A 115,343-nucleotide genomic window follows, 5' to 3' on the forward strand; every position below is an offset into this window, starting at 1 on the left:
CTGGCTTGTATCTCTAAAGCTATACCTAAAAAGCCTGGAACTCGACAGAAACCGACGGAACGCCATAAACGAAAAAAACCGCCAAGTGGCGGGTTTTAAAGGGTTCCATGGACTTTACTGGCTGTCAGTGGAACTAGAGATGGTGCCGAACCCGGAATCGAATGACGGCATAATATATTGAAAGTATTCAAGTATTTTCTTGGTTCGCGGAAGTTTTATCCCTAAAAATATCCTATTAGGAGTGAAGGCTTCTGGGGCGGTGACGGCCCCAGACCCGCGTTAGAGATCGTAGCTAAAGCTAGCCATTATCGAGCGATCATCCTGCCGGTTGCCAAAGGTACTCATCGCATTCAAGTTCATGCCCCATCCTGAAGGAAGATGGATGTCGACTTGCGCGCTCAGGCGCCCGAATGGTCTTTCGTCCGTCCCGTTGACGGGGGTTTTGATGTTGAAATTGGGCGCGTTGCGTTGAAAGCTTTCAAGCGTTCGATCACTGTCGGTCAGGACTTGCTCTGTGGTCAGGCGCAGCAGTGACTCTACGGATGCCCCGTGGCTATTGATGCGTTTTCCTATCTGCCCACCCAGGCTGGCATTCAGTTGTTCGTATTGCTGGCCGCGCACACCCATTTGCAGTAATGAATCGCCTTGCTCGGAGTAGCCACTGATTCTGCTACGCCAGTAATCCAGGCCGATCACCGGGGCCAACTCAACCGACTCAAAGTGAAACCACCGGCCTGCACGTACTGTGGCACTCAAGACATTGGCATTGGGTGAGGCAGACAGGCTGTCGAACACGCCGGCCCGTGAGATATCGAACTGGCCTGCGCCATAGGCCACCCCCATATTGATAAATGTTCCTCGTGCGGCAAAGCTCGCGAGGACCGCGGCCTGGCCCATTTGCAATGCGGTGTTGCTGCCACCTCTGGTTGCTTGTCTCGATTCGATATCTGAGTAGTTAAGAGCTGCTCCGAGCGTCCATTCACTTGAGAGTCGGTAGTCGACTCCGATACTGATGGTGTCGCTCTTCAAGGTGTTTTTTCCGCGATCGAGCCCAGGCCCCGGTATCTGCGAATGATCGGCCCCATGGGCTGTGCCACCGTTGATAAACACCGTCCATGACGAAGCTTGATCGCGCTCCTGAAGATCGATACCCCGCAGGTCATATCGACTGATCAGCGGCTGAAGAAAATTGGCGCCTGCTGAACCGACCATGGTCGATTGCACGCTGAGCGTGTTTCGAGCATTGATGATATTGGCGATATAACTCGCAATAAGTCTTTCAAAGCGGTCGGTGTAATGAATGCTGTCCTTCATTAAGTAAGTGTTTTGTTGTGCAAGTGTCAACGTGTCGCATTGGTTTGCCTCGCAGTTATCCAGGCTGGTGACATGAGTGAAACCATATTTCACGGGATCGCTGACCGTATTTCTCAATAAGGTCAGTACATCGAAATAGTAGATGTTCACGTTGGAAATATTAAGCGCCAGCAGTTTCTGGTTGAAGTTTTTGCCAGCATTTGAAAGCGCTTCAAGGCCCGGATCTACCGCGGACGAAGGGCCTGCCAATAACGAGACGTCATCAGAACCAATCAGCACAAAGTTATGTGCGCCCAGTGCCTGAAGTGTGCGGATGCCTGTTTCTATATTGTTGACGTAGGTATCCAGTGCCGCGAGGGATGCGTCATCGAAAATGTCGTTGGTGCCAATCCAGATACCAACCAGGTCATTTTCGCCGAGGAATTTTTTTCCACTGACCACGTCACTGCGGAACTTTTCAATTTGGGTTAGAAAACCGGTCGGTGCTCCCACCAAGGCGTCATCAAAACCGCTATATCCACTTTTTGCGCCGCCGATTGCATAGCCATTGGTGTCGCTGAATGAAAGTCCGGACAGACCGGGTAATACTTCGGCCCATGTGCTGCCATTGGTGAATTTCCCATCTGCGCCCGGGTAGCGACCCGGGGCGTTACCGATGGCTGCGCCAAATTCACGCACTGAAATACCATTGTCGGTGAGGCTGTCGCCAAAGGAGTAGAAAGAATTGGCCTGGGCGGAGTAAGACGATAGCGACAAGGCGCCAGCGATCAGGATACTGCGGACTCGCGTGTCTGTGATATTCACTGTCTCTTCCTGTTTTTATTGTTTTGGCAGCGATTCCGTAAATACGGAAAAGTGTATTGGTGATGTAGCCATACGTTCTGGATCGAGAGGATTATGCGCAGGGTAGGGTGAGGTACAAATGCCAGAATTTAAAAAATCACTTGTGTATTTTCTAAACTAATCTACGGATAGTTGTACGTTTGTGTATTTGCAACTTGTTTATGGCCGTTATCAGGAAGTCCTGCAGAAATTTATGTTGCTGGCGTTGATCTATCGCTGAGCCTGCCAGCCAGGTCGGGGCAAATTGCAGTAGGTTCGCGATAAGCCTGGCGATGAGTTCGGCTTCAGGATCAAATATTTGAGCAGGTGTGCCCAAGGTCCTATAAAGATCGCCTTTGTAGTCTTCACGCAGGGTTTGCAAACGCTGCTGTTGCTCTTCGGTCAAGCACCCAATGTCCCGTTCCGCCAGGCGGAAGTGCCAGGGCATCTCTGCATGCAGGCGAAGGTGTACCTGAATTAACAGGTTGAGTTTTTCCGGCTTTTTCACCGCTAAGCGCCTGACGCTGGCGACGGCGGCAAGCAACTCCTCATATAACTCTTCAATCAGGTCGAACAACAAGTCCTGCTTACTGGGGTAATGGTGGTAAAGCGCGCCGGGTGACAGGCCCAGGGAGGAGGCAAGTTCACGCATGCCAACCTGACTGAAGCCTTTGCTGGCCAGCAGTTCCAGCACCTGGGGCCGGTACTGGCCGAAATGCGACCGTCGTTCAGAAACAGGCATCGTCGGGCCTCTCGATAGCTCAAAAAAAGGGAGCGTGACGCGATTGCGCCACGCTCCCGTTAGAAGTTTTCAGTGCTGTGCGGCTTTCTCAGCTCCCCAGCCGGTTTCGGCGCGTACGCTTTGCTGCTCGTATGCATCACGTTCGCTCGTAGTGCTCGGGCTGCGATCCAGGCAGGAAACGCTCCACGCGACGGCGAAGGCCAACGGCATCGAGAACAGGGCGGGGTAGTCGTACGGGAACAAGGCCTCGGGGTGATGCAGTACTTTGACCCATACCCCCGGCGACAGCAGCACCAGCGCCAGTGAGCTGACCAAACCGCTCAGCCCGCCCCATAGAGCGCCGCGGCTGGTCAGGCCTTTCCAGTACATAGCCAGCAGCAGAATGGGAAAATTCGACGAGGCCGCAATACCAAATGCCAGCGCCACCAGGAACGCCACGTTCTGACCCTTGAATAGAATCCCCAGCGCAACTGCCAGCACACCCAGGATCACGGTGGCCCAACGGCTGACGCGCATTTCCTTGCCACTGTCGGCTTTGCCCTTGCACAACACGTTGGCGTAGAGGTCATGGGATATCGCGGACGCGCCGGCAAGCGCCAGGCCCGACACCACGGCCAGGATCGTCGCGAAGGCAACGGCGGCGAGGAAGCCGAACATCAGGTCACCGCCCAAGGCTTGTGCCAGGTGCATGATTGCCATGTTCACACCACCCAGCAGGGGGCCGCCAATCACGCCTTGGTCGAAGTAGCTGGGATCGGTACCGACGATGCTGATGGCGGCGGTGCCGAGGATGCACACCAGGATAAAAAACAGACCGATCAAACCATAGGCCACCAGCACCGATTTGCGCGCCGCCTTTGCATCCGGCACGGTGAAAAAGCGCATCATGATATGCGGCAAACCGGCGATGCCGAACACCAGCCCCAAGGACAGGGAAATCATCGACACCGGGTCCGTGGCGATCTTCAATGGTCCGAGAATCAGCTGGCCGCTCTGGTGGGTCGCGACGGCGCTGTCAATCATGCGCTCCATGCTGAAACCAAAGTGCTGGAAGGCCAGCCCTGTCAGCAGGATGCCGCCACTGAGCAGCAGCACGGCCTTGATGATCTGCACCCAGGTGGTCGCCACCATGCCGCCGAACGTGACGTACACCACCATCAGCACACCGACGCAGACCACCGCGACTTCGTAGTCAAGGCCGAACAGCAAGTTGATCAATTGTCCGGCGCCGACCATCTGCACAATCAAGTAGAAACACACGATGACGAACGAACTGAACGCCGAAAACAAGCGAGTGGTCACCGGGTCGAGGCGGTAGGCGATGATGTCGGCCAGGGTGTAGCGCCCCAGGTTGCGTAGACGCTCGGCCATCAGGAACATGATCAAGGGCCAGCCAAGAATCGCACTGACCGAGTAGATCATGCCGTCGAACCCGGTTGAAAACACCATGCTCGATACGCCCAGCAACACGGCGGCGGACATGTAGTCCCCGGCAATCGCAAAGCCATTTTGCACACCACTGATGCCGCCTCCGGCCGTATAGAAGTCCGCTGCTGAGCGCGTGCGGCCAGCCGCCCAGTAGGTGATGCCGACGGTGGTGACAACGAAGGCCAGGAAAATCGCAATGGCGGTCATATTGGGTTGGCGCGCCACAGCTTGGCTGGCTTGTGCCAGGGTCGCAAAGCTGATCAGGCATAGCACCCCAGTGGCCAACAATAGGCGAGGAGCCCTCATGGTTGCACCTCCAACAGCAGCGCCTGGTTCAGCTTGTCGAATACGTGGTTGGCGCGAAATACGTACAGCCCGGTCAATAGCCAGGAGCCGACAATCAGGATGAGTGCCGACCAGATCCCCAGCGTGATGCCACCGCCCACAGGCACATGCAGCAGGACGTGGGGGAACCAGGACACCGCTGCGACAAACAGCGAATAGAGCCCTAACACAATGGCGCTGAGGGTGAAGGTCAGGCGAGCGCGGCGCCGGACCAGTTCGCGATAACGCGGGCTGCTGCGCAACGCCTGGTAGGCAGGGTGCAATGACATGTTGAGCTCCTTGATACCTTGATTGTTATTGGCTGGAGTTTTTTGTTATGGGGTTGCCATGCTTGCGCACAGCGGGTGCTGCATTACGGTCCGCAGCGTTTTCACCCCGCGCGAAGTGCGTGGTGAATCTGCCTTGCAGGGGTAACGTGGACGTCATGTCCGGTGTAGGTGGCGCTAGCTTATCCAGTGCTCCACTGGCGATTAAATAACCCGATCCGCCGATTAACTTGCATAACCCGCCAGTCCTGCGCGGCGCCTGTACCTCAGGTTTTTCGCGGGCTGCACCAGCGCGTGGGGGAGAGACCGAAGGCCTTCTTGAAGTGTCGGGTCATATGGCTCTGGTCGAAGAAACCAGCTTCGACCGACGCATCCGACAATCCTTGCCCGGCCTGGACCAGCGCCTTGACCCGGTCGAGGCGCCGTAGCGTCAGGTAGCGATGGGGGCTGGTGCCGAAAAACTCCCGGAAGTCACTCGATAGGCTCCAGCGGTCGCGCCCGGCGTAGTGGGCGAGGTCGTCGAGGGTGATCGCCTGGTCGAGGTTGTCGTCTATGTATTCGCGTGCGATGGCGGCAGCCGCAAAGTGATGGGACGCGCTGACAACGCCGCTGTTGGCGACGCTGGCGAGGGTGATAACGAACGTGTAAAGCGCGTCATCCTCAGCCATGGAGTCTAGGTCGGCATCCAGTGTATTGAGCAGTGCGTCGGCGGCCATCGCCAGTTGCTGATCCTGCGTGATACAGGCGCCGAAAAAGGGCAGGGCGCTGCCCTTGATGATGTCTTGAACCAGAGACGGCGGCACATACACGCCACGATAGTGGAAGCCGGCGTCGGAGCCGGCGCAACCATCATGGGATTCATCCGGATGGATGATCATGGTTTCGCCGGGCAGGCACAGTTTGCATTCACCCCGATAGTGAAAGCGGTGTACGCCCGACAGGGTGCGCCCGATGGCATAGGTATCGTGTCGGTGCGGATCAAACGCGTGCGAACCGAAGTAGGCTTCAAAACGCTCCACTTTTGAGGTTGGCGTTGCGTGTTTGACCCAGTCTTGTTTCGGTTGTTCGTTCTGCATGTTGGCGCACCGAGGCGATACCGCTGTTGTCTGGCAGAGCATAAGCAGAGGCATCGCCGTTTGGCTTGGACGTTTGTGGGTTTAACCTGGCCGGCGGTTTTTGCGGGGCAAAAGCAGACTGGTGGGTTATACCCGCTCAAGAATGGCGGCAATCCCTTGCCCACCGCCGATGCACATGGTGACCAGGGCATAGCGTCCGCCACTGCGTTGCAACTCGTGGATCGCCTTGATCGCAATCACTGCGCCGGTCGCGCCCACCGGGTGCCCGAGGGAGATGCCCGAACCATTTATATTGACCTTGTCCGGGTCAAACTCCAGTTGCTGCGCCACGGCACAGGCCTGTGCGGCAAAGGCTTCATTCGACTCGATTACATCAATGTCCTGGATGTTCAAACCGGCGCGCTTCAGGGCCAGGCGGGTCGCCGGCACCGGGCCAAGGCCCATGTAATCCGGGTCAACGCCGGCATGGGCATACGCGACCAGGCGTGCGAGAGGCGGCAGGTTGTGTTGCTGGATCGCGACAGCGTCTGCCAGCACCACCGCGGCTGCGCCATCGTTGAGACTTGATGCGTTGCCGGCGGTGACCGTTCCGTCTTTCTGAAAGACTGGTTGCATCCGACACAGCTGTTCGAGGTCGATGTTGACGCGCACGTTTTCATCTGTGTCGAAGAGCGTCGTCTGGCGCTTAATTTGCACGTCGACCGGAACGATCTGCGCCTCGAAGCGGCCTTCGCTGATGGCGCGAGCAGCGCGCTCCTGGCTTTGCAGGGCCAGGCGGTCCTGCATGTCGCGGGTGATGCCGTAGCGCTTGGCGATATTTTCGGCGGTCACGCCCATGTGAGTTCGCTTCCACGGGTCATGCAGGATGCCATTCATGTAGTCCACGGCCTGGCTATCACCCAGACGGCTGCCCCAGCGGAGGTTGGGCAGCAGGTACGGTCCACGGCTCATGGACTCCGCACCACCGGCAACGGCCAGGGCAAAATCCCCCAGTAAGATACCTTGTGCGGCACTCACTATCGCTTGCAGCCCGGAACCACATAGGCGGTTGACGTTGAAGGCTGGGGTTTCCTGGGGCATCCCGGCACCGATGGCCGCGACTCTGGAGAGATAGGCATCACGTGGCTCGGTGGGCACTACATTGCCCATGACAACATGGCCGATAGGCTCGCCATCGATCCCGGCATGGGCCAAGGCGCCTTTGACGGCGACGGTAGCCAGGTCAACCAGGGGCACATCTTTCAGGCTGCCGCCAAAACTGCCGATGGCGGTGCGCGCGGTGCCAACGAAAAACACATCTTTGTGGGCCATGGAAGGCTCCCGTATTGAGAGGTAAAAGTTGAAGGAGGTTCGTCGCAGCTAGGGCCGCGGTGGCCAGGTCATCTGTGTTTGAACACGGGCGCACGTTTTTCGACGAAGGCGGCCATGCCTTCCTTCTGGTCGGCGGTGGCAAAGATCGAATGGAACACGCGGCGCTCGAAGCGCACGCCCTCACTGAGGCTCGACTCGAAAGCACGGTTGACACTTTCCTTGACCAGCATGGCCGCCGGCAGGGATTTTTCGGCGATGGCGCTAGCGGCCCTGAGTGTTTCCTCCAACAGCTTGTCGACTGGGAAAACGCGCGCCACCAAGCCTGCCCGCTCGGCCTCTTCGGCGCCCATGTGGCGTCCGGACAGGCACATTTCCATTGCCTTGGCTTTGCCGATGGCGCGGGTCAGACGCTGTGTACCGCCAATACCCGGCAACACACCCAAGGTTATTTCCGGTAACCCGAAGCGCGCATTGTCGGCCGCATAGATGAAATCGCACATCACGGCAAGCTCGCAGCCGCCGCCCAGGGCATAGCCGGCCACGGCAGCGATCAGCGGCTTGCGGCGGCTGGCGATGCGGTCGGCGGCCGAGAAGAAATCATCGAGAAACACCTGAGGGTAGGTGAACTCGGCCATTTCCTTGATATCGGCACCGGCGGCAAAGGCCTTGATGGAGCCTGTGATGACCATACAGCCGACCGCCGGGTCGTTCTCCAGTTGATCCAGGGCCAGGTTAAGCTCGGTGATCACCTGGGTGTTAATGGCATTGAGTGATTGGGGGCGGTTCAACGTGATCAGACCGACGCGCTCATGGACTTCCAGCAGCAGGGTTTCAAACGGCATGGCTCAGACTCCGAAAGGTTTGCATTAACGGCCAGGCGATGGCTGCATTTTTCAAGCGGCCATTCGAGCAAGGTTGCGTTGGGTATGGGTTTTGGCCTAGCTTAGCCAGTGCGCCTGGGCCCTTGAAATAACCCGATCCGCCGAATAGTTTGCATATCACGCCATATCAGCCGTCAGCATAGGAGCGCAGCAGGTGGACCATCCCGTGGATAACACCTTGCCTATGACTTTCGTTCAAGGCTTGCTGCAAGGGGCGTTGAACATCTGCAGCGAGGCAGATATCCGTGGATTCGTCGGTGCTGCGGGCATTGCCGGACATTTGCTTGAGGCACCGGGTGCGCGGGTGACTTACGACCAGTTTGTGCGTTTGTATCAGCAGGTTGCGCTGGGTACCGATGATGAAGTGATGGGGCAGTTTTCCAGGCGCATGCGCAGCGGCACGCTCAAGTACTTGTGTGCGAGCCTGCTGGATGCTCGTTCACTGAGTAATGCGATGTACCGCTTTACGCGATTCTGGAATTTATTGCTGGACGACTATTGTTTTGGCTACGACGAGCGCGACGGCCAGATGGTGATCTCGCTGGAGGCCCGTGATCCCGCCGCCAACGCCCAGCGCTGGGGGCACGAACTGATGATGAAACTCGTGCACGGCGTGGCCTCCTGGTTGGTAGGCCAGGAAATTCCGCTGCACAGCGTGGCGTTCTCCTTCGCTACGCCGGTGTATGCATCGGAATACATGCATATGTTTCCTGGCCCTGTCCGTTTCGAGCAGCCGTGCACGGCGTTGTCGTTCGATGCCGCGTGGGGGGCAATGCAGTTTCGCCGCAGCAAGGCCGAGTTACTGCCGTTCCTGCGCGAAGCGCCGCGCTACTGGCTGTTCACCACGTTGAAGGAGCGCCTGGTGGCACAACAGGTGCGGCAATACCTGTTGGCCCATCTCAAACAGGCTGACACCATCCAGGGCGCGGCCTCGGCGCTGTTGCTGTCGACCCGCACGCTGACGCGTCGGCTCAAGGAGGAAGGAACCAGTTACCAGATGGTCAAGGATGCGTTGCGCCGGGACATCGCCGTACAACAACTGATTCATACCGACCTCTCCATCATGCAGATTGCCTTGGGCTTGGGGTTTGATTCCACGGCGGTGTTTCACCGTGCCTTTCGTGGTTGGACCGGTAGCACACCCGGTGCATATCGGCGTCCAGGCGCAGACCTACAAACGTACAATCCAATTCCGGCGCCAGCCGATAAAGTCAGCTCCACATGACGGCTGACCCAGGCCGTCATCGCGACGGAGCAAGGTTATGACCCCTTTTCTGAGTTTGATCATTCGCCCTCATCGCAAGCGCAGCGACGGTGTTTACCTGCTGCTGGCGCTCCTGACGGGAGGCTTCTTTGGCGGCGTCATGGGGCTCAAGATTTCACTCGCGGCAGGGCTGGCGATTGGGGTGTTCTCCACGCTGGTGCTCTACACGATGTGGCGCTCGCCGGACTAGCCAGCCCTCATACCGTTTAGCCCCAAGACAGACGTAATACGCGCGGTCGTCTCCATGCAGCCGCGTGAGGGCAAGTCGCGCCTGCTCATCACTAAAAACAATAAATACCCCAACCAAGGGGTGGAGTTGAATGATGACCCTGAAGACCGTCCAGCTCGACGATAAATACACGCTTACCCAAGGGCGTATTTTCATCACCGGCACCCAGGCCCTGGTTCGATTGTCCATGACCCAGCGTCAACGTGATCAGCAAGCGGGCCATCACACGGCTGGCTACATCTCCGGCTATCGGGGCTCGCCCCTGGGCGGCCTGGATGATCAGTTGGGCAAGGCGAAAAAACACCTTGAGCAGCACCACACCTTGTTTGTCCCAGGCATCAACGAAGATCTGGCGGCCACCACCATCTGGGGGGCGCAGCAGGCGCACCTGAGCGGTGAGGGCAAGTATGACGGTGTGTTCGGCATGTGGTACGGCAAGGGGCCCGGCGTTGACCGCACCGGTGATGCGTTCCGGCATGCGAACCTCGCGGGCACCGCGCAGTTGGGCGGGGTGCTGGTGCTGATGGGCGATGACCATACCTGCGAATCGTCCAGTACCTGCCACCAGAGCGAATTTGCAATGGTCGACGCCATGATTCCGGTACTCAGCCCGTCCGGCGTCCAGGAAATCCTCGACTTCGGCCTGATCGGTTGGGCGTTGTCTCGCTATAGCGGCTGCTGGGTCGGCATCAAATGCGTCAAGGACACCGTGGAGGCCACGGCGACCATTGACGTCGACATCAACCGCGTGAAAATCCAAATCCCCCAGGATTTTGCCCTGCCGCCCGACGGCCTCAATATCCGCCAGCCCGATACCCCACACGCACAGGAAGCGCGGCTGCACCGCTACAAGCTGAATGCGGTGCGCGCCTTTGCCCGTGACAACGCGCTGGACCGCGTAGTCATTGATGCCCCTGGCGCTACGCTTGGCGTGATCACCCACGGCAAGAGCTACCTGGATGTACTGCAAGCACTTGACGACCTGAACCTCAGCGAACAGGCCGCCGCTGTCATGGGCTTGCGCATTTACAAGGTCGGGATGGTCTGGCCTCTGGAACCCAAAGGCGCGCTACGTTTTGCTGAGGGCCTGAACAAAATCCTGGTGGTGGAGGAGAAGCGCAGCCTGCTCGAATTCCAGCTCAAGGAGCAGTTCTACGGCCGCGCCGGCGCCCCGGTCATTGTCGGCAAACTGGATGAGGGGGGCCAGACGCTGTTCCAGTCGGAAATGGCCCTTGACTCCAACCAGATCGCTATCGCCCTGGGCGAACGCCTGCTCGAACTGGGTAGCAACTCCAGCCTGCGTCTGCGTATTGAAGAGCTGCGTGCCTACCAAGTGGTCAAGGGCGACACCGAGTTGCTGGCACGCAGTTATTACTTCTGCAGCGGCTGCCCGCACAGCTCGTCCACGGTGCTGCCGGAAGGCAGCAAAGGCTACGCCGGTATTGGCTGCCACTGGATGGCGCAGTCCATGGACCGCTCCACCTTGGGCTACACCCACATGGGCGGCGAAGGCATGGTGTGGGTCGGCGAGGCGCCGTTTTCCAAGCGCAAGCACATGTTCCAGAACATCGGCGATGGCACCTATTTCCACTCCGGGTATCTGGGCATACGCGCCGCCGTTTCCGCCGGCACCAACATCACCTTCAAGATTCTGTTCAACGACGCCGTGGCCATGACCGGCGGGCAGAAACACGATGGCGCATTGACCGTGCCGGCCATCGCTCATCAAGTCAGTGCCGAAGGGGTCAAGCGCATCGTGGTGGTCAGCGATGAGCCCCACAAATACCCGCTGGAGACCGCCTGGCCCGCCGGCGTGACCTTCCATCACCGTGACGAACTCGACAACGTCCAGCGCGAGATCCGCGAGGTGCAAGGCACGTCGGTGCTGATCTACGACCAGACCTGCGCAGCGGAAAAGCGTCGGCGCCGCAAGCGCGGTACTTTCCCCGACCCGGCCAAACGCATCGTGATCAACGACCTGGTGTGTGAAGGCTGTGGTGACTGTGGCGTGAAGTCCAACTGCGTGTCAGTGCAGCCGGTGGAAACCGAGTTTGGTCGCAAGCGTGCGATTGATCAGTCTTCCTGCAATAAAGACTATTCCTGCGTCAACGGCTTCTGCCCAAGCTTTGTCACCGTTGTTGGCGGCAGCCTGAGCAAGCCGGAGGCGGCCGTGCAGGGGCAGGCGGTACCGTTGCTGCCGGAACCGATGCGGCCGAGTATCGATGATCGGGTCTACAGCATTTTAGTCGCGGGCATGGGCGGCACTGGGGTCGTCACCATTGGCGCCATTTTGGGCATGGCTGCGCACCTTGAAGGGCGCGGCTGTGGCTTGCTCGATATGGCGGGCCTGGCCCAGAAGGGGGGATCGGTGTGGAGCCATCTGCGCTTCGGCCCCGACCCGCAGTCAATCAAGACCATCCGTATCGCCGCCGGTGGCGCCGACCTGGTGCTGGGCTGCGACCTGATTGTGGCGGGCAACACCAAGACCCTCGCGGCAACGCGCCATGGCAGCACCTACGTCTTGGCCAACACCCAGGAAACCATGCCGGGTGCCTTTACTCGCAATGCCGATATGCAATACCCCACCCAAGCGCTGCGGCGCAATATCGTCGAGGCAGTGGGCCAGGATCATGCCGAGTTCGTAGATTGCGGTCGCATCGCCACAGCGCTGTTGGGCGATAGCATCGCCGCCAACATGTTCATGCTCGGGTTTGCTTACCAGCGCGGGCTGATTCCTATCTCTGCGACTTCAATCGAATCGGCCATCGAACTCAATGGCGCGGCCAAAAAGATGAACACAGAAGCCTTCCGTTGGGGGCGCCAGGCAGCGGTCAACCCACAAGCCGTCGAGCAATTGCTGGAGTCCAAGGCTGCCGGCCAGGGTGTGCGTATTTCACCGGAGCCCGTCAAGACACTGGATGAGGTGATCGCTGTCCGTCAGCAGTTCCTTACCGAGTATCAGAACAGTGCCTACGCCCAACGCTACAGCGCCTTGGTCGAACAGGTACGTAACGCAGAACAACGGCTCGGCACTGGACGTAGCGAACTGACCCAGGCCGTTGCCAAGTACTACTTCAAATTGCTGGCGATCAAGGATGAGTACGAAGTCGCACGCCTGCATGTAGAAAGCGGTTTCCTTGACCGCATCTCCCAGCAGTTTGAAGGCGACTACAAACTGGTGTTCAACCTGGCCCCACCGCTGTTTGCCAAACGCGCGCCTGATACCGGACTGCCGAAGAAAAGCGAATTTGGCCCCTGGATCGTGCCGGTGTTCCGCCTGCTCGCCAAGCTGCGTGGGCTACGGGGGACTGCGCTGGATGTGTTCGGCTACTCCGTCGAGCGCCGTCAGGAGCGCGCACTGATCCAACGCTACGAGGCGGTGATTGCTGAGGTATTGCCGCTGCTGGAGGACGGTGGCGCGCATTACGACACGCTGCTGGAGCTGGTTTCGCTACCCGAGCAGATCCGCGGTTATGGGCACGTTCGCGCCAAAGCCATGGCGTTGGCCAGGCAGCGCGAAAGCGTTTTGCTGGATGTGTTGCGCGGTCGTGTGATCGCGCTGAAAAAAGTGGCTTGAGTCACCCAGGTCGCACCGATTATCAATGGAGGATAAAACCATGAACTCACTGATCAAACCGCCCGTTATCGCCGCCCGTATGGACGATGTCGCGCCGTTTCATGTGATTGATATCCTGACCCGCGCCAAGCGGCTGGAGGCGGAAGGGCGCGACATTGTGCACATGGAGGTCGGCGAGCCCGACTTCCCGACCCCACCCGCTATCATTGCTGCCGGCCAAGCGGCCCTGGCCAACGGCAAGACCACCTACACCCCAGCGCTGGGGATTCCCGAGCTGCGGCAGGCGATCGCCGATTACTACTTGCGGCGCTATGGCGTCACGGTGCCGGCGGCACGCATCGTGGTGACGGCGGGCGCTTCGGGTGGGCTGTTACTCGCACTGGCCTGCCTGGCCGAACCGGGCAAGGAATGGTTGCTGACCGATCCTGGATACCCGTGCAACCGCAATTTCGTGCGCATCTTTGAGGGCGTGCCTACCTCGATTCCGGTGGGCGAAGCGCATAACTTCCAGCCCACCCTGGCTGACCTTGAAGCCCATTGGAATGATTCGACCGCCGGCGCGCTGTTTGCCTCACCGGCCAACCCTACGGGCACCATGCTCAGCCTCGAACAGGTCCGTACGTTCGCAGAGTTTATCCGCGCCAAGGGCGGACATTTTATTCTCGATGAGATCTACCAGGGCCTCACCTACGACCAGGAGTCCACCACCGCACTGCAGTGCTGCGAGGGCGTCTGGATCGTGCAAAGCTTCTCCAAATACTTCCAGATGACCGGCTGGCGCCTGGGCTGGCTGGTGGTACCCGAAGGCTATACACGGCACATCGAAAAGCTCGCGCAAAACCTGTTCCTGTCGCCATCGGCACCGGCCCAGTACGCGGCGCTGGCAGCCTTTAAACCCGAAACCCTCGACTTGCTGGAGACGCGTCGCATGGAGTTCCAGCGCCGTCGCGACTTCCTTTCTGCCGAGTTGGCAAGGTTGGGCTTTCGTGTGGTGGCCAAGCCGGAAGGCGCGTTTTACATCTATGCCGACTGTTCAGCATTCACCACCGACAGCTTTGCATTCGCCATGACGCTGCTCGAAGAGGCTGGGGTGGCAACGGGGCCAGGTTTGGATTTTGGGATCAATCAACCGGAGCGCTATATCCGCTTCTCCTACACGACCAGTATTGAAAGGCTCAAAGAAGCGGTTAGTCGTATGGAGCAGTTTCTGCAGGTGCGCCATGCTCTGGGAAAAGCCAACGGGAAGGGGCAATCCCAAAACTGCGCGTGAAGTGCCGGGACATATGGCTCTGGTCGAAGAAGCCCGCATCTACCGCGGCTTTGGACAAGGTCTGCCCGGCTTGTACCAATAGTTTTACGCGGCTTAGCCGGCGTGCGGTGATGTAGCGATGGGGGCTGGTACCGTAGAACACCCGAAAATCCTTTGACAGGCTCCAGCGGTCGCGCCCCGCGCACTCTGCGAGCTCGTCAAGGGTGATTGGGCGGTCCAGGTTGTCATGAATATAGTCCCGCGCCCTGCGTGCGGCCTCGAAATGATGGGCCGTGGGTGTGCGGGGTTGGCCGGTAACGGCCGCGAGGGTGGTCACGAAGGATAGCAGTGCATCTTCTTCAGACATGGGATCGAGGTCTTGCGCGTGCAAGAGTTCGAATACCGTCGTCGTCAGACGTGGGTCCTGGGATACCGCGGTTTTCAGGAACGGCAACGGTTTGCCCTGGAGGATTTGTTGTACCAGCGCGGGCGGCAAGTACAGGCCCTGATAGCGAAAGCCTGCGTCGGTACCGGCGCGGCCATCATGCTGTTCGTCGGGGTGCACTACCATCACTTCACCAGGGGCGCAAACTTTGGCCTCACCTCGGTAATTGAAGCGGTGCGCGCCGTGCAGCGTGATGCCGATCGCGTAGGTATCGTGCTGGTGCGTGTTGAACGCATGGGTGCCAAAAAACGCTTCGAGTCTCTCTATGGGGGAGGTCTGCGGCGCGTGTCTGACCCAGTCTTTTGTCTGCATCGGGAGCGGCTACTCAGTGATTTCCCGCAGAGTACGTCTGCACTGGGGGCCGTGGCTTGCACGTTTGTGGTTGGACTATCGTTGTCGATTGCCGCCCGTTGTCGCAAACCGACTGCGATAAGCGGCTGGCGTCGATCCCACTTGCTGGCGAAACAATCGCGTAAAGGAACTGGCGTTCTGATAACCGACTTGATTGGCAATCTCCTCGATGCTCAGATCGCCGCTCTCGAGCAGGGTCATGGATATCTCAATACGCAGATTTTGCAGGTAGGCGAGGGGCGTTGTCCCCAGCACGCTGTTGAAGTGACGGATCAGCGTACGCACGCTGACTGACAGCGCAGAAGCAAGCTCAGGCAGGCTTATGTCCTCGGCAAAGTGCTTGAGCAGCCAGTGCTGTGCCTTGGCGACCATGGTGTCGCTGTGCACGGTTTCCATCTGCAGGGGCAGATAAGGCAGTTGAGTGGTCTGGCTGGTGTCGATAAGCATCGTTTTGGCGGTCAGGGTCGCGGTATTCGCGCCACAGAAATGCTCAACCATCCTGACCCCTTGCAGCAGATACGAGGCATTGGCGCCGGCACACCACAGGCGGTCTTCCTCAGTCACCATCGAGCGCAATTGCAGGTTCACCGTGGGGTGGCGCTCGCGAAACAGCCGCTCCAGCCACCAGGTGGTAGTGGCCTGGCGGCCCTGCAATAAGCCTGTTTCGGCAAGCAGGAAGGTACCCGTGCAATTAGCGGCCAGCACCGCGCCCTCGCGCCATTGCGCCTTGAGCCACTCTAACTGCGGAGCGGCGGATTCGAGCATCTGTTCGAAAGCGTCATGCCCGGCGTAGTACAGCCCCGGAATAAAGATCATATCGACCTTCTCTTGCGGCAGTGGGGTGGCAATGTTCAACGCCAATCCATTGCATGCCGTGACGGGCTTACCCTTGTTCGACACGAACTGCCAGGAAAAAGGCCGGGCAATGGCTTTACCGGTCTTATGTTGCTGGCGACTGAGGTGCGCATTGGTGACATGGAACACGTCGGCGATGCCGGCGAGGCTGGAGGCATAACAGCCATCGAGAGCAAGAATGGCGACGCGTACCGGGGTGATTTTCATAATGGCAAATTACGCATAAAAATAGTCATTAATGCCAATTTAGCACCGCGATCCGCTTCCGTACAGTGAGCTCATCAGCCATTGACCGGAGCTTTCATGAACGTACTGATTGTCCACGCGCACAACGAACCGCAGTCATTCAACACGGCCATGTTCAACCTCGCTGTGGAGGTGTTGAGCGGGCAGGGGCATGAGGTGGACGTGTCTGATTTATACGCGATGAACTTCAACCCTGTCGCCAGCGCCAGCGACTTTGGCCAGCGCGCCAACAGCGAGCACCTGGTCTACGCCCTGGAGCAGCGCAACGGTTACACCACTGGCACCCTCGCGCCGGACATCCTCGCTGAACTGGAGAAGATCAAGCGCGCCGACCTGATCATCTTCAACTTCCCGATCTACTGGTTCAGCATGCCGGCGATCATGAAGGGCTGGTTCGACCGCGTGTTCATCTCGGGGTACTGCTATGGCGGTGCACGCATTTATGACCGCGGCGGCTTGAAGGATAAAAAAGCCATGCTCGCGTTCTCCCTGGGCGGGCAGGACCATATGTTTGGTCCGGGCGCTGTGCACGGTGAGCTGGAAATCCTGTTGCAGCCCATCCAGCGCGGTGTGCTGGGCTATGTCGGTCTTACGGTGCTGCCGCCATTTGTGGCCTTCCATGTGCCCTATATCAGCCAGGCGGCGCGTGAGGACTACCTGGCGAAGTATCGCGAGCATCTGTTGACCCTGGATCAGCGTGCCGCGCTCGAGTTTCCGTCGCTTGACGACTACGACGAAATCCTGCGCCCAAAACCTTCGACGGCTCACGCGTGAAGGTCTGCGAGGTCGATATGACAGCTGCTTTAAACACAGATGCAGGCGTTCAAGTCGAACGCCAAGGGCTCATTGGTTTCATCACGTTGAATCGTCCTGAGACGGGCAACAGTGTGGATCTGGGCATGGGGCTGGCGCTGAGAGATGCGGTGCGCTCGTTGGTAGTGAACCCGCCAAGCGTTGTGGTGCTGCGCAGCAGTGGCGCGCACTTCATGGTGGGGGGCGATGTGCGCCGCTTCGAGGCTTTGTTGAATGTCTCCAACGCGGCGTGCGCCGATGAGTTGGAAACCCTGATCAGTGCCGTCAACGAAGCGGTAACCGGGCTGACGCAATTGCCCTGTCCGGTGCTGGCTTTGATCAACGGCGCGGCCGCTGGCTTTGGCCTGTCGCTGGCCTTGGCATGCGACATTCTGGTCGCGGCCGACGATGCAAGCTTCCTGATGGCGTACAGCGCAATTGGCGCAACGCCAGACGGCGGTGCTACCTGGCATCTGCCACGGCAGGTTGGGTTGCATCGGGCCATGGCCATCGCGTTGTTGAACCCGAAACTGAGCGCCGCGGACGCGAAGGCCGCGGGCCTGGTGACTGAAGTGGTGCCTCGCGATGAACTACACACCGCTGGCCTGGCCATCGCCCAGCGTTTGGCCGACGGCCCCGCGGCGGCGCATGGGGGGATCAAACGCTTGCTGCGTAGCGGCCTGGACGCAACCCTGGAAACGGCCTTGGCAGCCGAAAAAGCCACGTTCGTGGCGGTTTCCGCCAGCGCCGACTTTGCAGAGGGCGTCGCCGCGTTCTGCCAGCGACGCAAAACTCAATTTGGTGCTTCTCGTTAATTCTCCAAGAGGTCTTTCATGAACATCGAAGGTTCGGTTTTTTTCATCACGGGTGGTGCTTCAGGGTTAGGCGCTGCCACAGCCAAATGGTTGGTCGAGGCCGGTGCCCAGGTAGTGTTGGCTGATCTCAATACAGCGGCAGGTGAAGCGCTGGCGAATGAACTCGGAACGGCCGCGTTGTTTGTGCATGCGGATACGGTCGACGAACACTCCATGCAGGTCGCTATTGATAAATCGTTGAGCCGTTTCGGTCGGGTGGATGGACTGATCTGCTGCGCCGGCGTTGCGCCTGGGCAGAAGGTGCAGAGTAAAGTGGGGCCGCATGACTTGGAGACCTTTGCACGGGCAATCACGATCAATCTGGTGGGTACGTTTAACGCCATCCGATTGACCGTCGCCGCCATGAGCAACAATGTGCCCAATGGCGATGGCGAGCGCGGGGTGATCATCACGACCGCTTCCGTGGCCGCCTTTGATGGGCAAATCGGTCAGGCGGCCTATGCGGCATCCAAGGCTGGCGTGGTTGGCATGACACTGCCGATTGCCCGCGAGCTGGCACGTGTCGGCATTCGAGTCGTGACCATCGCCCCCGGCATCTTTGAGACGCCGATGCTGCTGGGTCTACCGCCAGCAGTACAGGAGTCCCTAGGCAAAACGGTGCCGTTCCCGTCACGTCTTGGACGCGGTAGCGAGTACGCGCAACTGGTAGCGTCGATCGTGCAGAACCCCATGCTCAACGGCGAGGTGATTCGCCTCGATGGTGCACTGCGCATGGCCGCCCAATAAGGAGTAACGCAAGTTACAGCTTAATGTGAACAGGAAGTTTGAATAAGTTTGGTGACGTTGGGAATCATTCCAGCGGCACTAAAGTGTGCGTCACAGTCGAAAATAATAAAAAACAGCAATAACAATAAAAATAGCGAAAGGTAGACTAACCATGCATTTCAACTTCGGTACAGTTATGCCCGCACTCTGCGCAGGCGCGGCCCTGGGTATTGTCGGATCGGCTCACGCAGACTTTCTGGGGGACAGTAAATCCACTTTGGAACTGCGTAACTTCTATATGAATCGCGACTTCCGACAGGGCGGCTCGGCGCAAAATAAAGCAGAGGAATGGGCGCAAGGATTTATGTTGCGCTTAGAGTCCGGCTACAGCGAGGGCCCGGTAGGTTTCGGTATTGATGCCATCGGGATGCTGGGGCTGAAACTGGACTCCAGCCCTGATCGGGTTGGCACTGGCCTGCTCAAGACCAATGCGGTCGGGCCAAAGCGTGCCAAGGATGAATATGGCGAGTCTGGCTTTACTGCCAAGGTACGTATTTCCAAGAGCACCTTGAAGCTCGGCACAGTCCAGCCGGTGTTGCCGCCTCTGATGCGCAATGACTCACGCCTTATGCCGCAGACCTTTCGCGGGGCCTGGTTGGCCAGTAACGAGATCGAGGGTTTAAACCTTGACCTGGGCCGTCTTGATCGGGTCAATCAGCGCGACTCTTCGGACAATGAAGTGATGACGGTCTTCAATGGCGGCAAGCGCAATATAGTGCTGGGAAGTGCCAAAACCAGTGATGAATTTCTGTTTGGCGGAGGTCGTTATCAATGGACCCCGACACTGTTCACCAGTTATTACTACGGTGGTCTTGATGGCATCTACAAACAACACTTGATCAATCTGGTGCACCAATTGCCGTTGGGGGGTGGGCAAAGCCTTAAGTCCGATATCCGATTTGCACACTCGGGTGCCGATGGCGGAAGTAACGTGGGCAACGATGCTCTGGGCGCCTTGTTTACCTACAAAATGCTTGGCCACAGCTTCAGCGCCGGCTACCAGCACCTCAGCGGTCGCACCGGTTTCGCCTACGTCAATGGCGCGGACGATGCTTTGCTCAACCAGGTACAGATCAACGACTTTGGCAACCGCGATGAGCATTCATGGCAGGTGCGCTACGACTATGACTTCGCCGCGTTGGGCATTCCCGGGTTGACCCTGATGACCCGCTATCTCTCGGGTGACAACGTGGACCGCGGGGCGGGGCTGAGCGAAGGCAGAACCTGGGAGCGCAACACGGATCTGGGGTATGTCATTCAGAGCGGACCACTGAAAAACCTGGCGTTGAAGCTGCGTAACGCCACCACCCGCAGCAACTTCCTGAGTGATCTGGATGAGAACCGCCTGATCGTCAGCTACAGCTTGCCACTCTGGTAGGCCCGAAATAGTCGCAGCCTGGCGCACACCCGCAGGGAATTACTGGCTTGGCAAGATTGGCATAAAAAACGTCAGTTTTGCCAATGTGCCAGCGCTGTCGACTCTCGTACTGTGCATACAGGCACAGCAGTACTTCAATGTTGAGACAGACACGATGAACACAATAAAAAGAAGTTATTCGCGTGGCGCGGTTCATATTCCGTTGATAGAGAAAACCCTGGGAGATTTCTTTGACGACGTGGTCGCGCGATTTCCCGATAATGAGGCGCTTGTTTCGTGTCATCAGAATATCCGGCTTAGCTATTCTCAACTTCAAGCTGAAGTAAACCAACTGGCGAGTGCCCTGATTGCGTTGTCACTGGCGCCGGGCGATCGTGTGGCCATCTGGGCAAACAACAGCGCCGAATGGTTGATAACCCAACTGGCGACGGCCAAGGTCGGGATCATCCTGGTCAACTTCAATCCAGCCTACAAAACCATGGAACTTGAGTACGCGTTGAACAAGGCGGGCTGCAAGGCATTGATCACCCTGTCGGCATTCAAGACCACCGATTACCTGCAAGTGATCAGAACGATTGCCCCGGAAATCAACACCTGCGCGCCTGGGCAGCTCAGTGCTGCGAGGCTGCCCGCGTTGCATACGGTGATCCACCTGGGCGAGGAGCAAGTGCCCGGTTTTATGCGCTTTCGCGATCTGATGAGCCTGGGGGATGCCTTGGACGAGCGCGTCCCGCGTGTCGCGGCGACGCTGAAGAACACTGATGCGATCAACATCCAGTTCACCAGCGGCACCACGGGCTCGCCTAAGGGCGCAGCGCTGACCCATCGCGGCATTCTCAATAATGGATTTTTCCTCGGCGAGGGCATGAGCCTCACGGCCACTGACCGTCTGTGCATTCCCGTGCCGTTGTTTCACTGCTTTGGGATGGTGGTTGGCAACCTGGCGGCATTGAGCCATGCCAGCACCATTGTCTACCCAAACGATACGTTTGACCCGGTGCGCACCCTTGAGGCAGTACAGAAAGAGCGCTGCACCGCCCTGCACGGTGTGCCAACGATGTTCATCACCGAACTCGACCACCCCCGCTTTCACGAATTCGACCTGTCCACCTTGCGCACCGGCATCATGGCCGGCACGGCGTGCCCGATTGAGGTAATGCGCCGGGTTCAGCGCGACATGCATATGCGCGATGTCACTATTGCCTACGGCATGACCGAGACCAGCCCCGCCAGCTATCAAAGCACGTGTGAGACACCGCTGGAAAAACGTGTGTCGACCATCGGCAAAGTGCATCCCCATCTGGAAGCCAAGGTGGTCCACCCTGAGTCAGGAGATACTGTGCCGACCGGTGTAGTGGGGGAGTTGTGTATTCGCGGTTATTCGCTGATGCAAGGCTACTGGAATGACCCGGAAAAGACCGTTCAAACCATCGACAGCGACGGCTGGATCCACAGCGGCGACCTGGCCACGATGGATGCCGAGGGCTACGTCAGCATCACGGGGCGTATCAAGGATATGGTGATACGCGGCGGCGAAAATATTTCCCCGCGCGAAATCGAGGAGTTCCTGTATCAACACCCGGCCATTCAGGATGCGCAGGTGATCGGTGTGCCGGATGAGAAGTACGGCGAGGAGCTGTGTGTCTGGGTCATCGTGCGCCCAGGCCTGGTGATCAACGAAGACGAAATACGCGAGTTCTGCAGCAGCCAGATCGCTCGTTACAAAATCCCACGCTACATACGCTTCGTAGACGGCTTCCCGATGACGCTCTCCGGCAAGGTACAGAAGTTCAGGATGCGCGAAATCATGGAAGAAGAGCTTGCGTTGGCTGTGTGCTAGAGCGTTGCTGACATTCAATGATGCGCCAATTCAGAGGCGCCACCGATAAGGAGTGAAACATGGCATGGCAGATTGAAGTGATGGAGGGGTGTGCGGTTGTGCGCATGAATACTAACAAGGTCAATGTGCAGAACGACACCTTCTTCAAGGACCTGCATGATGCCTTCGATCGGCTCGAAACCGAGTTCAGCGAGTTGCCGGTGATTCTAACCGGGCAGGGCAATGCCTTTTCAGCCGGTATCGACTTCAAGTACAGCTTTGATGTATTTGGCAGCCAGAACAAAGAGCGAATCCGCCAGTGGTACGCCGAATACCGCGCGACCAACCTGCGTATTTTCCAGTACCCGCGCCCCACGGTGGCAGCGATCAACGGGCATGCCATTGCCGGCGGTCTGATCACGGCTCTGGATTGCGACTTCCGTATCGCCGCGCGCAAAGAGGCCAAGTTCGGCCTCAACGAAGTGCCTATCGGTATTCCGATGCCCGCCGCGTATGTGGAAATCATCAAGTACGCGTTGGGTGATCAGGTCGGCGCGCTGACCACCCTCAAGGGTGAGCTCTATTCGCTGGAGCAGGCCGAGAAGCTCGGGTTCTTCCATGAGGTGGTGGAGGAATCGCAACTGCTGGCCACCGCGATTGCCTATGCGCGCTGCATTACCCCCGATTGCAACGTGGCGTATGCCATGTCCAAGAAGGCCTTGCAGGATTCGGTCATGCAGCAGATTGACCTGCGTACCACGCTGCTCGACCAGGAACTGCCCACCGGCATGAGTGATGAGGGTAATCGCCGGGCCCAGGATAAACGCCGCCGGGAAATCATGGGTGAATAGGAGTTAAAACGCCGTGGAAATAATCGACGCCTGGATGCAGTTTCCCAACAAGCGCTTTTTGCAGGACTCGATGTTTGAGTCATTGCGGCGCTGGCCAACAGCATGGAAGGCTTTAGCCGAAAATACCCCTGACATCACCTCGGCCGAGGCGCTTGAGACCTTCCGAAAGGACGGAGTATCCAAGGTCTTTGCCAGTGCCTGGTGGGGGCCGGCTGGGCCGATGATCACTAACGAAGAAGTGGCGGCTGCGGTCTCGGCGCAACCGGAGCGGGTCATTGGCGTAGCGTCAGTGGACCTGAGCCGGCCGATGGATGCGGTAAGGGAGTTGCGTCGTTGCGTCAGGCAATATGGCTTCAAGGCCTTGCGCGTGTTGCCCTGGCTATGGGGGCTGCCGCCTGATGACCGCCGATACTATCCGCTATACGCCGAGTGCATCGAGCTGGATATCACCTTCTGTTTGCAAGTGGGCCATGCAGGCCCGATGCGCCCGTCTGAGCCCGGGCGCCCGATGCCTTATCTGGATAACGTAGCGCACGAGTTTCCTGAGCTACGCATCGTCGGTGGACATATCGGCTTTCCGTGGGTGGCCGAAATGATTTCCCTGATGATGAAGCACCCGAATGTCTACGTGGATACATCGGCCTACAAGGCGTCGCGGTTTCCTGACGAGCTGGTGGCGTATATGCGTGGGGCGGGAAAGGGGAAGGTGTTGTTTGGCACAAACTACCCGATGCTGACGCCGGCGGATTGTCTGGATGGACTCGCAGCCTTGGGTCTGGACGATAATGTCCGGCGTCTGTTCCTGGCGGAGAATGCGCGCCAGGCGTTCAAACTGAGTCGTTGAAACGCCTGGGTTCCGAGGGTCAGAACGTATGTTCAGGCCCCGGGAACTCGCCGGCCTGCACCTCTCGCGCAAAATCACTGGCGGCGGTATGGAGCACAGACCTGAGGTCCGCATATTGTTTGACGAAGCGCGGCAGCCGGCCATTGCGCAGCCCCGTCATGTCCTGCCAGACCAGCACCTGTGCATCGCACTGGTTACCTGCGCCAATGCCAACGGTCGGAATCGATACCGCTTCAGTGATCTCACGGCCTACCTCACCCGGCACCATCTCGACCAATAACGCAAAGGCGCCGGCTGCCTCGAAGGCCTTGGCGCTATGGATCAGACGTTGTGCGTCTTCCCCGCGCCCCTGCACCCGATAACCACCCAGTTGATGCTCCATCTGAGGCGTGAAACCAATGTGCGCCATGACCGGAATACCGCAGGTCGTCAGCTTCTCGACCTGAGGCAGCATTTCAATGCCGCCCTCCAGTTTGACCGCATGGGCACCGGCCTCTTTCATAAAGCGCACGGCAGTGTGAAAGCATTGTTCCGCCGAGGCCTGGTAGGAGCCGAAAGGCAGGTCGGCAATTACCAGCGCTCGTTTCGTTGAACGACTGACTGCGCGCACCAGCGGGATCAGTTCGTCCACAGTGACCGAGAGCGTAGATTCGTTGCCATAGACATTGTTGGAGGCCGAATCACCTACCAATAGTACCGGGATGCCGGCTTCCTCGAAGACAGCTGCGCTGTACATGTCGTAGGCGGTGAGCATCGCCCACTTCCGGCCCTCCATCTTCATCTGCTTCAAGTGCGGAATACGGATACGAGAAGCCGGTTGGGCATTGCCATAGGGTGCAGGATGATCAGTCATTCTTGTCGCCTCACTGAAATAGGGGTTAACCCAGTAATTGCTCGATGAACAATACGATTGCGATAAGGATCATGGCTGCACCGGAAAAACGACTGACACGCCGTGCCGCAGCAGGCCGTGCCCGCAGCACTGTCTGGGATCCATAGCCGACCAACAGATAAATCACTGCGCAGCTCAGCGTATGAACGAGCCCCAGCGCAATCATCTGCATAGGTACCGGCCAGGTCGCCGTGCTATCGGTGAATTGCGGCAGCAGGGCCAGGAACAGCAGGAATACCTTGGGGTTCAAACCACTCACACACAGCCCCTTGATCGCCCAGCGTTGCCACGAGTCGGACACCTGGACCTGATCAGCGTGGGGCGTGGAAGGGTGAGCAATCATATTCACGCCCAGCCACAGCAGGTAGCCCGCGCCGGCGACAGTCAGCACTGACAAGGCCAGTGGATGCCTGGCAACCAGTGTGCCGACACCGCCAGCAACGATCAGGGTGGCGATGATATGCCCGGACAGCAACCCACCGATGGCAGGCAGGACCACGCGGCCTTTCAGCCCTGCCGAAATCGCATAAGCCCAGTCCGCACCAGGTGTGATCACGAACAGAATAGATACGGCCCAGAAGGCAACGAAGATACTCAAGGTCATGCCGCTGCCCCCCTTCGTTGGTGACTCATACATCTTTGCATCGTGGCGCCTCGCGCAATAATGAACGCCAGGAAGAATAATGAAATATTGTTAGAATGTGCTTTCAAATACAGTCATCAAAGCGCTTTGAATTGGGAGAATCTTCCGGATGGATGAGATTGATCGCAAGATTATTTCAGAGCTGCAAAAAAACGGTCGCCTATCGGTAACGGAATTGGCTGAGCGCGTGGGCCTCAGCCTTTCACCGTGCCATCGTCGCGTGCGGGCGCTGGAAGAGTCAGGGGTATTAATGGGCTATCGTGCGCAACTGGACCCCGGCGCCCTTGGCCTCAACTTTTCTGCCATGGTGTTTGCGACCCTGCGTGAGGGTGACAAGGCCGCCGTTCATGCGTTCGAGGCTGCGCTGATGCAGATTCCTCAGGTCATCGATGCCCAACGATTGTTCGGCGAGCCGGATTACCTGCTTCACGTCATTACCCAGGACCTGCCGGCCTTTCAGCGGCTCTACGATGAGAGTCTGTCAGCCTTGCCCAATGTGCAACGGTTGACCTCGACGCTCGTCATGAAGCGAGTTATCCAGGACCGGCCGCTGCCCGTGTGACGGTTGCGTCGACGCTGTAACTGCGTCGCCGGCCAACTCATCGGCGTCTGCCTGTTCCGCGCAGGACAGCTCGGAGGCGTTATGCCCGATACGTTTGAGCAGGAGCAGCATGCACACCAGCGACACCAGGGCATAGGAAGCCGAAGCGATGGCCACCCCAATGATGCTGCCGGTGGAGTTGAGCAGCCCTTGGGCAAGGACGGGGGTGGCACCACCTACCAACAGTGAACAGAGCTGGTAGGCGATCGACAAACCGCTGTAGCGCACTTTTGTGGGAAAGGCACGCGCGAGAATGCCACCGACGGCGCCGTAGAACATCGAGTGCGGAATGGTAGCCAGGCACATGCCCACTACCGCAATCCAATAGATCTTTGTTTCGACGGCAAAGAACATCGCCGGCATCAGAATCAGTTCGGGAATCACCATGAACGCAACCGCTTTGCGCATATCAATCTTCGACACGAGAATGGCGCCAAAGGGCTGGGCGATGAACTGAACGATCAGAGAAATAACGATGACGCTGAGAAAAGTGCTTTGTGCATAGCCCAGTTCCTTGGTGGCCCAAGACAGCGCAAAGGTGCTTTTAAAGTAAGTCACATGGATGATCGGCAGCACGCCGGCGCCCAGCAGCACGATCTGCCAGTGATTGCGCAGCACCTCCAGGATTGGCAGTTTGACCGTCTTCTTTTGCGCCATAAGACGCTTCATGTCGTCGGACTCTTCGAGCTTGAGACGGATGACCATGCCTACGATGACCAGCGCCGCCGATAGCAGGAATGGGATCCGCCAGCCCCACAGCATGAAGTCTGTCACCGGCAGGGCGCTCAAACCGAAAAACACCAGCGTGGCCAGCAGGTTGCCGGCAGGCGAACCTTGCTGGGCGAAGGCGGCGTACAGGATGCCTTTACCTTTTGGCGCGTTTTCACTGGCGATGAGGATGGCGCCACCCCATTCGCCGCCGACGGCGACCCCCTGAATTACCCGCAGTACCACCAGCGCGATCGGCGCCCAGATGCCGATTTGCAGGTAGGTCGGAAGTAAACCGATGCAGGTGGTAGCTATGCCCATCATCACCAGGGTGATCACCAGTGTGGTTTTGCGGCCAATCTTGTCACCCAGGTGACCGAAAATAATGCCGCCTACCGGGCGCGCGATGAATCCGGCCCAGAGCGTCAGGAATGAGAGGAGGGTGGCAGTGCCTGGGTTGAGGTCTGAGGGAAAGAACACTTTGCCGAAGACCAGTGCAGCCGCGATGCCGTACGCGTAGAAGTCATACCACTCGATTGTCGTGCCGATAAACGAGGCAACACCTGCCTTGCGAGCTCTTTTGTGAGCGGCAATATCCTGGGCGGTATTCATAGTGAGATCCTGTTGTTTTTATTGGAAACAACCCTTCTTCACTGCGCGAAGGGTTATGAGCGGATCGGCCCGCCAAGGCACACGCAAGGCCGATAGCTAAGAGCCTATACAGCCAACAGTGATAAAAATAATGATTAAAAATTATTGCGTGATACGGGATTTCGTATCGTTGAGGTCATTGGTAGATGGGAGCGTAGGCTGCAACGTTTTGAACCGCTCCAGAAAACTTTGCGCGGCGGCGGACGGCGTTGCGGCCAAGCGGATGGCGTGAATTTCGGAAAGTGCGCCGTCCCCATTGATCGCGCAATAGCGCACGCCTTCGCGCAGGGTCTTGGCCAGGGTTTGTGGTACAAGCGCCACGCCCATTCCGTAAGCCACCATGGTTACCACCGTCTGCCAGAGGCGTGTTTCGTGGCGGATGCGCGGGCTGAAACCTGCGTCGACACAGCGTGCGATGATCAGGTCGTGGTAGTGCGGCGACACCGTGCGCGGGAACAGAATGAAATCTTCATCTGCCAGCGCCTGCAGGTCGATGCTGTCGCGGTCAGAGAGCCGATGTGACGTTGGCAGGCAGCAGACAAAGGGTTCGCGCAACAGCCGTTCGCACTCGATGCTGTCGGGGAATTTGCTCCAGTGCACAAACCCAATATCGATTTGCCCGCGTTGCAACGACTGGGCCTGTTCCGCGCTGTTCATCTCCATTAGCACGATCTCCGTATCGGGGTGGTCCTGTTCGAAGGTTTTTACCGCCTCGGGCAAACCGCGGTACAACACAGAATTGACGAACCCCACACTCAAGCGACCGGCAAACCCTTGGGCGGAGCGCAGGGTCAGGCGCTTGGCCTGCTCGGCACGCAATAACAGGTAGCGCGCTTCATTGAGCAGGACCTGGCCCGCATTGGTCAGGCTCACCGACTTGTTATTGCGGTTCAGCAACTGGATATCCAACTGACCTTCGAGCTTCTTGATGTCAAAACTCAGGGCCGGTTGGGAGATGAACAGCCGTGTGGCAGCGCGTCCAAAGTGAAGCTCTTCGGCCACCGCAACAAAATAACGCAGCTGTTTGAGATCCATGGCACGCCCTCGGCTTATGATAATTTTTTATTATCGTAGTTGATTTATTTTGTATTAGATACTTATCGATGCTGACCCTACTCTGATTCCACAAGAACCAGGAGAGTCACCATGAATGCCGTGTCCAAAGCGCTCCACGACCCCTTGAATATTCCTGATAGTCGTGGCCTCAACCTGTTCGAATGTGACGCAGGCCTTGCCGCGCTGCTCAAGGTTTACCTGCCCTCCGATCTCTATCAACACTGGTTGCCGACCTGGCAACAGCTGGGGGCTCGCGCCGGTAACGAGCTGGATGTACTGGCTCTGTCGGCCGACAAGAATCCGCCCAAGTTGTTGCCGCGCACCCGCCGTGGTGAAGACATCCAGAGCATCCAGAAGCACCCGGATTTTGTCGAACTGGAGCGCGTAGCGTATGCCGAGCTGGGCCTGGCAGCCATGAGTCACCGCGATGACGGGACGCTGCCACTGGTCAAATATGCCCTCACGTTTCTGTTTGTGCAGGCCGAGTTCGGCCTGTGCTGCCCCGTGAGCATGACCGACTCCCTGACGCGTACCTTGCGAAAATTCGGCGCGCCGGAACTGGTGGCGCGCTACCTGCCGTCCCTGGTCTCTCAGGACTTTGACACGCTGTTCCAGGGTGCCATGTTCATGACCGAGCAGGCTGCCGGTTCGGATGTGTCGCGCACTCAAACCCGCGCCACGCTTAAGGACGGCGAATGGCTGTTGAGCGGCGAAAAGTGGTTTTGCTCCAACCCGGATGCCGACCTGGCAATGGTCCTGGCGCGCCCGGATGACGCCCCGGACGGGATGTCCGGTGTGAGCCTGTTTTTATTGCCAAAGCGGCGTCCGGACGGTTCGCGCAACGCCTACCGGATTCAGCGTCTGAAAGACAAACTCGGCACACGCTCGATGGCCAGCGGTGAAATCACCCTGGAAGGCGCCACGGCCTACCTGATCGGCGAAGTGGGGCGCGGTTTTCAGCAGATGGCCGACATGGTCAATATGTCACGCCTGTCCAATGGCGTGCGCGCCGCCGGCCTGATGCGGCGCGGCGTGAACGAGGCCTTGTATATCGCTCGGCACCGTCGCGCGTTTGGCAAGCATTTGATCGAGATGCCATTGATGCAACGGCAATTGCTGAAAATGATGCTGCCTACCGAGCAGGCGCGCTCGATGTTTATGCAGATTGCCACGTTGCTGCCCAAGGCGGATGCGGGCGATGAAGCGGCGCGCAAGTGTGTACGTATCCTCACGCCACTGATCAAATTCCGCGCCTGTCGCGATGCCCGCCGTGTGACGGGTGACGCCATGGAAGTCCGTGGCGGGATTGGTTATATCGAAGAGTGGAGTGATGCGCGGCTGGTGCGTGATGCTCACCTGGGCTCCATCTGGGAAGGCACGAGTAATATCGTGGCCCTGGATATCGGCCGTGCCGTCATCCGTGAACAAGCGCTCGAACCGCTGCAGCAGCACCTGTCGACACTGCTGGCTGATGCTGGCTTGCCCGCGCAGAGCCATCGTCTGTTTGCAAGCCTGTTGGGTCGCACGGTGGCGCGTATGTCGACCGTAGCCAGCGAGCGACGTGACGACGAAGTGCGCCAGGCCGGTAGTGCCCTGTATCACATCGCCACGGCGATTTTCATGGCGTGGGAAGCCAGCCAACAACCGGATAACAGTCGCCGTTTGGCCCTGGCCCATTTGTTGTTGCAACACAAGCTGCTGCCCCGCGACCCGCTCAACCCTGAACCCTCGATCAACGCGCAATTGCTGTCACGCCTGGCCGACGAAAGTCCGCTTTCTCACGCCGAGGCCATGCAGCTGATGCCGGTTTGAATCCTTTTTCCATTGATCGCAGGTGCACTGATGAACCATTCCAAAGGGGCCCTCGACGGCCTGAAAGTGATCGACCTCAGCCGTGTGCTGGGCGGCCCTTACTGCTCTCAGGCGCTCGCCGACCATGGCGCCGAGGTCATCAAGCTGGAACCGTTGAGCGGCGACGAAACGCGCGGGTGGGGGCCACCCTTTGAAGGTGCCGACGCCTCGTACTACCGTGGCGTCAACCGCAACAAGCAGGGGATCGCCGTGGACCTTTCCCGGCCTGAAGGGATTGAATTGCTGATGGGCCTGCTTGAAGGCGCCGATGTGCTGATCGAAAACTTCAAACCTGGCACCCTGAAACGCTGGGGTATCGATTACAGCGAAGTGTTGAGCCAGCGTTTCCCCAGCTTGATCCACTGTGCCATCTCCGGATTTGGCGGCGATGGCCCGCTCGGCGGCCTCCCAGGCTACGACGCCGTGATCCAGGCCATGGCCGGCCTTATGAGCGTCAATGGCGAAGCCGACAGCGGCGCGTTGCGCATCGGCCTTCCGATTGTCGACATGGTGACGGGGCTCAATGCACTGGCTGGCGTACTGTTGGCACTTAATGAGCGTCATTGCAGCGGCCTCGGGCAATCCCTCGACATCACCCTGTACGACTGCGGTGTGTCGCTGTTGCACCCCCATGTGCCCAACTACCTTGCCGCCGGTAAAACGCCGCGCCGCACCGGCAATGCCCACCCCAACATTGCGCCCTATGACAGTTATGCCACGGGTACCGAACCGATTTTCCTGGCGGTGGGCAATGATCGCCAGTTTGCCAAGTTATGTGAGCAGTTGGGCGCGGGCGAAATGTTTGAAGACCCTCGATTCGTCAATAACGGCGCTCGCTCGGTCAACCGCGAGGCGCTCAAGCTTGCACTGGAACAGCATATGGCTGCCCATGATGGGGCGGCGCTGGCCCAACAGTTGATCAGCGTGGGCGTGCCGTGCGGGGCCATTGCATCCATCGATACCGTAGTGGCCCACCCACACACGCAGCATCGCGGCCTATTGGTGGACATCGGCGACTACCGTGGCATCGGCTCGCCGGTGAAGCTCTCGCGTACCCCGGCGACCTATCGCAGCCCGCCACCGACCTTGGGGCAAGACACGCGCAAAGTGCTTGAGAACCTCGGGTTGGACGCTCAGCAGATTGAGCGCCTCTATGCCGCCGGCATCGTTCGTGGTTAACGCCTGCCCACTTACCTGGCCACGGAGCCCCTATGAGCCACGCATCTGATTGTCCCGAACCCTTGGTTCTGCACGAACAACCCGCACCGGGCGTTGCACTGTTGCGCCTCAATCGCCCCAAGGCTCGCAATGCGTTGAATATGGCATTGCGCGAAGAGCTGGCAGTACAGTTTCGACGTCTCGACGCATGTCCTGATACACGCGCCATCATCCTTACTGGCAGCCCTACGGTGTTCGCCGCCGGTGCGGACCTGAGTGAAATGGTCGACGCCACTGCGCTTGAGCTGTATGCCCGACATGCCGAGCGGCATTGGCAGGCGATTTCTGGATGTCGCAAACCGGTGATTGCCGTCGTAAACGGCTTCGCTCTCGGCGGCGGCTGCGAGCTGGCGATGCACTGCGATGTGATTATCGCAGGGGAATCGGCCCGTTTCGGCCAGCCCGAAGTCAAGGTCGGGATCATGCCCGGCGCGGGCGGCACCCAACGCTTGTTGCGTGCGGTGGGCAAATTCCAGGCGTTGCGCCTGCTGTTCACGGGCGACCAGTTCACCGCCGGCGAAGGCCTGCGCATGGGTATGGTCAGCGAAGTAGTACCCGACGCGCAGACCCTCACCGCAGCCCTGGCAATGGCGGTGGCCATCGCGGCTATGCCGCCCATCGCCGTCGCGCAGATCAAAGAAGTGGTGCTTGCCGGCATGGATCTGCCGCTGGAGCAGGCTCTGACCCTGGAGCGTAAATCCTTTCAACTGCTGTTCGGCTCCTACGACCAGAAAGAAGGCATGCAGGCGTTTTTGCAAAAGCGCACACCGGAGTACCTCGGCCTATGAACGCATTACCCATTCAGCGAATCGGTGTGGTCGGTGTCGGTGCCATGGGGCAGGGCATTGCCCAGGTCATGGCGCTGGCCGGCTTGAACATCTCACTGTTCGATGTGCGCCCGGGGGCGGCGCGCGCCGCGCAAAGCGCATTGGTGACGACGCTGGCCACGTTGCAGAGCAAGGGCCGTATCAGCCAGCAGAAGGCGTGTGATGCGCTGGCGTTGGTGCAGGTGGTTGATCGCCTGGAAGCGCTGGATGACTGTGAGCTGGTGATCGAAGCGATTGTCGAAGATCTTGAGGTCAAACAGCAGCTGTTCCGGCAACTGGACGAACTGCTCGATGAAACCACACTGTTGGCGAGCAACACGTCGTCGTTGTCCATTACCGCGATTGCCTCAGTCTGCAGGCATCCAGGGCGGGTGGCCGGCCTGCACTTTTTCAACCCGGTGCCGCGCATGCGCCTGGTCGAAGTGATCGGGGGCATCGCTACACAGCCCGACGCGCTTGAGCGGCTACGCGCGTTGGTCCGCAAGGTCGGCCATTACTCGGCGGATTCCAAGGACTCCCCGGGGTTTATCGTCAACCATGTCGGTCGTGCCTACGGTACCGAAGCGTTGCGCATGCTCAGCGAAGGGATCGCCACACCGGCGCTGATCGACGCGCTGCTTCGGGACGGCGCGGGTTTTCCAATGGGGCCGTTCGAGTTGCTGGACCTGGTGGGGCTGGACGTCAGCGTACCGGTGATGGAATCGGTGTATCACCAGTTCTATGAGGAACCGCGCTACCGACCCCATCCATTGCTGCGCTTGATGCAGGCCGGCGGGCACCTGGGACGAAAGACTGGCCAGGGCTTTTATCGATACGACGGCAACAGCGCCAGCCCCTCGACGCTCCAGCCCGTACCGACGTGCGCGCAACTGCCCGCCGTGTGGGTGGCTGCGGACGATGATCTGGGCAAGACCCGTGTGCTGGCACTGCTTGGGCAATTGGGCGCACACGTCGAGACAGGCGCGAGCCCATCGCCCGACGCCTTGTGCCTGCTGGCGCCCTTGGGTGACGACACCAGCGAATCGGCTTTGCGCCATGGTGTCGACCCCTCCCGCAGCGTAGCGATCGATACCGTGCTGGAGCTGGGTGCGCTGCGCTGCCTGATGGTCAACCCGGCAACCCGCGTCGATATGCAGGAGGCCGCCCATGCGCTGTTCAGTCGCGACGGTGGCCACGTGGTGATGCTGCGCGACAGCTGCGGTTTTGTGCTGCAGCGCACGCTGGCAGCAATCGTCAACCTGGGTTGCGACATCGCTCAACAGGGCATCGCCAGCGTCGAGGATATCGACATGGCGGTGCGCTTGGGCCTCGGCTACCCCCACGGGCCGCTGGCGTGGGGGGACACCCTGGGCGCGGGGCGACTGCTGCTGATTCTGGAGCGTATGCATACCCTCACCGGCGACCCGCGTTACCGCCCCAGTAACTGGCTACGCCGCCGGGCACGCCTGGGAATCGCCCTGTGCAGCGCCGAAAACTCAATGCCGGCAGCCGCCGAGCCACTTTGATTGAGCGAGAAATTTGCCATGCTTGATGCCTATATCTACAGCGGTTTGCGCACCCCCTTTGGCCGTCACGGCGGCAGCCTGTCGGGCATGCGGCCGGATGACCTGGTCGGCAACCTGCTGGCGCACCTGATGCAGACCTCAGGTCTGCCGGAACATGCCGTGGAGGATGTGATCCTCGGCTGCACCAACCAGGCCGGCGAGGACAGCCGTAACGTGGCGCGCAACGCATTGCTCAGCGCCGGGCTGCCGTGCTCCGTTCCAGGCCAGACTGTCAACCGCTTGTGTGCCAGCGGATTGTCCGCAGTCATCGATGCGGCGCGGGCGATCACCTGCGGTGAGGGGACGCTGTACCTGGCCGGAGGCGTCGAAAGCATGTCGCGGGCGCCGCTGGTGATCTCCAAGGCCGAGGGTCCATACAGCCGCACCCAGGAGTTGGCGGACAGCACCATCGGCGCACGTTTTTCCAATCCGAAACTGGTTCAGCGGTATGGCAACGACAGCATGCCGCAGACCGGTGACAACGTCGCCCTGATGTATGGCATAACCCGCTATGAGGCCGATCACTTTGCTGCCGCGTCGCAGGGACGTTATGCCCACGCGTTGAAGTCGGGCTGGCTGTCCGATGAGATCCTGCCGGTGGAGGTGCCCACTGGGCGCAAGAGGCAAACCCAGCTGATCAGCGTTGACGAACATCCACGGCCACAGTCCGATTTTGCTGCGTTGTCGCGGCTCAACCCGCTGTTCCCCGGCGGCGTCGTGACTGCCGGCAACGCGTCGGGCATCAACGATGGCGCCGCAGTCTTGCTGTTGGGTAATCGAGCCATCGGCCAGGCCCACGATGTTGCGCCCATGGCCCGAATCCTGTCTTCGGCAGTGGTAGGCGTAGAGCCGCGCATCATGGGCATCGGCCCGTACCTGGCGATTAACGTGGCGTTGCAGCGCGCCGGTATCAGCCTGGCACAGGTGGATCTGATCGAGATCAACGAGGCATTTGCGCCGCAGGTGTTGTCCTGCCTCAAGGCGCTGGAACTTAGCTTTGACGACAGCCGCGTCAATCCTTTGGGCGGCGCGATTGCTATCGGGCATCCATTAGGGGCCTCAGGCGCCCGGTTGGTGCTCAGTGCCTGTCGCACCTTGCAGCGTAACCAGCAGCGCTACGCCGTGGTCAGCCTGTGTGTGGGGGTTGGACAGGGCGTCGCGATGGTGATCGAGCGCGTTTGACCCTTGCATGACGGGGTATTAAAGGGCGGCCCCCAGGCCGTTCCTCGATAAATGTCATCCATAACAACAATAATTTCACTGGACATACTTCCCATGAAAATATCCCTGGCCCTCACGGGCTTGAGCGCCGGCGCTTGCCTGCTGTTCTTCGGTCAGCCCGCGTCGGCGGATTTTGTCGGCGACAGCAAAGCCACGCTGGGCCTGCGCAATTACTATTTCAACAACGATTACCGCGACCGGGCAGGGCCAGCCAGTCAGAGTAAAACCGCGGAGTGGGCCCAAGGTTTCATGCTCAATTACACCTCGGGGTTTACCAATGGCCCTCTAGGATTTGGCCTCGACGCCATGGGCTTGCTCGGCGTGACGCTGGACAGCGGGCAAGGGCGGCATCGCGGCAGTTCGATGATTCCATCCGCAGGAGACCACGCCACTGACGAATGGAGCCGCCTTGGCTTGACCGCCAAGATGCGCCTGAGCCAAACCGAACTGCGCTACGGCACGCTGATGCCCAAGCTGCCGATCCTGCAAGCCAATGACGGCCGCCTACTGCCGCAGACCTTTGAAGGAGCCCAGATCTCCAGCACAGAAATCGACAACCTCAGCCTGACGGCGGGTCGTTTGGAACATGCAACCGGGCGCGGCTCCACAGACAGCACCGGACTGGCCGTCGCCGGTGGTACACGCCAGAGCACTGCCTTCGTATTTGCCGGCGGCGATTTCAAGGTCAACAAAGACCTGACGCTGCAGTACTACGTGGCCAACCTTGAGGACTATTACACGCAGCAATTTTACGGCCTGCAGCACGTGCTGGGATTGGGTGAAGGGCAGGCGTTGAAGACCGACCTGCGCTACTTCGACACCGATTCCAGTGGTGCCAATGGCCGCGCGGCAGGGCGTAGTGCCGGTTATCGCACCAGTGGCTACAGCGACGATGCCTCGGGTGAGATCGATAACCGTACCTGGAGCGCCATTTTCACCTACAGCCTCGGTGGCCACGCATTGACGGGCGGCTACCAAAGCATTTCGGACGCCAGCAACTTTGTCCAACTCAACCAGGCATCGCTGCCGGACAAAGGTGCTACCGGCACATCCCTCTACCTGTTCACCGATCGCATGATCACCAGCTTCAACCGCGCCGGTGAACAGACCTGGTTTGCCCAATATGCCTACGACTTTGCCGCCGCCGGTCTCCCTGGCCTGCGCGCCTCGGTGGTCTACCTCAAGGGCGACAACATCAAGACCACCACCGGCCGCGATCAACAGGAATGGGAACGCGACCTGGCACTCGACTACGTGATCCAGGACGGCACCTTCAAGGGCCTTGGGTTCGCCATGCGCTCGGGGGTGTTGCACTCCGAGGCGGATGCCAATCAGGACCAGACCCGCATGACGGTGAGCTACACCGTCGCGCTGTTCTGAGGTGTTGATTCAGTAATTTCCATCGGGTGCACGACGCTGTCGTCGTGCGCCTTTCTACTCGACAAAAAAGAGGATGTAGCAATGAATGCCTTCGCCCCGCTCGACGTTGCGGTCATGCAGCCACCAGCAACCTTCCAGGGCTTTTCAATCAAGCCTTCGGCCCAGTCTCCACGCCTGCTTGAATTAACGTTTGCGCAATCGACGGTCAGTGCGTTTTTGAGCGCTGTGGCTCAACTGCCGGTGCAGGCGCTGGAGTACAAGTCTTTCCTGCGATTCCAATTTGGCCAGATCCTTGATGAGCTCTGCGGCGGTACCCTGCGCCCAATGCTGGTGAACACGGTGATGGACCGAGCAACCGGGGGACTGCTGATCGTCCCCCAAGGCCTGGATAACGTGTCCCAGGCCGACGACATGGTCAAATTTTCCACCGCCGTGGCGCATTTGCTCGGGCGCTCTAACTTCGATGCCATGAGTGGTCAGTTCTATGCGCGGTTCGTGGTGGAAAACGTCGACACCTCAGACAGCTATTTGCGTGCTCCGCACCGTGTGATGGAGTTGCACAACGACGGTACCTTCGTGAATCAGATCACCGACTACGTGCTGATGATGAAGATCGACGAACAGAACATGGAAGGCGGTAACTCGCTGATCCTGCACCTGGATGACTGGGCGGATCTGGACACGTTCTACAAGCATCCCCTGGCGCGTCGTCCCCTGCGCTGGACGGCGCCGCCGAGCAAGAACGTCAAGGAGGATGTGTTCCATGCCATCTTCGACACCGATGAAGTCGGCCGGCCGACCATGCGTTATATCGACCAATTCGTGCAGCCTGAAAATTTCGAAGAGGGCACCTGGTTATACGCGCTCGGCGAGTCACTGGAAAACAGCGATGCCAAGCTGTCCGTGCCGGTCGCTGTGGGTTCATTCCTGCTGATCAACAACCTGTTCTGGCTGCACGGTCGCGATCGCTTCACTGCGCACCCGGGCCTGCGTCGTGAGTTGATGCGGCAACGTGGTTACATCAGCTATCCCAAGCTGGCGCATCAGCACGGGCAAAGCGCCAACTGACACGGCGCGGGGGTGCAGACGCCCCCGTTTGCCCATGACGGATGTAAGAGAGGGAATACAGGTGTACGACTTTGTGATCATCGGTGGCGGCATCATCGGCATGTCCACCGCCATGCAGTTGGCGGGCGAATACCCGGATGCGCAGATTCTGCTGCTGGAAAAGGAATCGGGCGCGGCCCGTCATCAGACCGGGCATAACAGCGGTGTGATTCACGCCGGGGTTTACTACACCCCTGGCAGCCTCAAGGCGAAGTTCTGCCTGGAGGGCAACCGGGCGACCAAAGCGTTCTGTGATGAGCACGGCATTCGCTACGACACCTGCGGCAAGCTGCTGGTGGCCACCAATGACGTCGAGATGCAGCGAATGCAGGCGCTGTGGGACCGCACGGCGGCCAACGGGCTGGAGCGTGAATGGCTGACTGCAGATGCGCTGCGTGAAAGGGAGCCGAACATTATCGGCCTTGGCGGCATTTATGTGCCCTCAAGCGGTATTGTCAATTACGCCGAAGTCACCCGGCAAATGGCTAACGAGTTCACCCGCCAGGGCGGTGTTATCCGTTACAACAGCGAGGTCATCGCGCTCGATGAGCGCGAGAATGAGGTGGTGATCACGACCACTACCGGGGTTTATCAGGGTCGATTTCTGATTTCCTGTTCCGGGCTGATGGCTGATCGTGTGGTGCGGATGCTCGGCCTGGAGCCTGAGTTCCAGATTTGCCCGTTCCGGGGCGAGTACTACTTGCTACCCCATGAGCATAATCAAATCGTCAATCACTTGATCTACCCCATTCCCGATCCTGCCATGCCGTTTCTGGGCGTGCACCTGACCCGCATGATCGATGGCACGGTGACGGTCGGCCCCAATGCCGTACTGGCGCTGAAAAGGGAAGGCTACAAGAAAACCGATTTCTCACTGGTGGACATGTTCGAGATCTTCACATCTCCTGGGGTGTTGAAAGTGCTCAAGGCTAACTTCAAGCCTGGGTTGATCGAGATGAGAAACTCGATCTTCAAGCGCGGCTATCTCAAGCAGGTGCAAAAATATTGCCCTTCTATCAAGCAGGATGAGTTAAAACCCTATCCGGCAGGTGTCCGCGCCCAGGCCGTCTCCAACAGCGGCAAGTTGATCGACGACTTCCTTTTCGTGAACACAAGGCTCAGTGTGAACGTGTGTAACGCGCCGTCGCCGGCAGCTACATCGGCGATTCCTATCGGTGCGTATATCGTCAGCAAGATCAAGGTGCAACGCGGCGCTTGAAGGCATTCAGCCGAGTGCCTGGCAAGTGTCCACCAACAGTCCGCGCAGCCATGTGTGAGCGGGGTCATGGTGAGTGCGCTCATGCCACGCCACAGTCTTGCCGAAACCTGGAATGTCCAACGGCGGTTCACGCATGAGCAGCCCATCGGCATGCAATGCCAAACGGCGGGGCACCACGGCGATCAGGTTGCTGGCATGCAAGATCTCCGGCAGCACCAGGAAGCTGGTCACCGAGACGGTCACGCGCCGTGACCTGCCGATGCGGGCGAGCGCGTGATCGGTTACCCCTTCAAAAGCGCCACCGGCGGGGGAGACCAGCGCATGATCCAGCGCACAAAAGCGCTCCAGGGTCAGCGCCTCATGCCGCGACTCAGGGTGATCGTCGCGCATCACGCATACATAACGCTCATCGAACAACGCTGCAGAATGCAGGCCTGGCGGGGTGCTTTCCGGTGTCACGAGGGCCAGGTCGATATCGCCACGGTCCAGTTGGCTAGGCAGTTGCTGAGGGTCGACGGGTTGCACGGCGATACGAATATTCGGCGCTTGCACACGCAATGCGCTGAGGAAAGGCACCACCACGGCCCGTAACGCGTAGTCGGTGGACGCCAGTGAAAGCGTCATCGTTGCCGTGTGCGGTTCAAACGCATGGGGTTGCAGCATCTGCCCAATAGCACTGAGCATCTGCTTGATCGGCCCGGCCAATTGTTCAGCCCGAAGCGTCGGCACCATGCCGCGTTGCGCACGCACGAACAACGGGTCGTTAAAGCTTTCGCGCAAGCGTGTGAGCATGCCGCTGACGGCGGGCTGGGTCAGTGACAATCGCGCGGCGGCACGGGTGACGCTGCGCTCATCCAACAAGGCATCGAGGGCCTTGAGCAGGTTGAGGTCGAGGTGCCTGATATCAGGATTCATGATGCTCTGCATAAAAGATGACGATTGGTTTTATTTCACGCTAGCACCGACCATGGCACCAGTCCATTACCACTGAGTGCTGAGCATGAAAGAGATCATCTGGCCGCAAGGCTACCTGCCGGGCTTCACCGAGAATTTTGTCTCCAATGAAATCATCGTCGCAGGCCTCGCCGCCGCCGATATCTGGCCGTTGTTGAGCCACGCGTCGCAATGGCCGAGCTATTACGCCAACTCGGCGAATGTGCGCTTGCATGACGGCCCGGGTCCTGAGCTACAAGACGGGATGCGCTTCTACTTTGAGACCTTCGGATTCCCGGTCGAGGCGCAGTGCAATGAATTCGTCCCGCCGGCTGATGGCCAACCAGGGCGGATTGCCTGGCACGGTTGGGCGGGCGAGGGCGATACTCGCCTGGATGTGCACCATGCGTGGCTGATAGAGGACCTGTCGCTGGAGCGCGTGCGCATCCTCACCCAAGAAACCCAGAAGGGTAAGCCGGCAGTAGAACTGGCCCTGGCTCGGCCAAACCCAATGATCAATGGCCATCAGGACTGGTTGGATGGATTGGTCAGGGCTGCACGTGAGGCGAGCCAATAAGCGCGGATTGCAATAACCACTGCCGGAGCTGCTCGACGGGTGTACGCAAGGGCGCGCTAGCACTGTGAACCAGGTAGTAGCCCTTGCTGACGGACAGGGTTGCTTCGAACACCTGCTCGAGTTGCCCGTGCTCCACGGCCTCTTCGACCAGCCAGGGGCTGGTCAGCACCACCCCCTGACCACGCCGCGCCGCATCGATGGCGAGTTCAGGCTGGTCGAAACGCAGGCCGGTTGCCATTTTTGCATCGGCCATGCCGAGCTGTGCGAGCCACGCGGGCCAATGCGCATGCGACGTAGTGTAGAGCGGCGTCGTGCGCGTGAGGTCGGCGAGCGAGTGTAATTGCAGGCGCTCGCGATACAGCGGGCTGCAATACACCCGGACCTCATCCGCCAGCAACAACTCGGCCACCAACCCTCGAACCTGCCCATCGCAATGGCGTACGGCAAGGTCAAATCCATCGTGGCTGACGTCAACCAGATCGGTGCTCGCACTCAGGTGCAGTTTGAGTTGAGTGTGCTGGCGAGTGAGTGTCGGCATACGCCGAGCGAACCATGAGTTGGCAAAGGCGGGAGGCAGGCTGAGACGCACTTCCTGGGCGTGTCGATGACGCAGCGCAAGGCTGGCGTTCTCCAACGTCTGAAGTGCAGGTTGGACCTGTTGCCAGTAGGCCAACGCTTCCTGAGTAGGAGTCAGCTTGCGCACGGTGCGAGTGAACAACGACACGCCCAGCCAACCCTCAAGCTTACGGATCTGCTGCGTCACGGCTCCCGGTGTAACAAACATCTGCTCGGCGGCCAGGACGGCACTGCCGGTGCGCATTACTGCGTCGAAGCAGGCGAGGGACTTGAGGGGGATATCAGGTTTCATGGCGCAGTTTTTCTCTTTCATGAGGCGATAAACGATGATTTGTCATACCCCAGGTCAGGCATAAGAATCAAAGGCGTCATTGGCCCTGAGGAAATGCAGATGAATGTCCTGATTGTATATGCCCATCCGGAACCTCGGTCTTTCAATGGTGCACTGAAAGACCTGGCGAGTGAAACCCTGACGGCCCAGGGGCATAAGGTTCAAGTGAGTGATTTGTACGCGCTGGAATGGAAGGCGCCCCTGGATAGCGCGGATATCACCACGCCGCGTGTAAACGCAGAGTTTTTGAACCTCCCCGCTGAACAGGAACACATGTTCTCCCAAGGCCGACCGACCTTTGATGTGGAACAGGAGCAGGCCAAGGTGCTTTGGTGTGATCTGTTGATTTTCCAGTTTCCGATCTGGTGGTTCTCAATGCCAGCCGTGCTGAAAGGCTGGGTTGACCGCACCATGACCCGTGGCTTTGCGTACGCGTCCGGTGAGAAATACGACAACGGCAAGTTCAAAGGCCGCAAAGCCATGGTCTGCGTCACCACCGGCACCGCCGAAAGCCTGTATCAGCCGGATGGGATCGACGGCTGTATGACCCACCTTCTCTGGCCGATCCACAACGGGATATTCCGCTACCTGGGGTTTGACGTGCTGCCACCCTACGTTGCCTGGATGCCGGGAAATGTGTCTGAACAAGAACGCAAAGCCTACCTGGATGGATACGATCAGGCGTTGCGTTCGATCGATAAGGCCAAGCCGCTGTTCTTCCATCCGCGCGAAGATTATGGTGACGATCAGCGCCTCAAGCCTGGGGTATTGGCTCAGTCGGGATTTCAGTGGAATCCACGGGCGGGGCAAAGCCACGAGCAGGCGGCTGACGACTTCACCTGATCGTCAAGGCGCATTTATGGAGATTTTTAGATTTGATTGGGCTTTGCTCTGGGTGTTTTGGCCGAAAAACATTTTGACTGGGCTCTAGAACGGTGGTTTTTGCTCAAAAAAGATGGGCTATGCCCCCATTTTTGCCCCCAACGCGCACCGTGTGTGCCTCGTAGCCATACCTACGCGGTTAGCTAAAGCACCGGATGCCTATGCCTCCTCAGAAGCGCTCTCTGCAGGCGCTTCAAGGTCGTCGCTATCTTCATCGAACATGTATCTCTTTGGCACAGGTATGCGGGCATCCTCCGTTATCAATAATATTTCTTATTTACCCTAAACAAATACTGCAATAGCGGAACAAGTCTGATCGTAGGCGCCGTTCAGCCGTACGCGAGCTACGACGAATTTCCGATCTTTGGGTGTGTTAGGGGAAGCAGCATGGTTGCGGTCGTTGCCGGCAATGGATTAGGTCTGTTCAATGCGTCGCTGAACTCGTTGGGGGGCGTAGGGGGATTTGGCCAGGGTGGTCTGGGCCAGGCAGGTGGCCAGGCAATGGTCAATGCGAGCAACGGTAACCTGGTGCTGCGGTTTACTGACGAGCAGCTGTCGGCAATGGGACAGGACCTGTTTCATACCCGTACGTACAACGCTCAGGGCGCTTTGACGGACGGCGATGCCGATGGTTGGCGCTGGGAAGGCGAGCGCAAGGTGGTGTTGAGTGGCACGCGCAATACCACCGGCAGCAGTGTGGTGCGTACCACTGGCGACGGCCATGAGACACGCTATGCCTGGAACGGTAGCGCCTATAAGTCCAATGAAGGCGATGGCGCTCATGACTCGCTGGCTTGGGATGCAGCCAACGGTCAGTGGGTGTGGAGTGAAGGCTCCACACATATAGTCGAGCGTTACGACGGCGCAACCGGTCGGATTGCATCGATGACTGATCGCTCGACTGTTATGACAAGCTATAGCTACGACACCAATGGTCGCCTGGCAGCGGTCAAGGACAACGTCTCGGGGCAAGAGCTGGTGTTGATATACAACGCTGCCGGAAAACTTGCGCGTTTGGATACCCGCACCGCGCAAGGCGGCGCGCTCACGCAGCAGGTGTATTACGGCTACGACACGCTGGGTCGATTGACCAGTGTGAGCACCGACTTGACGCCGACCGACAACAGCATTGCGGATGGCAACGTCTACACCAGCACCTACGCTTACGACGCAAACACTTTCCGCATCGCCAGGGTTAGCCAGAGCGATGGCAGCGCGGCGAGCTTTACCTATGTGCTGGTGGACGGTGAGTACCGTGTTCAGACGGTAAACGATGCATCAGGCACCACGACTTTTGCTTACAACACCGGCAGCCGTCGCACCGACGTCACCAATGGCCTCAATCAACAGTGGAGCTACTACTACGACGCTGGGGGCCAACTGATTCAAGTGCAGACGCCGGCCGTCAGTGGCCAGCGGCTGTCGACGTACTATGCCTATGACGTGGATGGCAATGTTATCCGGATAACCGATGGCCTGGGCAACGTGCTGTCGTATCAGTACGACGCCAATGGCAACCGCACTCTGGAGCGCGACAGCTCGGGCACTACCGTTACACGGACCTATGACAACGCCAACCAGTTGCTCAACGAAATTCGCTACACGCTGCCGGCGACCTGGAACAGCAGCTCGGCCACCTGGACCGATCCGCCGGCATCGAGCGCACAGGTGACGCGTTACCTCTACGATGGGAATAATCGTCCGAGCGCCATGATCAGTGCCGATGGCAACGTCACTCGCTATCTCTATAGCGTGTGGGGATTGCTGGTGCGGGAGATCAGTTATGGCGACGCGACCTATGACCTCAGCGCACTGACCCCAACCCAGGCACTTTCCTCCGTCTCGCTCAACGCCTGGGTGGCCGCACGCGATACAACGCGCTCGACGCTGGTTGATCTGACGTATGACTACCGTGGCAATCTCAGCCAACGCAAGGCATACGGCACGGTAAATTCATCCGGTGTAGGGGTGATGGATGCGTCAACCGTCATCACTGAGTATGTCCACGACCAAGCCAGCCAATTACTGCAAACCATTGTTACGCGTGGTGCAGGGCGTACCGAGAAGACCACCCTGGTCTCCACGGTGTACGACGGGATGGGACGCCTGATCAGTCAGGTCGATGCCAGCGGCACACGTACTACAACCTATAACAGCGCCAGTCGGACCGTCTCGACAACCAACACCGTCGGGCAAACGCTCACCCAATCCTTCGACGCCGCAGGCCGCCTGATCAGCCTGACGCAAACGGCTGCAGGCGTGGCCACACGCACGACGCAATATGTTTACGACGCTATGGGGCGGCAGACCATGGTGCAAGACATGACGGGCGTGCGCACGTACACCTTTTATGACGAAGCCGGCCGGGTCAGCGCTCAGGTTGATGGCATTGGCGCTGTGGTGGAGTATGTCTACAACGCAGCGGGTCAGCGCGCCGAGGAAAGACGTTATGCCACCTTGGTGTTGACCGGTAGCTGGTACAACGGCACCGCTGTCATCAAAACCCTAGTCAGTGATATTCGCCCGGCCGCAACAGCAGCGGATCGCTCTACCCGCTACACCTATGATGTGCGCGGGCGGCTGAGCACAAGCACCGACGCAGTTGGCACTGTAACTACCAAGACCTACGATGGCCGGGGCCAGTTGGTGAGGGAGCAGACTGGCGACCGTACCATCCGCTATTTCTTCGACGCCAGTGGCCGGCAGGTGGCGCAACTGGACGCCGAAGGCTACCTGAGCGAAAACGTCTTTGATGCGAGCGGTCGCCTACAACAGGTAATCCGTTATGCCACGGCTACGGCGCTGGCCAGTCGCGCGGGTGGCACCCTTGCAGAGTTGCGCCCTGCAACCGGTGACAACCTGCGGGCCTGGTTCTTTTACGACTCGGCAGGCCGCCAGACAGGCAGCATTGACGAGCAACAGTTCGTCACCGAAGTGGTGTACGACGAAGCAACCCACCAACAGAAAACCATTCGCTATGGCACCGCCTACGCGGCCGAGATCACGGCAGGTACGCACTTCGCGACCGTCAAGGCTGGCGTGCAGACGAGTGCGGTCATACACACCACGACGCTTGCCTATGACGCAATGGGCCGCGTCAGTCTGCGTACCGCTACGGATGGCAGCGTAACTGCCTATGAATATGACACCGCCGGCCGTCTGGTGCGTGAGACCGCCGCGCAAGGCACCAATGACGAGCGCAGCACCCGTACGCGTTACGACGCGTTTGGGCAAGCCATCGGCAAGCTGCTTGGGGAAGCGTCTACGCGCGTCATCACAGGGATGACCGATGACCAGGTTGCAGCCATCTACGCTCAGTACGGGCTGACCTATAGCTACGATGCCGCCGGGCGTGCCGCCAGCGTGCGGGATGCGCAGGGCAACCGCAGTGTCTCTTACTACGACGCCACGGGGCGCTTGACCCATGTAGTCAATGCGTTGGGCGAGGTGAGCGAGACGGTGTACAACGCTTTTGGCGAGGCCAGTGAAAAAACCAGCCTGACCGCTCGTTTGAGCACTACCGATACCGCAGCCCTAACGGGTGGCCTGCTAACGCTGCCGGTCAAGACCCTGGTGCAGGCCATTCGTAATGCAGCGTCGGATAACCGTCGTACCTATGGCTACGATACCCGCGGCCTGTTGATCTCCAGCACCGATGCCCTGGGTTTTTTGACCCGTTATGGCTACAACGGTTTTGGTGAACAGATCTCGGTGACCCGTACCCTGGCGAGCGGCTCAACGGTCACCGACAGTGTTAGTTACAACAAGCGTGGTGAAGCGATTGCCAGCGATGAAGATGTCGGCGGCCTGGCTCGTACGACTGCAACGGGTTACGACGCCTTCGGCCGAGTGATCAGCCGTGTTGATGGCCGTGGCCTGACGAGCAATGTCATCTACTCCGGTAACGGTCGCCGCATTCACCACTCCAACGCGCTGGGCCAGTCAGAGACCACCGACTACGACGCGTTTGGGCGGGTCCTGGTCAGTACCGACGCCCTGGGCAAGACCACCACTTACACCTATAACGACGCCACTCGCTCCATGACCGTGACCACGCCGGACGGTGTCAGTGTCAGCACGGTCAAGAACCGCCATGGCCAAACGCTGACCTTGACCGATGGCGATGGCAAGCTCACGACCTACAACTACGACAAGACGGGTCAGTTGCTGACCACTCTGAATGCGCTGAGCCAGGGCTCTACAAATGCGTATGACAACGCTGGGCGTCTGCTCAGCGTTACCGATGCCTTGGGGCGTTTGACCCGTTACACCTACGACGCCAGTAACCGAGTGGTCAGCCGTACCGCTGCCAATGGTGCAATCACCCGATACACGTTCGACGGCCAGGGCCGCCAAGTCCGCGTCATTGAAGCGCAGGGCCTGCCTGAACAACTCGTTACCGATTACGCCTATGACCGTAATGGCCAGGTGTTGATCGTTACACAGGACCCGGATGGGCTGAAGCTTACGACTACGTACACCTATGACGGTGCTGGCCAACAGGTTCAGGTGGCGCGGGGGACCAGTGTCAGCCCGAACCAGCAAATAGTCCTGTATGCCTTCGACAAACTGGGCCGCCGAACTTCGGAGCGCCTGGATCCCAACGGCATCAACCTGACCACTGCTTACCGCTACAACGGCAATGATCAGGTTACGCGCAAGATCGACCCAGCGGGTGTGAGCACTTGGTACGTCTACGACAACGCAGGTCGTCTTACGGACACCATCGATGCCTTGGGCGGGGTGACCCGCAACACTTATGACGGCAGCGGTCGAATCACCCGCACTACGCGTTTTGCGACGGCTATTGCGGGCAGTGTGGTCAATACCTTTGGTGATGCGCCAGCCAGTGTTTCCCCAAGTGTGAACGGCGCGGCAGATCAGTCCACCCGCTATGTCCATGACGACATGGGTCGAGTGCGCTACAGCATCGATGCAAGAGGTGGTGTGACCGAAACGGTCTATAGCCTCACTGGCAAGATGGCTAAAAGCATTCGCTACAACCAAGTCATCCCGACCGCCACACCCCAAACCCTGGCAGCTACTGCAGCCACGTTGGCCTCGTCAGGCGCACAGCCGGTCACGACCTCGTACATTTACAACGAGATCGGCCAGCTTACGAGTGTGACCGATGCTGCCGACAAGACGGAGTCCTACACCTACGATGCGGTGGGGAACCGCAAAACGCTGACCAACAAAAATGGCGCGGTGTGGCGCTACAACTATGACAACCTGAACCGCCTGGTGGAAGAGATCAGCCCGGCGATCACCGTTGCCAGTATTTCCGCTACGGGCGTCGTCAGTACCCAGGTGCGTGCCCTGGTTACCACCGTCAACTACGATGCCCTCGGCCACGTGCTTTCGCGTACCGAAGGGCGGCTGCGCGGCAACGTCAACGACAGTGCCCTGCTGGATGACTTGAGCCAGTCTCGGACTACTCGCTACGAGTACGACGCGGTGGGGCATCAGGTGAGGATTACATCGCCTGGCTGGTACAACAAATCCGCCGGTGCCTTTCAGCAAAGCGCTGACGCTTCGATCCCAGCCAATACCTTCCAGGTCACTACGGAAGTCACTTACGACGCGTTGGGTAATGCTGTACGCAATCGCATACGCGTCAATAATACCGGGACGGCGGCTAACGATTACGCTGACAGCTACAAGGTCTATGACCTGCTTGGCCGCTTGAGCCACGACATTGATGCCCTGAAGGGCGTGACGGCCTACACCTACGATGCCCAGGGCAACATCCTTACAACCAAGCGCTATGCCAATGCACTGTCCGCTACGGTGCCGGCCGCCGGCTACTACAAGAGCGGGGAAATCACTCCCACCACGTTGGTTGCCAACCCGACGCAAGACCGCACCCTGGTCAGCACCTACGACGCGCTGGGGCGCAAAACTGCCGTACAGCAGGATCCGGTGAGCCTATATACCTTCATAGGCGTTGTTGCCACCTCATCGCTGATCACCGCCGCACCCACCACCGTCTACACCTACAACGCACTTGGCCAACTGGTTCGCGAAACCCAGATTGCCCGAAACAACAGCGGGGCAACGTTGCTTACCGGTGCCAACACCTTTTACTACTACGATCTGGGCGGGAACCGCATCGCTGCAGTGGACGGCTTGGGGCACTACACCGGTATGGAGTACAACGCGCTGGGCAAGCTCAGTCGTCAGGTTGAGTACGCGACCCGATTGGTGAGCTGGAGCGAAGGCATCCTGCCGACACCACCTTCCAGCAACAGCAACGATCGCCGTAACGTGTTTACGTATGACGCCATGGGTCGCCTGAGCAGCGTGACTCAGGAAGGCGTGCGCTACTGGCAACAAAGCATCAATGCCCAATCCAATGGGGTATTGGCTAGCCAGGTTACCGGCAGCTTGGTGATTAGCCAGGCTACCTATGACGGCGTCGGCAACCTGCTGACCCAGAAAGACGCCGGTGGCAATGTCACCACCAAGGCTTACAACGCCGTTGGCCATGTCAGCAAAATCATCGAGCCTGCGCGATCTGCCGCCCAGGCCGGTGCGGTTGATCCATTTTCGACTGCCATGGTTGTCGCTTCGCCAATCACGACCTTTATGGTGAACGCATTCGGCCAAGTCATTAGCGAAACCCGCGAAGCGGGCAAGAGTGCCGGCAACCTCAGCCAATCCGGGCTGACGCAGACCAGCCGGACCCAATACGACGCCGCAGGTTATACGATCAAGAGCATTGACGCCGGTAACTCTGCGATGAACTACAAAGTTGATGTCGCCGGCCGTATTGCCGAAGAAAGCCGTCAGACCAGCGTCGTGCTCAGTGCTTGGACCGTCAATGGCAGCGCCGTGACGCGCAGTCAGACCCTTCGTCGCACTTACGGCTACAACCTGCTGGGTGAGCAGATATCGACGACGGATTGGTTCACCGCTGCCGACAACTCACAAAAAAGCACCGTCAACAGTGTGCTCTAAAACCGCTTTGGTGAAGTCGCCAGCCAACTGCTCAACGGTGCGGTAAGAGCCAGCTATAGCTACAACCAGGTCGGCCGTGCAGTCCTGCAGCAAAATGCCCAGGGCCTCACCCAGGTTGACTACGATCTGGGGGGCAACGCTTCGCGTAGCAATCAGATTGGCGACGCTGCCATTACCACGGATGATCGCATCACCTATACACTCTTCGACGTGCTAGGCCGTGCCCTTGAGCAGCACCTGCCAGCCTTCGAAGCTAACATCAATGCGGATACCCTGAATAACGTCACACTTACCCTAACTACCCCGATTATCCAACAGTCCTACGACCGTTGGGGCAACGTACTCAGTCGCACCGATGCCCGGGGCTACGTCACCACCTACAGCTACGATCACAACAACAAACAACTGACCGAAACCTTGCCGGTGACCGATATCCTGCGAGAGAACGGTACTCGCTATCGCGCCAGTCTCATTCACGAAAAACGCTATGACGCGTCAGGTTTGCTGATCCAGGAAGTGGATCTGGTGGGACCTTACGCGGGTGTGGCCACCAGCACTGAGTTGCGCAGCCGTCAGCACATTTACAACGCTGCCGGCGAGTTGATGCGTGATGTCGATGCGTTGGGCTATTCGCGCAACTATCGAGTGGATTCGAATGGCAATCGGGTCGCCATCCAGGACGCAACGGGGGTCGTACTGGTCGACACCTATGACGCGCTGGATCGCCAACTCACCCATGGCGTCATCCGAAATGGCGCCGCCGTCACGTTGCTGACCAACCAGTACGACCAGGCAGGGAGGCTGGTGGGCGAGACCACAGGCAGTGTGGCAGTCGAAGAAACGCTGACCAGCAGCGGGCAGGCGAACGCTTCCAGCATCAATACGGGGGGGATCGGCAATACCAAATACACGCTGTTTGATGAGCGCGGAAATATTGTCCGCACACGCAACGAATCCAAATACGAAAGGGGCTATGAATACAACGAATACAATCGCAAGACCAAGGAAGTTGACGGGTTGAACAATACCCTGACGTGGACATTCAATGAGGTGGATTTTGGCAAGTTGTCGAGTCATAAGGACCTGGGTGGGCGCGTCTTTACTTACGAATACAACAAGTTTGGCCAGGTCGCCAGGGAAGCAGTCGTTGTTCCTGCTGTACCGGGCAAGTCTGTGGGCGGGCTCGGCGCGTTTCGCTCCTATACCTACTATAAGAATGGCCTGGTCAGTGCAATAACAGACAGCTTTAGCGGCATGGATCTGGTGCGCGAGACCACGATCACGGATGTAAAAGCGTCACAGTATTCGTATAATTTGTCAGGCGCTAAAGTGCGTGAAATAAACGTCGCGCAATTTGTGAATACCGAGGCCATCTTGCTGTTCGATGATCCGGAAAATCCATATGGCTCGTTTGAGTATATGGTGCCTGGGAATAATATTGCGTCGTTAAGTGAGACACGTACCGGGCTGAATGAAACTGGCCAGTTAAAAGAAATAAAATCATTGCCTGGCAATGTGTTGTCGGGTGCGCTGAATGCGCATTCTATTATCTATACCCACTCCGGCGCCGTGTTTGATGGGTTTACGGAAGATCTCAACATTACACCTATCGTTTCAGCCAGGATTATTGGTATTGAACGATGGATGAACTATGACATTTCGGCCCTGGCGGGGCTTGAATCGTTAAAGTATGAATATGACGAATTGGGTAATCGTCGACTTGTTCACATGGACACAACCAATCAATCGCGGGTGCGCACGGTGATTGATAACTGGTACAAGTACGACAGCGAGGGCAGGGTGCTCGTCGCCGAAGGCTATATCGCCAACGGGCAGGTTGTTGCAGGCAAGTCCGGCAGTTCCGGGAAAGGTTATCTGGTGAGTTATGACGCTTCGGGCAGGCGGCAGAGCCTCGAAAAATGGGCTTCAAGCACCGCGACGTCAGAAGTCTACAATCGAAGCAACTATGTCTATAACGATTTGGGGCAGGTGCTCAGCTCCACGGACAGCAAGATAACAAGAGGGCTGGGAGGCGACACCAGCCAACAGGTACAGACGGTCGGGGCGTCCTCGCTGCTGTTTACCAACGCCTATAACGAACGTGGCAACAAGGTAAGCCAAACCAGCTATACGAACGGGGTGGCCAGCGGCGCGTTCGGTTATAGTTATCGCGGCGACAATCAGTTGATTTCCCAGCTTTCCTATAATGTGTCTGGGGGCGTGCAGAAGTTGTCGCAAGCCAGTTACTTTGGCGAGGCGGGAATGATCGATGCCGCCGGAAACCAACGTGCCTACCGTTACGCAGTCTACAAGCCCGATGGCGCATCCTTGAGTTATACCGGGGCTTATTCGAAAACCTACGCGATGTACGAAGGCTATAAGGAAAGCACCATTGTCGCGACGTGGAGTTATGGCGGTAACGCCGGGGTTACTGCGTTGAAATATTCCGATCGGGGCGAGCTTCTACACTACAGGATGAGTGGCGCGAGTAATTCGGTTCGCAAGTTTTCATCCAATCGCGAAGGCCAGGTTATCGCTCGCCGAGAGAACAGCGGTGCGGTCCAAAGTTATGTTTATTTCAACGGCAATGAGGTGGCAACCCTCGGTAATGCCAGCGTGCCGGAAATTACCGATACGTTGCAGCCCATCTCTTCGGAACATCCTGGCCGGGTGCCCGGCAGCTACATCGTAAACGACGGCGACACACTCACACGCATTGCCCAGACCGTCTGGGGTGACGCGAGCATGTGGTACTTGATTGCGGACGCCAACGGCCTGGATGCAGAGCGGCTGTTGGTCGCCGGCGAAAGCATCATTATTCCGAATGTGGTGAGCAGTGATCGCAACAGTGCGACGACCTTTAAACCCTATAACGCCAACGAGGTGATTGGCGATACCACGCCATCGCCAACGCTTCCGCCGCCACCAAAACCGAAAAGCAAAAAGAGCAGCGGCATTGCAAGCATCGTGATGGTGGTCGTTGCCGTCGTGGCGAGCATATTTACCGCAGGTGCGGGATTGGCGCTGCTCGGCGGTGCGAGCATGGCCGCCGCCGGTTCAGCCGGCGTCGCGGCTCTGAGCGTTGGCGGACTGACCGCTGCAGTAGCGGCCTCCACTGCCAGCTTTACGGCGATCACGGGTACGTTGCTGGTGGCGGGTGCGGTCGGTAGCACGCTCAGCCAGGTGGTCGGCAAGAGCATGGGCGCGGTGGATAAATTTTCCTGGGGGAAGGTTGCCGCGGGCGCACTCACGACAGCTGCCACGGGTGGCCTTGGTTACGCAGCTGGTCAGGGGGCTTTTGGTCCAACCCTCGCAAATGGTGTGAACGCGATAGGGCAAACGGGTGCGAGCACCAGTAATCTGGTCGTCGGTTATGCGGCACAAGGTGTGTTTAGTTATGCCAGCAACTATGCGGCTAACAGAGTCGTGGGGTTGGACGCATCATTCAATTGGAAAAGCGTAGCCGCCTCAGCGGTAGGCTCTGTCATCGGGGGGAGTGTTGGCGGCGGCAATGATTTTTCCGATGCTGTTTTCAGGGCTCAAGCGGGCGCTTTATCCTCGGCGGTCATCACCGATAAATGGTTTGGTGGCGATAAACCCAACTATGGGCAAGTAGCCGTTGATGCGTTTGGCAATTCATTCGCCAACTATGTGGCGCACAAAATCGGAGAGTCGGGCGTCAAGGCAATAATGCAAGAAGCGATGAGCGCGGCAAAAATTGACTATACGATAGATGCCAGTGGGAATATTCAAACCGCATCACCGCACACGTTGAATGTTATCAGGGGGCTGGTAGGTTCCGGGGCGACAAGCGAAGAAATAGCGTTGATCCTTAATAGTGGTGTGCGTGGTGCAGCCTTGACCAGGCAGGAAGTTCTTGAGAATGACCAGATGTCATTTCATCTCGAGAATGGCGTCATTATTACTACGGCGGATGTGGGTAAGCCATTACTCGTGGTTGATGGGGTGGGTGAGAGTTCAAGTTCGCTGGTCAATTTTGCGAACAGAGCGTTTCCGCCTATTCATAACGCAGAGTTGGCACTTGGCGAGTTTGCACAACAGCACGAACTTGCAAGTAAGGTCGTCGGGTTTGCTGCCCAGGCGATTATGTATGGCATGGCGGGGCCGGCGAAGGCGACACTTGATATTGTGGTCTCCCATACAATTGGAGAGTACCTGGAGCAAGGCCAGGAACTGGCGCAGCGTTGGTTGAGTGATTTCTACCAGTCAAAAGGACTAAGGCCTGATGCTGCCTCGATTGCAGCGGAAGGTACGTTCTTTTCGGCCAATATGATTATGGGTAAGGTCAAGGACGGTATTGGTGCGGCAAACGCGACCTATATCAAGAGTGTTCAAAGAAAAACATATAGCAATGATAAGGCGCTGCTTCCCACCGAAGGAGACGTGGCGAGTTATGGCGCGCTTATCAATGCAGGGTCGGTGGGGGACAATATTACGCCGCACCATATACCTTCGGCCAAACACATGGCAGAACATGACGTTCCGCGAGATGAGGGCATCGCTATTAATATGGAACAGCCTCACCCAGGCGTCGGCGGGCGGCACAGGGAAACATTTACCTATGGCAACACGGCTGATAGTAATATGACGCCGCGTAAGGCACTGGCCGAGGGCGTATGGGATGCTAGACAAATTTATAAAAAAGACGGACTATATGACGGTTTTATAAGGGATCAGCTGCAGGATCTGATAAAGCAGAACAAGGTCAAATTTCCAGAAATATTCAAGAGGCCGGATTGATGCCGTCGAACTCCTTTGTAAACATAATTGATCGACTGAGCGAGGTGATTTCAAACAGGCCCGCTGATATGGCGAAAGTAGTGGATGAGGGGGTGTTTGAATTAAGCCAACTCGGCGAACCCTCAGCGGCAAAATTCCTTCTTCCGCTTTTAGATGACGGCTGCCCACATCATGAATGCATGTTTTCCATTATCCACGCGGCAGAAGCGGCACCGTTGGATGCGTATGTTGCAGACTTGCTGGCTGTCTATCCCACGATCGTGGCCAGTAATCCCGAGTGGGCATCCATTGTTTTGCTGCGCGTGCTGAATAGTGATGCCGCGCGGGAAATCATTGTGAAAGCGTTGCGCGAGTCAGATAAGCCAACCAAGGACGCTGTGGCCTATATTGCAAGTAAGATAAATGAAAGAAGCCCAGAGTTTATGAGCAAGACAATGGGTGTTCTGCTGGCTGCGCGCACGTAGTTTTTATGGCGGTATGGGGAGGTGAATGACTTGCCAAAATGCCCGGTCTTATTTTCCCGACAGGGCCTCATCAATAATCGTGCGGATCGTTTTCTCCAGTTTTGGTTCGCCCATCATGGTTTGCGTCACCTGTTGCGCGATCTGCTTGAAATCACTGTGCTCAAGAATCCCATCACCAAACTCCCAGCATAAAATTTCCTGAATCGTGACGACCGGTGCGGCATCACGAAAACCTTCTGCATCTGGCTGTAAAGCCTTGATGCGGCCATGCAAGCGTGTTTTCAGCGTCTCCAGGCTCTTGCCGGCATTCTGGCTTTTGCCGGGAGCAGCCTGGGTGAAAGCGCTCGACGTCACCGGTTCCTTGGGTCTAGCCAGGGCGGCCAGGACGCGGGAAAGTCGAGTGGGGTCGATCTTGCTCATTGTCACGGGGTCTCGAGGTTGTCACGGTAAGCGCCAAGGAACACGCCTGGTGGGGCGAGTGTATCGTTTTGGGGGGCAACGGCGGTATCTGCGAGGCTGGACAGTACACGCGTCATGTCCGCTTTCAATGCGGGGTTGGTACAGTCGACGAGGCCTTTTTTCAGCTTGTCGATCGCGTTTTCAACCTGCTCATTGAGCACCTCCAGATAAGCGCTGGCGAACCATTTCAGGCTGATGTCTTGTGTGTGGTGTTGCAGATAGTCAAAAGCTGTACGGGCCTGTTCGCCTTGTTGCAGTTGCATGTTCAGCAGCCCGAGTTGGAAGCGAGCGATATCCATCTGGGGATCAAGTTCCAGGGCTTGGGTCATGCCGGCGTGCGCACGATCCAGCAGCCCGAGTTCCGCGTGTTCGGCCGCCAGGAAATAACGCGCGGCAGCATTGTCTGGCTGTTGTTCCAGTGCGGTATTGAGGTAGTTCAGGGCGGCGTGGTGATTGCCGTCCTTGCTGGCGTGAATGGCCAGGTGCAGGTATTCGGTTGCGTCCAGCATGGTTGGGGCTCCATAAGGGATGACTTCAATGTTGGCCGGGATTGGGCGGCGTTGTGCCTTGCTGGTGACGTTGCAGCCATTGGTTGACCAGCGTACGGCCAGTGATTTCACTGCCTGGGCGGTTTTTCTCCAGGAGACCATCGATCAGTTGCCTGGCTTCATCTGTTTGGCCGGCCTGCTGCAGAAGGAGTGCCTGTGCGTAGTGGGCCGCCAGACTGTCGGGCTTGAGACGTAGCGCTTTGCGGATGCCGATGCGTGCTCTGTCCGAGTGGCCTTCGAGGATATCCACCACCGCCAGCCCGCCGTGGGTATCTCCAAAGCTGCGGTCCAGGGCGTAGGACTGCTCCAGCGCCGCGCGTGCTTGAGCGTTGTCGTTGCGCAGGATGTAAATCCAGGCCAGCAGGTGCCAAGTGCCGATATGGTGAGGCATGAACTGGACGGCGCTCTTGAGGTGACTTTCAGCCAGGTCGAACTCAAGCTCACCGAATTCCAACAGGCCTAGCCCCGACCAGGCTCGGCCACAGTCCGGATAAGTCTTGAGGGTATGCAGCCACGCCTTGCGAGACGCTGCTACGTTGTGTTGCTCGAATTGCACCGTGGCGCACGCGATCAATGCGTCGCGTTGGTCCGGGTCAATGGCCAGGGTTTCATGAGCAGTGCTGAGCGCCTGGGCAAGATTGTCGTTTTCGTACAACAGGAGTGCCAGCAAGCCGCGAATGTCGACGTTGTGGGGCTCAAGTTGTTGTGCTCGAAGCACCAGGGCTTCGGCCGCTTCGGTTTCTTCCAGTTGATGCAGGGCACGGGCATGCATCAGCAAGGTCGCGGCGGGGCAATCGGCGTGCGGGGTCAGATGGGCAAGTAGGGTGTCGGCAGCGCTGAAATCGGCACTGTGGAAATGCCCCAGCGCGGTGTTGAAGACGACGGCAGGATCATTGAGGCCAGCCGCGATTGCCTTGTCTCCAAAGGCGGCGGCTGCCGAGTAGTCGCCCGCCTGTAGCAGCAAGTGAGTGCCGTTGGCGAACACCCTGGCATCCTCGATACCGTGGATCTTTACATGCTCGATCAATTGTTGACCGATAGCCAGGTCAGCCAGCGCGATCGCCTTGCCCATAGCGTCGCAAATCAGTGTCAGGTTGCCTGGGTCGTGGTCAAGAAATGTCAGTAGCCTTGCCAGGCGCTGTTGTTCGGCGAGGATGCCGTCAGTGCTCATCGATCAATCCTTCCCTGGGGCATGGGTAACGGTGGGCTGAATTATTGCCTCGTCACTGGCTCGCTGTCATGGGGAACCGCGCAATTTCCTGGCGAAATAAAAAAATTTTCACCCGCCCTAAACAATCCTCGAAATCGACGCATAAGGACTGACAGAGGGGCTGATTTACCGCGCTCGCGGACAGTCCAATTGTCTTGAACCGCAAGGCCGGTTCAGTTGGGGCGGGGGAGTCAAGGAAATGGTAGCGATCGTTGCTGGCAATGGATTGGGTCTGTTCAACACCTCGCTCAACTCGCTGGGTGGCAGCGGTTCGCCCGGCCAGGGCAACCTCGGCCAGGCTGGCGGCCAAGCGTTGGTCAATATCAGCAATGGCAACCTGGTCCTGCGTTTTACCGATGAGCAATTGTCCGGTCTTGGTCAGGATCTTCTGCATACCCGGACCTACAACACCCGAGGTGATTTCAGCGACGCAGACGCCGATGGCTGGCGCTGGGATGCCGAGCGCAGCCTGACGTTAGTGGGCACCTTGAATACTGCCGGCAGTCAGATGGTCCGCATCACCGGCGATGGTCACAAAGCGGTCTATCGCTGGGACGGAACACGCTATCAGTCCACCGAAGGTGATGGCGCGCATGACACCCTCACGTGGGACGACCTCGCAGGGCAAGTGGTATGGACCGATGGTTCACGACGCACCACTGAACGTTACAACTGGAATGGCCAACTGGTATCCACTACCGATGCCAATGGCACCCAGATCAGCTACAGCTATGACGTCCAGGGGCGTTTGAGCAGCGTCAAAGACAGTTCGGGTCAGGAGCTGGTGCTTAACTATAACGCCGCCGGCAAGCTGGAGCGCCTGGACACGCGGCGTTCGGCAGGTGAGGCACTGACGCGCCAGGTGTATTACACCTATGACGGCCTGGGCCGCCTGACCAACGTCAGCACTGACCTGAGCCCGCAAGACAACAGCATCGCCGATGGCAAGGTCTACACCACGTCCTATACGTACGTGGAGTCGAGTTTCTACATTGCCAGCGTCACGCAGAGCGATGGCACCACCGTGAATTTCGGCTACGAACAAGTGGGGGCCGATTATCGTGTCAGCATCGTCAGTGACGCGTCTGGAATTACACGTTTTAGCTATGACACAGCCAACCGTCGCACCGATGTGCTCAATGGGCTTGGGCAGCAGTGGAGTTATTACTACGACACTCAGGATCAACTGATCGAGGTACGCACGCCGGCAGTCAACGGCCAGCGTCTGTCCACGCGCTACAGCTACGACGCCGACGGTAATGTGCTCCAGGTCGTCGACGGTCGCGGCAACTCGGTGAGCTATGGCTACGATGCCAATGGTAATCGGGTGCTGGAGCGTGACAGCGCAGGTAACACGATCACACGCAGCTACAACGCCGATAACCAATTGCTCAACGAAGTGCGCTATCGCGTGCCTGCGACCCGCAACGGCACCGGCTGGACCGAACCGCCTGCGAGCAGTGCCCAGGTCACGCGTTATGCCTATGACAGTAACAACCGCCTGCGATTTGCCGTGGATGGTGCTGGCCAGGTGGTGGAGTACCGCTATAACGCCAGCGGCCTGCGTACGCAGGAAGTCAGTTACGGTGATGCGCAGTTTGCGGTGTCAGGGCTGGCGCCTGCCGACGTGTTGTCCGAGTCGTCGCTGATCACATGGGCGGCCGCAAGGGACAAAACACGTTCGACGCTGACCGAACTGAGCTATGACTATCGCGGCAACCTGAACCGTCGTGTGGTGTATGCCGCTGTGGCTGCCAATGGCGCGGGCCTGCTGGACAGTGCCGCGAACGTTACCGAGTTTATTTACAGTGAACACGGCCAGTTACTCCAGACCCTGGCTGTGCGTGGAGCTGATAGAAACGCGAAGGCTGCGCTAACCTCCATTGTGTATGACGGCATGGGCCGAGTACTCAGTCAGACTGATGCGTCCGGCACACGTACAACGGTCTATAACGGCCTCAATCGTACAGTCACGACGACCAACAGCGCAGGGCTGACCATCAGCCAGTCCTACGACATCTGGGGTCGGTTGATCACACAAAGCGAAACCGCCGCCAACGCCACACCGCGCTCGACGCTGTATGTGTATGACGCGGCTGGCCGGCAAACCATGGTCCAGGACGCCACGGGCGTGCGCTCCTATGTGCTGTATGACGAGGCGGGACGGGTCAGTGCGCAGATCAACGGCTTGGGAGCCGTCACTGAGTTTGTCTACAACGCCTCGGGGCAGCGGATCCAGGAAAAACGCTACGCTACCTTGATCGATACCACTGGCGGGTATGACGGCACAACTGTGTTCGTCACCCAAGTGACGCAGGTTCGGCCCCCGGCTAACCCTGATGATCGAGTCACCTCTTTCACCTACGATTCCGCAGGGCGCCTGAGTACCACCACCACACCCGCGGGGTTGGTGACGACCCTCGGCTACGACGGCCTTGGGCAGTTGGTGCGGCAGCAGGCCGGGGATCGAATCACACGGTTTTTCTACGATGCCAGTGGGCATCAGACCGGGCAGTTGGATGCTGAAGGCTACCTGCGGGAAAATCGTTATGACGCCGCTGGCCGACTGGTCCAGACCATTCGTTATGCCGCAGTGACCGCCGCCGCCAACCGCGAATCAGGCACACTCGATCAACTGAGGCCAAGTGAAGGTGGCAGCCTGTCGACCTGGTATTTCTATGATGCGGCCGGCAGGCAGGTCGGCAGCCTCGATGAGCAGCAGTTTGTCACTGAGACTGTGTTCGACGAAGCCACCAACACCCAGCAAACCGTTCGATACGCAGCAGCCTATACCGCCGCGGTCAACAGCAATACAGGGTTCGCCACGCTCAAGGCCGCAGTGTCCGGCAGTGCGCGGCAAACCAGTACCACCGCTTTTGACGGCCAGGGGCGAGTGGCCCAGCGTACGGCGACCGACGGTACGGTGACCGCCTATGAATATGACGCGGCAGGACGCCTGGTGCGCGAAACCCGGGCTCAAGGTACACCCGAGGCTCGCAGTGTACTCATCCGTTATGACGCCTTCGGGCAAACCATCGGCAAACTGCTGGGCGAGGCGTCGGGTCGCATTACGGTCGGCATGACCGACGCCCAAGTGGCCGCCGTTTATGCGCAATATGGTCTGACCTATCGTTACGACGCCGCCGGCCGCGTCGCCAGCGCCAGCGATGCATTGGGCAACCGGACACTGTCCTACTACGATGCGGCAGGACGTTTGACCCATGTAATTAACGCCCTGGGCGAAGTCAGCGAAACCCGCTATACCGCTTTCGGTGATGCCAGCGAGCGCGCGACCCTGACAAACCGACTCAGTACGGCCAACACCGCTACGTTGTCGGGCGGTTTGTTGACGGTGCAGGTCAATGCACTGGTTCAGGCGATTCGTGATGCCAACACCGATAACCGCAGCTTCTACGCCTACACCACCTCCGGCACGCTGGCCGGCAGTTCCGATGCGCTGGGCAATACCGTTGGCTACGCCTACAACCTGTTTGGCGAGCAGGTTGGCAGCCTGCGTACCAGCACCAGTGGCACCACGATTCGCGAAAGCCTGGCTTATAACCGGCGTGGTGAACTGATTGGTAAGGAAGAGGACGTCGGCGGTTTATCGCGCACCTCCGGAGTCTTCTATGACGCCTTCGGACGGGTGATCAACAGGATCGATGGGCGAGGGCAGATCAACAGCACCAGCTACCTGGACAATGGTCGCGTGATCGTTGAAAGCAATCCCCTCAGCCAGACCCAGGGCCGTGAATACGACGCCTTTGGCCGTGTCTTGCGCCAGATGGACGCGCGTGGGCTGATCACGACCTATAGCTACAACGACAGCACGCGCACGTTGGTGGTGACCACGCCGGATGGCCTGGCCATGACTACCGTGCGTAATCGTCACGGTGAAACACTGACGATCACCGACAGCAAAGGCCGTACCCAGGCCTTCAGCTATGACAAAAACGGCCAACAGATCGCCAGTACCGATGGTCTGGGTCGTACCAACACAAATACTTACGATGTCGCCGGACATCTGCTGAGCGTGACTGATGCAGTGGGCCGGGTGACGACCTATGGCTACGATGCTGCGAATCGCATGATCAGTCGTACCGACGCTGCCGGGGTTGTGACCCAATATGCGTTTGATGGGCAGGGGCGCAAAGTGCGTATGACCGAGGCGGGTCAACGCGTCACTGACTACGCCTACGACCGCAAGGGTCAATTGCTGACGGTGGTGCAAGACCCGAACGGCCTCAAGCTGACGACCACCTACACCTATGACGGCTTTGGTCGACAGGTTCAGGTGGCACGCGGCACCACCGCCAATCCGAATCAGCAGATCGTTCTGTATGTATTCGATAACCTGGGCCGTCGCACCGCCGAACGACTTGATCCCAACGGGCACAACCTCACGACGCAATATTTCTACAACGCCAATGACCAGGTGACTCGCAAGCTGGATCCAGGTGGCAACAGTACCTGGTACGTCTATGACAATGCCGGGCGCGTGACTGACACAGTGGATGCTCTCGGCGGTGTCACCCGCAGTACCTATGATCCGGATGGTCGCCTGGCCAGCACTACTCGTTTCGCCACCGCCCTGAGTGCCAGCGCGCTGGCCGCCTTGGGCAACTCGCCGGCCAACGTTGCGGCAGGCGCCAGCGCCAAGGACCAGGTCACCACCTATCTCTACGATCAGATGGGTCGAGTGCGGGTGACCATCGATGCACTGAACCAGGTTACAGAAACGCTGTATGACCAACAGGGACGTATCACTGAAAGCCGCCTTTACGACAAGGCAATGCCGGCGGGCACACCGCGCACCTTTGAGGGCGTGACTGCCGCGCTGACTAACCTGGGCGCGCTGACGTACACCACGCGCTCGGTATACGACGCCGCCGGGCAGCTCAGCAGTGTCACCGACGCCGCCGGCAAGACCGAATCCTACACGTACGATGCCGTGGGCAATCGGACCACCTTAACCAACAAAAACGGTTCGGTGTGGAACTACCGCTACGACAACGTGAACCGGCTGGTAGAAGAAATCACCCCCGCGGTTGCCGTGTCGAGCATTGATATCAATGGGGTGGTCAGTACTCGCTCGCTACTGCAGGTCACCCGCATTACCTACGATGCGTTGAGTAACGTCACCAGCCGAACGGCGGGACGCTTGCGCAGCGCATTGGCAGCTGATCCGGCTGGCGATGACCTGAGCCAGGCAAGGACCACCGCGTACGCCTACGACGCTGTCGGCCATCAAGTGCAGATCACCGCGCCGGGCTGGTACAACAAGGTCACCGGTGCTTATCAGCAGGCCTCGGACGGAACGGCCAATACGCTGCAGGTGACCACGGACGTCACCTACGATGCACTCGGGAATGCGCTGCGCAATCGTGTCCGAGTCAACAACACTGGCGCGCCGGGGACTGACTTCGTCGACAGCTACAAGGTCTACGACACCCTCGGCCGACTGACCCATGACATTGATCCCCTTAAAGGAGTGACGGCCTACACCTATGATGCCCAAGGCAACCGCCTGACCACCAAGCGGTATGCCAATGCCTTGACGGCACCCGCGCCGACAGCTGGTTATTACACGGCCAGCGACCTGAACAGCTCAACGCTGATACCCAATGCCTCACAAGACCGAACACTGATCACCACCTACGACGCCTTGGGACGCAAGACCGCAGTGCAACAGGACGCCGTCAGTGTCTACACCTTCACTGGCAACGTTGCCACGTCGACCTTGATCACCGCCTCGCCGACTACGGTTTACAGTTACAACGCCTTAGGCCAATTGGTGCGTGAAACCCTGATCGCGCGAAACGCCAGCGGCGTGACCGTGCAGAGCGGCGCCAGCAATGTGTACTACTACGACCTGGCCGGGCAACGCATCGGCAGCGTCGATGGCCAGGGTAACTACACCCGCATGGAGTACAACGTGCTGGGCAAGGTCAGTCGCCAGGTCGAGTACGCCAATGGGCTGAGCGGTTGGGACGACAGCACTCCGCCGAGCCCGCCGGTAATCAGCGTCAACGATCGCAGTACACGTTTCGAATACGACGCCATGGGGCGCTTGAGCCAAGTGACCCAGGAAGGCGTGCGTTACTGGCAACAGACTATCAATGGTCAGTCAGGTACGGTCTCTGCAGTGGCGGTAGTCGGCAATCAGTTGGTCAGCCAGATGTACTACGACGGCGTGGGCAACGTGCGGGCAGTGGTGGACGCTGCCGGTAACGTCACCTCAACCGAATACAATGCCCTGGGGCAGACTGTGCGGCTTGTCGAGCCGGCCCGAGCCACGGCAAAAAACGGCGCAGTGGATCCCTTTGCCGCCGGTTTCGTCTATGCGTCACCCACTACCACCTACGCACTCAATGCCTTCGGCCAGGTGTTGAGCGAAACCGAAAGTGCCGGGGTCGATTCGGCAGGCAATCAACAGGCCGGCGTAACCCGTGTCACACGCTCCCGTTTTGATGCGGCGGGTTACGAAGTTCAAAGCATCGACGCCAGTGGTTCGGCGCAGTCCTACAAGGTCGACGCGGCCGGTCGGCGTGTGGAAGAAAGTCGCCAGATCAACGTGACCTTGAGTGGCTGGACGGTTGGCGGCGCTGCGCTCACTCGCACCCAAACCATCCGCCGTGGCTACACCTACGATGTGATGGGCCAACAGCTGTCCACCACCGATTGGTACACGGCCGCCGACAACACCCAGAAAACCACCATCAACTCAGCGGTGTACAACCGTTTCGGCGAGGTGACCAGCCAGTTGTTGAATGGCTACCTGCAAGCCGGTTATGTCTATGACCAGGCCGGGAGGGTTACCCAGCAGCAAAACGCTCAAGGCATTACCCGCGTCGATTACGACCTCAATGCGAAGGCCAGTCGCAGTAACCAGATCGGCGACGCCAACACCGCCGCAGATGATCGTATTACCTACACCCGCTACGACGTTCTCGGCCGAGCCCTTGAGCAGCATCTGCCCGCGTTTGAAGCCAACATCAACGCCGATACGCTGAACAACATCAACCTGACCCTGGCCACGCCGATCATTCGCCAGAGCTACGACCGCTGGGGCAACCTGCTGACCCGCACCGATGCTCGCGGCTACATCACCACCTACACCTACGATCACAACAACAAGCAACTCACCGAAACCTTGCCGGTCACCGACATTCTGCGGGAGAACGGCACCAGCTATCGCGCCAGCCTGATCCATGAAAAGCGTTATGACGTGCTGGGGCAGTTGATTCAGGAAGTGGATCTGGTGGGGCCTTATGCAGGCATGCCTACCAGCACCGCCTTGCGTACGCGACAGCATGTCTACAATCAGGTGGGTGAGTTGCTGCGTGATATCGATGCGTTGGGATATTCGCGCAATTACCTGATGGATAGCCACGGCAATCGAGTTGCCACCCAGGATGCGCTGGGGACCGTATTGGTTGACAGCTACGACGCGATGGATCGGCAGTTGACGCACGGGATCGTGCGTAATGGCGTTGCGGTGACGTTGTCGACCAATCAGTACGACCAGGCGGGTCGGTTGGTTGGGGAGATCAGTGGGAGTAGCGCAGTAGAGGAGACGTTGGCCAGCGCCAGTGGGTCGGGGGTTATGACTGGGGTGGCGGGGAATGTGCGGTATACGTTGTTTGATGAGCGGGGGAATATTGTTAAAACGAGGAATGAGTCGAAAACGGAAAAATATTATGAATATAACGAAGCCAATCGTAAGTCCAGCCAAAGCGATGCACTCAATAATTCTCTGGGCTGGACTTATAATGAATCGGATTTTGGTCGATTAATAACAAGTCGTGCGCGATTTAGGCCTCAGTCAAGTTATACCTATAACAGCTTTGGACAACTGATACAGGAGCGTACATCCGGATCCACCGAGATAACGCCTGGAAACTTTTATGATTCCGGAGTGAGTAGTTACTATCGCCATGATTACTATGCCAATGGGCTGTCGAAGTCTATGGTTGTTACAGGTGATCCACTCATCGCGGGTGATGTTTATCTGGAACGCTATACCTATCAATATGATCTGGCCGGGAATAAGGTTAGAGAAATAAACGATAAGAGGGTCAGGGATACATTTTTTATTGTTGTGGATTTGTCCGTGAGTATGGAGTCGCGGTTTCAGATAGATGAACAGTCCAGATTAAAGGAGATGAATGCGCCGGCAGGCAGTAGTGCGGTCGGGTGGATACCTTCCGTGGTCGGCAGTGCCCGAGTGGATTCTCTTCGGTACTTTTTTGACGAGCTTGGCAATCGGCGTAGAACTTACCTGGATGCTACGAATCAAGCCGGCGGGCGAACCCAAATCGACAATTGGTATAAGTTTGACGATGAGGGAAGAGTTTTAGTAGATGAAGGCTATTCCAATAATGGTGTCATCGTTGCAGGAAAATCAGGCGGGAAAGAAAAAGGCACTGCCATTGTTTATGATGTATTAGGCCGTCGCTTGGCAACCGAGCAGTGGGGCAGTACGGTCGCGGGTAATGAGTCCTACGTCCATAAAAGCTACACGTATAACGATTTGTCTCAAGTATTGAGTCTGAGTAGCGCCAAGGTACGGCGCGCCTTGGGGGCCGACAGCATCCAAAGTGTAGTGTCTCAAGATGCATCTGTTCTGGAGTTTGTTAACGTTTATGACGCTGTGGGTTGGCGCAACGCACAAACAACATATGGTTCAGGTGTAGTAAGTTCGGTTGCATCCTATCGCTATCGCGGAGATGGTCAGGTAGTAGCGCAGTTGTTAGAAAACGTTACAGGTGGAGTGCAAAAAAAATCTCAAGCTAGTTTTTTTGGCGAGTCAGGTATGTTTGATGGTGCAGGTAATCAAGTGCTGTCGCGCTATGTGATCTATAACTCAGATGGCATAAGTGTGAGTTATACAGGTACTTACAGTAAAACCTATCAAATGACGAACGGCGGGTATAAAGAGGGTGAGGTTACGGCCGCGTCAAGTCTTCCTGGAACGCCTGGGAGCACCTCTTTCGGGTATAGCAGGAATGGTGCGGTTGAAAGTGTGGCATTTGGCTCCAGTCTAAGGTTTTTCACTTCAAATAAAGAGGGGCAGGTCACCACGAGGTCGGAGCCCAATAATACAGTACAAAACTATTTTTATTATGATGGAAAGGCGTTGGCTAATGTCGGTACCGCCAGCGCTGCGGAAATCAGCGATACGTTGATCCCCATCTCTGCGGACTATCCGGCCCGCACAACCAGCAGTTATATCATTAGTCAGGGCGATACACTTGCGAGCATAGCGCACGCTGTATGGGGCGACTCAGGCATGTGGTACCTGATTGCCGATGCCAACGGACTGGATCCTAGCAAGTCCTTGCTACCGGGTAGCACTGTGCGCATTCCAAACGTTGTAGGCAGTACGCACAACAACTCCACAACATTCAAACCTTATAATGTCGATGACATAGTCGGAGATACGACACCGACCCCTGTTCCACCTCCACCCCCAAAACCAAAGAAAAAGAAAAGCAGCGGTCTCGCGAGTGTTGTCATGGTGGTCGTGGCAGTAGTTGCCACCGTCCTGACTGCCGGTGCAGCCGCCCCAGTGGCCGCTGCTGTTGCAAGCTCAACCGCTGTTGGCAGTCTTGCGTTGACCGGAGCAGCAGTACTGTCGGGTGCAGCTGGATGGGCTGGTTTGGGGGCTGCGGTACTGGGTGGAGTCGTGGGAAGTGCAGCATCTCAATTGGCAGGAAAGGCCATGGGTGTAGTGGATGATTTTTCCTGGAAGCAAGTCGCTGTCGCTGGGCTGACGTCTGGAATTACTGCCGGGTTTGGCTCCTTAGCGCAGGCAGGAGCCCTCGGCTCATGGGCGAGCACTGCTGCAGAAGCCATGAGGACCGGAGGTACTTACGGCACCGGCTACGCGGCACTGGGGACATTCAACTATGCCAACAGCCAGATCGCCAGCCGGGTGGTGGGGCTGGATAACTCGTTCAGTTGGCGCAATGTTGCGGCATCTGCAGTTGGAGCTACCGTCGCCGGGTATGTAGGTGGGAATGGCCCTGGTTTAGTGAGTTCAACAGTGCGTGGGCAGATCAGTGCTTATGCTTCTGCGGTTTTGAAAGATAAATGGTTTGGAGGTGCTCGACCTGATTTCGGGCAGGTTGCGGCCGATGCGTTCGGCAACACGTTGGGTAACTTTATGGTGAGTCAGTTACGTGTTGAAGATGCATCTAAGCAAAATTTAGTCGCTTCGCTTGCCACTAATCAATGGCAAAAAATGCTGGATAGTGGAGAGTTGCCTGATACGTTAACAACGGCGGAAGTTCGTTTTCTAGCGCGTGAAACTGAAAAAAATCAGGGTGTGCTACCCGTAGAGTTGCGGCGGGCTTTGTTTAAAGAGCCGGAGCCGCTGTTTTCCGCTGACGTGTATGAAGATACCGATCTAATGAGTACCTTTCCGACTCATTTCGAGACGGGTAGTTCACTGCTTGATATGACTTATGGTTTGAACTCTATGATCCATAATGGTGTGGCACTTGGAGTTAATACAGTATGGGCTGGAGCGAACGCTATCCCAATTGCGTGGGCCGCAGTGGGGGATCGTACTTTTGATCAGGCGAGTCAGGACGTGATGGTGTCTATGCTGTCGTTGCCCGGAGGCACACTTACTGGGAGATTACTTGCGCCTTCGACCATGCTGTCTAACAAGATTGATCTAACACTTGCCCGTGTAATGCAGTCGGACGCATTCAGCGTTAATATCGGCACCGCCTCTCGGACCTCGACGTTACAAGACGTTATTTTGATTGGTGATGACGTGCCTGTCATTGAAACTACATTGACGAACGCTGCTAAACCTTGGAAGACATTCGCAGATAACATTTACTTTACTGATAAGGTGGAATGGACCGCTACTAGGCCAAAAGGTACTGGCCAAACCTATACAGTCATTCAAAGAAATGATGTCGATTGGGGGATTATTCGCAGTGATGGGCCTAAAGACTTCATAGGAAGATCGAATGCAGAGGCGGCTGCAAAAGGTTTGTCTCCACAGTTGCGTGACGGTAGTTTTGCTACGTTACATCATATGGGGCAGGATTCACGCGGTGCCTTGGCTGAGGCGAGTACTCGTTACCACGGAGTAGGGACACCTGGTCAAAATGCCCTGCATAGTCAGTATGGGAAAAATATTCCAAACCCAAACTTTCCAATTGATAGACGGGCCTTTTCAGTCGATACTAGAGAATATTGGCAGTGGCGCGTAAAGAATCAGTGAGGTTGGTATGTCAAGTCTAGAGAAGGTAAAGAGTCGATTTGAGTCGTTGAATGGTATTCGCGCAGTGGATCCGGATTTTATTGAAAATCTGGAACACGAGTTGAAAATATCACTTCCCACTAGCTTCAAATTGGTGGGGGAGTTTTTTGACGGAAGTGGCATTTACGTTTTACCGCTGCACCAGATCGGTTGGGAGTCTCCGACTAATGTTCTTAGTGAAACGAAACGCTTGAGAAACAGTGGGCAACTTTTACCAAACTATCTTGTGTTGGGCGAACCTGCTGAAGGCTTAATCGTGATGGACTGCAACTCCCAATTGGGTCAGGTGCTCTGGTGTGATGCAATTGATGTTAATCGCCTAGGTAGAGACGCATTGATGACAGCGCCTGAGGTGTGGGGCTCCTACTTGGATTTTGTTGAGTATTTGTTATCGGAGGAAGAGTCTGATCGACTGTAAGTTTACAGTCGTTGCCCAAAGGATTTAATGCGTTGAAAGGGGCTTCGGTTAAGTGGGAGACTTATGGGAAGGATAATCTGTATGGTGAATATATCGAAGGTCTTAAAAATACCCAGCGGGAAATGGAGCGGCTAATTCAGAATCAAATTCGTGTCTATCAATCAGCTAATAGATTGGGTGTAAAGTGATGCTGGATAAATTAGATTATGACTTCATTTGCTCGTCCAGCGACGACCTGGATGTTTCGGTTGCGGAGCGTTTAAAGCCGGAAATCAGGGAGGCTTTAGGGGCTCCCGTCAGCAATTTGTTTCCAGGTTTTGTATCTGCATTTCCCTTGACGGCGAAGGCAATGGAGGAAAACTGGCCATCTCCCGTTGCGGCATTTATTAAAGGGTCCAGGCTTGTTCTTTCCTTTCTAGTTTGCGAAAAGAAAGAAGGTAATCTTTTCTTTAATCTGACTTATGTAAACGAACCTACGTCGGGTCAGTTATATGATTCTGAGCATGCCATGCTCCCTTTGAAGTGGTGCGAGCTATATCGCCTATTTAATTCGTTCGTGATAACAGAGTCTTCAACTAAGCCGTCAGGATGGATAAATTCGTTGTTTGATTTTTCTGGACGTATGACTCTTGAGGAATATCGTACTCATGTGGGCGGTAAAAAGTCAGCCATGAGAGCGCTGGAAGAGAAAATAGGGTCAAAACAGTTAAGGTGCTGGTTACTAACTGAGAGTGGAGATGCCTTGTTTCTCGATGAGGCACGCTGTGATCATAAGGTGTACCACATCAAGAATGGTGAGTTTGATGATTGCCATTTGTTGAAGCAGGCTGACGGAGTGCTTGACAAGTATTTGGCTGGTTACGTATCTAAAGATGGCGTGGTGGGCTTCAATTTTAGATCTGGAGAGGTTGTGAGTATTGGTAGGAATTGAACATGTCGTCTATAGAAAGCATTCGATTTTACGCAAAACAAGTCAGTACTTTTGAAGAGGGATTTTTATACGCCAAAAACCATGAAAATTATCATTTGCTTTCGCTTAACAGTCGTCAGATTTTTTTGAGCCAGCTAATGCAGGCGTTGATTACATGGCGGAGTGGAGAAAATCCTCGATCATTCAGTGAGCAGGGTGTGGAGCGCGGCTTGGAAAGTGTGAGGGCTCTGCTTGAGCTAGATCCCGAAGCTAACTTAAAAAATGCGTTTCCTATCGAAAAGTTACAGATTCTTGCATTTCTTATTGATAGGGAAATAGAAGTAGAAAAAGGTTGTAGGTCGATTGAACCTCCAGATCGGAAGTTGGACTGTATCTTGGCGGCGATTTTGGCGGGGGAGTCGATTAGCTCTTTCAGTGATGCCGTTGCTGGTGAATTAATCAGGTTGTCAAAAGTGAAAAGATCTGCTCTCGCTGCAAAAACCTACCAACTCTACTTTAATATTTTGAAGTATGAAGGTGTGGGTGAGGTTGACACGGCGGACAATCTTTATCGCCAGCGGGCAGTGGACGCGTTTTATGTCAATGGTTATGAATCGGAAGGCGGTGGGTTGGATAATGGGCTCGTTGTTGATTATAGACTGGGGGCTATTCTGAAATATCTCGATTACTCCGGATCCAGCGTTCATCTTTGGCGATGGTAGTGGGGTTTGGCCTTGGTTGTTTGGCGTTTTTCGAGCGGCTTCATGTGGCTTAAATGGATGTGAATATGAGTGCTGAGCTTGATGTCGTTCTGCATGAAAAAATAAAAGAATATTGCCGTTCCGGTGACATGCTGGCTGAGCAAGGAAACCATGAGGAGGCAATAGCCGAGTACAACCGCGCCTGGCGATCAGTTCCCGAACCTAAAAATAGTTGGGAAGCCTCTACCTGGATTCTGGCCGCAATAGCAGATGCGTGTTTTCTATCTGGTTACAAATCTTCTGCGCGTGATGCATTGCAGTATGCAATGACTTGTCCTGGTGGCATCGGTAACCCATTTTTGCACTTGCGGCTTGGGCAGGTTTATCTCGATGAGGGACAAGAGGACAGTGCGGCAGACGAGCTGATGCGGGCTTATATGGGGGCGGGGCAAGAGATTTTTGCGAATGAGAGTTCACACTATCTGAGTTTCCTAAAAGCACGGGCCAAATTGTGACGTAGAACAACGCTTTTGACTATTGACGATAGCTATGGTGCGTTCTTCAGGCCTTGGGTAGATGGCATGAGCGTCTGTCATAGCTACAAAGCCAAGCATTTTCTTTGTCGATTGGAGATAGCATGGTGCCAAGGCATACCGCTTTTGGATGGTTTTTTGCGTGCCGCTCTATTCAAAAGAAACGTTAAAAAACTCTTTTTATTTTTCCTCCGTCCCCTCTTGTTTCACGACTTCAGGAATGGCTATGATCAGCCAGCAAAATAATGGCTACTAGCCATGGAACTCTGGGTGGCATGTGATGTCTCCGGATCAAAATGCACTACCTGGGGACATGGATGACACAGGATTTCATGCTGTACGCGCTCAAGGAAGCGCTGCTCACTGCAGCCCTGGTTGCCGCCCCTTTGCTATTGGCGATCCTGATCGTCGGCCTGTTGGTCAGTATTCTTCAGGTGGCCACGCAGATCCAGGAAATGACCCTCACGTTCATCCCTAAACTGATCATCACCGTCGTGATGCTGTTGGTTTTGGGTGGTTGGATGCTGACGATGCTCAAGCAGTTTGCGCTGAGTGCACTCACTCAGGCTGCTGGCTTCTAGTCGTGTTGACGCCCTACATGGCCAATCTGCTCCTCATCTCCATGAGGCTGGCGCCGCTTCTCGTTGTCGCCCCTATTGTATTTTTCTCGCGATTGCCCATGACCGTTCGGGTGTTGCTGGCGCTGGTCTTATCGGCCGTCCTGGCCAGTTCTTTGAATGTGACTGGCATGCCTGCATTGAGCCTATCGTCGGTACTCGGCGAGTTGATGCTGGGGGCGTTGATGGCCTTCGGGTTTCACGCCGCCCATGCTGGCCTGGACATGGCAGGTAAGCTCATCGACACCCAGATCGGCCTGAATGCCGCCGGGGTGTTCGACCCGGGCACTTCCAATATGACCGGCCTGGTCGCCGAAGTGCTGGTGTGGACCCTGGGCATCCTGTTCGTGACGTTGAACCTGCATCACGACTTGCTGCGCGTCTTCAGTCTGCTACTGGTAGTGGTACCTCCCGGCAGCGTTTCTCTGATGAATTTCTCCGGGCCGGTCATGGGCATTCTGACCCAGCAATTTCTGTTGGCGTTCATGATCGTTGTGCCCGTTATCCTTGGACTGTGGTTGATCGACACTGCCTTTGCGCTGCTCTCTCGCTCGATGCCGCAGGCCAATGTCTATTTCCTGTCGTTGCCGATCAAACTCGGCGTCGGCGTATTTATCCTGATCCTGACACTGCCGATCATTGTTCAGCGCGTGCCGCTGTTGATCGAAAACGCGTTGCGCTTCGCGCTGTCCCCGGCAGGTGCACCATGAGCGATCAACAGGACAAGAGTGAAGAGGCTACCCCCTACAAACTCGAAGAGGCTCGTAAGAAAGGTCAGGTGCCGCGTAGCCCAGACCTGTTGTCGTTCGCCATGATCCTGACGTTCCTGATGGTGTTCTCGGCCATCGCTGCGCCGCTTGCCAGTGTGATCGCTGCCCACAGCCATTGGTGGTTAGCCAATGCAGGGCAACTGGGGACCAGCTTTGGCTATCTGGGCGAGCAGGGCGCCTACAGTGTGAGGCAGGTGGTGTATGCCTTTGTGCCACTGATCGGTGCCTTGGTATTGGTGGCCGTATTGACCAATCTGTTGTTCAGCGGGCCGGTGTTTTCGGCCTTTGTGATCAAGCCCGACTTCAAGCGGCTTAACCCCATCCAGGGGCTCAAGCGCATTTTCTCGCGGCGTATGTTTGTCGAGCTGCTCAAGGTACTGGTCAAGGGCGGGCTGTTTGCGCTGGTGCTGTATTACCTATTCCAAAGTCTTTTGCCGCGTCTGTTGGGCATGGCGACGGTCTCTCCGATGGAACTGCCCCTGGCCGGCAAGCAATTACTGATGCAATTGGGCTTTACCGTGTTGTCGATCATGGCCGCCGCCGCGCTGTTTGATGTGTGGTATTCGCGCCGCGAGTTTGGCCGACAAATGCGCATGAGCAAGCGTGAAACCAGGGATGAACACAAACGCCGCGAAGGTGATCCCGAGGTTCGCTCCAAGCGTAAAGGCATCCAGCAGGACCTGCTGAAAAAAGCGTCCGCGCTGGGGCAGGTCAAAGATGCCGATGTCATCATCACCAACCCGACCCACTACGCCGTGGCACTGCAATACCGTCCGGCAACGATGCTTGCGCCCAGGGTCCTGGCTATCGGGCGTGGCTTTCATGCCTTGCGTATCTGCCAGATGGCACGCAAGCACCAGGTGCCGATCCTGCGCCGTCCGCCGCTGGCGCGCACCCTGCATGCACTGGCGCGGGTCGATTCAGCGATTCCGGATATCACACAGAGCGATGTGGCGCGCGTCTATCGCTGGGTCATTGCTCTGCCGGGCAACAAGGTGCTGAGCCCATGAAGCCATTCTGGACACGCGCCCTCTCGGAAAGCAGCGACCTGCTGTTAGCCGTCGCCATCATCGGCATTTTGCTGGTGCTGTTCACACCGATTCCTACCTGGTTGCTCGACCTGTTGCTGCTCACCAACTTCGCTGTCGCATTGTTGGTGTTGCTGGTGACCTTCGACATCGACAAGCCCTTGAGCTTCTCGACATTTCCTTCGCTGCTACTGATGACCACCTTGTTTCGCCTGGCACTGAACATCTCTGCGACGCGGCTGATTCTCGCGGACGGTGACGCCGGCCAGGTCATCGCCGCGATCGGCACCCACGTGGTCGGTGGCAATTACGTGATCGGCTTCGTGGTGTTCCTGATTCTGGTGGTGGTGCAATACGTGGTGGTCACCAGTGGCGCACAACGGGTCGCGGAGGTGGCCGCGCGCTTTACCCTTGATTCGCTGCCAGGCAAACAGATGAGCATCGATGCCGACCTGAACATGGGCATCATCGACCAGGATGAGGCCAAGCGGCGCCGTAGTCAGTTGGAGCGCGAATCGAACTTCTACGGTGCAATGGATGGCGCTTCCAAGTTCGTCAAAGGCGATGCGATCGCCGGGATTGTCATCATTGCGATCAACATCATCGGCGGCCTGTCGGTGGGCATTTTGCAAAAGGGACAGAGCTGGGGCGATGCACTGCACCACTACACTCTGTTGACGGTCGGTGACGGTATCGTCACGCAGATTCCGTCGCTGATCATTGCGGTGGCCGCCGGCATCATCATTACCCGTGCCGCTACCGACGCACGCCTGGGGCCGGAACTGGGTCGACAGGTCTCGGCCTACCCCAAGACACTGGTGGTGGTGGCGATCGTCACGTTGTTGCTGGCGATGATGCCGGGCCTGCCGTTGGTGCCGTTGCTGATGCTCTTCCTGGCGTTCGCCGTGGCGGCTGGCTATTCATTCCGACAGTTGCAGCGCAAGGCCAAGGGCGAGTCGGCGTCAGAGGAGACGCAGACCCAGGCCGATACAGCCTCGGATGATATCTACGCGCTGATGAGCAGCGATGCCTTTGAACTGCGCCTGAGCAATGACTTGGCGGCACAGGTTTTGGCGGCCACCAGTACACTCAGCTTGCGTATCGACAATCTTCGCAAACAGTTCGCCCGGGATTACGGTTTTGCCCTGCCGCAACTGAGTGTGCACGCAGAGAAGAAACTGCTACCAGGCACCTATCAGGTCTGCGTCCAGGGCGCGGTAGTGGCCAACGGCGAGTTGGAGTTCGACAAGTTGCTGGCCATCAACCCAGGTGGTGCGGCGGCGACGCTGGAAGGGCGCGAAACCAAGGAGCCTACGTATGGCCTCAAGGCCCTTTGGATAGACCAAGCGTTACGCAACCAGGCGCGAATGAGCGGCTATACGCTGGTTGAGCCGGACACAGTGCTGTTGACCCACCTCTCCGAACTTGCCCGACGCTACGCTCCCGATTTTCTTACTCGCGCGGAGACCGAGCGCCTGGTGGAAAGCAAGCGTGCCGCGCTGGGTAGTCTGGTGGATGAGCTGATCCCGCAAGTCCTCAGTTATTCCGATATTCAGCGCGTCTTGCAATTGCTCCTGCGTGAACAAGTACCGGTGCGCAACCTGGAAACCATCCTTGAGGTGCTGGTGGATGCCGGGCGGACTAACAAGAGTGCGGAAGACCTGGCAGAGCGTGTACGTGAACGGCTGGGTGCTGCGCTGTATGAGCGCCTGGTGGACAAAAACGGTGATCTCAACGTGTTGACCATCGCCCCTCAACTGGAAGGCTACATGCTTGCCGCATCCCGACCGCGTGAGGGCCTGCAAAGCGCATTGCTGCCGGCTCAGGAATTGGAACGGTTCGTGACCACAGTGGCTCGTGAAGCCGAGCGTCAGCTGGGTGATAACAAGCAGCCAGTATTGTTGTGTGCCGCGCCACTAAGGCGGGTATTGCGCGCATTCATGTCGCGGGCGGTGCCGCATATGGCTGTGCTGTCGGTCAACGAAGTCGGCCAGCATGCTCGCGTGACATCCGCCGGAATGATTGATTTGCCTGGGTTCCCCAGCCTGGAGTCGGCATGAGCGACATGATCATGCAACTGGCCGGGGTGATCCAGCGGGATATCGATACCTTGAAGGAGGTATCGCAGAACGTCGCCAATGCCAACACCACCGGCTACAAGGCCGGGCGTGCATTCAGCGTTCAGGCTTTGGGCGCACCCGCCTCGGGCGTCACAGCCGGGCTCGATGGGCTGGAAACCCAGACCTCAATCAATACCGATGGCGGTGCTCTGCAATACACGGGGCGGGTGACCGATCTGGCGTTGTCTGGTGATGCCTGGTTTGCCGTGAATACCCCCAACGGTGCGGCATTGACCCGTGATGGCCGTTTTAAAGTCGACAATCAGGGTTTCCTGGTGAGTAACGCAGGGCATCCGGTGCTCGGTCAGGGTGGGCCTATTCAGGTGGCTGGCGGTGTGCTGAAGGTGAGCAGCCGAGGTGAAGTGAGCGTGGACGATACGCCGGTGGGGCAACTCAATCTGGTGCGTATCGAACATGCCAGCGATTTAGTCTCCCGGGGCGCAGGGCTCTACTCGGCAGACGTAGCCTGGACGCCAGCCACGCAGTACGTGGTGCATCAAGGCCTTTTAGAACGCTCCAACGCTGCCATGGGCACCGACATGGTGAAAATGATGGAAGTATCGCGACACGTCGAAACCCTGCAGCGCGCCTTGTCGGCCTACGACGGTTTGCTGAACAGCGGGATCAATCAATTGGGCAAGGACTGACCAGGGAGTGCGGGTGTGATTGATGCATTGAGTATTGCCAGTTCCGGCTTATCCGCGAATCAGGCCTGGATCGACAGTATTTCCAATAACGTGGCCAACATGCAGACGATTGGCTACAAGCGTAGCCAGGTCAATTTCCATGACATGGTGCGCGACGTCGGCACGCGGGATGACGGCGGCGGCATGACTGAAAATCTGCTGTCCGGTGCAGGCATCCAGGCGTCGGAGCCCACTCAGGTGTTCAGTCCGGGCGCAGTGCGCCAGACCGGTAACGAGTTGGATCTGGCCATCCAGGGCGATGGTTTTTTTGAAGTCGAATTGCCAACGGGGGAATTGGCCTATAGCCGTGCCGGTCGCTTTCATTTGAACACCGACGGACAGTTGGCGATGAACACCGGCCAGGTCCTGACAGCGGACCTTCGAGTGCCGCCTGATGCGCGCAATCTGGTGATCAAACAGGACGGTTCGGTGCAGGCGACCGTTGTCGAGACGGGTGAGGTGATCACCGTCGGCCAAGTGCAGTTGGCGAAGTTTGCCAGTGCCGAGGGGCTGAAAAAGCTCAGCGATGGCCTGTACCGACCCTCTCAAGTCAGCGGTGAAGCGATCTACGCCGAACCCGGCAGGGATGGCCAAGGTGTGCTGTTGCAGGGGTATGTCGAGATGTCCAACGTCAACCTGATTGATGAGATGAGCAGCCTGGTACTGGCGCAACGTGCCTACCAAATGAACGCGCGCTTGCTTCAAGCCGGCGATCAGATACTTGAAACCATCAATAACCTGCGTCGCTGATGAGTATGAAGATTACATGCGTCGCTATCGTCGTTGGTTGCCTTTGGGGTGCCCAGGCAAACGCGTTGGAGTGTGCAACAGGGCAAACGCCCAGCCAGATGGCACAGTACATCACTGAGCGCGTACGCCCGGCATTCGCCAACGAGCAACTGGATATTCAACTGACGCCCATCGGTGACTTGCCGGTTATGGCATCGCCACGGGTGCGGTTGTTGTCGACGCACCTGCGCAGCCGCGTTGCGGTTGAACTTAAAGGCACGGTATGCGGGCAGACGCATGCCAGCCAAGTGACAGTTTGGTTCAAGGTCCAGGCGTGGGGTCAGGCCTGGGTTTATGGCCGCAATGGGCGCACGGATCAGGCGCTGAGCGATACCCAGCCACGCCGTGAGCGGCTGGACGTGGTTGCCGCGAAAGTATCCCCCGACGATTTGGCCAGCAACCTGGAGGGCGCGTGGTTGGGGCAAATGGTCAACGCCGGCATGCCGATTCTCAATCGGCACTTGAAAGCCGAACCGCTGGTGCTACGTGATGCCACCGTCACTGTCGTGGTCTATGGCCCAGGCCTGATGCTGCGCACCGAGGGCAAGGCGATGCGCCCCGGCGTGCTGGGTGAGCCTATCCCCGTGTTGGTCAACGGTGCGCAAGCGAGCCTGTTGGCCGTGGTGGCCGGCAAAGGGGAAGTCCATGTTCAACGCTAAGGCGTTTTGGCTGGTTGTGCTGCTACCGATTTGCGCCAGCGCGCAAAGCCTGATCAATCCCGATGGCTATCGCTCTCTCACTGGCGACCGCCGTGGCTACCACGTGGGGGACACCCTGACGATTCTGGTGGTGGAATCGACCTCGGCGCAAAGCGCCGCCGGGACAGGGGCCGATAGCAGTACCGATATTTCTGCGCGCCTGGGATGGGACAACAACAACCATCAAGGCCGCCTCGGCTTGCAAGGCGACTCCAGCGGCAAAGGCCAGACCAATCGTAGCGGGCAGATCCGCACTAATGTGTCGGTGCGAATCATTGACCAACTGCCCGAAGGCTTGCTGCGGGTCAGCGGTGAGCAATTGGTGACTGTCAATGACGAGAAGCAGCAGGTGCGTATCAGTGGTTTGGTGCGCCCCGATGATATTGCCTACAACAACACCGTGTTGTCCTACCGCCTGGCCGATGCACAAATTGACATTGTCGGCGATGGGGTGATCACCGATGCGCAGAAGCAAAGCATCGTTTTCCGAACCCTCAAGTGGCTGCGAATCCTATGAAACAGCTGACGATGGGGTTATTGGGCCTGTTGCTCAGCCTTTGGCTGCCTGCGGGGTGGGCCGATGTAAGGATCAAGGAACTGACACGCATCCAGGGCGTGCGTGATTACTCAATTATCGGCTACGGCCTGGTGGTAGGCCTGGCCGGTACGGGGGATACCGACCGCAACCGTGCCACGCGCCAGTCGCTGGTCAATACCCTGAAAAATTTCAATGTGAACGTGGCGGACTCGGATCTCAATGCGCGCAACACGGCGGCGGTGATGGTCACCGGCAACCTGCGTTCATTCAGTGAGACGGGTGACAAGGTGGATGTCGAGGTTTCTTCCCTGGGCGATGCGCGAAGCTTGTTGGGTGGCACCTTGCTGATGACGCCGTTGTATGGGCCCGATGAAAAACTTTACGCCCTGGCTCAGGGCCCCATGTCGGTGGGGGGGTATGTCTTTGAAGCCAACCAGAACTCGGTGCAGAAAAATCACCCCACGGTAGGCCGCATTCCACGAGGTGCCAGCGTTGAACGCTCGGTCTTTACCGAAAATGATGCCGCTGCGCGCAACTTGGTACTGGTACTCAACGAGCCTGACTACACCACTGCGCAGCGTATTGCCGACGCATTGACACGTGAGCTGGGATTGCCCGGCGTGCGAGTCGTGCATGCGGCGAAGGTTGAAGTTCCGCTGAGCAGTGCGGCTGGTTTGCCCCGATTGATTTCCCGCATCGAGAACGTATCCGTGGCGCCTGACTATGCCGCCCGCGTTGTGGTCAACGAGCGCACGGGAACGGTCGTGGCGGGTGCGCATGTGCGCTTGGGTGAGGTGAGCATTTCCCAGGGCTCACTCAGTGTGGTGATCAGCACCAAGTATCAGGTGTCCCAGCCGTCCTGGATTGGTCGTACCGGTCCGAGTGTGGGCACGGTCGTGGTGCCGGACACCGAGCTGAATGTGACCGAGGAGCAACATGGTCCGGTCAAGCTGGCAGAAGGCGCGACGGTTGGCGATCTGGTGCAGGCACTTAATAAGGTGCGTCTGAGTACCCGTGAAGTGATCACCGTGTTGCAGGCTATTAAACAAGCCGGCGCCTTGCACGCCGAACTGATTGTTCAATAAGGAGCGGTGATGTCTGCGGATATGAGTCTAGCGGTAGAGACCGTACGTTTCGCCATGAGCCTGGAGCATCTGCGGGCCAAGGTCGCGGCGCACAATATCGCCATGGCCAGCGTTCCCGGCGGCCAGGCCATGCGGGTAAACAGCCATGAGCCGCTGGTGGCCTTGCGGGGCGCCCAGGGTGACGCCCAATTATTCGCGCAGTCACTGCGAGCGATGCAGGACAGCGAGCTGGCGCCTTACCTGCAGCACTACACGCCGATCACGCCGCTCTCTCCTGACGCCGAGGTTGCCGAGTTGTCGGCTGCGAGCGGTCGCTATCAAGCGTTGGCCGATGGCGTTTCTCGCCAGTTCGGCTTGATGCAATTGGCGATCAAGGGAGGGCGCTGAGCATGCCGTTGGACAATATCAGCGAAGTGATTCGCGGCAGCATGGCCTATGAACGCACCCGGGTTGAGGTCGCCAGCTACAACCTGGCGATTGCCAATGTCGCACTTAGCCCAGGGCAGGATTCGCCCTTGTTGCGGGTAGCTCCGCCCGTCAGTTTTGCCAGTCAGGTGGGGTTGCATGCTCCTCGGGTTCAGGCCTATCAGGGTAATGAAACCCGTGTCGTACCGGACCCCGGCCACCCCATGGCCGACCATAACGGCATGGTGCACTACCCCAACATCGAAGCCGCCCGAGAGATGGCCACCCTGGTCTCGGCGACCCGCGCTTACGAGGCGAATATCCGCTCCTACAACAGCTTGCGAGCCATGACGCTCAAAGCTTTCGAAATCGGGAAATGACATGAGCGCAGCAATTACCCCCATCGGACTGACCTCAGCGCTGTCGTCAGCAAACGGGATGGCCTTTGAGACGAATAACGTCAGTGGTGCTGACTTTCTTGGCCAGTTGAAATCGGGCGCCGTACAACTGAGCGAGCAGACCGACCAGGCAACAGCCTTGCTGTCGTCGTATGCCGTGGGTGAAAACGTTGCGCCCCATGACTTGGTCATGGCGATGGAGCAGGCAAAGCTGTCGCTTCAATTGGCGGTCGAGGTACGTAATCGTCTGGTAGATGCCTACCAGGAATTGGCGCGGTTGCAAATTTAACCCATGGAAGATAAACCCGTGTCGAAGCTTTTTACCGGTCGTTCCAGCGTATTCCTCGGTGGCGTGGTGCTGATCATCGCGCTGTTGGCGTTATCCATCTGGTGGGTATTTCGGCCCAGCTATGTGGCGCTGTACAAGGACGCCAGCGAAGCCTCGCAAGCCGAAATCCTGGCGATTCTCAGCCAGCGTCAGGTGCCGTATCGCATCAACACCGAGGAAGGTGTGATCGAAGTTGCAGCAGAAGAGGCAGCCACTGCGCGCATGTACCTTGCGCAAGCGGGAATACCGAGTCGTAGCAGCACGGGTTTCGAGCTGTTCGACAAGGCCGACTACGGCATGTCGGAGTTCAGCCAGAAGATTAACTATCAACGGGCGATGGAAGGTGAATTGGCGCGCTCAATCATGAGCATGTCCGAAGTTGAATACGCCCGAGTTCACCTGACGTTCAAGAAAACCAGCCTTTACCAGCAAGCCGAAGAGCCGCCCAAGGCCTCGGTGATTGTCCGACCGCGGTTGCAAGGCGCCTTGAATCCTCAGCGCGTACGCGGCATTCAACAAGTAGTGGCCTCTGCCGTGGAGGGCATGTCCCTGGAACGCGTCGCCGTGCTGAATGAAGACGGTCTGGTTTTGAGCAGTTCAGACGGGGCAGCAGGGGCGCCCGAGCATCAGCAATTGACGGCCCAGGTTGAACAGGCCCTGAAGCAAAAGGCCGAGCAGTTGCTATTGCGCCCATTGGGTAGCAATGGCGCCGATGTCTCCGTGCGGGTGCAGATGAACTTTGACCGGGTCAAATCCATCAGCGAACAACCCCTTGCCGACAAACGCTCCATTCGCCGAGAAAAGACCACGGCGTCCACCGATAGCTCGACAGGCGAAAGCAATTCAAAACGCTCGCAAAATAACCGTGAAGTGGACTACGAGGTGGGTAAAGAGCGCGCCGAAACTGAACATGCCACGGGGAAGATCGAGCGGATCACAGTAGGCATCGTACTCAGCACGCCGTCAGCGAATGCTCAACTCAAGGAAATCCAAGGCTTGCTGGAAGCGGCCTTGGGCCTTGATTCTGCGCGGGGCGACCGTCTGGTGATCGCGTATATCCCACCCATGCCCGGCACGAATGCCACGAAGCCCGTCGCCACCAATATCGCCACCTCACCGGTGGTGTCCTCTGGCGATCCGCAGGCACCATCAGGCGCTGCGGTACCATGGATGCGTTGGGGGATTGCAGCACTGGCTGCTGCGCTGTCGATCATTCTGTTGATGCTATGGACGGCAACCCGCAAGCGTGAGTCCCGCATCGCCAATAGCCTGCCCCGCCTGTCTTCCATGGAGCGTGAACAATTGCTGGGCGACTTGCGTCGCTGGCTGCTGGAGGGCCGCTGAACCATGGAATTTTCGCCACTGCGCAAGGCTGCGATCCGCCTGGCCTGCCTGCACGCTGATGATCGTCAATGGATCCTGGCCAATTTAGCCGTTGATGAACGCCGAAAAATAGACGCGTTGTTGAGCGAAATCAACGAGTTGGGGCTGGCCAGCGAACCGTCGGTGATGGCTGGGTTGATCAATGAACTGGCGGCACAGCCTCAGGTCCAGGCAAGTGCTCATAGCCATGTTATCCACGAACGGTTGCTCAAGGCCGGCCACCCATTCTGGGCCGGCCTGGTCTTGCAGTTGGAAACGCCCGTACAACGGCGTGAAGCGTTGAGCACATTGGCCAACAGTGCGTCGATAAGGCGTTGGGACACGGCTTTCGCAAAGCACACAATACCGCCTGCACTGGTCAGCAGCCTGCAAGAATATCTGGCGCGCTCAGGAGGCCAGGGTGAGCGCTAAGGTGCCGGGTCAGCAAACCGTGCTGCGTCAGCCAGGGCTGGGGGCCGGTGGGCGGCGCCTGCCGGTTATGGGACCGCCGGGTAGCGTCGATCCTGTTGTCACTCCGTCCCCGGCACTGGAGGTCCTGCGCGCGACGTTTGCGCAGGAACTGGCCGATTTGCACCAGCAATCCCACGCCGCAGGCCTGGCTCAGGCTCGCACTGAATTTGCCAAACAGGCAGCCACGGAGCTGGCTCAACAGCAGCAGGCCTGGCTGAAGAAAGAAGCGGCGTTGCGCGAAGCGTTGGAGTCTCAACGATTGCAACTGGTCGAGCTGGCCAGCCAGTTGGAGAAACAAGGCTCGCAGATGATTGCCTCGATGACACCGGCGGTTGGCCGGTTGGCGTTGGCAGTGGTCGTGCGGTTGCTGGGGCAGCATGCTCCCGGTCGGTCGTTGGTGGCCGATATGGCCCGGCAGGCGATTGAAGAGTATCAATTGCAGGCACCGCTGCGCATCCGCATCGCCGCTTTGGATTTCGCCACGCTACAGGCCTGCATGCAGGACGATCCGTTACTGGCGTTGTTTCAGCCGGACGCGGCAGCGACACCGGGCAGTTGCCTGATCGACCATGGCATTGGCCAACTCGACGCTGGTTTGGACACACAGCTTGCGGCCCTTAAAGCGCTATTAGCTCCCGATAAAAGGGGGGATGCCAATGTGGCAGGTGTATGAAGATCAGCGGATAGCAGAGCTGGCACGGGCGAAGCTGTGTCGGCGCCTGGGACGTTTGATTTCAATCCAGGGCCTGATACTGCAGGCGACCGGGCTGGATGTGAAGTTGGGCGAATTAGTGGACATTGTGCCGGCGGCTGGGGGCGACGCGCTCGTTGCCGAAGTGGTCGGTTTACGCCGTGAGTGCGTATTGCTCATGCCTTATGGTCCGGTAGACGGGTTGTGCCTGGCCAGTGAGGTGATTGCCCGTGGTGAGGCTTATCGGGTGCCAGTGGGGCAGGGACTATTGGGCCGTGTGCTGGACGCCACTTGCCAGCCTTTGGACGATAAACCTGTGCCATCGGGTCTGGTGCTGATGCCGCGTTTTGTTGCCCCCATCAATCCGTTGCATCGCTCACCTATCAGCCAGGTGCTGGTCACTGGAGTGAAGGCGGTTGACGTATTTATGCCATTGGGGCGTGGGCAGCGCGTGGGGATTTTTGCGGGCAGCGGCGTGGGCAAAAGCACACTGCTGGGGATGATGAGTCAGTACGCGGACGCTGATGTGATTGTTATCGCCCTGATTGGTGAGCGCGGCCGGGAAGTCGGCGATTTCATTCGTGAAAGCCTGGGCCCCGAAGGCTTGAGAAGGGCCGTAGTCATCGCCGCTGCGGCTGAGCAACCTGCGGTGCTGCGGCGCCAGGCGGCCTACACGGCGACCACCATCGCTGAGTGGTTTCGTGCCCAGGGTCAGCATGTGCTGTTGATCATGGATTCGATCACCCGTTTTGCCCTGGCGCAGCGTGAAATTGGTTTGTCCACCGGGGAGCCAATGGGCAGCCGGGGCTACACGCCTTCGGTGTTTGCGCTCCTGCCACCGTTGATGGAGCGTGCCGGCGGCCTCAATGGTCAAGGCTCGATCACCGGCGTTTATACCGTCCTGGTGGAAGGTGACGATATGAATGAGCCGGTAGCGGACCATATGCGCGCCATTCTCGACGGGCACATCGTCCTGAGCCGGAGCATCGCCGCGCGGGGTCATTGGCCTGCGATCGATGTGTTGCACAGTGTCAGCCGCCTCGCCAATGCGCTGCGCAGCGACGAGCAAAAAGCCCAGGTCGATCATCTTCGTGCGGGGATGGGGGCTTACCAGAGCAGCGCGGACCTGATTGAGTTGGGAGCCTATGAGAAGGGCACCAGCCCATTGCTGGATAGCATGATCACGCTTAAGCCACAGTTCGATGAACTGCTCAAACAGCGCTCGAACGAACATGTACTGACGGCTGACGCCTGGAAGACCGTGCGGCGCTTGTCGCAACAACTGACCGCAGGAGCCGCCCATGCAGGATGAACAGCGCAAGCTCAGGCAACTGGCGGCCGCGACCCGCTTGCGAGCATTGCAACGGGAAAAAGCTGCATTGAGTCACGCTGCCTGTTTACGCGGTGTGCGCACCGCCGAACGCCTGCTGGAGGAAGAGCACCAGCGGTATGCGCAACTCCAATCGTCGTTTGAGCAGCAAGGTCGCGTAGGCGTGGCGTTGGACCCGGCGCAATACGAGCAGCGTCTACTGGCCCAATCGCAGAGTTTCGCTGCGTTGAAGTCTCGGGTACAGGCCTTGGGCGAGGTACAGGACGAGGAAAGCGCATGCAGGACGCTGTTGGGGCGCCGCACGCTTGAGGTGCAGGTGACGCAAAAGGCCTTCAACACGGTATTGCATGACCTGCAGTGCTACCTGAGGGATCAGGAATCCATCGATATCTTTGACGCGCAGCAGGCGCGAGGGGCGGGTCATGGGGCTTAACGTCGGGGTATCGCTGTGGATTACGCCGCCGGACGCGCAGGCGCCAGCGCTCAGTAACAACAAGTCCCAAGGGCCGACATTTGCGCAGAGAGCGGGGGTTGAGCCGTTGCTGGCAAAGGCGGATCAATTGTTGCCGCCAACCGATGATCATCTGGCCCAGGAGGCTGGTTTGCTCAATATTCAGCGCCTGCTTCAGTCGAGTTTGAAAACACCCGAGAGGGGCGTGTTGGAGCTCTATAGCCTCGGGCTTCGTGCTGGAAAACATCTTTCGTATGTGCCGCAATTATTTGAGCAGACGACACATGTTGAACGCGGGGTTGCTGCGGCTGATAACGAACGTGCGTTCTATCAAGCCGGAGGCGGCCTCCCGCTTCAAAGGCCATTACCCTCAGCTGAAGATCACAGCGCCCTTGAGCCGAAAGCCGTACATCTTGCCAGCGATAACTTGGCGGATGCCGGCCATGAATTGCCCGGTGCGGGTCCGGCCCTGGCCTACTTGATAAGAAAGTGGCCAGAACGTCATGTACAGGTTTTGCCAAGGGGTAAAGGCATCGAAGTGATCATTCGCGACTACCACCTGGGCCCGGAGGAGCAGCGGGCCCTGGTGCAAGACCTGACACGTCAGGCTGTACGCCCTGAAAGCATCTGGATCAATGGCCAGCCAGCGTGGCAGGCCCCGTCTCTCTCACGTCATTCAACAGGCGACTCCCATGGCCATTGAAGCGATCGGCAACGAACTGAGTACCACCACCTCGGAGCTGGCGCAAAGCCGCTTGGGCCAGGAGGACTTTATCAAGTTGTTCCTCACCGAGTTGACGTTCCAGGACCCCTTGGAACCCATCAATAACCGTGAGTTTTTGGCCCAGATGGCGCAGTTCGCCAACCTTGAGCAGACCCGCGTCACCAATGAAAACACCAATAACTTGGTGTCGATGAGCGCCACATCGCAGTCTCTCGGGCTCCTGGGGCGTCAGGTGGAGATCAATATGAGCACGGGAGGTAGCGTGATCGGTTCGGTATCAGCCATTGCGTTTTCCGCGACCGGGCCTGTGCTTTCAATCAAAAAAGCCGACGGCTCCGTGCTTACGGACGTGCGTCTCTCGCAAATCAAACTGGTCAGGCAGGGGGCGTGATGCTGCAAGCTTTCTATAACGGAATGAGTGGCCTGTTTTCCTTTTCCAAGGGCTTGGACAACGTTTCCAATAACGTTTCCAATATGAACACCCCTGGGTACCGCGGTAGCGACACGTTTTACCGCAGCGTCAACGGCCAGAATGGACAAAGCTTTGGCGCCGGCATCGCCGGTACCGAGGTGCGGATCAAACCCGGCGAAAACCGTCAGACCGGCAACAACACCAACGTTGCCGTCAACGGTTCAGGTTACTTCGTGCTGCGCGATGCACGCGGTGAGCTGTCTTACACACGGGCCGGGCAGTTCCAGGTGGACCAGGACGGGTACCTGGTGGACACCGTGACCCAATTGAAAGTGGCAGGCATCGACTCTGCGGGCAACTTGCGCGACATCAACATCAAGGGCCAGCGGACGTTGCCACCCAAGGCTACCACCCGCATCGAGATGATAGGTGCCTTGGCGCGTAGCGGCCCTACAGATTCCACCCACCAGATCAACTCAATCCAGGTGTTTGACGCGACGGGCGCCAGCCACACGTTGAGTGTCAAGTTTGAGCCGCAAACCACACCGCCCAACAGCTGGAAAGTCAGTGTTTCAGATGCCAGCGGCGCATTGCTGCAAAGCGGCACCATTGCCTTTGGTCCTGACGGCAGTCCCGTGGCAGGCTCCAATACGCTGAGCTTCACCCTGACTGCCAACGGCGCCGCCCAGAGCATTCAGTTGGATTTCGGTACGCCAGGCAGTTTCAACCTGGCCTCACAGGTGGCCAGTGGTCCGAGCCACACCTTGGGCGCTCGTGTGGTCGACGGCAGTGCGATTGCGGGGTTGAGCAGTTACGCCTTCGATGAGAAAGGCGTTCTGCAATTTACCTATGCCAACGGCGAAAAACGCACCGGTAGCCAGTTGGCCCTGGCCGATTTTGCTGACGAGACAGCGCTGATTGCTGGCGCGAATTCGCAGTACAGGACGCCCTCCACCCTGCGTGCCGAATTTGGCAGGGCAGGTGAGGCTCAGTTCGGTCGTATCCAAGGCGGTTACCTTGAGTTGTCCAATGTCGACCTGGCGCAGGAGTTCGGCGACATCCTCATCATCCAGCGCGGTTATCAGGCCAGCTCCCGGGTTATGACGGTCTCCAACGAAATGCTGGAGCAACTCTACAACGGCACCCGGGGTGGGTAATCGATGAGAGCGTTGGGGTTTATTGGCAAGAGCCGCTGGAACGCAGCCACAGAAAAACTGCCACCGGTGGTGGAAGCCTGGCGTGAGCAATGGTGCTTCAGCCAGATGGGAAAACCTTGGCAGATTGAGTGCCTGGAGCGTGTTCACACCGCTGACCAGGAGCGCGCGTACCCTCTGACGTGGCTCAAGGCCGGTAGTGCAGGTGCTGCGGTGTATGTGGCGGGCGACTGGACGGCACTGGTGTTTGGCGCATTCGCCCAGGAGTTGCCTGCAGACGAAACCGCGGACTATTTGCTTCAGGGCGCCCAGCGAGCACTGGTCAATGGTGTCTTGGCGTCAATCGGCCAGGCGCCAGCCGCAGAATTGCTGGCGGCACCGCCAAGAGCACTCGGCAAACCGATGAGTACCGACATTCTACTGCGCGTCAGTGTTGAGTCTTTTCGGGTCTATGTCGTGCTGGACGCTGCGTTGTTGAACAACGCGCTGGGACCACACGAGGTCAAGCCGCCGCTGTTCCCGCGTGAAAATGCCCTGGGCAAGGCCAAGGTCAAGCTGTCGCTGCAATTGCCACTCGCCAGCCTGTCCATTGGCGAGATGAACGACCTGCACCCGGGGGACACCTTGCGCGCTCAGGCACTGCTTTCCCAAACCCTGAAATTGCGGGTCGGCACGAGTGTAGTCGCGTCGGGATACCTCGCCCGGCAGCAGGACAATCTCGCCGTACAACTGATTTCCGGTCAATCGCCAAAGGAGTTTTAGCGTGACAGCTACAGTCGATTCAATCGAGTTGGAAGAGGCAAAAAACGTCGCCAATGAAAGCATGCCGGCGCTGATCAAGCGGGACATGAACCTGATCAAACATGTGGTCGTGGAACTGGTGGTTGAGCTAGGCAACGCGTCGATGAGTGTCGACGAACTGTTTGCGCTCAAGAGCGGGGACATCGTCAAGCTCTTGCAGCAAGTCCACGAACCCGCGTCGCTGTGCCTGGATGGCAAGGCCGTGGCGCGTGGCAACCTGGTTGCCGTCGACGACAACTTTGGCATTCAGTTGACGGAAATACTGTGACCACGGACATTACTTCCCAGCCCATGGGCTTACCGCTTCGCCAGGACGACCCGGTGTCGTTTGTACTCATGATCAAGGTGCTATTGGTCACGGCTTTATTGCTGGCCATTGTGTACTTGGTCATGCGTTGGTACGCCAAGCGTCAGGCAACTGGTAGTGCAAGTGCGCCGACTACGGAGTTGAACTGTACTCGAGCACTGAGGCTATCGACCAAAACCAAGGTCTATCTCTTGCGTGCGGAGGGGACCCAGGTATTGGTCACGGAATCATCCAACGGTGCGACGGTGACTGTGCTCAGCCAATCTGCCTCTGCGCCCGCTCCGGATCTTCAATCGTGATGATCCGAGGTCTTGCGCTTTTGCTCCTGGGGTTACTGCCTCTGACGGCATTGGCCGCCGACGACTTCTCTGAGTGGGGCAGCCTGCACATCAATCAGATCCAGTCGCCCGTCAGCATTGTGGTGCTGCTGACAGCACTGTCGTTTGTGCCCTTTATGGTGATCGCCCTCACCACCTTCACCCGAAATATTGTGGTGCTGTCACTGACGCGCCAGGCGCTTGGCTTGCAGCAAACGCCACCGAATATCGTGTTGATCGTGCTGTCGATGTTTCTGACCTTGTTTGCCATGGCGCCTACCCTGGAAAAAACCTACGACATTGGTGTCCGCCCGTTTCTTGCCAGCAAGGTCGGTTTAGAGGGGGCCGCCCTGCAAGGATGGGTGCCGATTCGCGACTTTATGGTTCGTCAGACTCATGAGTCTGATCTGCGGCTGATCTACGAGTTGGCCAAGGCGCCGCTACCCTCAAGCCCGGACGGCCTTTCTCCAGTCAAATTGGTGCCAGCCTTCATGCTGAGCGAGTTGAAGGTCGCCTTCCAGATTGGCTTCATGATTTTCCTTCCATTTTTGATCATTGACCTGGTGGTGGCCTCAATCTTGATGTCCCTGGGGATGATCATGGTGCCGCCCATCACCATTTCACTGCCGTTGAAAATCATGTTGTTCCTGCTCATCGATGGGTGGGGATTGATCGCCCAGACATTGATGCGTGGTTTGGGCTAGCCAGAGTCGACCCATTCCATGGAACCGGAAAAAGACGCTGACAAAACCGATGAGCTTTCGCTCTGGCAGGCTTGGCTGAGCGAAAAATCCAGCGATGCCCGCAGCCATCTGTTTTTCTTTTACGGGCAGTGGTTGCGCATGATTACGCGCTTGCTTTACGTGCGTTATCCCCACCCACTCGCCGAGTGGCACGACTACGTGAATCTGGCGTCTATCGGCTTGCTGCAAGCCATCGACCGATTTAATCCGGCGTTGAACACCCGTTTTCAGGCCTATGCCGAACCCTATGTGAAAGGCAACGTACTCAAAGGCTTGGCGTGTTACGTACGCGATAGCCGAAAAATGTACCAGGACCGTCTTGTGAGCCTGTCTGGCAGCGAGGACGAAGGCGCGAGCGATCTGGAGCACGTTGCCAACGTAGCGATAGGATTAGCGTTTGGACTGTTCTTGGAGTCAGGCATCATTGATCATGAGCCTGAGGCCAGTAACCCTTTGAATGTGTATGAAGTGGAGCAAAACCATGACCACCTTAATGAGTGTGTGAAACAGCTGCCGCCCAACGAGCAGCGGTTGATCGTCGCTCATTACTATCAACATTTGAGCTTCACGGAGATCAGTGAGTTGATGGGCCTTTCGAAAGGGCGGATTTCACAGTTGCATGCTCAAGCGTTGAAGCGTGTGCGGCAAAGTCATGAGCATTTCATGGGCGGGGTGCGGTGGTGAACATCAATGTGGCGCTGGCCTTAAGAGGATCCTTAGCCAGCGCGCTGCAGATCGTCAGGCGGTAGGTCTGACCCGGAAGGCAAGGAACAGCGGGCCGCCCGGGAATGTACTGATTTCCAGCTCATCCAGCGGGTTAAGCGTGCGTGTACGGTTCCCAGCGTTGCTGTAGATCGTGTGGTTGCTCGATGCTGAGATGTTGATCTTGCCGGCGGCCGCTTGAATGAGAGTGGCCTTGAATCCTTCAGTCACATCGTCACTTACCGTAAGTGTGACGTCAGTGTTGCTGATAACCAGAATCGACTTACCTGAATCCGCCATGGTCAGGGCTCTGCTGCCAGTGATCGAAACATTCGTGTGCACGTGGCCGCCGGCGTGGTAACTGACCATCCTGGGGTCGGCAAAGACACGGGCGAAGGCGCCGACATAATTGACACTGGCGCGCATGTCATCGAATTGCTCAACAACATAGGTGCCGATGCTACCGGAGACCTCTGCGCTAGGGTCTAGAACCCATTTGCGTCCGACCATCTGCCCGATCTGGGTGTTGTCGCGTACACCTGCACGCATCTCTTCAAGAAACAATGCGCTGATCTGGCCGCCACCTTTGCCCTGGGCATAGGTTAACCGTGCTATTGAGTGGCAGTCTCCCGTAGGGTTGCCTTGGGAGGTATCGACCCGGTAGTCGAGAAAGTCTGCCGAGACGATGGTGGTCGTAGTATTGGCGTTAGGTGCCCAAGTGAAATCCAAGACCCGGCCGGTTTTGACCTGCTCCAGGGAGGTGGTGCTCTGCGAGGTAGTGGTAGAGCCTGACTGCTTCAAATCATCGTTCATAATACTCATCCTTAAGTAAGGTTCGTGCGTGAGTGCGGGTCGAAATGTGCCGAGGCGTATGACCGCCGTCCTACAGCCATTTGTCCTGCCGCGTAGTGGTGCTTCCTTTGATCCGGATCGAATACACCGTCAGCGGTCACTATGGGTGAGCTTGTATATATATACAGTAATTTAGATTCTGTCGTCACTCGCCTTTTCGACGAGTTGCAGAGGATTCTGATTTGATGTTCGGTCGGCAGAACGCCGGGGACACAGTAGCGATAAGCACCTTTTAGGACGGGTCAAACCAACAACCTCCGTTCGGGGCAGGTCGTGTCATCGTACGAATTTCACATACACCCATTCAGGATCGTGTTCATCAAGGTTCGCGATTTGCCCGCTTGATACAAAACCCGCCTTTGTAATGAATGCCTGTGAAGCGATGTTCCACGCATTAGCCGACACAAACAGCTAGGGCGTTTTGCACGCCGCTTCGGCCGCTGCAAGCAAACGTAGCGCTATGCCTTCCGCTGATGGGGAAACCACTTCCAGCGCAACATGAACCTCGTTACGAGCCATCCCCGAAAAACATTTTGACTTCGCTCTAGCACGGTATTTACAACCAGAAAAAAACTAATTGTGCCCCCAATTTTGCCCCCATTCGCAGCGGGTGCGCGAGCGATCGAGAATGGCGATTTCTGAGCAACTCCAATATGGCAGTGATTGGTATTCAGCGCGCCTCCGTATACTGGATGAGCAGCCCGTATCTGGCAAATCCTTGCTCATTCGGAAGAGGAAAAGGGTAATGAGTCGATATCTTCAAGCGGAGATGTCGGATCTGTTTCTCAGCACCTTGAATCGCCCCGGATTCTAGACACCATGCAAACTCATTTGTGTGGCAAGAGTGATCGCGATCGGCGCCTCATCGAAAATGAACACGGATTACACACGACCTTGTACACGCAGCTTGGTCTGGCTGGACTCCCAAGAGTTTATAAAATCTGATATCGGGTTTCTGTTGCTCATTCGTCATTTTTATCGGAAACGCTGGTGATATGGATCGCGTTTGCACCATCGTCACCGGTCAGATACATCCGCAGGGCGAACAGCAGATCAGGTGTCTTGTCTCCGTCGGGCTTGTCGATGTTGATCTGTACACGGGAATAAAGGTAACCATTCGATTGCGCGACGAACTCCGTCACCCGTTCGACTTGAGTGGCCAACGCCTTGGTAATTTTCTGATGGGGCTGAAGGAGCATCCTGATCTGAGCGTCCCGGGAGTTACGTGCTCGAAGCAGGCCCAGCAGAAGCTCAAGCGGTTCGGTGGTTTGTTGGAGCCAGTTGAGGGTCGTCCTCTTGTCATTAGGCCTCTTTTTGGACGGACACGGTTTGATTTGACTCAGGACAGTGTTCAGCGAATCAAGGATGGCCGTCATCTGTTCCACATCAAATCGTTCAACAAAGTGCCTGTCTCGCCAGATGGCGTAAGCAAACACACGAAGAGCGCTCTCCGTCGGACGTTCCATAAATCCGGACAAGATGGATTGCTGCCATGGCTCGACAACACGACCGAGCGCAAAACCGATGGCCCGTGGGTTGTCAATTCTGTCCTTGCTGACCTGCTCGGTTATCCACTGAACGCATTCATCGGGAGCATCGCTGTGCATGCAGCACATTAAAAAACGGATTTCGTCTTTGATCTGTTTCGGAAGCTGAGTTTCGTGCAACAGTGACGCGAGGTAGTGGGTGTAGGTTCGGGTTGCGTCAGAAAAAGCCTGGGGGCATTCTGCATCGTCAATCGAACGCCCATCACGCCAGATCTGGATCACAGGGTAGTAAAGGGCTTTGCGCATTTTGATGACCTGCGCACTGATTGACGCGTCATCGAAAACCTTGAGGCGCTCTATCTCCTGATGATGTTCACCCGCAATATTTCGGCCGGAGTACTTTCCAGAGTTCTCGACGACTTCAAATGAAATCCTGCTGCCTTCGATAAAGTCCGCGTGGCTTGTGCCATCAATGAACTCTTTTTGATGAATGAAGACCTTTTTTGCAGATAGATCCATGTTGGCAAACGTGAAATCCCCTTCGTGCTTGTCCGGGCGCCATATCGTACTGATGACACCGGTTGTCCTGTTTCGGGGACGTATATAGATATCCTGATCCAGCCGTGCGACTGCGTTCGTTATCCAATCAAGTAGATCAGAAGTTTCATCGCCGCCATCCTTCGGTACGTGGTGCAGATCTGCCCATGTCATCGGGGCAGGATATTGGGGGGCAGGGGCGTCGGTGATGATCACGTCTGCAGTGCGGCACCATGTAGCGTGTACCTGCTGGAACGATGCGTTTCGCGGTTTGAAAATCAGTTTGTAAGGATCGTCTGCACCATATTCAAAAGTCAGGCGGAGCTCGCATACGGCGTCTTTCTCGAGTGGAAACGCCGGCGATTCCAAACGGGCCGAATATCCGAGGTCTTCGGTACTGTCGCCCAGAAACAAAGGAAATTGATAAAAAGCTTTGTTAGCGGGGAGCGTGAAGTCTTCGCGAACCTCAACAGCGACCGGCTTGCCACGCAGCGGTTTGACGGTCGTACCACGGGAAACAAGGTGGCAGCGCCGATGAAGTCCATCCCTGACGGCCTTGATCGAGAGTTCGGGAATCTGGTCGCGCCACAGTGCGATCCCACCAGCGCGTTGTTGCAGGGAATGAAGGCGTATGCCTCCGATAACCGGACTGTTCGTCAAGTTGATCGCGAAAGCGAATTGCCCGATGCGCGGGTCGTTTTTCAAGTCCGCGGCGTCGACGACAGGGAGCTTTGTTGCGCGAGGTGCTTCAAGCCATTGCCCTTGATCGTCGAGTGTTGGGATCTCGTATTTGTTTTCTTCGTACATCTCTGGCGACGCGTTTGAGATGATGACCGAAGGATGGCGCTCCCAATAAAAACCGTTCGTTTCGGGCAAGACTTTCTTGAGTTCCGGGTCGAACCTGGCAATCAACTTGGTGACGCAAGTTTTGCCGCCGACGCTATCGATAACCACGATCGCGGAGTCATTTCTGACTTTCGAGTAATCAGCTCGCTGAAAGGCCGCGGCGATGCTGCGGGGCAGGGGGGTCGCATTCTGGAACCGGGCGTTGACATTGCGCCGGATAACGTCAAGCTCGAAATCGTTGAGGGTGTCGGGAACCAGCCAGATCAGCGTCTCGTGCCTGAACACGCTGTGTAGTCTTGAGGCAAATGCGCGGGCGGCAGAGTCCAGTTCCTCGGGATCGGTTCTGGAGAAAAACAGATCCGCCCAAGACAGGGTAGTCGCCTGCGCATGAGCATAAATCCCATCGGAGGCGAAAAGGTCGAGCGCCACTGCGGTATTCGCATCGCGCCATTTTTGCCAGAGAAACGCGTCGGGCAGAGAGCTGAGGGTTGTACCTGTGGCATAACGAGGGCGCAGGGTTGCGAAATCGACACAAACCGGAGCACAGATATCTTCAACACTGACGTTGCGGTTGATTGTCTCCGTTACTCGCTGAGCGACGACTTTTGAGAGCCACGGTCGAATTTCGAAACGGTCGTAATCGAAAAATACCGGCATGTCCGCGAAGCGGTGAGTGCCGTCCCGCCACATCTGGGCATAGGTGTTCCACAAACGTTTGGTCCGGATACGTTCCGGCAGCCTCGAATGATCGGCTGAGAGGTCATCCTCCAGTGACTGAAGCAAGCGCCAGGCATCCCATACACGGCGGTAGTCGCGGTGCGACAGGAGCGTGTTGTTCGGCGGCAGGTTCTCCCAGCGACCGATGTCGCGGGCGTCGCCGGAACGTAGCCAGGTCAGGATTTGCAGGAGTAGATCATCTTCGTGTCCGAGAATATCCCGGCGCAGTTCCAGTAGCTGTGCGAGATGCTCGACAAAGGCTTTTAGCAGGCGGTTTTCTGGCAAGTTGATCGATTGAAACCGACGAACGCCCTGCAGGTAAGGGTTACCTGCCAGTTTTTCTCGGATATTGCGTCCTGGGCGGTTGCTGAGCTTCATGAAACTGGTGGCATCGAGTTCGCGTACGGCATGAACCGGCAGCAGCGCCTGTTCGCGACGGGGTGCTTCGTTAAGCCCACGGAAAAGGCGCTCAACCGAGTGGCGGCTGTGTTCAACGATGCGCCAGAGTCGGTCCCGAGCCGGGGTCTCTGCAGACGGCGGCGAATACCCGGAGATTCTTGCCAGCAGCGATGACAGCGATTGAGGCAGCGCTTGTCCGCTTCTCGGGTCGAATTCGACGGCATGGCAAAACCAGTCTGACTGATCGAGCAACGTGCGGATGACGTCGCTGTCCTTTTGCGTGCCTCGGATATCGGCGTAGAGCCCGGACAGCGAGATGTCCGCCGGTGATGAAAGGTCAGTTACCATTGCTGACGATTCTCCCGGCCTTTGCGCTTGCCTCCAGTTGTCTGCGCAACTCATCGCGTTTTTCAGCAGACCTCCCGTTCCACATCTTGTGGCGCTTGTTCTGATCGACCTCGTCTTTCATGTACAAGGTTGGAGGGGTTTCTTCAGCGTCCGTGGACGATCTCGCGACGTGTTTGCTGTCCTCCGTCGCCGATTGCGGGGCTGGCGTATTCAGATAGTTTGCCGATTGCCAGATGAACTGGCCGTAGCCGAGTTCGCAGGCGAGGTCGAAGTCTTCACGAAGATTGAATGGTTTACCGATAACACCCCCCGTAATGAGCTGGTTGCGGATTTTATCGAGGCAGTCAGTCTGGCTTTTGCCGCGAGTGTCTATCCCGCGAAGCTTGGGCATGACCTTCTGCACAAGTTGATCCTCGAAGGCGATGTGCATCGCGTCGAGCAGCCGGGTTTCGTCTTTAGCCTCTTGAGCCGCGCGGACGTCCGGGTAGTTTGCCATGTAATATTCGATGGACTGCCAAACCCGATGACCCAACGCCCGGCCGGAAACAGACAACGCCTCATTCAGTTTCTCGATGAACTGCATGAAGGGATTGATTTGCTCTTCCGAGAAGGTGCTTTCTCTGGTTTGCCAGTCATCCCAAGTCTTTCTGTGTAGCGTGTCGCCACGATTACTCTCATTGAGAGGCTTGAGCTTCAGGCGACGTTTAAGCTCGGTCGGACGCGGGAAGTTGATGATAATTGAGCGGTCAATCACCTTGTCAGAAAGTGATTTGGTGGTTTCATCCTGATTCATTGTTCCCGCCCACAGGACGTTACGGCCTAGCGGAAGTTTGTAAGGCTCCATTCCCGCGCCGATTTTTACCGGTAGAAACGGTACATCCTTGCCTTTCTTGCCACGCCGCAGTTCAAGCTTGCTCAAGAACTCGGCAAAGTAGAGTTCAGGGTGAGCAAGGTTCATTTCATCAAGCAGTACCAGGCAGACGGCGTCAGACAACCCCGGATAATCCTCACTCCATTGCTTTTGGCTTTGCGCGAGCAAATGCAGGACTGGCTGGGCGTCGAACTTGTTATCAATCGAATTGAAGAAGCCAAGCATCGACTCCTGCGAATCCCAGTTTGGCTGGACCGACAGCGGCTCGAAGTAAATGCCGCCAAAGTGCGAGTAGAGGCGCGGCAGTTCGGATTTACCGGTGCCGGAGACGCCTGAGAGTACGGTGACCGGAGACCATTCGGACGTTTTCAGCGCTGTATGGAAGGCTTTCAGGATGCGCGGATTGAAATTCAATCCGTAGGCGGTGCATGCGTTGCCAATGCCCGTGAGCCATGCCATTTCAGTGATTCCGCGCTGCGCAGGCTGTACCACTTTTTCTGCAGCGATGTGCGGAATCTCGATTTCCTTGTGACGTGCCTCGACTTCCGCAGGGCGTTCGTAAGCAGTGCGAAGGCGGTTGAGTTCGGCTTGCGCTTCGTTTGCCGAACCTTCGAAGATGGAAGCCCTATGCGACAAGGACACGTTTTGTGCATGGAACTCGGCGTTTTTGCGGCGCAACTCACCAACCTCCGCGACATCGGCGCTGTTGCTCTCGATTTGTCGGGATAGTTCGTCTGCTCTGGCCTTCTGAGTTTTGTACTCCGACTCGAACGCCTGAGTCCTCAGACGCATCTCTTCGGTAGGCCTTGTGGCGAGATCTTCCCGCAGACGCTTGAGTTCATCGGTCTGGCTGTTCAACTCGCGAAGGACTTCGGCCGGGTCTTTACCGCCGAGTTGACGTTTCAACTGCTCAAACACGCCGATAAGGTCAGTTTGTGTAGCGAGGCTGTCCCGCAGGCGCTGGTTATCCTCGATATAGGATTCTTTGTGCCTGTTCAGTGATTTGTGCGCCTCTTCCAGATTCGCAGCAAGATCTTCAGCAAGTTGGTCGTTTCGTCTGTTCCATTGTTGCTCCTGCCGCTGCTCTCTGCGCTCCAGATTCCGCTCGGAAATTTCCAGTTCGGTTTTTCGGCCGTGAATGTCGCCTTGCAGGGCGGACAACGCGGCTTTCTGTTTCGCAAGTTCCGAATACTCCCTGTCCAGCAAGGCGCGTGCATCTTCGTGATGCTTCGCCCAGGCTTCGCGTTCTTTGGATATGTCGATACGGATGCGGTCGCGCTCGAGGTTTTCGGCATCGCCAACTTCGGATAGGCGTTTGGCCCTTAGCTTGGCTATCTCTTCTTCTAGGGAAGAAGTTTGCTGTTCACGATTTTCAGCAATCTTTCGTTCGGCGTCGGTACGTAGAGTGCGTAACTCATCGCTCAGGCTGGTACGTTTATTGCGCAGTTCAACTTCCAGTCCGACACGTTTGTTGTGCAGTTCAACTTCCAAGTCGGCACGTTTATCGTACAGTTCAACTTCGAACGCGGCACGCTTATCGCGCAATTCAGTTGCCAGCGCGGCACGCTCGTTGGCAATTTCGGCCTTGAGTTTTTGCTTGAACTGAATGAGTCCGTCCATTTTCTGACTGATTTCGGCATCGGCGCGCCGCTGCTCTTCATCAAAGGATTGTTCACGCTCGGCAAGCGCGAGTTCGCGGGCAGCCATGTCGGTTTCGCGGATCAGCTCAGCGGCATTCTGCTTCGAGGCATCTTCCAATTTGCCAGAGTCGTCCATTCCCTATACCTCTATCAGTGTCTTGATTATTTTGTAAGAAGCTTTGCGAAGTTGCGCGACTTGTTCTTTTGGCATTGGCAGCGGTTCATTGCCGTGCCCTCGCTTGGTAATGACAGCTGTCATATCGTCCATAAACGACGGTGCTGTCCCTGCAATTGATTTCAATATGTCCTCTTCAGCCATCAGCAGAAGGGCGATCACGCAGGCCCCCAGCGACTGTCCGACACCTTGCAAGGTTTGCCGCACCGCCGCAGGCCTGACCGTGCGCAGACCTTCAGGCAATTTGCTGCAGAGGCCGGCGTTGACAGCTCTGGTTTCGGCGACCGCGATAAGCTGCGCATCGTCGGCCTCAGGGGGTAACCAATAGATCAGCGACACCTCGAAGACGGACTGCAAAGCTGCATACAGATCGCGAACGAATGCGAGTGCATCGTCCCCGTCCTTGAAAGACAGAAAGGCGCGCTCGGCATGAACGAGCCGGTCTTGCAGATTGGCCCCGAAACGGTTGAATGTCTTGTAGCCGAAATCGCTCTGCAAGCAGGCGCGGGCATCCAGCAACGAGTCTGCGCGAAAATCGCTGTCTGTGTCGGAAGGAGAGGTGGACGCTGGAGTCTGTGAAAACCTGATCTGCGGAAGTAGTGTCTCGATGAATTCACGCATCAACGCTGCGTCCGACAGTTCCATCTGCGGGGCATCAGCCTTGCCTTTGCCGTGGCCCTTTTCATCGCGCTGCTTTTTGATGTCAAGAAGCTGGTTTATGAGCTCTGGTTGCTGTTTCGCGAGGCGCCGCAAGGGATTGAACTCATCGTCTTGTGCTTGCAGGATGGCGATGGCGAGGAGGGTTTCCAGTTCCGCCTTGCCATTTCGAAAATCGATGAGTTTGCCTTCTCTTATGGGTCTGAAGCCCGATCGCGGCGCAGTCAGGCCGATCTTGGTCGCGGCCTGCGCGAGCAAGGCGTAATGCTCTCTCGGCTCTGTGAACTTGAGCTCTTCCAACTCACTTTCATAGGGAGACTTGATACATGCGTAAAACAGGGCCCATTCCAGGGCCGCGTAGATCTGAGCGATAGAGTGAAAGGGGGCGTTGGGCCGTAGGCGCAGACTGTGAAGAAGTTTTGGAAAGCGCAGCCAATTGTCTACATTCTCGAATACCTCCTTCGGCTTTTCGTCCTGGTTGTGAGCCTTCGGGTTGCTCAGTGAGGCTTTCCAGTTTTTTAACCAGTTGGCCTGTGCTTCATCTTGTTCAAGCAGATGCTCGAATGCCCGTTCAAGGATCAATGAGAAACCATTGCCGAACGGGTCGGCGATACGGAATTCACCATCGCTTTTCTGGATTGCAATCGGACAGTGGAGCAAATGCCGTTCTGCTTTATCGATGATCATGATCTTCTGAATCGGCGGAATATTTTCCTCCCGTCCCGAAGCTGCGGATCTTCTCTGTATCACGCGTACTAAGCTGATGATATCGCGCTGAGTAGGAGGGCCATGCGTGTGGGCGTCATTGAGGGGAATGCGCCTATAGCGCTTGTTCTCTTCCTGCTTCTGCAATGGATTGTTGTCGTCCAGCCAGTGCATGAATGGCAGCATCTGTCCGGTGACGAGTTCGCGAAAAACCAGCGCGGTGGCAAAAACCGGCACTTGCTCATCGTCGTTCGCACCGACGTTTTCCTTTTCGACAATAACGTTGAATGGATCAATCAGTGCCTTGTCCTGCAAGCGCAGAAGGATACTGTCGATCAGGTCGAGTGGAATGCGGGTTTCCTCCGCCAGTGCCTGAGCGTCCATCGCACCGCATACCGATAGGAGCTTGAGAATGAGCTGTTCGAAGGCGTTGAGGCGCTCGCCATCTGCAAAGGGTTTTGGCAGCGTCACGCGATAAGTGTTCACTGGCCACATCAAATCGCGCTGCCCGCCAATGGCAGCACCGAACGGCTTTGGTGTGCCGTAGTCTAGGAGTTTCAACATTGCAGAATGACTCCTTGTTCCTGGCAGAGACGATGGAAGTCCACCAGCCCCGGAATATGTTCGGCGGCCAGTTGCCCGTGCAGCAGACCTGAGTCGCCGACCACCACCAGCAGTTTTTTCTGGCGGCTCATCGAGACATTGAGGCGGTTATAGAGGCAGAGGTGACCGAACAGAGACCGTGCCTGCTTCTCTTGACTCTCTTGGGAGGTTTTCCAGTCTCGTGGCAGGGATCTCACGGTCGACAGAAACACTACATCGAATTCCATGCCCTGGAACGAGTCCACCGTGCCGATACGGAGCCTCTTCTCGTTTTCCGCAAACGCACCGAGTTGCTCCCTGATGAGTTCGGACTGAGCCTTATAGAACGAGATCACCCCAAACGATAGATCCTTGCCAGCGTCGCAATCCATCCACGCCCTTAATTGGCGTGAGATGACAGTGGCTTCGGCCGGACGTATCCAACTGGTGTCGCGGCGCAGATGCTTGCCTTTTTCCACGGGCACCTCCAGCCAGACCGCGGGTTTGCCCTCGGTGTCGGGAAGGGCATGGACGAAATCGCTGGCAGGCCGTCCGGATTTGAATTTTTCGGAAGGATCGAAACGCTCATAAAAGTTACGGCTGATGAAATCGCCGAGGGTCGGGTGCATACGATATTGTTTGTCCAGCGTGACCCGCCGAGGGATCTTGTCGTTGTCCTCCAGTGTCTTTAGGCGTTCTGAGAACAGGTACTGGAACATCGACTTCTTGAGCCATTCGGATTCTGACGGTCCTGTTTCGCCGGTTTCCATCTGGCCGGCCACTTCTTCGTCGATGATGTGGGGCAATTGGCGGTGGTCGCCTACGAGAATGATGCGCTTGCCCTGTGCCATCGGCACCATGAGGTCGCGCGGCGAGACTCGTGCGGCCTCGTCGACGATTACATACTCGTATTCCAGCCTCTGTTGGTTGTCGTTTTCATCATCGCCCCTGATGCCTTTCTGTTTTTGCATGTTCCCACTCACGCTCTGCTGGCAGGTGGCCGCGAACGCGAAACTGTAATCGGACACTGCCTCCAGCATGCTGTAAGGGTTACTGTCGAGTTCAGCGAGGAATTCGGCTAACGCGGCAGACCGCTTGTCTTTGGCAGTGTGGCCCACGGACTTGATACGTTTGATGGCCAACTCTGCCAGCGCAACGACGGCGTCATTGCGTTTTTCTACGCGAAAGACGGGAGGAGTGGTGAAGCGGACGAGCAGTGTTTTCTTCAGGTTTGCCAGCGCGTCGAGAAATGGTGGCGGTCCATCTTCGCTGCGCCACAGGCTGGCGTTGTCCAGTAAATCGTGATCAGCCTGATCAAGCATGTCGCGCAAGTCGTCCAGTGCGTCAGCGGCTCGATTCGGTCCATCGTCTGCGAAACTCTCGGAGCGGCAGCGTATACGGCGCACGACATCCAGCCATTGACCAGAACTGCCATTCAGTTGTTCTTCCTGGCGCATCCTGTTCAGCAGATTCACGGCTTGACGTGCACCGTTTTCGCCGAGAACCCGGATGCCTAGCGAAGCAATTTTTTCGGCAAGGTCTGCACCCAATGCACGCGTAGGTGTCTGGATATAGTGCAAGCACAGAAGCTTGATTTCCGTCTCCTGCTCGATTTCGGCAATTTGCGGATTTCGCTCGCGCAGTTCAGTTGCAAGCTTTGCGCACCATTCGTCCATCCTCTTTTCGAAGATGCTTAATTCTTCTAGCGCTGTATTTGAGCGCGTGCCGAACTTGGGAACGGGAAGACCATTGAGCGACATTCGCTCGATCATGTTTTCGACTGCGTCATGCTGAAAACCGGTCAGTAGCACTTGGCCTTTTATACTCGCGCCGCGTTTGTCGGCCATCTCGTTCAGCCGTTCGAGGATCGCGGCGATGACGGTGGTCTTGCCGGTTCCGGGTGGCCCTTGAATCAGCGCAATGTCGGGTGTTTCCAATGCGCAACTGATTGCCTCCAGTTGCTTCGGGGTGGGGTCTTCCTTGAACACCTTGCGGCGAACAAATGCCGTCAGCGGTGCAATTGACGGTGGCTTGCGGGCCGGTGCGATTTTCCCTTTTTCCTCGACCAGCAACCCGAGTTGCGGGTTGGCTGCGCGACCCTCACTGATCGAGTGGCGGGCGGATAACCGTCGCTTGATCTGGGTGATTTCTCCCGCCAGCGAGAGGATGAAAAGGCCCGACGGCGCTGGCAAGGTTTCAGTCTTGAGCGTGAGTATTTTCGATTCCTTGTCGAAAGCGATCACCTTTAAATGGGTGTTTATTTTTTTCCGCTCTTGTTGTTGCAGAAGCTTTTCTTTTTCTACGGCTCGCTCGATTCCGCTCGCGAAATCCTTGAAGCACAGTGATTCGTCTCTCAGGTAATCCGGGAGCTCTTCAATCAATTTGACTTCGGGTACAAGGCCCTGCTCCAAGGCTTTCAAAGAAGTCTCGCTGGCTTGGGAAATGCGAACAGAGACCGTTCCGTCGCGTTTCTCGGCCATGTCGGAGAACTGCAAGGCGCCGACTGTCCGTGCTCGTTTGAGCAGCAATTCGCCTTCGAGATCGCCGAATTCGTCCCATTTTTTCAGATAGCTGACATCGTCCCGCGTCAGTTCGGTCAACTGCGCCTTGGCGAAAACGCTGATCTGACCTGTCTGTGACCAATCAGTAAAGCGCAGCGTGCCTTTGACCAGGCGCAGTGCGCGATCCGTCCTGCCCCGGGCCTTGGTCATGCGCGTGGCCAAGAAGATCGATTTACCCTCCGGCAACGAGGTCTGTGTCGCAACAAAGCGAATGCCATCGCCCGTAACACAGAAGGAGTTGCTGCGGGTCGGCTGTTTGTCCTGGCTGAGGGCAGCGTGGCCAATCGCGATATCGTCCTCATCTGCGATTTCCGGGTCTTGCTCCAAGTGAGCGTCACTGTCGCTGCTCGTTTTGTTCACGGCAGGCTCCGGCTTCAACGCTTCATCAATTGCCGGGCCGGCGATCAAGAAAAAGAATGAGCTGCCGTCTTGTCGGAAGCAGCAATGCTCATCAAGCAGTCTGTAAAGACGTTCACCTTTGGTTTGACCCTTGCGCCCGGTGATTTCGTTGATCTTGGTTTCCACATATTCGTCCACCCCGATGTCGACTTCACCCATCTCCAGGCACCCACCTGAGAAGAAGGCGATTTGCAACTCCATGCTGCCATCGGCGGCAGGATTGGCCAATCTCGCCAGCATTGCGCGCCCGCTGGCGAGCTCTGCATTGAGGCGACGGGTATCGATGGACGCGACGGTCTGCACGCAGAGGAGTGAGTCCTTGAGTCGTAGATCGAAATCGTCGGGACGCGCCGCACTGGTCTCGATCGAAAGGACCGCGCGTTCCTGCAAGCCTTCCATCGCGTTGTCAGCCTGCTTAACGCGGATCGTAAGGATCTCGGCTGGAATGTCGTCGAACTTCATTTCTCTGCTCCTACGAATTTGAAAACCAGGGTGTCGGGAAAGGTTTTCGTCCCTCGCACGGGGTGTGCAGTCTTGTAGTCGAAGTCGAGAACGGCCTCGTACGCTTGCGCGTTGTTATGCTGGAATGAAAATGGGTGAAACAAACGGTGCGGCAAGGAAAACTCTTTTGCGTCGGACGGGATCACGATTTCCCCACGTGGCGTTATGGCGCGGGCAAAGGGCGGTCGGGGGGCACGGCAAAAGGGACATTGCGTATGGTTATCGGCAAAGTAACTCATGGCGCAGGCATGGCATTGCAGCGAAAGGTCGAAGGCTTTCTTCAATTCCAGCGCCCAGAACGCAATCGTCGGACGGCGATGCGGCTGATTTCTCCCGGCGCCGAAGGTTTCGTGGAAAAGCCGCCGCAGCCCAGCCGTCGCGACCAGTTCGCGGGGCAAACCGGTATCACACTCGTTCGAATCGTCGTCCTCGTCATCGATAAAAGGGAAATACCCGGCATAGGCCTGGTCCTGCAGATCGGCAGGGCGCTCGTCTGTCGTCGGCTCGGCGTCCCAACCGCTGTCTTCATCCTCGGGCTCCAGCACTTTCTTGCCGATGAATGGATGGCAGAGTGCGAGTGTCTTGAATGCCATCACGGCAAACGCCCAGCAGTCCGATCGCGGGCGCGAAGCATCGGTTGCCCGAACAACTTCCGGAGCACCATAACCCGGCGTATAGACGGAAGTGCCTTCACCAGGCATTTCCAGACGCATATTGTCGGCATCAATAAGCCAGACATCGCTTGCGTGCTCGGCAATGAACGCATTGTCCGCGGAGATGTCGCCGTACACCAATCCCGCGCTGTGCAAACGGGCGAGGATCGATGCACATTCTGCCAACGCAAACAGGCGGCGCCGGGTTGAGCCTGTGTTGGCGTAATGCCACAGACGCAATGCCAACTCCCGATCAGGAACGGCTGCCAGCCACCGGGGAAGTGCAGGGTTCTGAGATTCGAGCGCTTTTTTCGCATCGCCGTCGAGATCGAAAAAATTGAAGGGTTTCATGCCGTTCAATAGCCGCATTACATAGCCAGGCTCATCTCGCAGAATGGCCAGAGGCAGAGAAACAGGAATGCGCGACGGAATTGGCAACAGACGGATGTTCTGGAAGCGACGGCGCAGGTCGGCTTTTGTGTCCGGCTCACCCGAGGTGTCGAGTGGTTGCTTGATCGCCAGATCAGCATCTCGCGTACGGTACACGACGCCCTGGCCACCTCTGGCAAGTTCTTCAGTGAGGTAATGCTGATTGCCGTAGTCATCGCAGAGTGGTTTTGTGTGAGCGGTTCGTGCGGGCTTATCCATGGCTGATCTCCTCACAGCAGAGGCAGGCGATAGTCTTGTCGTCGCTGTGCTTTGGTGTTGGCCAGTTTTCAAGCATCTCTTGCAAACGCTGGTTGGCAGTCATCGTGGCGAGAGAACGATGTGCCTCCATTACGCCGGTAACGAAGCCGTCGACATCGTCCAGGTCGTCTGCGACACCGTCGGTGCAGAGCACGATGCCCAGGCAGTCTTGTTCTGGCAGCGATGTAATCTGCCAGTCCCTCCCGGAGTCGCTCGATGACAGTGCGGCCGTGATGTTTGAAAAGCTCTGTGACTTGTCCTCGCTAAGCGCCAACATCGAGCCATCGAACCTGACGGCGGCGAGCAAGCCATCGCCCAGCATTCCCAAGTGGATGACGCCATTTCCAAGCCGGAATGCGAACAGGCAGGTGGCTGCACAATCGCGGGGTTCAAGCGGCGCAATAAGTGATAACCAGTTGGACTGGATACATTGCGACAGGAATCGAGGGGTTATTTCGCTTTGTCCACGGCAGGCGTGTGCCGCGCGTTCCACTGCAACACAGGCAGCCGCGCTGCCAACATTGGACAACGGCTTGGAGCCGAGCCCGTCGCAAACAACGATGCCATCCCCCCAGTTATGATGGAACGATGCCCAGGCATCCTGGTTGGGAGTCCGCGAGGCTATATGTGCCGGGCCTCGAACGCTTGCACCAAAACTTTTCCAGAGCATCATGCTGAACAGTCTTCCAGCCAGCCGTCGAGCGCGGCGAAGAGCTCATCAGTCACAAACACATCGGGGCCTTTGAATCGTGGATTCGCATCTGCGCCTATTTTGATAATGCGTAGCGTGTCCGGCGGCAGGCTCGCGGACCATTGCTTCAGTAGTTTCGTATCGGCGTGAGACCAGAACCCATCGGAAAGCAGCAGGATTTTCCCTTCAGGTTGCGTTCCGAGCAACTGAATCAGGGCTGCAACGCTAGACGTTCCACGGCAAGCAAGCAGTTGCGCCGGATACTCCTGATTCTCGGACCAATCGGGGAAGTACGCTTCGCCGGCCCAGGAACACAATCTGATTGGTGTGCGGCCATAACCCAAACGTACCCACTGCGCAATCGTCATGACGGTTGTTCGCATGATGAATGGCTTGGCCAGATCAGCCATGCTGCCGGAGATGTCACACACCACAAAGAGCGTCATACAGACGCTCTTATCGATTTGGTACGTTGCGCGATCGCGGTCATCAGCGCGTCGAGTTGCGCTGAAAAGGTGTCTCCGCACCAGGGCGTCAAACGTGCATCGTCGATCTTTTTGCGCACCGACTCCGACTGGGGAGCAAAACAGCAGGCAATGATTCCACGCCCCTCGACGCCACCGTAGTAGCGAACCAGGTTCTGCAATTTCATCACTTGTTCCTGGCTTACGTAGCCCGCCTTGCATTCCACTATGTAGAGCGAACGACCGTCTGTGAACGTGACATCGAGTTCATTATGTGGAACGTTGCCATTGAATGAATTGGCACTTGCCCGATTCAGTTGCAGCGTCAGATTGATGCGCAGGTCCTTGATGATCCCGCGGTCTTCGTACGGTTTGCAGCGCAGATAGACGTATTCCTCGAACCAACCGCCCGACAGGTATTTCGCAAAGTCGGCCCAGTCGTTGAAACGCAGATCCAGTCCGTTGCCCACGACGGAGGCGACGTTGCCTTTGGCAAAGCTGAAAACGAATCCACTGCTTTCGATAACGAAGGGCGTGAGCGGCGCATTTCTTTGCTGCTCTTTTTCGTGTTGGTTGCTGAAGCTGCACAATTTTTTGTAGTCTTTTGAGAGCTTGCGACGGTGCTTCCAGAGCATTTCGGTCAGGCGGCGGCGGTCTGACGATAGCTCCTGTAACGGCGCAACGGAGGAAAGTTTCAGTCCATCGGCATTGAGCAGCAAAAACGTTTCGACCGAGTCAATCGGTCTGATGGTTTCGCGGCGAAGGCTGTCGACATACGTCACGCGCTGGTTGCGACTGTCAAAGTAGAACGGGATGCCCCCCAGCGCACGGGCTGCGGAGAGCGCCCCGGCGAACATTAGTTTCGTTCCGCCCGTCAGGTTGACGCCGATGCGCGCGCCTGCCGGCAAAGTCCTCGCATGACCGATGATTTTTTCCTGGACGTCGTGGGCATCCCAGGGATCGACGGCCAGTTCGTCAAAGTTTGCGTCGTGAATGAATGCCCGCATGCAGGCCGCCGGAAAGTCCTTCGAGTTGACGAAAACATGCCGGCTCGATGCAAACTGGCGGATGCCAAGTAAAGAGGGCATGCGTTGCTCGCCAAAAAGGTGAAAAGTCACATCGAAACCGTCATGGGCGTTGCGTGCCGCACTCTGGCTGACACCATGCCGTTCAAGCCACTCCGCTGGCAAGCTGATGGCTTCGGGTGGTTTGCCAATGACAGGCGAAACGATCAGGCGCTTTTTAAGGGTTGGATGTGCGAGTGCCGTCAAGGCCCAGATGAAGGCCATCACCGGTGTGCCCGGGCTCAAATAGAGGGTGACCAGTTTGTCTCCGGCTGTCTTCGCAACAGAATCCAAGGCACGCATGGCGCAAGCGTAGATGCCTTCGCTATCGTTGAGTTCGCGCAGCTTCTCGCTCTTGAGGGAGATGTCTGTACGCTTGCCGAGAGCCTGCAGCTTATCTTTCAGCCAGCGGGCATAGTGTTCATGTGCCGCAGGAGTGTTGGCAAAAGTCGACACAAATTCGCTGGTGACGCTGTATTCATGTTGTTGGTTCGAGCCATGGATCAACGCCATCTTTTCTGCCAGGTCACCCTGACTCCCTGCGTGCTTGTCAGTTTCGTAATCCGTCCGTGTATAGCAAAGAATGACGACTTCACAATAGTCTTCCGCCTCGAGTGCTCCGGCGATCGGACCGATTGTGTTTTCGAACCCCAGTGAGGCGCGGAAATCCGTGAGGCCATACCAGGTAAGCAGGAATTTCTTCATAGGGAACTCTTCTGAACGTAGGGCCGGAACCATGAAGTCTCATTGGTCATTCTGTTCATCAGAACGGCGCGATTGGATTTTTCGATACCTTTGAACTTGCCAATACCTCCACTGGCCAGCAGTGATCCGGCGTCGTCTTCGTTCATGCAATACGCTACGCGCAGCTCAAAAAAGGCGAAGAGATCCTTACAAAGGGCAGCGCAGCGTTGCCATCGCTCCACGAAGGCGAAAACGAACACGCCTTTGCGCGGTCCATCTTCGGCAATGCGCTTGAGGAGATCGCCAGGAGAGGGCGGTTCGCCTGCTTTCGCCGGTTTGTACGAGGCGGATGGATACAGTTGTTTCTCGGAATCAAGGCCATCGATGATCAACGCGACACGGCGAGTGCCGATACCGTCCGCTATGGCTTGCAGCGGTAACTCAGCGACGTTGTCGAACACTCTCAAGCGTGTGCTGAGTGCCCGCGAGGCATCGAGGAAACCGCCGTCGGAAGTGACGCCACGGCCGTTGAAATAGATGACCTCATCGAAACTGTCGAGCGCAGCCAGGCTGGAAAGGGTGGTGGTGAGCAAGCCGTCATGGATAGGGTCGTTGTAGCCACTGAACAGCACATTGAATGCCGAGCGGTGGACAAGTGGGACCGTCAGTTTGTCGGCATCAAATGTCAGCCGCTCCCCCAGAAGCAGCACCTCTTGTTTTGCGCAGGCCGACTGATAGTCGATCGCGACTGGCGGCTCGGGCATGTGGGAGCCACTGAACACTTTCGTTTTGCCCGACATGCCCCGCGCTGTCGCGTAATCCGCCAGCCTTCTGATGTGTGTTCGGCAGAAGCTGCTTTCTGCCAGTGGAATCGAAAACTTCAAATTGCCGGACTTGGCACCGTTGGCATTATTGATGATTCCCTGTGGTGGGCTACGCAACTCGGTTGCCGCCCAGTTGTTCGCACCGAGGATCATTGCGGAGTCTTCCTGGCCACAGGCCAGTGCTATGCGACAGCCCAGTTGGGTAATGATGCTTCCCAGCGACAGGGCATTGATGCCTTTAAGGGTCTGCGTCGCGAGAAGAATATGAATGCCGAATGAGCGACCCTGCTTCAACAATTGCGAGAGCCGGTGCTCTGCTGCCTCCGCGACCGGGCGATTACCTGCAAAGAGAACCTGAAATTCGTCTATGACCAGAAGAATTCGCGGCAACGGAGCCTTGGTGGCTTCGCGATATTCGACGAAGTCGCGGACTTTTACAGTCTTGAACATGGATGCCCGCTTTTCCAGTTCGCCCACGAGGTGTTGGAGCACCGTCACTCCGTATTCGGGATCGCTCTCCGTAGCCACCAGCCGGGCATGGGGAAGCGGCGGGTCCGCGTAGATGTTGAACTCTGTTGATTCCTTGTAATCCAGCAGGTAAAGATCAACTTCTGCCGGTGAGTATCTTTCACATAGCGTGTGGATCAGCACATGCAGCAGGTTGGATTTTCCGGACCCGGTTTTACCGGCGAGCAGTGCATGGTGCTCGGAGGTTGTTGCACCGAGGATCAGAGGCGTGGGACCTCCGGCGCTGGTCCAGCCGATGGGGATGTCGAAGCCGCCGCAGGTCGTCGCACCTTTGGCAAAATCCGTCCAGAGATCAGGCATCGATTTGCTTAACCGCGCTTTCGCGGCATACAGATCGGCGAGCGCAGAGAAATAGCTGCCCAGCGAGTCTTGCCGAGGCCATTGCTCGGGCTGGTACGTCAATGAAAGTCCGCAATGCTCGCTGTTCCCGGCGTTGAACAGTGTGTCGAATGCCGTGGTAGAAGCGTTTATCGTCGCCCGAAATTTCTCGTAGCGCGGGTCTTGAAGGCGTGCGCCGTCAATCGCGATGATGGGCAAGACCCCGCAACGCGGACCGTTCTCGCAAATCCGCTGGAGGAACCACAGGCTCTTGTCCGAGAGCTGTTCCGGCACGTTGAACAACACCAGCACCTTGTAAGGAAGGGGGTTGTCGGCGTTGTTTGCGTTATGTTCCGACCAGTTGGACGACAGGTCATTGAAGCGATGTTGAATCAGTTGCTCGACTTCATCCTGCAATTTGCCAAGCGCGGCCTCGATTTCGTCCGAGCGCGTGAGCACTCGTTGTTCCGGTACCAATTGTTCGACTTTGAGCAGAGACAAAAACGGCTCGAGCGATTGCCCGAGGCGCAGCGGGTCGACGAGTGTTAACTCCAGTTGTCCTGGTGGCAAAGCCGAGAGCAATCGCAAGAGCAGCTGATGTGCCCACTTTTTGTGTGCCGGGTTGTCTTCCGACAGGGCGAGGGCATGGGGGAACGGGAAGGGAAGGACGTGAGGGACAAAGCAGGCAAGGTCCTCGAATCCTACTCGATAAGCGCCGAAAGAAATGTTCGTGGGTATTTCTGTCGCTGCCAACGAAGCAGTCGGCGCTAAATCCATCAGCGCGGGCTGGTGTCGGCGAAGTCGTACATTCAAGTGTACGGCTTCGGCCGCAATGCTTTCCCATTTGCGGGTGAGCGTTGATCGCCAACTCGATTTGCGCTGATCCCGGCTGGCGTCCTCATACTTTCTTTCGGCCATGAGGCGGTACACCGTGTCTTCATCCAAGGGGGGCCGGTGTTTCGCCATGTCTTTTTGCAGATCGAGGATAGCTCGATCTTTCGTCCGCGCGGCGGCATCGAATTCGCGATTGATGCGCGCCAGTCCTTCGCGGTAATCAGCGAGGGCTTCGGTGATCCTGGTCATGGTGTGGTCGGGGGTGTTCAGGGAACCGTTCATGTCTCTGGTCCCTCTGATCTCGCCTGGAGAATTTGCGCTTCTTCCAGGATGCCATCGATGATCAGCACCTGCCGTTGGTAGCCCTCGCTGAAACTGCGCAGTGAATCGATATCCTTGAGTATCGGGGTCAGCACCTCGGCGACAATAGAGCTGGCAAATGCATCCGTAGCTCCTTCGGTGAACCTGCCAGTGCAAACCTTCATCAGCCCCATGACATCGTCAAACATTTGCGTCTCCCATCTCATCATCCATGGGCAACTCCAGAACCTGAGCATCCGCGGCGATTGTCGGAAACAGCGATACACATACCGCGCCCGGCAATAGATAACTGGATTTGATCCGGGGATTGCCTTTCCAGATCCCATTCAGGAACGCTCGCCAATCCTCTTCGGACAAGTCGATCGATTGGCAATCGGCTGTCAATGCCAGGAGTTGCGCCGTGGCCGCGTCAATGTCATCCATGTGGCCGTTGTTGACCGCATGTTTAAGCAGGTCAACGGCATCCCGGACCGGCGTGAGGATGTCGGGGTCAACAATGGAAAATCGTACTTTCATGGCCGTTCCTCCTCGCTTTGGCGAATGAAATCCAGGCAGGACTGATCTATGTCGTTTTTCCTCGGCAGCATTCCCACCATCGGCGAACCGGCCAGGCGCAAGGCATCGCGAAGCTCTTTTTGCTTCTGCGGTGAGAGGTCCTGAACGTCTCGGGAGCAAAGCGTGCATTGCGCATCCGCCTGCTTGTGGCCCTCGGCTTGAAAAATCATGTGGTCCTTCTGCGCATACAGGTACTGCGCCTTGCCGCATTTCACTTCGAATGCCATCGAACCGCCCACCGGCGCGCCCATACCCTCGCCACGCCCCAGAATCACCGGCACTCGCAAGTCCGTTATCAGCAGGTCGGTTTTGGTGTATCGCCCGTTGTCGCCAACGAACGTCCGGCCTTGCGTTTCGATCCGTCCTCCCAGTGGAGCAAGTGCGTGTCGAACGATTTGCTCGCCGAACTCGCCACATAGGTGTATCCGTGCCCGACGTGCGACGATGTTGCGCTCTACGTCGCCATTGGCGGTGACCCACTGGCCGCGATACTTGTCAATCAGCCTGCGGTAATCAGGATTACGCTGGTAGAGATATTCCTGCAGCAAGTGTCGGTGCTCTGCCGACAGGTTCATCCGGTCTCGCAGTACATCCGGCGTGATAGGGCCACCGTGTTGCGTCGGGTCCCATTTCAGCCAGGCATGGAAGTCAGCAGCGCTGGGATTCGTCGCGAGGTAGGCATCCAGTGCCTGTTGCGCAGCCGCCAAACGAGCGATGCCGATATCGATGGCCTGCGTCACGGACAGGAGTCGTGCATTGCATTCCAGCAACGCCTGAGCCAACGCCTGGCTCGCCATCGCCAGAGCCTGCTTTGTTAGATCTACCCGTCGCTCCATGGCCTGACGGTTCTCTGTGGCCCGTTCGAAATCGGCCTGTGCCAACTCCAGCATGCTCTGGGCCTGGTCTGTATCCGCTTGCGCTTCGTCAACGCAAGCGTACTCCCACGAGCAGTCCGGGCCTGCCCCGTCGTCGTTGGCATCCGGCTGAGCAAGACAGGCCGACAGCGAGGACTCGGCAGAACCGATCCACGATTGGCTGCTATCCAGGGCCTGCTGAGCGCTTTCAAGCGCCTGATGGGCCGCTTGCTCCTGCTGGATAGCACTTTCCAGCAGGTTTTCGCTGCACTGCGACTCGTTGCGAGTGTCTTCGCATTGGTGTTCCACCGCCGCAATTTGGGCGTGGCAGGAGAACTCCAGCGCCTCGCGTACTGACTGCAAATCGCGCACGAGGTCTTCCAGATTCTCCACGTTGCCGATTGAAACTTGTGCCATCGCGACCCCAGCTCCCTAGCTCTGCAGATAGTCGCGCAGACGCGAAGCAAGTGCGGCCAGATACGGCACCTGTTCCGTTGCATGTGCACTGAACTGATGCAATTGCTGAACGAGCGACTGGTAATCCTCCTCGAACTGCAAGCGCTTCTCGTCTTGCCAACTATCACCAAGCGACGCGAATGCACCGTCCAGTGTGCCTACTGAGTCGTTGAGCGAGTCGATGAATTGTTGCAACGCATACGCGAATCGCTCCAGTTCGTCCGGGTCTCCGATTGCTTGTGCCATTACCAGTAGCCCCCATCGTCGTCTGAAGTGTTCTGTGGCTGTGGTTCCAGCGATGCCTGACGATCCTCGATCTCGCTCGCGGCCGGCAGGGTATTAGGCGTCTGCGACTTCGTACGAATCACCACCGACATGGTGACGAACTTGAATCTGTCCCGTAGCTGTTTGGCGTTCTCCGCATAGAAGAGATCGTTCTGCGTGCCTTCGATAAATTGGCCGAGTACCGCCTTGTCAGCGTCAACACCGATGGCAATCGCCATGCGATCGCATTTCGCGGAACGGCCATCGCTGACGAACCTGTTCAGCGGCTCCTTCCAGCCGCTGTCCGGCTGCCCATCGGAGACAAGCACAACGGTGGGACGGTAGGCACGTGATGGCACGACATCTTTGTCTTCGATCATCGCTTTCGCCATGTCGAGCGCTACGCCGAGCGGCGTGGTGCCACTGGCGGAAAGTGCTTGCCATTGGATATCGCCGGCACTGGCCAGGGATTGATGCAGATTGACTTGCGATCCGAAGGTGATGATCGAGACCCAGATTTCAGTCTCACTGGATTCAGTGCCACGGAACGTATGCAGCATGTCGCGCACTGCATCATTCAGATTGCGGATCTTGTCTCCGCTCATGCTGGCGCTGATATCGAGCAGAAGAATGACCGGGAGCGGCTTGGCCTTCGGCACCGTGAATTTCGACGGGTCGAATGGGGTGTTGCTCATGGCAAGACTCCTTGAGAATTATGAAATGGATGGGCATAGCATCCATGCCGATGCGTCCTACATCGCATGACGCCCGGTGAGATGAAAATGGTGCGCGTCACTGAGGGATGTCCACAGGGAACCCTCAGGCCTGATCCTGGATATCGCTATTGGCGAGTGGGTATGGAACGGGATGCGTTGAGGTGGGGATCAGGCGTGACAACGCGAACAGTCTGGGCAGAGTAATTTTCGCTTGGGACATGAGACTTCCTTGTTCTACATCTCAACTGACAAACATCAAGTTTGCGTCGATGCTACTCATTTTGTAGGCAATATGCCATCTACCTGTGGGGGCATAAGACCAAAGTCTTTTGGCGTCTTTCGAAAGCGGCGTGTAAACCACAATGCCGGTGCTCGGCGTCTCGACTCAGGGGGGGCTCTGCGGACCGAGCACGGAGGCCAGGTTGTCAGTATTGGCTGGCTGGCGCCCGTCCCAAAGGGGCCAGTGGAGGTTTAGGAGTATTTTTCGATGCCCTCATAGGCTATCCGGATCTGCGAAGAACATTTTGCCTTGGCTCTAATGCGGTGCTTTCAGTTCCTAAAAATTTTGCATTGCTCCCACTCGCATCGCAGGTCAAGAAAAAGCACGGCTGAAAGGCGCCCCGGTCCACTGCGTTCCGGTGGCTCAATCAAACGGTTCTGGTGAACATAGCCGGCAGCTTGTCATCCGCGAGCGGTTTGACTAGCGAGATAACCGGCCAGCACATCGATCATGTTCTGTTGATGTTGCGCGGCCTGCGCGTCACCCCATTGCTTGTGGGCGTAGATCAGCTTCATTTTCAGCGAGTCGACGCGTTCCCTGTTCCGGTTGTGGAAGTGCTGGCGCTTCTCGTTGAACGGCTTGTTGCCGTATTCGGAGTTGATGCCCCGCGAAACCAGAGCCAGGTTGCCGAAGGTGTCCAGTACCTGCTCCGAGACGGTATCGAGGTCGACGTCCTGTGCCGTCTGCGGCGAAATATGCTCGATCGAGCTCTTCGCCGTCATCCTAAATTGGGCGCGCTGCTGGTTATTCAACTGTGCGGCATTGGTGCTCCAGAGGACGAACTCCAGTTTGTAGAACCAGTAATGCGCGAACTTCAGGCCCAAGGCTGCGCCCAAAACCATATCGGGGTCGAGTAACGGCAAGGTTGCCACGTCATCGTTGAGCAAGACATGGCTGCGTTCGATCAATGGCCGGCTGTCGCTAGTGCACAGTAAGTGGTTATCCAGGTGCTTGAGTTGCCGCAGGTAGCTGGCCCGGCCCGTTCGATTTGCACGTATGTACGCCAGCAGAGGAGTGAGCCAGTAGTGAGTAGTGATCTGCTGCGAGTGGTAGAGCATGCTTTGCAGCAAGGCGAATTCGTGATCGCTGCTTTCTTCCCGGAACAACGTCGTGTAGACCTTGCCCGAAGCGGCTGGACTTTGCCGCTTGTGCATGTTGTGGATGAGGTGGTGTTCTTCGCCATCGACCTCCACCCATTTGATGACATGTTTGTCGAAGCAGTAGCGTACTTCCCACACCAGGGCGATGAACTTTCGGACCTTGGAGCCCGCGCAGGACGGCTTGAGGAAATGTGTGTCGAACAGGGACAGCAGGTCCTTGTCGCTGATCCTGGGAATGTCCGCTTCACCCTGCTCGTGCAGCCATATGCGCAACGCGTGCTGTAGCAGCATCGAGAAGCTGATGATGCTGCGCACCTTACGCGTGCCCTGGAATATTTCGAGGTGCTCGCCACCGCGCTTGGGGGGCGCAGCCGCCTTGCCGGCCAGGATCTCGCTCAGGGCCAGCGGGGGCGCGACGCGGGTGGCGGAGAACTCATCGCGCAGAGCTTGCAGAACGCGGGACGACCAGGCCAGTTGCTCGTCATCGCGCTTTGCATCTGCATTCGAGAACAGGTGGTGCACATCGAACCGAGTGATCCGGTGCAGATTGCGCTCCACGTAGTCGTCCATATAGGCGCAAGCCTCCCACAGCGCGGTATGCCGCTCTCGCTCGGCGCTATTATCGATGTGCTGGAGCAACCTGGCCTTAAGAATCTCATGGTGCTGCAACTGCGCGCCTCGGTTGTTAACCACCTCGAACACCTTGTTGAGGTCCATCGTCGCCGGGAATTGGGTCATGACCACGGTCAAGCTGTTCAACACATATTCGCTGAACGCAGCCAACTCGGCGTTCTCATGCCTGTTCCTGAACTCCTCGATGATCCCAAGCGCGTTGTCGATCTTGTCATGTTCTACAGATGGTGCCTGGCCGGAGGCGCAGATGGCCCTGAACGCTTTGTCGATGTCCGGCCGGATGGGAAAGCCCAGGCGCGGGCGAAGCCCGCCTTCGTGTTCGCCTGCGAGGAACGGCCTGAGGTTCTGGCCCAAGATCAGCGCCAACAACCACAAGGTGGTGAAGCGTTGCTGGCCATCGATCAGGTCGTATTCGACGGTCGAGCCTTTCTGGTGCCGGGGCATCACGAGGATGCCGCCCAAGTAGACGATGGGGCGTCGATCTTCATACGCGGCCCACAGGTCCTCCAGCAAGGTGCGTACCTGTTCATCGCTCCAGACATATAGGCGCTGGAACACCGGGATCCGGAAGAACATGCCCTGCTCAGCGATCTGCCGCAACGTGATGGCGTGCGATTGTATGGTCATGCGCATTGCTCCTTGATCCAGGCCTCACGCCCGGCCAGCTTGCCTTCCTTGCCATAGAACGCCAACACTGCGGCCTTGTAGCGTCCACGTACCGTCGAGTCTGTTTGGATTTCTTCGGCCGCATAGATGGCCGCGGCGCGTGGGTCGGACATAAGGAAGTCGATGACTTCGTCCGGGGTATAGGCTTGGGCGATGACATCCAGCAGGTTCAGCGACGCGTCGCGCAGGTAGACGGTGACCGCTGCAGCGAAGATGTAGCTCTTTTCGATGCGGATGGCTCCGATGACAAAGTCCAGGCTGAGGGCGAAGCGCAGCAGGTCGCGGTTACCGAAACGATCGACAAACATCAGCACCGCCAGGCAGAAGAGCTCGCGCAGATACGGCGAGAGGCGTAGG

90 protein-coding genes (1 of these 90 running past the window's edge) are annotated in these 115,343 nt (G+C 57.4%); 55 read left to right on the top strand and 35 right to left on the bottom strand.

The window, feature by feature from the left end; genetic code table 11:
* On the top strand, positions 1 to 181 hold a 181-nt coding region (locus AC07OP_RS25710; protein WP_495109922.1), incomplete at its 5' end, for a hypothetical protein.
* A gap of 98 nt (positions 182 to 279) precedes the next feature.
* On the opposite strand, the gene AC07OP_RS25715 is transcribed toward AC07OP_RS25710, so the two are convergent.
* The 7 genes from AC07OP_RS25715 to AC07OP_RS25745 all read right to left on the bottom strand — a co-directional run bounded on the left by AC07OP_RS25715 (position 280) and on the right by AC07OP_RS25745 (position 8,146).
* On the bottom strand, positions 280 to 2,118 hold the full coding sequence (locus AC07OP_RS25715; protein ID WP_495102518.1) for an autotransporter domain-containing protein: 1,839 nt from the start codon (positions 2,116 to 2,118) through the stop codon (positions 280 to 282).
* A 151-nt stretch (positions 2,119 to 2,269) separates the two neighbouring features.
* Positions 2,270 to 2,878 carry a TetR/AcrR family transcriptional regulator gene (locus AC07OP_RS25720; protein ID WP_424082619.1) on the bottom strand — a complete coding sequence of 203 codons (609 nt, stop codon included), beginning with the start codon at positions 2,876 to 2,878 and terminating at the stop codon, positions 2,270 to 2,272.
* Between the two features lie 69 nt (positions 2,879 to 2,947).
* Complete coding sequence (gene actP, locus AC07OP_RS25725) at positions 2,948 to 4,612, bottom strand: cation/acetate symporter ActP (RefSeq protein WP_495102519.1); 1,665 nt, start codon at positions 4,610 to 4,612, stop codon at positions 2,948 to 2,950.
* Positions 4,609 to 4,920, bottom strand: a complete 312-nt coding sequence (locus tag AC07OP_RS25730) for a DUF485 domain-containing protein (protein WP_424082623.1) — start codon at positions 4,918 to 4,920, stop codon at positions 4,609 to 4,611. The genes actP and AC07OP_RS25730 overlap by 4 nt, the downstream gene beginning before the upstream one ends.
* A gap of 263 nt (positions 4,921 to 5,183) precedes the next feature.
* Positions 5,184 to 5,993 carry an AraC family transcriptional regulator gene (locus AC07OP_RS25735; protein WP_495102520.1) on the bottom strand — a complete coding sequence of 270 codons (810 nt, stop codon included), beginning with the start codon at positions 5,991 to 5,993 and terminating at the stop codon, positions 5,184 to 5,186.
* A 126-nt stretch (positions 5,994 to 6,119) separates the two neighbouring features.
* Positions 6,120 to 7,304: a beta-ketothiolase BktB gene (gene bktB, locus AC07OP_RS25740; RefSeq protein ID WP_495102521.1), complete on the bottom strand. Its 1,185-nt coding sequence runs from the start codon at positions 7,302 to 7,304 to the stop codon at positions 6,120 to 6,122.
* A gap of 68 nt (positions 7,305 to 7,372) precedes the next feature.
* Positions 7,373 to 8,146 carry an enoyl-CoA hydratase gene (locus AC07OP_RS25745; RefSeq protein ID WP_424082629.1) on the bottom strand — a complete coding sequence of 258 codons (774 nt, stop codon included), beginning with the start codon at positions 8,144 to 8,146 and terminating at the stop codon, positions 7,373 to 7,375.
* Between the two features lie 223 nt (positions 8,147 to 8,369).
* Here AC07OP_RS25745 and AC07OP_RS25750 point away from each other — a divergent pair, with 223 nt between their 5' ends.
* The 4 genes from AC07OP_RS25750 (at position 8,370) to AC07OP_RS25765 (ending at position 14,525) form a co-directional block, all read left to right on the top strand.
* Positions 8,370 to 9,410, top strand: a complete 1,041-nt coding sequence (locus AC07OP_RS25750) for an AraC family transcriptional regulator (RefSeq protein WP_495102522.1) — start codon at positions 8,370 to 8,372, stop codon at positions 9,408 to 9,410.
* 37 nt (positions 9,411 to 9,447) lie between these two features.
* Entirely contained in the window at positions 9,448 to 9,639 is a 192-nt protein-coding gene (locus AC07OP_RS25755; RefSeq protein WP_424082632.1) for a hypothetical protein, read from the top strand.
* A 133-nt stretch (positions 9,640 to 9,772) separates the two neighbouring features.
* A complete protein-coding gene (locus AC07OP_RS25760; RefSeq protein WP_495102523.1) occupies positions 9,773 to 13,255 on the top strand; it encodes an indolepyruvate ferredoxin oxidoreductase family protein in 3,483 nt (1,160 codons plus the stop codon).
* Between the two features lie 40 nt (positions 13,256 to 13,295).
* Positions 13,296 to 14,525: a pyridoxal phosphate-dependent aminotransferase gene (locus AC07OP_RS25765; RefSeq protein ID WP_495102524.1), complete on the top strand. Its 1,230-nt coding sequence runs from the start codon at positions 13,296 to 13,298 to the stop codon at positions 14,523 to 14,525.
* Here the strand turns inward: AC07OP_RS25765 and AC07OP_RS25770 are convergent.
* Together AC07OP_RS25770 and AC07OP_RS25775 are read right to left on the bottom strand one after the other, a co-directional pair.
* Entirely contained in the window at positions 14,443 to 15,261 is an 819-nt protein-coding gene (locus AC07OP_RS25770; protein ID WP_495102525.1) for an AraC family transcriptional regulator, read from the bottom strand. The two genes, AC07OP_RS25765 and AC07OP_RS25770, sit on opposite strands and share 83 nt — an antisense overlap.
* Before the next feature lie 75 nt (positions 15,262 to 15,336).
* Positions 15,337 to 16,362, bottom strand: a complete 1,026-nt coding sequence (locus AC07OP_RS25775; RefSeq protein ID WP_424082639.1) for a GlxA family transcriptional regulator — start codon at positions 16,360 to 16,362, stop codon at positions 15,337 to 15,339.
* 96 nt (positions 16,363 to 16,458) lie between these two features.
* Here AC07OP_RS25775 and AC07OP_RS25780 point away from each other — a divergent pair, with 96 nt between their 5' ends.
* The 7 genes from AC07OP_RS25780 to AC07OP_RS25810 all read left to right on the top strand — a co-directional run bounded on the left by AC07OP_RS25780 (position 16,459) and on the right by AC07OP_RS25810 (position 23,725).
* Positions 16,459 to 17,175, top strand: a complete 717-nt coding sequence (locus AC07OP_RS25780) for an NAD(P)H-dependent oxidoreductase (RefSeq protein WP_106803944.1) — start codon at positions 16,459 to 16,461, stop codon at positions 17,173 to 17,175.
* 17 nt (positions 17,176 to 17,192) lie between these two features.
* Positions 17,193 to 18,008 carry an enoyl-CoA hydratase/isomerase family protein gene (locus AC07OP_RS25785; RefSeq protein ID WP_495102526.1) on the top strand — a complete coding sequence of 272 codons (816 nt, stop codon included), beginning with the start codon at positions 17,193 to 17,195 and terminating at the stop codon, positions 18,006 to 18,008.
* Between the two features lie 18 nt (positions 18,009 to 18,026).
* Positions 18,027 to 18,794: an SDR family NAD(P)-dependent oxidoreductase gene (locus tag AC07OP_RS25790; protein ID WP_106803943.1), complete on the top strand. Its 768-nt coding sequence runs from the start codon at positions 18,027 to 18,029 to the stop codon at positions 18,792 to 18,794.
* A gap of 151 nt (positions 18,795 to 18,945) precedes the next feature.
* Positions 18,946 to 20,211, top strand: coding sequence for an OprD family porin (locus AC07OP_RS25795; RefSeq protein WP_495102527.1), 1,266 nt, complete (start codon positions 18,946 to 18,948; stop codon positions 20,209 to 20,211).
* 154 nt (positions 20,212 to 20,365) lie between these two features.
* A complete protein-coding gene (locus AC07OP_RS25800) occupies positions 20,366 to 22,051 on the top strand; it encodes an AMP-binding protein (RefSeq protein ID WP_495102528.1) in 1,686 nt (561 codons plus the stop codon).
* 59 nt (positions 22,052 to 22,110) lie between these two features.
* Positions 22,111 to 22,881: an enoyl-CoA hydratase/isomerase family protein gene (locus AC07OP_RS25805; RefSeq protein ID WP_495102529.1), complete on the top strand. Its 771-nt coding sequence runs from the start codon at positions 22,111 to 22,113 to the stop codon at positions 22,879 to 22,881.
* A gap of 13 nt (positions 22,882 to 22,894) precedes the next feature.
* Complete coding sequence (locus AC07OP_RS25810) at positions 22,895 to 23,725, top strand: amidohydrolase family protein (RefSeq protein ID WP_495102530.1); 831 nt, start codon at positions 22,895 to 22,897, stop codon at positions 23,723 to 23,725.
* Between the two features lie 19 nt (positions 23,726 to 23,744).
* On the opposite strand, the gene panB is transcribed toward AC07OP_RS25810, so the two are convergent.
* Positions 23,745 to 24,578: a 3-methyl-2-oxobutanoate hydroxymethyltransferase gene (panB, locus tag AC07OP_RS25815; protein WP_495102531.1), complete on the bottom strand. Its 834-nt coding sequence runs from the start codon at positions 24,576 to 24,578 to the stop codon at positions 23,745 to 23,747.
* 25 nt (positions 24,579 to 24,603) lie between these two features.
* Entirely contained in the window at positions 24,604 to 25,221 is a 618-nt protein-coding gene (locus tag AC07OP_RS25820) for a LysE family translocator (protein WP_495102532.1), read from the bottom strand.
* 148 nt (positions 25,222 to 25,369) lie between these two features.
* Here AC07OP_RS25820 and AC07OP_RS25825 point away from each other — a divergent pair, with 148 nt between their 5' ends.
* Complete coding sequence (locus AC07OP_RS25825) at positions 25,370 to 25,822, top strand: Lrp/AsnC family transcriptional regulator (protein ID WP_177009980.1); 453 nt, start codon at positions 25,370 to 25,372, stop codon at positions 25,820 to 25,822.
* Here the strand turns inward: AC07OP_RS25825 and AC07OP_RS25830 are convergent.
* Positions 25,742 to 27,181, bottom strand: a complete 1,440-nt coding sequence (locus tag AC07OP_RS25830) for an MFS transporter (protein WP_424082653.1) — start codon at positions 27,179 to 27,181, stop codon at positions 25,742 to 25,744. The two genes, AC07OP_RS25825 and AC07OP_RS25830, sit on opposite strands and share 81 nt — an antisense overlap.
* Positions 27,182 to 27,322: 141 nt before the next feature.
* A complete protein-coding gene (locus AC07OP_RS25835) occupies positions 27,323 to 28,255 on the bottom strand; it encodes a LysR family transcriptional regulator (RefSeq protein ID WP_495102533.1) in 933 nt (310 codons plus the stop codon).
* A 111-nt stretch (positions 28,256 to 28,366) separates the two neighbouring features.
* Here AC07OP_RS25835 and AC07OP_RS25840 point away from each other — a divergent pair, with 111 nt between their 5' ends.
* From AC07OP_RS25840 to lhgO, 8 genes are all read left to right on the top strand, one after another.
* On the top strand, positions 28,367 to 30,088 hold the full coding sequence (locus AC07OP_RS25840; protein WP_495102534.1) for an acyl-CoA dehydrogenase family protein: 1,722 nt from the start codon (positions 28,367 to 28,369) through the stop codon (positions 30,086 to 30,088).
* Between the two features lie 30 nt (positions 30,089 to 30,118).
* A complete protein-coding gene (locus AC07OP_RS25845) occupies positions 30,119 to 31,306 on the top strand; it encodes a CaiB/BaiF CoA transferase family protein (protein ID WP_495102535.1) in 1,188 nt (395 codons plus the stop codon).
* 32 nt (positions 31,307 to 31,338) lie between these two features.
* Positions 31,339 to 32,133 (top strand): enoyl-CoA hydratase, encoded by a 795-nt coding sequence (locus AC07OP_RS25850; RefSeq protein WP_495102536.1) that lies wholly within the window; start codon positions 31,339 to 31,341, stop codon positions 32,131 to 32,133.
* Positions 32,130 to 33,677 (top strand): 3-hydroxyacyl-CoA dehydrogenase, encoded by a 1,548-nt coding sequence (locus AC07OP_RS25855; protein WP_495109923.1) that lies wholly within the window; start codon positions 32,130 to 32,132, stop codon positions 33,675 to 33,677. Before AC07OP_RS25850 ends, AC07OP_RS25855 begins: the two co-directional genes overlap by 4 nt.
* Before the next feature lie 18 nt (positions 33,678 to 33,695).
* On the top strand, positions 33,696 to 34,898 hold the full coding sequence (locus AC07OP_RS25860) for a 3-oxoadipyl-CoA thiolase (RefSeq protein WP_495102538.1): 1,203 nt from the start codon (positions 33,696 to 33,698) through the stop codon (positions 34,896 to 34,898).
* Between the two features lie 93 nt (positions 34,899 to 34,991).
* Positions 34,992 to 36,317: an OprD family porin gene (locus AC07OP_RS25865; RefSeq protein ID WP_495102539.1), complete on the top strand. Its 1,326-nt coding sequence runs from the start codon at positions 34,992 to 34,994 to the stop codon at positions 36,315 to 36,317.
* 81 nt (positions 36,318 to 36,398) lie between these two features.
* Positions 36,399 to 37,385: a glutarate dioxygenase GlaH gene (glaH, locus tag AC07OP_RS25870; protein ID WP_495093870.1), complete on the top strand. Its 987-nt coding sequence runs from the start codon at positions 36,399 to 36,401 to the stop codon at positions 37,383 to 37,385.
* A 61-nt stretch (positions 37,386 to 37,446) separates the two neighbouring features.
* Complete coding sequence (gene lhgO, locus AC07OP_RS25875) at positions 37,447 to 38,643, top strand: L-2-hydroxyglutarate oxidase (RefSeq protein WP_495102540.1); 1,197 nt, start codon at positions 37,447 to 37,449, stop codon at positions 38,641 to 38,643.
* Between the two features lie 6 nt (positions 38,644 to 38,649).
* Here lhgO and AC07OP_RS25880 read toward each other — a convergent pair whose 3' ends face one another.
* Positions 38,650 to 39,558 carry a LysR family transcriptional regulator gene (locus tag AC07OP_RS25880; protein WP_495102541.1) on the bottom strand — a complete coding sequence of 303 codons (909 nt, stop codon included), beginning with the start codon at positions 39,556 to 39,558 and terminating at the stop codon, positions 38,650 to 38,652.
* 85 nt (positions 39,559 to 39,643) lie between these two features.
* On the opposite strand from AC07OP_RS25880, the gene AC07OP_RS25885 reads away from it, so the two are divergent.
* Positions 39,644 to 40,153, top strand: coding sequence for an SRPBCC family protein (locus AC07OP_RS25885; protein ID WP_495102542.1), 510 nt, complete (start codon positions 39,644 to 39,646; stop codon positions 40,151 to 40,153).
* Here the strand turns inward: AC07OP_RS25885 and AC07OP_RS25890 are convergent.
* Positions 40,125 to 41,021, bottom strand: coding sequence for a LysR substrate-binding domain-containing protein (locus AC07OP_RS25890; protein WP_495102543.1), 897 nt, complete (start codon positions 41,019 to 41,021; stop codon positions 40,125 to 40,127). The two genes, AC07OP_RS25885 and AC07OP_RS25890, sit on opposite strands and share 29 nt — an antisense overlap.
* Before the next feature lie 99 nt (positions 41,022 to 41,120).
* On the opposite strand from AC07OP_RS25890, the gene AC07OP_RS25895 reads away from it, so the two are divergent.
* The 4 genes from AC07OP_RS25895 to AC07OP_RS25910 all read left to right on the top strand — a co-directional run bounded on the left by AC07OP_RS25895 (position 41,121) and on the right by AC07OP_RS25910 (position 54,127).
* The gene (locus tag AC07OP_RS25895; RefSeq protein ID WP_495102544.1) at positions 41,121 to 41,903 is read left to right on the top strand and encodes an NAD(P)H-dependent oxidoreductase; all 783 of its coding nucleotides are present in this window, start codon (positions 41,121 to 41,123) and stop codon (positions 41,901 to 41,903) included.
* Between the two features lie 426 nt (positions 41,904 to 42,329).
* Positions 42,330 to 48,902, top strand: a complete 6,573-nt coding sequence (locus tag AC07OP_RS25900; protein ID WP_495102545.1) for a hypothetical protein — start codon at positions 42,330 to 42,332, stop codon at positions 48,900 to 48,902.
* Positions 48,903 to 49,112: 210 nt separating this feature from the next.
* Positions 49,113 to 53,663, top strand: coding sequence for a LysM peptidoglycan-binding domain-containing protein (locus AC07OP_RS25905; RefSeq protein ID WP_495102546.1), 4,551 nt, complete (start codon positions 49,113 to 49,115; stop codon positions 53,661 to 53,663).
* Entirely contained in the window at positions 53,663 to 54,127 is a 465-nt protein-coding gene (locus AC07OP_RS25910) for an Imm30 family immunity protein (protein WP_281112245.1), read from the top strand. The genes AC07OP_RS25905 and AC07OP_RS25910 overlap by 1 nt, the downstream gene beginning before the upstream one ends.
* A 48-nt stretch (positions 54,128 to 54,175) precedes the next feature.
* Here the strand turns inward: AC07OP_RS25910 and AC07OP_RS25915 are convergent, their stop codons facing one another.
* The 3 genes from AC07OP_RS25915 to AC07OP_RS25925 are packed head-to-tail and all read right to left on the bottom strand — an operon-like array spanning position 54,176 to position 56,305.
* On the bottom strand, positions 54,176 to 54,547 hold the full coding sequence (locus AC07OP_RS25915; protein ID WP_408012842.1) for a hypothetical protein: 372 nt from the start codon (positions 54,545 to 54,547) through the stop codon (positions 54,176 to 54,178).
* Between the two features lie 2 nt (positions 54,548 to 54,549).
* On the bottom strand, positions 54,550 to 55,095 hold the full coding sequence (locus AC07OP_RS25920; RefSeq protein ID WP_495102547.1) for a tetratricopeptide repeat protein: 546 nt from the start codon (positions 55,093 to 55,095) through the stop codon (positions 54,550 to 54,552).
* Positions 55,096 to 55,120: 25 nt separating this feature from the next.
* Positions 55,121 to 56,305, bottom strand: coding sequence for a tetratricopeptide repeat protein (locus AC07OP_RS25925; protein WP_495102548.1), 1,185 nt, complete (start codon positions 56,303 to 56,305; stop codon positions 55,121 to 55,123).
* A gap of 238 nt (positions 56,306 to 56,543) precedes the next feature.
* Between AC07OP_RS25925 and AC07OP_RS25930 the strand changes: the two genes are divergently transcribed.
* The 29 genes from AC07OP_RS25930 (at position 56,544) to AC07OP_RS26070 (ending at position 89,099) form a co-directional block, all read left to right on the top strand.
* Positions 56,544 to 67,589 carry an HNH/ENDO VII family nuclease gene (locus AC07OP_RS25930; protein ID WP_495102549.1) on the top strand — a complete coding sequence of 3,682 codons (11,046 nt, stop codon included), beginning with the start codon at positions 56,544 to 56,546 and terminating at the stop codon, positions 67,587 to 67,589.
* 7 nt (positions 67,590 to 67,596) lie between these two features.
* Positions 67,597 to 68,046: an SMI1/KNR4 family protein gene (locus AC07OP_RS25935; protein WP_281112250.1), complete on the top strand. Its 450-nt coding sequence runs from the start codon at positions 67,597 to 67,599 to the stop codon at positions 68,044 to 68,046.
* A gap of 187 nt (positions 68,047 to 68,233) precedes the next feature.
* Complete coding sequence (locus AC07OP_RS25940; protein WP_495102550.1) at positions 68,234 to 68,977, top strand: hypothetical protein; 744 nt, start codon at positions 68,234 to 68,236, stop codon at positions 68,975 to 68,977.
* A 2-nt stretch (positions 68,978 to 68,979) separates the two neighbouring features.
* Positions 68,980 to 69,678, top strand: coding sequence for a hypothetical protein (locus tag AC07OP_RS25945; RefSeq protein ID WP_495102551.1), 699 nt, complete (start codon positions 68,980 to 68,982; stop codon positions 69,676 to 69,678).
* Positions 69,679 to 69,743: 65 nt separating this feature from the next.
* On the top strand, positions 69,744 to 70,172 hold the full coding sequence (locus AC07OP_RS25950; RefSeq protein WP_150675587.1) for a tetratricopeptide repeat protein: 429 nt from the start codon (positions 69,744 to 69,746) through the stop codon (positions 70,170 to 70,172).
* A gap of 335 nt (positions 70,173 to 70,507) precedes the next feature.
* Positions 70,508 to 70,771 carry a flagellar biosynthetic protein FliQ gene (locus AC07OP_RS25955; RefSeq protein ID WP_495102552.1) on the top strand — a complete coding sequence of 88 codons (264 nt, stop codon included), beginning with the start codon at positions 70,508 to 70,510 and terminating at the stop codon, positions 70,769 to 70,771.
* A gap of 17 nt (positions 70,772 to 70,788) precedes the next feature.
* Positions 70,789 to 71,517 (top strand): flagellar biosynthetic protein FliR, encoded by a 729-nt coding sequence (locus tag AC07OP_RS25960; RefSeq protein WP_425375780.1) that lies wholly within the window; start codon positions 70,789 to 70,791, stop codon positions 71,515 to 71,517.
* Positions 71,514 to 72,587, top strand: a complete 1,074-nt coding sequence (locus tag AC07OP_RS25965) for an EscU/YscU/HrcU family type III secretion system export apparatus switch protein (protein WP_495102553.1) — start codon at positions 71,514 to 71,516, stop codon at positions 72,585 to 72,587. Before AC07OP_RS25960 ends, AC07OP_RS25965 begins: the two co-directional genes overlap by 4 nt.
* Complete coding sequence (locus AC07OP_RS25970) at positions 72,584 to 74,665, top strand: flagellar biosynthesis protein FlhA (protein ID WP_495102554.1); 2,082 nt, start codon at positions 72,584 to 72,586, stop codon at positions 74,663 to 74,665. Before AC07OP_RS25965 ends, AC07OP_RS25970 begins: the two co-directional genes overlap by 4 nt.
* Complete coding sequence (locus AC07OP_RS25975; protein ID WP_495102555.1) at positions 74,662 to 75,372, top strand: flagellar hook-basal body protein; 711 nt, start codon at positions 74,662 to 74,664, stop codon at positions 75,370 to 75,372. The genes AC07OP_RS25970 and AC07OP_RS25975 overlap by 4 nt, the downstream gene beginning before the upstream one ends.
* A 15-nt stretch (positions 75,373 to 75,387) precedes the next feature.
* Complete coding sequence (locus AC07OP_RS25980) at positions 75,388 to 76,161, top strand: flagellar hook-basal body protein (RefSeq protein WP_281112258.1); 774 nt, start codon at positions 75,388 to 75,390, stop codon at positions 76,159 to 76,161.
* A 98-nt stretch (positions 76,162 to 76,259) separates the two neighbouring features.
* On the top strand, positions 76,260 to 76,859 hold the full coding sequence (flgA, locus tag AC07OP_RS25985) for a flagellar basal body P-ring formation chaperone FlgA (protein ID WP_495102556.1): 600 nt from the start codon (positions 76,260 to 76,262) through the stop codon (positions 76,857 to 76,859).
* On the top strand, positions 76,846 to 77,415 hold the full coding sequence (locus tag AC07OP_RS25990) for a flagellar basal body L-ring protein FlgH (protein WP_186626050.1): 570 nt from the start codon (positions 76,846 to 76,848) through the stop codon (positions 77,413 to 77,415). Before flgA ends, AC07OP_RS25990 begins: the two co-directional genes overlap by 14 nt.
* Entirely contained in the window at positions 77,412 to 78,521 is a 1,110-nt protein-coding gene (locus AC07OP_RS25995) for a flagellar basal body P-ring protein FlgI (RefSeq protein ID WP_495102557.1), read from the top strand. Before AC07OP_RS25990 ends, AC07OP_RS25995 begins: the two co-directional genes overlap by 4 nt.
* A gap of 9 nt (positions 78,522 to 78,530) precedes the next feature.
* Positions 78,531 to 78,908 carry a hypothetical protein gene (locus AC07OP_RS26000; RefSeq protein ID WP_495102558.1) on the top strand — a complete coding sequence of 126 codons (378 nt, stop codon included), beginning with the start codon at positions 78,531 to 78,533 and terminating at the stop codon, positions 78,906 to 78,908.
* A gap of 2 nt (positions 78,909 to 78,910) precedes the next feature.
* Positions 78,911 to 79,306: a flagellar basal body rod protein FlgC gene (locus AC07OP_RS26005; RefSeq protein ID WP_495102559.1), complete on the top strand. Its 396-nt coding sequence runs from the start codon at positions 78,911 to 78,913 to the stop codon at positions 79,304 to 79,306.
* A 1-nt stretch (position 79,307) separates the two neighbouring features.
* Positions 79,308 to 79,613, top strand: a complete 306-nt coding sequence (gene fliE / locus AC07OP_RS26010) for a flagellar hook-basal body complex protein FliE (RefSeq protein WP_495102560.1) — start codon at positions 79,308 to 79,310, stop codon at positions 79,611 to 79,613.
* A gap of 18 nt (positions 79,614 to 79,631) precedes the next feature.
* The gene (fliF, locus tag AC07OP_RS26015) at positions 79,632 to 80,996 is read left to right on the top strand and encodes a flagellar basal-body MS-ring/collar protein FliF (protein ID WP_495102561.1); all 1,365 of its coding nucleotides are present in this window, start codon (positions 79,632 to 79,634) and stop codon (positions 80,994 to 80,996) included.
* 3 nt (positions 80,997 to 80,999) lie between these two features.
* Positions 81,000 to 81,446 (top strand): hypothetical protein, encoded by a 447-nt coding sequence (locus tag AC07OP_RS26020; protein WP_495102562.1) that lies wholly within the window; start codon positions 81,000 to 81,002, stop codon positions 81,444 to 81,446.
* Entirely contained in the window at positions 81,436 to 82,158 is a 723-nt protein-coding gene (locus tag AC07OP_RS26025) for a FliH/SctL family protein (RefSeq protein WP_495102563.1), read from the top strand. The genes AC07OP_RS26020 and AC07OP_RS26025 overlap by 11 nt, the downstream gene beginning before the upstream one ends.
* Positions 82,142 to 83,488, top strand: coding sequence for a FliI/YscN family ATPase (locus AC07OP_RS26030; RefSeq protein WP_495102564.1), 1,347 nt, complete (start codon positions 82,142 to 82,144; stop codon positions 83,486 to 83,488). Before AC07OP_RS26025 ends, AC07OP_RS26030 begins: the two co-directional genes overlap by 17 nt.
* Entirely contained in the window at positions 83,478 to 83,939 is a 462-nt protein-coding gene (locus AC07OP_RS26035) for a hypothetical protein (protein ID WP_495102565.1), read from the top strand. The genes AC07OP_RS26030 and AC07OP_RS26035 overlap by 11 nt, the downstream gene beginning before the upstream one ends.
* The gene (locus AC07OP_RS26040; RefSeq protein WP_495102566.1) at positions 83,929 to 84,660 is read left to right on the top strand and encodes a hypothetical protein; all 732 of its coding nucleotides are present in this window, start codon (positions 83,929 to 83,931) and stop codon (positions 84,658 to 84,660) included. The genes AC07OP_RS26035 and AC07OP_RS26040 overlap by 11 nt, the downstream gene beginning before the upstream one ends.
* Positions 84,650 to 85,072, top strand: a complete 423-nt coding sequence (locus tag AC07OP_RS26045) for a flagellar hook assembly protein FlgD (RefSeq protein ID WP_281112270.1) — start codon at positions 84,650 to 84,652, stop codon at positions 85,070 to 85,072. Before AC07OP_RS26040 ends, AC07OP_RS26045 begins: the two co-directional genes overlap by 11 nt.
* On the top strand, positions 85,072 to 86,250 hold the full coding sequence (gene flgF, locus AC07OP_RS26050; protein ID WP_495102567.1) for a flagellar basal-body rod protein FlgF: 1,179 nt from the start codon (positions 85,072 to 85,074) through the stop codon (positions 86,248 to 86,250). The genes AC07OP_RS26045 and flgF overlap by 1 nt, the downstream gene beginning before the upstream one ends.
* Before the next feature lie 3 nt (positions 86,251 to 86,253).
* The gene (locus AC07OP_RS26055) at positions 86,254 to 87,009 is read left to right on the top strand and encodes a FliM/FliN family flagellar motor C-terminal domain-containing protein (protein WP_495102568.1); all 756 of its coding nucleotides are present in this window, start codon (positions 86,254 to 86,256) and stop codon (positions 87,007 to 87,009) included.
* 1 nt (position 87,010) lies between these two features.
* Positions 87,011 to 87,316, top strand: a complete 306-nt coding sequence (locus AC07OP_RS26060; protein ID WP_150675513.1) for a FliM/FliN family flagellar motor switch protein — start codon at positions 87,011 to 87,013, stop codon at positions 87,314 to 87,316.
* 337 nt (positions 87,317 to 87,653) lie between these two features.
* Positions 87,654 to 88,376 carry a flagellar type III secretion system pore protein FliP gene (fliP, locus tag AC07OP_RS26065; protein WP_495102590.1) on the top strand — a complete coding sequence of 241 codons (723 nt, stop codon included), beginning with the start codon at positions 87,654 to 87,656 and terminating at the stop codon, positions 88,374 to 88,376.
* 18 nt (positions 88,377 to 88,394) lie between these two features.
* The gene (locus AC07OP_RS26070) at positions 88,395 to 89,099 is read left to right on the top strand and encodes a sigma-70 family RNA polymerase sigma factor (protein WP_281112273.1); all 705 of its coding nucleotides are present in this window, start codon (positions 88,395 to 88,397) and stop codon (positions 89,097 to 89,099) included.
* Between the two features lie 54 nt (positions 89,100 to 89,153).
* On the opposite strand, the gene AC07OP_RS26075 is transcribed toward AC07OP_RS26070, so the two are convergent.
* The 17 genes from AC07OP_RS26075 to AC07OP_RS26155 all read right to left on the bottom strand — a co-directional run.
* The gene (locus tag AC07OP_RS26075; RefSeq protein ID WP_495102569.1) at positions 89,154 to 89,930 is read right to left on the bottom strand and encodes a hypothetical protein; all 777 of its coding nucleotides are present in this window, start codon (positions 89,928 to 89,930) and stop codon (positions 89,154 to 89,156) included.
* A gap of 1,001 nt (positions 89,931 to 90,931) precedes the next feature.
* Positions 90,932 to 94,303: a hypothetical protein gene (locus tag AC07OP_RS26080; RefSeq protein WP_495102570.1), complete on the bottom strand. Its 3,372-nt coding sequence runs from the start codon at positions 94,301 to 94,303 to the stop codon at positions 90,932 to 90,934.
* Positions 94,293 to 96,950: an McrB family protein gene (locus AC07OP_RS26085; protein ID WP_495102571.1), complete on the bottom strand. Its 2,658-nt coding sequence runs from the start codon at positions 96,948 to 96,950 to the stop codon at positions 94,293 to 94,295. The genes AC07OP_RS26080 and AC07OP_RS26085 overlap by 11 nt, the downstream gene beginning before the upstream one ends.
* A gap of 3 nt (positions 96,951 to 96,953) precedes the next feature.
* Positions 96,954 to 98,915: a hypothetical protein gene (locus tag AC07OP_RS26090; RefSeq protein WP_495102572.1), complete on the bottom strand. Its 1,962-nt coding sequence runs from the start codon at positions 98,913 to 98,915 to the stop codon at positions 96,954 to 96,956.
* Entirely contained in the window at positions 98,909 to 102,355 is a 3,447-nt protein-coding gene (locus AC07OP_RS26095; RefSeq protein WP_495102573.1) for a DEAD/DEAH box helicase, read from the bottom strand. The genes AC07OP_RS26090 and AC07OP_RS26095 overlap by 7 nt, the downstream gene beginning before the upstream one ends.
* Complete coding sequence (locus AC07OP_RS26100) at positions 102,352 to 103,695, bottom strand: protein kinase domain-containing protein (protein ID WP_495102574.1); 1,344 nt, start codon at positions 103,693 to 103,695, stop codon at positions 102,352 to 102,354. The genes AC07OP_RS26095 and AC07OP_RS26100 overlap by 4 nt, the downstream gene beginning before the upstream one ends.
* Positions 103,688 to 104,407, bottom strand: a complete 720-nt coding sequence (locus AC07OP_RS26105; protein ID WP_495102575.1) for a PP2C family serine/threonine-protein phosphatase — start codon at positions 104,405 to 104,407, stop codon at positions 103,688 to 103,690. The genes AC07OP_RS26100 and AC07OP_RS26105 overlap by 8 nt, the downstream gene beginning before the upstream one ends.
* Entirely contained in the window at positions 104,404 to 104,871 is a 468-nt protein-coding gene (locus AC07OP_RS26110) for a hypothetical protein (RefSeq protein WP_495102576.1), read from the bottom strand. The genes AC07OP_RS26105 and AC07OP_RS26110 overlap by 4 nt, the downstream gene beginning before the upstream one ends.
* Entirely contained in the window at positions 104,868 to 106,658 is a 1,791-nt protein-coding gene (locus tag AC07OP_RS26115) for a Card1-like endonuclease domain-containing protein (protein ID WP_495102577.1), read from the bottom strand. Before AC07OP_RS26115 ends, AC07OP_RS26110 begins: the two co-directional genes overlap by 4 nt.
* Complete coding sequence (locus tag AC07OP_RS26120) at positions 106,655 to 109,423, bottom strand: FtsK/SpoIIIE domain-containing protein (RefSeq protein ID WP_495102578.1); 2,769 nt, start codon at positions 109,421 to 109,423, stop codon at positions 106,655 to 106,657. Before AC07OP_RS26120 ends, AC07OP_RS26115 begins: the two co-directional genes overlap by 4 nt.
* On the bottom strand, positions 109,420 to 109,650 hold the full coding sequence (locus tag AC07OP_RS26125) for a hypothetical protein (protein ID WP_096767012.1): 231 nt from the start codon (positions 109,648 to 109,650) through the stop codon (positions 109,420 to 109,422). The genes AC07OP_RS26120 and AC07OP_RS26125 overlap by 4 nt, the downstream gene beginning before the upstream one ends.
* Positions 109,643 to 109,978 (bottom strand): hypothetical protein, encoded by a 336-nt coding sequence (locus AC07OP_RS26130; RefSeq protein ID WP_495102579.1) that lies wholly within the window; start codon positions 109,976 to 109,978, stop codon positions 109,643 to 109,645. Before AC07OP_RS26130 ends, AC07OP_RS26125 begins: the two co-directional genes overlap by 8 nt.
* Positions 109,975 to 111,288 carry a hypothetical protein gene (locus AC07OP_RS26135; RefSeq protein ID WP_495102580.1) on the bottom strand — a complete coding sequence of 438 codons (1,314 nt, stop codon included), beginning with the start codon at positions 111,286 to 111,288 and terminating at the stop codon, positions 109,975 to 109,977. Before AC07OP_RS26135 ends, AC07OP_RS26130 begins: the two co-directional genes overlap by 4 nt.
* Positions 111,289 to 111,303: 15 nt before the next feature.
* Positions 111,304 to 111,573, bottom strand: a complete 270-nt coding sequence (locus AC07OP_RS26140; RefSeq protein WP_088235354.1) for a WXG100 family type VII secretion target — start codon at positions 111,571 to 111,573, stop codon at positions 111,304 to 111,306.
* The gene (locus tag AC07OP_RS26145) at positions 111,573 to 112,286 is read right to left on the bottom strand and encodes a vWA domain-containing protein (protein WP_495102581.1); all 714 of its coding nucleotides are present in this window, start codon (positions 112,284 to 112,286) and stop codon (positions 111,573 to 111,575) included. Before AC07OP_RS26145 ends, AC07OP_RS26140 begins: the two co-directional genes overlap by 1 nt.
* Positions 112,287 to 112,988: 702 nt before the next feature.
* The gene (locus AC07OP_RS26150) at positions 112,989 to 114,947 is read right to left on the bottom strand and encodes a DUF262 domain-containing protein (RefSeq protein ID WP_495102582.1); all 1,959 of its coding nucleotides are present in this window, start codon (positions 114,945 to 114,947) and stop codon (positions 112,989 to 112,991) included.
* Positions 114,944 to 115,343: the final stretch of a DUF262 domain-containing protein gene (locus tag AC07OP_RS26155; protein ID WP_495102591.1), read on the bottom strand. It continues 1,028 nt past the right edge of the window; only the last 400 of its 1,428 coding nucleotides appear in the window; its start codon lies beyond the right edge, outside the window; its stop codon occupies positions 114,944 to 114,946. The genes AC07OP_RS26150 and AC07OP_RS26155 overlap by 4 nt, the downstream gene beginning before the upstream one ends.

It is taken from the genome of Pseudomonas sp. GW821-FHT09D08 (genome assembly GCF_059416305.1).

Excerpts from the sequence above, each read along its gene's own strand:
- AC07OP_RS25720 (WP_424082619.1), bottom strand. The coding sequence starts at position 2,878 with ATGCCTGTTTCTGAACGACGGTCGCATTTCGGCCAGTACCGGCCCCAG.
- actP (WP_495102519.1), bottom strand. The coding sequence starts at position 4,612 with ATGAGGGCTCCTCGCCTATTGTTGGCCACTGGGGTGCTATGCCTGATC.
- AC07OP_RS25730 (WP_424082623.1), bottom strand. The coding sequence starts at position 4,920 with ATGTCATTGCACCCTGCCTACCAGGCGTTGCGCAGCAGCCCGCGTTAT.
- AC07OP_RS25735 (WP_495102520.1), bottom strand. The coding sequence starts at position 5,993 with ATGCAGAACGAACAACCGAAACAAGACTGGGTCAAACACGCAACGCCA.
- bktB (WP_495102521.1), bottom strand. The coding sequence starts at position 7,304 with ATGGCCCACAAAGATGTGTTTTTCGTTGGCACCGCGCGCACCGCCATC.
- AC07OP_RS25745 (WP_424082629.1), bottom strand. The coding sequence starts at position 8,146 with ATGCCGTTTGAAACCCTGCTGCTGGAAGTCCATGAGCGCGTCGGTCTG.
- AC07OP_RS25750 (WP_495102522.1), top strand. The coding sequence starts at position 8,370 with ATGACTTTCGTTCAAGGCTTGCTGCAAGGGGCGTTGAACATCTGCAGC.
- AC07OP_RS25755 (WP_424082632.1), top strand. The coding sequence starts at position 9,448 with ATGACCCCTTTTCTGAGTTTGATCATTCGCCCTCATCGCAAGCGCAGC.
- AC07OP_RS25760 (WP_495102523.1), top strand. The coding sequence starts at position 9,773 with ATGACCCTGAAGACCGTCCAGCTCGACGATAAATACACGCTTACCCAA.
- AC07OP_RS25765 (WP_495102524.1), top strand. The coding sequence starts at position 13,296 with ATGAACTCACTGATCAAACCGCCCGTTATCGCCGCCCGTATGGACGAT.
- AC07OP_RS25770 (WP_495102525.1), bottom strand. The coding sequence starts at position 15,261 with ATGCAGACAAAAGACTGGGTCAGACACGCGCCGCAGACCTCCCCCATA.
- AC07OP_RS25775 (WP_424082639.1), bottom strand. The coding sequence starts at position 16,362 with ATGAAAATCACCCCGGTACGCGTCGCCATTCTTGCTCTCGATGGCTGT.
- AC07OP_RS25780 (WP_106803944.1), top strand. The coding sequence starts at position 16,459 with ATGAACGTACTGATTGTCCACGCGCACAACGAACCGCAGTCATTCAAC.
- AC07OP_RS25785 (WP_495102526.1), top strand. The coding sequence starts at position 17,193 with ATGACAGCTGCTTTAAACACAGATGCAGGCGTTCAAGTCGAACGCCAA.
- AC07OP_RS25790 (WP_106803943.1), top strand. The coding sequence starts at position 18,027 with ATGAACATCGAAGGTTCGGTTTTTTTCATCACGGGTGGTGCTTCAGGG.
- AC07OP_RS25795 (WP_495102527.1), top strand. The coding sequence starts at position 18,946 with ATGCATTTCAACTTCGGTACAGTTATGCCCGCACTCTGCGCAGGCGCG.
- AC07OP_RS25800 (WP_495102528.1), top strand. The coding sequence starts at position 20,366 with ATGAACACAATAAAAAGAAGTTATTCGCGTGGCGCGGTTCATATTCCG.
- AC07OP_RS25805 (WP_495102529.1), top strand. The coding sequence starts at position 22,111 with ATGGCATGGCAGATTGAAGTGATGGAGGGGTGTGCGGTTGTGCGCATG.
- panB (WP_495102531.1), bottom strand. The coding sequence starts at position 24,578 with ATGACTGATCATCCTGCACCCTATGGCAATGCCCAACCGGCTTCTCGT.
- AC07OP_RS25820 (WP_495102532.1), bottom strand. The coding sequence starts at position 25,221 with ATGACCTTGAGTATCTTCGTTGCCTTCTGGGCCGTATCTATTCTGTTC.
- AC07OP_RS25825 (WP_177009980.1), top strand. The coding sequence starts at position 25,370 with ATGGATGAGATTGATCGCAAGATTATTTCAGAGCTGCAAAAAAACGGT.
- AC07OP_RS25830 (WP_424082653.1), bottom strand. The coding sequence starts at position 27,181 with ATGAATACCGCCCAGGATATTGCCGCTCACAAAAGAGCTCGCAAGGCA.
- AC07OP_RS25835 (WP_495102533.1), bottom strand. The coding sequence starts at position 28,255 with ATGGATCTCAAACAGCTGCGTTATTTTGTTGCGGTGGCCGAAGAGCTT.
- AC07OP_RS25840 (WP_495102534.1), top strand. The coding sequence starts at position 28,367 with ATGAATGCCGTGTCCAAAGCGCTCCACGACCCCTTGAATATTCCTGAT.
- AC07OP_RS25845 (WP_495102535.1), top strand. The coding sequence starts at position 30,119 with ATGAACCATTCCAAAGGGGCCCTCGACGGCCTGAAAGTGATCGACCTC.
- AC07OP_RS25850 (WP_495102536.1), top strand. The coding sequence starts at position 31,339 with ATGAGCCACGCATCTGATTGTCCCGAACCCTTGGTTCTGCACGAACAA.
- AC07OP_RS25855 (WP_495109923.1), top strand. The coding sequence starts at position 32,130 with ATGAACGCATTACCCATTCAGCGAATCGGTGTGGTCGGTGTCGGTGCC.
- AC07OP_RS25860 (WP_495102538.1), top strand. The coding sequence starts at position 33,696 with ATGCTTGATGCCTATATCTACAGCGGTTTGCGCACCCCCTTTGGCCGT.
- AC07OP_RS25865 (WP_495102539.1), top strand. The coding sequence starts at position 34,992 with ATGAAAATATCCCTGGCCCTCACGGGCTTGAGCGCCGGCGCTTGCCTG.
- glaH (WP_495093870.1), top strand. The coding sequence starts at position 36,399 with ATGAATGCCTTCGCCCCGCTCGACGTTGCGGTCATGCAGCCACCAGCA.
- AC07OP_RS25880 (WP_495102541.1), bottom strand. The coding sequence starts at position 39,558 with ATGAATCCTGATATCAGGCACCTCGACCTCAACCTGCTCAAGGCCCTC.
- AC07OP_RS25885 (WP_495102542.1), top strand. The coding sequence starts at position 39,644 with ATGAAAGAGATCATCTGGCCGCAAGGCTACCTGCCGGGCTTCACCGAG.
- AC07OP_RS25890 (WP_495102543.1), bottom strand. The coding sequence starts at position 41,021 with ATGAAACCTGATATCCCCCTCAAGTCCCTCGCCTGCTTCGACGCAGTA.
- AC07OP_RS25895 (WP_495102544.1), top strand. The coding sequence starts at position 41,121 with ATGAATGTCCTGATTGTATATGCCCATCCGGAACCTCGGTCTTTCAAT.
- AC07OP_RS25900 (WP_495102545.1), top strand. The coding sequence starts at position 42,330 with ATGGTTGCGGTCGTTGCCGGCAATGGATTAGGTCTGTTCAATGCGTCG.
- AC07OP_RS25910 (WP_281112245.1), top strand. The coding sequence starts at position 53,663 with ATGCCGTCGAACTCCTTTGTAAACATAATTGATCGACTGAGCGAGGTG.
- AC07OP_RS25915 (WP_408012842.1), bottom strand. The coding sequence starts at position 54,547 with ATGAGCAAGATCGACCCCACTCGACTTTCCCGCGTCCTGGCCGCCCTG.
- AC07OP_RS25920 (WP_495102547.1), bottom strand. The coding sequence starts at position 55,095 with ATGCTGGACGCAACCGAATACCTGCACCTGGCCATTCACGCCAGCAAG.
- AC07OP_RS25925 (WP_495102548.1), bottom strand. The coding sequence starts at position 56,305 with ATGAGCACTGACGGCATCCTCGCCGAACAACAGCGCCTGGCAAGGCTA.
- AC07OP_RS25930 (WP_495102549.1), top strand. The coding sequence starts at position 56,544 with ATGGTAGCGATCGTTGCTGGCAATGGATTGGGTCTGTTCAACACCTCG.
- AC07OP_RS25935 (WP_281112250.1), top strand. The coding sequence starts at position 67,597 with ATGTCAAGTCTAGAGAAGGTAAAGAGTCGATTTGAGTCGTTGAATGGT.
- AC07OP_RS25940 (WP_495102550.1), top strand. The coding sequence starts at position 68,234 with ATGCTGGATAAATTAGATTATGACTTCATTTGCTCGTCCAGCGACGAC.
- AC07OP_RS25945 (WP_495102551.1), top strand. The coding sequence starts at position 68,980 with ATGTCGTCTATAGAAAGCATTCGATTTTACGCAAAACAAGTCAGTACT.
- AC07OP_RS25950 (WP_150675587.1), top strand. The coding sequence starts at position 69,744 with ATGAGTGCTGAGCTTGATGTCGTTCTGCATGAAAAAATAAAAGAATAT.
- AC07OP_RS25955 (WP_495102552.1), top strand. The coding sequence starts at position 70,508 with ATGACACAGGATTTCATGCTGTACGCGCTCAAGGAAGCGCTGCTCACT.
- AC07OP_RS25960 (WP_425375780.1), top strand. The coding sequence starts at position 70,789 with ATGGCCAATCTGCTCCTCATCTCCATGAGGCTGGCGCCGCTTCTCGTT.
- AC07OP_RS25965 (WP_495102553.1), top strand. The coding sequence starts at position 71,514 with ATGAGCGATCAACAGGACAAGAGTGAAGAGGCTACCCCCTACAAACTC.
- AC07OP_RS25970 (WP_495102554.1), top strand. The coding sequence starts at position 72,584 with ATGAAGCCATTCTGGACACGCGCCCTCTCGGAAAGCAGCGACCTGCTG.
- AC07OP_RS25975 (WP_495102555.1), top strand. The coding sequence starts at position 74,662 with ATGAGCGACATGATCATGCAACTGGCCGGGGTGATCCAGCGGGATATC.
- flgA (WP_495102556.1), top strand. The coding sequence starts at position 76,260 with ATGGCACAGTACATCACTGAGCGCGTACGCCCGGCATTCGCCAACGAG.
- AC07OP_RS25990 (WP_186626050.1), top strand. The coding sequence starts at position 76,846 with ATGTTCAACGCTAAGGCGTTTTGGCTGGTTGTGCTGCTACCGATTTGC.
- AC07OP_RS25995 (WP_495102557.1), top strand. The coding sequence starts at position 77,412 with ATGAAACAGCTGACGATGGGGTTATTGGGCCTGTTGCTCAGCCTTTGG.
- AC07OP_RS26000 (WP_495102558.1), top strand. The coding sequence starts at position 78,531 with ATGTCTGCGGATATGAGTCTAGCGGTAGAGACCGTACGTTTCGCCATG.
- AC07OP_RS26005 (WP_495102559.1), top strand. The coding sequence starts at position 78,911 with ATGCCGTTGGACAATATCAGCGAAGTGATTCGCGGCAGCATGGCCTAT.
- fliE (WP_495102560.1), top strand. The coding sequence starts at position 79,308 with ATGAGCGCAGCAATTACCCCCATCGGACTGACCTCAGCGCTGTCGTCA.
- AC07OP_RS26020 (WP_495102562.1), top strand. The coding sequence starts at position 81,000 with ATGGAATTTTCGCCACTGCGCAAGGCTGCGATCCGCCTGGCCTGCCTG.
- AC07OP_RS26030 (WP_495102564.1), top strand. The coding sequence starts at position 82,142 with ATGTGGCAGGTGTATGAAGATCAGCGGATAGCAGAGCTGGCACGGGCG.
- AC07OP_RS26035 (WP_495102565.1), top strand. The coding sequence starts at position 83,478 with ATGCAGGATGAACAGCGCAAGCTCAGGCAACTGGCGGCCGCGACCCGC.
- AC07OP_RS26040 (WP_495102566.1), top strand. The coding sequence starts at position 83,929 with ATGGGGCTTAACGTCGGGGTATCGCTGTGGATTACGCCGCCGGACGCG.
- AC07OP_RS26045 (WP_281112270.1), top strand. The coding sequence starts at position 84,650 with ATGGCCATTGAAGCGATCGGCAACGAACTGAGTACCACCACCTCGGAG.
- flgF (WP_495102567.1), top strand. The coding sequence starts at position 85,072 with ATGCTGCAAGCTTTCTATAACGGAATGAGTGGCCTGTTTTCCTTTTCC.
- AC07OP_RS26055 (WP_495102568.1), top strand. The coding sequence starts at position 86,254 with ATGAGAGCGTTGGGGTTTATTGGCAAGAGCCGCTGGAACGCAGCCACA.
- fliP (WP_495102590.1), top strand. The coding sequence starts at position 87,654 with ATGATCCGAGGTCTTGCGCTTTTGCTCCTGGGGTTACTGCCTCTGACG.
- AC07OP_RS26070 (WP_281112273.1), top strand. The coding sequence starts at position 88,395 with ATGGAACCGGAAAAAGACGCTGACAAAACCGATGAGCTTTCGCTCTGG.
- AC07OP_RS26075 (WP_495102569.1), bottom strand. The coding sequence starts at position 89,930 with ATGAACGATGATTTGAAGCAGTCAGGCTCTACCACTACCTCGCAGAGC.
- AC07OP_RS26080 (WP_495102570.1), bottom strand. The coding sequence starts at position 94,303 with ATGGTAACTGACCTTTCATCACCGGCGGACATCTCGCTGTCCGGGCTC.
- AC07OP_RS26085 (WP_495102571.1), bottom strand. The coding sequence starts at position 96,950 with ATGGACGACTCTGGCAAATTGGAAGATGCCTCGAAGCAGAATGCCGCT.
- AC07OP_RS26090 (WP_495102572.1), bottom strand. The coding sequence starts at position 98,915 with ATGTTGAAACTCCTAGACTACGGCACACCAAAGCCGTTCGGTGCTGCC.
- AC07OP_RS26095 (WP_495102573.1), bottom strand. The coding sequence starts at position 102,355 with ATGAAGTTCGACGACATTCCAGCCGAGATCCTTACGATCCGCGTTAAG.
- AC07OP_RS26100 (WP_495102574.1), bottom strand. The coding sequence starts at position 103,695 with ATGGATAAGCCCGCACGAACCGCTCACACAAAACCACTCTGCGATGAC.
- AC07OP_RS26105 (WP_495102575.1), bottom strand. The coding sequence starts at position 104,407 with ATGATGCTCTGGAAAAGTTTTGGTGCAAGCGTTCGAGGCCCGGCACAT.
- AC07OP_RS26110 (WP_495102576.1), bottom strand. The coding sequence starts at position 104,871 with ATGACGCTCTTTGTGGTGTGTGACATCTCCGGCAGCATGGCTGATCTG.
- AC07OP_RS26115 (WP_495102577.1), bottom strand. The coding sequence starts at position 106,658 with ATGAAGAAATTCCTGCTTACCTGGTATGGCCTCACGGATTTCCGCGCC.
- AC07OP_RS26120 (WP_495102578.1), bottom strand. The coding sequence starts at position 109,423 with ATGAACGGTTCCCTGAACACCCCCGACCACACCATGACCAGGATCACC.
- AC07OP_RS26125 (WP_096767012.1), bottom strand. The coding sequence starts at position 109,650 with ATGTTTGACGATGTCATGGGGCTGATGAAGGTTTGCACTGGCAGGTTC.
- AC07OP_RS26130 (WP_495102579.1), bottom strand. The coding sequence starts at position 109,978 with ATGAAAGTACGATTTTCCATTGTTGACCCCGACATCCTCACGCCGGTC.
- AC07OP_RS26135 (WP_495102580.1), bottom strand. The coding sequence starts at position 111,288 with ATGGCACAAGTTTCAATCGGCAACGTGGAGAATCTGGAAGACCTCGTG.
- AC07OP_RS26140 (WP_088235354.1), bottom strand. The coding sequence starts at position 111,573 with ATGGCACAAGCAATCGGAGACCCGGACGAACTGGAGCGATTCGCGTAT.
- AC07OP_RS26145 (WP_495102581.1), bottom strand. The coding sequence starts at position 112,286 with ATGAGCAACACCCCATTCGACCCGTCGAAATTCACGGTGCCGAAGGCC.
- AC07OP_RS26150 (WP_495102582.1), bottom strand. The coding sequence starts at position 114,947 with ATGACCATACAATCGCACGCCATCACGTTGCGGCAGATCGCTGAGCAG.